This is a genomic window from Rothia mucilaginosa, from assembly GCF_019334805.1.
Classification (GTDB): Bacteria; Actinomycetota; Actinomycetes; order Actinomycetales; family Micrococcaceae; genus Rothia; species Rothia mucilaginosa_C.
This window is the reverse complement of the sequence record NZ_CP079822.1, coordinates 2,132,773-2,248,115: the sequence shown is the minus strand read 5'-3', so window position 1 is coordinate 2,248,115 and position 115,343 is coordinate 2,132,773. Positions and strand designations below refer to the sequence as shown.

Here is a 115,343-nt window from a genome sequence, read left to right as displayed (position 1 = left end):
CCCGTCGTCGGGCAACTCAAGATCAAAGAGGGAATCAGCCATAGTCTTACTCTATCGTTTCACAGGAAATTTCGGTCATGACTTCGTGACTCTGGTACGGGTTAAAGACCCCCACCAAAGTCACTAACTCATGACCAGAATTTAGGACCTATCGTCTAAATTGTGAGCCGCTCTTAGAGGGTCTCACTATCGAGAATCAAGGTCACCGGGCCGTCATTGACCAGCTCCACCTGCATGTCCGCACCGAACACGCCGGTCTCCACGTGCAGGCCACGCTCACGCAGCGCCTGAACATAGTCGTTGAACAGCAGCTCACTCACCGCACCGGGCGCAGCGGCAGACCAGGAGGGGCGGCGGCCCTTCTTTGCATCCCCGTACAGGGTGAACTGGCTGACCGCCAGCACGGGTGCATCCTCATCGAGGAGGGACTTCTCCCCCTCCAGCAGGCGCAGGTTCGCGGTCTTATCGGCAAGCTTCGCAATCTGCGTCGCACCGTCACCGTGCGTGATACCGACCAGCACCAGGTAGCCGGGCTGCTCAATCGCGCCGACCGTCTCACCCGCCACGCGCACCGCCGCGCGGGTCACGCGCTGAATAACTACTCGCATCGTTCACCTTTCAACTGGGTTCATCTTTCAACTGGAGCCGGCCTTCACCGGGCTCATACATCTCTTTCGACACCACTCTCGGCGGCTGGTTTAGGGGATCCGCCTCAGAGCACACCGCGCAACTGCACGGCACGCAAAAACTGGTTCGCCGCCCGCGGGGTACGAAACTCAATAAAACGCTTCTGCAGATGCTGCCCGCGAGCCTCCGCCAGCAACTCCCCAACATGCGGGTAGCTCCTCCACGTGTACCGAATCATGTTGTCCGGGTCGCGCAGAATATTCTTCAGCGGCGGCTCCACATTATCCGCCCACAGCCTCTGACCCGTCACCGCACGACGCACCGTCCGGCGAACCACACGCCACATGACCACCGCACGGCTATAGCGCAGATAAATCACCACATCCGCACGCTCCAGCAGGCGGCCGCGCACCTGCGGATACTGCCACTCCGTAATCCACGCAGACTGTTCAATGAGTGCCTGAACATCCGCCTCAAAACTAGGGCGCGGAGTCCAGTTCGGGCCCCAATGCAACGAGTCCATCTCCGTATGCGGAATGTCCAGGAGGCGCCCCAACCGCGCCGCGAACGTCGTCTTACCGCTACCGCTCGGGCCGGCGATCAGAATACGCATGCTCCCCTCCCCCTTCGGTCAGTACACATTCAGTTAGTACACAAATCGGCACGCACGCCAGTCGATACAAAAGGTGGGCTGCGACCCTGCACCAGCAGAATACACAGCCCACCCTCAACGGCAACCCCGCACAGCTCAACGCCCGCCGGGTTCACGCCGCACAGGCCCACACCCCCTACGGGGCGCACGACCAAAGACTAGACAAGATTACTCCTCGTCCTTCTTCTTCGGCTTGAAATCAACGCCAGCTTCCTTACGCTGCTCCGGAGTAATCGGTGCAGGAGCCGCAGTCAGCGGATCGAAACCATTACCGGTCTTCGGGAACGCAATTACCTCGCGGATCGAATCAACGCCAGCCAGCAGAGACACAATACGGTCCCAACCAAACGCAATACCACCCATGGGCGGTGCGCCGTACTTGAACGCATCCAGCAGGAAGCCGAACTTCTCCTGAGCCTCTTCCTCACCAATGCCCATCACAGCGAACACGCGTTCCTGCACGTCACGGCGGTGAATACGGATCGAACCGCCACCAATCTCGTTGCCGTTGCAGACAATGTCGTAAGCGTACGCCAGAGCCGAACCCGGGTCAGTGTCGAAAGTATCCATGAACTCGGGCTTCGGGGAGGTGAACGCGTGGTGCACAGCAGTCCAAGCAGAGTGACCCAGAGCCACGTCACCGGACTCAGTAGCCTCAGCAGAAGACTCAAACATGGGAGCGTCAACAACCCACACGAACGACCACTCGCCGTCCTTAATCAGGCCGGTACGGTGACCAATCTCAACACGAGCAGCACCCAGCAGCGCGCGGGAAGCCTTAGCCTCACCAGCAGCGAAGAAGATGCAGTCGCCGGGCTTCGCGCCGGTAGCCTCAGCCAGGCCAGCACGCTCAGCGTCAGTAATGTTCTTAGCCACCGGACCGGTCAGCTCGCCATCTTCCTGAATGAGGACATAAGCCAGGCCCTTAGCGCCACGCTGCTTAGCCCACTCCTGCCAAGCGTCCAGGGTACGGCGAGGCTGAGAAGCACCACCGGGCATGACCACAGCACCCACGTAAGGAGCCTTGAACACGCGGAAAGTGGTGTCCTTGAAGTACTCGGTCAGCTCAGTCAGCTCCAGACCAAAACGCAGGTCAGGCTTGTCCGTACCGTACTTCTCCATCGCATCCTTGTAGGTCATGCGCTGAATCGGGCGGGGAACCTTCACATCAATCAGGTTCCACACAGCCTCAACGATGCGCTCGCCCAGCTCAATGATGTCTTCCTGATCAACGAACGAAGCCTCAATGTCCAGCTGAGTGAACTCAGGCTGACGGTCCGCACGGAAATCCTCGTCACGGTAGCAGCGGGCAATCTGGTAGTACTTCTCAATACCGCCCACCTGCAGCAGCTGCTTGAACAGCTGCGGGGACTGCGGCAGAGCGTACCACGAACCCGGAGCCAGACGAGCCGGCACCAGGAAGTCACGCGCACCCTCAGGGGTGGAACGGGTCAGGGTCGGGGTCTCAACCTCAATGTAGCCGTCCTCAGCCAGCAGGTTGCGTGCCGCACGGTTCGCGTCCGAACGCAGGCGCATGATGCGAGCCGGCTCCGGGCGGCGAAGATCCAGGTAGCGGTAGCGCAGACGTGCCTCCTCACCCACCTCAACGTGCTCGTCAATCTGGAAAGGCAGCGGAGCGGCAGTGTTCAGCACCTCAACGGCGGACACCTCAACCTCAATCTCGCCGGTCGCCAGGTTCGGGTTCTCATTACCCTCCGGGCGCTTAGTCACCAGACCGGTCACACGCAGCACATACTCGTTGCGCAGGTGCTCAAAATCAGCCTCATTGTGGAAAACACACTGAGTGACACCCTCACGGTCACGCAGGTCAACGAAGGCGACACCACCGTGGTCGCGGCGGCGAGCCACCCAACCGGTCAGGGTAACAGTCTCTCCAATATTTGCGGCGGTCAGCTCGCCGTTGGTGTGAGTGCGAAGCACAGACATTCCTTTCATAGCGGGCACCTCACGACTATAGACAGTAGCCGGGTACACGCGGTTGATGATATGCGCACACTGCGTGCGCCTCATATATTGTATCCCCTCCGGGCAAGTCAGGGGCAGAAAATAGGGTGCGGAGGCAGGACGCGGGTTTGTGCCATAGGTTAGTGTCTTCTGTCGTAGTTAAAAACCATGGCAGAAGACACTAACCTATGGTCGAAATTTGTAGTCTTAGCCTTATCGCATGAGCAGTCCCCGAAGATGGGCAATAACTTCCCGCTCTTTCTGAAAAATATCAGCCCAGGTTAGGTGCACGACCGTCCACCCGGCGCGGGTCAGTGCACGGTCGCGGGCTGCCTCGGAGCGGTCCCTGCCGGGGTGATTCACGTATTTCTGTTCGCCGTCAAACTCGAGAATAACCCGCGCCTCGGGCCAGGCGAAGTCCACCCGATAGTTGCGACCCTCGCACGAAATCGGGTACTGCGTCATGGGGGTAGGTAACTCATGTTCCATGAGTAGGCACCGGGTGAGGCTTTCACCAGCCGACTCGCTGGATGCGTCCACCGCCTGCGCAAGGAGGGGCCCTGCGGAACTGCCGTACCCCGTGAGGTTTAGCAGAGTCTCGGTTACCTCGCGGGGTTCCATTAGCCCCCGCCGCATGATGGAGTCAGCGAGGACTACTGCCTCCCGAAAGGGCATGCTGCGAGCGCAATCCTGCAACGTGCGAGCTACCGTTGTCGCCATGACGGGTGTACCAGGTATTGCGGTCACTGCATTAGGGTCAAAACCTCGCCTGTGCCTGCAGATGCGCCCCCTATCGGATGGGCTAGTGGCGGTACTGTACACATGCACGATTGAGGGCGCATTGAGTATATCTAGCCCCCAGAGTGCAGCTGCTGATGTGTGCGAGAAAACCCCCTGAAGACCCATGAGGTAGGCAGCAATGCACCGTACCGCGAGCCGCTCATCGGGAGTGAGCGCCTGAGCATCGCGGGTGTAAATATAGGCTCCTCGCTGAATACGTTGTAACGTTCCTGCCGCTACCATCGCACGGATATGCCGGGCTCCAATACCTCGTGAGTTGAGGATGCGAGGGGTCAGCACGAGAGGGTACAGCTCGGCTGCACGTGTGATTGGGACTTGCACGGCTGGGGTTCGGGGGTTCAGGATATTTGCGGTATTCATGGCTTTATCCTGACAGTCTCTGCGAAGTTGTGGGGCCTGTTCGTGAAATCTGTGGATAACTTCGCTGTTTTGAGGGAAATATCCACTATCCACAGGTTTAGGTTGTATCTCAGAATTTTTGTGCCATAGGTTAGTGTCTTCTGTCGTAGTTAAAAACCATGGCAAAAGACACTAACCCATGGCACAAATCCACACAGCCAAAATCAAGAACCCAAAGCACAACAAAAGACCCGCCCGGCAGGGAGGTCAATCCTCCCCGCCAGGCGGGTACACATCCATATGCGGGCCCATATGTAGGCCTATAGCAGCCAGATATTACAGCGGCCAAACACCACAGGTGCTACAGGCCGCTACTCTCTACCGATCTATTTACAGGCCCTCAGCACGCACAATCTGAACGTGCAGGTCCTCAGCCGGCGGCATCCACGAAGCCGGATCGGCGGCAACCTGCTCACCCGAACGGATATCCTTCACCTCGTGAACCGGGGCGCCCGACTCATCCGACGAAATGAACCAGACGAACGGAATGCCGCGCTTCTCAGCGTACTTAATCTGCTTACCGAACTTCGCCGCATTCGCAGACACCTCACAGGCGATACCGCGGGCGCGCAGTGCATCCGCAACATCATTCGCGGCGGACCAGCCCTCATCATTAGTCAGGGCAACAAACACAGCCGAAGGCACCTTACGGCTCGCCTGCGCAAAACCCTGCGACAGGATACGAGCCACCACACGAGTCACACCAATCGACAGGCCAACACCCGGGTACGTCTTCTTACCATTAGAAGCCAGCGACTCATAACGGCCACCCGAACAGATCGAACCCAGCGACTCGTGACCGACCAGCACAGTCTCGTACACGGTGCCGGTGTAGTAGTCCAGGCCGCGAGCAATCGACAGGTCAGCCAGCACCTTACCCGGCGCACGGCGGGACGCCTCCTTAATGACCTCAGCCAGCTCAGCCAGACCCTGATCCAGCAGCTCGTGCTCCACCGAATACTTAGCGGCAAGCGCACGCACCTGCTCCACGAAAGAAGCATCCTCAGTGCGGATCTGCGCCAGCTCCAAGGCGGCAGTGGCAGCATCCGCGCTCGCACCAGCCTCAGCCTGCAACTCCTCAGCCACACGCTCAGCACCGATCTTCTCCAGCTTGTCAATAGAACGCAGAACAGCCGCAGTATCAGTCAAACCCAAGCCCAGGTAGAAACCCTCAGCCAGCTTGCGGTTATTCACACGTAGCTTGAACTCAGGAATCGGTAGCTTCGACAGCGCATCAACAACAACCAGCGCCAAGGTCACGTCGTAACGGAACGGCAGCTCGCCGTCGCCAACCACGTCAATATCAGCCTGAGTGAACTCGCGGGCACGACCCTCCTGCGGACGCTCACCACGCCACACCTTCTGAATCTGGTAACGCGAGAACGGGAAATTCAGGTAACCGGCGTTCTCCACCACATAACGGGCAAAGGGCACAGTCAGGTCAAAATGCAGAGCCAGCTTTTCCTTAGCCTTAGCAGCCTCATCCTCCTGCAGGCGAGAAATTGCGTAAACTTCCTTGTCAATCTCACCCTTGCGCAGCAGCTGCTCAATAGTCTCTACCGAACGAGTCTCAATCGGGGAGAAACCGTGCAACTCAAAAGTCTCACGCAAAGTGTCCAGAACATGATTCTCAACCAACCGCTCAGCCGGAAGATACTCGGGAAAACCAGACAGCGAAGCCTTGCGAGCCATACGCGATACTCCTTGACAAAGAACTCGACAACAAAACCCCGGAACACCTCCGGGCATATCTACCCATCATACCAACACCCACCCCAGCACAGCACCCGCTCCCCCAGCTCACCCGACACAAACCCACGCAAACCCGTAGCCGGCAGGTTCGCCCACAACACAACACGACCAGACACTACTCACACACACCCCGCAGAGGCTATGCTTAGGAGGTGCACACGCACACCCAAACGGGTGCCCACCACGGGGAACAGCGCAAAGGCGCCCCACCCCCAGCACCCCCGAGTGAAAGAGTTATAGCGGTGACTACCAAACCCGACGACACTGTAAACCTCGAAAAGGCACGCCAGTACGGCCGCGTCTCCGAGGACGGCCACGTCTTCGTCATTGTCGACGGCGAAGAATACGCCGTAGGCCAGCTGCCCGGCGCCTCCGAAGAAGAAGCGCTCAGCTACTTCGCCCGCAAGTTTGAAAACGTCGAGGCGCAGGTTGCCCTGCTCGAATCCCGCCTCGCCAACAACGCCCCCGCCGCAGACCTGCAGAAGGGCATCACCTCCATCGGTGCGCAGATTGGTGTGCGCAACATGGTCGGTGACTACTCCGGCCTGCAGAAGCGCCTCATCTCCCTCGCAGAGCAGATCGCTGAACTCGGCGAGAAGCAGCAGCAGGCACGCATCGAAAACCGTGAACGCGCCCTCGCCGTCCGTGAAGAAATCGTTGCCGAAGCCGAGCAGATTGCTGGCCAGGACCCCGACCAGATTCACTGGAAGAACTCCCACTCCCGCATGAACGAACTGTTCGAAGCGTGGAAGAAGGCACAGCGCGAAATTCACCTGGCAAAGAGCGTAGAGGACGAGCTGTGGAAGCGTTTCCGCGCAGCCCGCACCACCTTCGACCGCAACCGCCGCGCACACTTCTCGCAGCTCGACGACCGCAACGCACGCATCAAGCGCGCCAAGGAAGAGCTGATTGCACGTGCGGAAGAGCTGTCTACCTCCACTGACTGGTCTGAGACTTCCCGCGCATACGGCGACCTGATGCGCGCCTGGAAGCAGGTACCCCGCGGCCACCGTCGCGAAGACGACAAGCTGTGGGCACGCTTCCGCGCGGCACAGGACGTGTTCTTCAACGCCCGCAACGAAGCCGAAGCAGCGCAGGACGCAGTCTACGCCGAAAACCTCAAGGTCAAGGAAGCGCTGCTCGAAGAAGCACGCGCACTCCTGCCCGTCGAGGACATTGAGGGCGCGAAGGCTGCCTTCGAGAAGATTCTGGACCGTTGGGATGCGGCAGGCCGCGTACCCCGCAACGACCTGCGCCGCGTCGACGGCGAACTGCGCCGTATTCAGGACGAAATCAACGGCGCCGAAGAGGCAAAGTGGAAGCGCAACGACCCCGCCAAGGCAGCCCGCGCGAACTCCCTGCTCGCACAGATTGAGGACTCCCTCGCAGAGCTGGAAGCAGAGCTCTCAGCAGCTGAAAAGGGCGGCGACTCCAAGAAGATCGCCAAGGCTAAGGAAGCTCTGGAGGCGCGCCGCGCCTGGGCAGCAACCCTGCAGGGCTTCGGCAACTAGGGTCTAGCCGACGGTCTAAATAACGGTCTAATTAACGCCGAGAAGCCACATGTGTTTCGAAAAGCCACCATTATCGTGGCTTCTCGAAACACATGTGGCTTCTGCATGTCTGCAGGATGCGGATTGTCTATGGGATGCGGGATATCTGCGGGGTGCGGACTTTTAGGATCGGCTGGAGGGACTAGTCATCAACGGGCTCATAATTCATAATTTCCCATTTCTGCCCGTTGTGCTTCAGCTCAAATCTAAAGGTGTCATCGGTTTTATCGTCATTACTCCATTTGCGCCAGCTACCGTCAGATTCAACATAAGTCTCGTAATCCCATTCGCGGTACGCCTTCCAGAAATAGGTTTCACCGTCTTCTGACCAGGGGTTACCGTCAGCAAGATAATGGTTTATACCGCCAATGACCCATCCGCCGCTTTTGTAAAGTTCCTCGACGCCTGTATAGGCCTTACGTTCGTCTTCAAAAGTAGGGGACATGAACTTGAAAGCCATCGAGTAATCGCCAGTTTGAGTACCGTAATTACCCCACAAAATCCAGGCATCCATCGTCTTACGCATGCCCTCTAGAGACTTTTCGTTGTAGCCGTCTTCCGGAGCATTGGGTTTCGGTACATTCTGTGCTGGACCGTATTTATCAGCAGGGCGGTACTCGCCATCGGGTGCTTTTGATCCGCCCGAGTAGCCTCGGACAGTAGACGGGGTAGCGCTTGCCGAAGGCGACTCCGACACCGCTACAGACGCCGAAGCCGTTTCGCTCGGCGCTGCTGAGGCGGTGGCTGCCGCCTCGTTATTAGCCTGCTGACTGCAGGCCGCAAGCAGGGTGCTCATGCCCAGGAGTGCACCGCCGTTCAACAACGCTCGACGAGTAAGAAAAACGGAAGTCATGGAAGTAGATTCCTTCTATCGGTGTGGTGTGAATGGGGGATGCTGATTAGAAAGCGGAAGATAGAGAAATTCTCGAAGCAAGAATAAGAATTCTTGCGATACTAATAAGTGCTTTATATTTCCTATTTAGTCATCTACTTGTTCAAAATCGATAATCTTCCAGCCCTCAGAGGTGTACTTGAACGAGAACTTCCACGTGTCGTCATCCTTTCTGTCATTCTCGTAAGACTTCCAATCACCGTTAGGTTCAATGTACATAACGTAACCCCACTCCCGGTACGCCTTCCAGAAGTAAGTCTCCCCCTCGATCCAGGGGTTCCCGTCAGCAATGTAGTGATCAAGTCCCGCGATAATCCAGCCGCCTCGCTTGTAGAGGGCTTCAAGACCTTCGTAGGAGTCTAGTAGTTCGGTAAAGCTGCTATCAACGAATTTGCGTGCTTGGCTGTAGTCTCCGGTTTGGGCGCCGTAGTTGTTCCATTCAATCCACGCGTTGAGTGTTTTGCGTAGACCTTCATTGGATTTTTCTCGGTATCCGTCCTCAGGTGATGCAGGTTTCGGAACGTTTTGTGCCGGACCGTTAGGGTCAGCTCCGCGGTACTCCCCGTCAGGTGCCTTTGAGCCGCCGGAGTAGCCGCGGGTAATGACCGGGCTCGGAGTAGCTGATGCAGAAGAGGCATCGGAAGCCGCCGTAGAAGCTGAAGCGGAAGTCATTTCGCTCGGCGTGGCGGAGGCGGTCTCGCTCGGTGCTGCCGAGGCGCTCGCCTCATTAGCCGCCTGCTGGCCGCATGCCGCAAGCAGGGCACCAAGACCCAGAAGGGTACCGCCGCTCAACAGTGTGCGGCGGTTCAAAATAACGGAAGTCATGGAAATACATTCCTCGTATCGGTGTGATGTGTGAATAGGGGGGGGGCTGGCTAGAAACCGGAAGACTAACCAACCGAAGAGAAGAACCCCGATAGTCGAGAAGCCACATGTGTTTCGAAAAGCCACCAAAGAAGTGGCTTCTCGGCGAACATGTGGCTTCTCAGCATAAGACCCACGGGCTTTACATGTCGGGCCAGTCGCGGTGCAACGAATACTCCGTGTCCCCGTCACCATTGTCATTCAGGTGCCAGCGCTGACCAGTGCGGATATCAGCCTTACGCAACCTGGGGTTCGGGTTGTCCGGCTTACCCATCGTGGGGTCGTTCTTACAGCCCCAACGAGTGTCGTCATAACTGCAGTCACCAGCCACGCGGCCCACATCAACCCACCACACACGCACCAGCAGCGGGTCACTGGTCGCCTGCGGGGTCACCATCATCATCTGCCACGGGCCACCGTCCACACGGAAACGAGCCGTGTAGTGCACGGTCGCGTACGCGTGGAAGTTACCCGAACGCTGGTAGGCGTAGCTGGTATCCGTCTGCCTCGGACGCTCACGCGGGTAGGTGGTGACCGGTTTGCCCGCGGTGTAGTGGGTGTCTGTATCACCATTGCCGTACTCGATGACATAGGAGGAGGGCATGAGCTCAATTTCGACGTGTCCGGCGAGCATGTCTGCTTCCAGACGGTAGGGGCCGCCATCGTCAACGTAGAAGTTGACCTGATCGCCCTTGTACACGTTGGGGTCGCCTTCTGTTCGGCCGGTGCCTGCGGGGTTGTTGTAGGACTGGTGCAGGGTCGGCTTGCCGGGCTCTAGCGACTGGGCAGCCTCAATGATCTGCGCCATCATTTGCTCCCAGGTCGGGCCGTCGTTTGCCTTGGATTTAGTGTCCTGAACAGCCTTGATGTCTGAGGGGATGCAGTTAGCACTGGTGGGGCTCTTCATTGGAAGACCGCGGTCTTTGAACCCTACATCACTTTCAGGGCTGAGGTTGGTGTGTTTATAGATACCGACTTTTCCTCCCGGGGTTACGCAGTAAAGGACACCGGGGTTATTTTTGGAAGAGTAGACATCAAAACCATTGGGGTTGTGGCTCTTTTCCCACTCATGGACTTGGGTTTTTGCTTTTTCAATTGCTTCTGACTCTTGTTTTTGACGATGTGTACTTCCTCCAGAAGAATTTTTACCATTTGCACGAACTGTGCTCTCGGATGAAGCGTTGGGACTTTTGTTGACAAAAATTGTTTCACATACTTGAGCAGAGTTTGGGTTTTTTGCTGCGCACTCAGAGTAGGACTGAAATTCCCCTTCTACAGCCCATGAGATATTTGAAAATGAACATATTATCGCTAATGATATAGCCGAAACTTTAGTAAAATTTTTCATTTTAGTATTATTCTTTGACCAGGGTAGTAGATTCTACAAGCCAGCGCTCGCCGTTGTGACTCAATTTAATATCCCACATATTATTTGCGTCCTTTTCATTTTCAAAACTCTCCCAGCTACCATCTGGCTCAACATACATAACAAAATCCCACTCGCGATAAGCGCGCCAGATATAGGAAATACCATCTTCAGACCACGGGGAACCATTAGCTTTAAAATTGTGTATGCCACCAATAACCCATCCACCCTTCTCATAGGTTGAAGAGATTTTCTTATTGAACTCAAGTTCTTCCTTGAAAGAAGGGCTAATAAACGTATTAGTGACGGAATAATCGCCAGTCTGGATCGAGTAGTTTCCATGAAGAACCCAAGCTCGAATGGTCTTCTCCAAACCAGAGATAGACTTCTCGCGATACCCCTCTTCGGGAGCCGGAGGCTTGGGCACGTTCTGTGCAGGCCCCTGCCAATCAGCCTTACGGTACTCCCCATCGGGCGCCTTTGAGCCGCCCGAGTAGCCGCGGACGGTAGAGGGGGTAGCGCTCGCCGAAGGTGACTCAGATACTGCGGCAGAAGCCGACGCCGATTCGCTCGGCGCGGCGGAAGTCGTGGCTGCCGCCTCGTTATTTGCCTGCTGGCCGCACGCCGCAAGCAAGGCTCCAAAGCCCACAAGTGCGCCGCTGCCCAGCAGGGTGCGGCGATTAAAGATGGTCGAGTCCATAGAAGGTACGCTCCTATCATCGGTGATGGTGTGAATATGTGCATGTCGGGCCGTTATTCACAGGTTGCATTGACTGCCGGAAGAAAAACAGCCCCGTAGCGCGCCCAACAAGCGCATCAATGCGCTATGGAACGCTACAGTTACCACCCTACCGCATGTTTGCGGTCGTTTGCACTCTTTTGAGGATGATGACGGTGGTTGGTCAATATTCGGGCTTCTCAATGTTTTATGCATCAAATATCTTTGCGCCCGCGGAAGCACCACCTCAGCAGAATTTGTGCCATGGTTTAGTGTCTTCGACCATGGCTTTTAACTACGACCAAAGACGCTAACCTATGGCACAAATCCGCAACTCATGACCGGATCCCCATCTGTGACAGATGGGCGGGCTACACGGCGAGCGCATACATGTCGCGGAGGGCCTCTTCTGCCTCGTCGAGGGCGTATCCGCTCTGGCAGAGCGCGTCGCAGCCGTTACCATAGCGGAGGCCGGCGAGGAACTCGCGGTCGGTCACCTCCGGCAGGTACACCATGAGGTATTCGCCGTTGTCAGTGAAGAAGTCGTCAATATTGACGGCGTCCTGACCGGAGCAGAAGGTGCGGAAGTCTTCATCGCTGTAGTAGCCATCCGTGTACATGGGTTTCTCCTTTGGTCGTTCGATGGAGGAATGAGAACGCGTCATTGTTCTCTACAGCCTAAGGTACGGGGCACCCCTGACAAGATAAGGGGCTGCACCGCCCGTGCCGGAGAAAACACACAAAAATATTGTGTGACGAGGGGTTTTCTGAGGCGCGCTCCCCCGCCGCACGGAAGATTAGGTGCGGATGGGCCTGCCTCCCGTGCGCCGTTGTCCCGTCTCCCACACACCGCACGGGAAATTCGGTCATGGGTTACGGACTTCGACCATGGGTTAGTGACTCTGGGCTGGGGTTTTAACCCCCACCAAAGTCACTGACCCATGACCGGAAATCGGTGCTGTGCAGAGGGGGTAGATTACACGGCGGGTAGCTGACTGTTTCGATAGGTTGCTGTCTTTACTGCGGGTTAAAGACCCACGGCGAAGACACTAACCTATCGAAGGACCCCGTTCCTCCTCCCCTATGAACGGCGAAAAGCCACATGTGTTTCGAGAAGCCACCAAAGAAGTGGCTTTTCGAAACACATGTGGCTTCTGGGCAGATTACCTCTGGGCGGAATAACCCTGGGCAGATAACCGTCGGCTAGCCGCCGCTACATTCGGGTCTACTCACCCCTCAGGAATGACGCGACCTTACCCCAGAAACCCTTCTGGTTTCCAGTGTTGCGGGTGCCCGTGGGGGTCGGCTGGAAAACCGGACGCTGCTGGCTCGGCGCTTCCTGCTGATACGCGGGGTTCTGCTGATACGCCGGGTTCTGCTGGTACTGGGGAGGCGCCGGCTGGTACGGGTAGTTCGCCTGCGGGTGCTGCGGGTTCGGCTGGTAGCCCTGCGCCTGGTACGCGCCTGCCTGAGGCTGAGCACCCGGGTGGTAGTGGGCATCGGGTCGGTACGGGGATTCTGCGCGGTGCGGGGCGTCCGCGTAGCCCTGTGCCTGGTATCCCTGCGGGTTCTGGCGGTACTCAGGGCTCGGCTGAGGAGCCTGCTGGTACGCGGGTTCTGCATGATTTGCCGCCGCCTGGTTCGCCGCGGGGCGCGGCGGGTTAGAGTACGCGGGGCGCGGGTTCGGCTGCTGCGGCTGGGCAGGTGCCGAACGCTGTGCGGGAGCCGGGCGCGCCTCCTGAGCAGGACGAGTAGCGGGTGCAGGCTGAGCGGTAGGTGCCGGACGCTCCGGGCGGGCCTGTTGTACACGCTGTCGCGGCTGGCCGCTAGGAACCTGCAAGTGCGACCCCTCAGGAACGCCACTCTGCTCCGCAAGATCCTGAACAACGAACGCCGAGCTGAAAAGCATGTCCTCCATGGTCCACTCAAGCGGCGGCTGTGCGTTCGGTGCCAGCTGCAGCTTGTCCAGTTCGCGCAGGTGCAGGGCGAGCACATCCACCATGTAGCTGATGACGGCGAGGTTCGGCTGCTCCCCCAGGTTCTTCGGGTAGGCGAAGTGGTAGATGTAGGTGTTGATGTTCTGCCGCTTTTCCAGGGCTTTCGCCGCCTTCTCAACGGGGACGCCGCCGCAGGTAAGATCCGAGAGGCTGTCGAAGGTTGCGGGGCCTTCAGAGGCACGCACGGTCAGCGGACGCGAGGGGTCCACGGCGGACTGCTTCGGCCAGAAAATGCCGGGTCGGAATGCCATCTGCAGGCTGTTGTTGACGACGATTTCCTTCTCGGGTCGCCAGGGCTTCTCGTGGTCCACGATGTACTTGCGCGGCATGGCGAAGGTGGTGAAGGAGCACGCGAGGCTCTGCAGCTCCTCCCCTGCCGGTGAGGTGCTCAGAATGTATGCTTTGGCGCGGTTCCAGGTTTCGCTGTTACGCATCTTGTTGACGAACATGGACAGCTTCGTCATGAACCCGTCGACTTTGACGGTGGGTGCGTCGGCGGTAATCAGGTAGATCCGCGCCGTGCCGTAGAGCGAGGAAAGCGCATACTTCTTGTTCGATTCGCCGAAGTTGGTGCCCATGATGAGGTGGCAGGTGGGCGGGTTGACCGGTTCGCCGTCGTAGTAGGGCGTGTAGTCGAAGCCCATGTCGATGACCTGGCAGGCTTCTGCGGCGGCGTGGATGCTGTCGAGGGTGAGCGTCTCGTTGGTGGGCGTGCCGTCCGCGTTGCTGAACGCGATGAAGGCGGCCGTGTAGCCATAGGCTGCGCTCTTGGGCTTGTCCAGGGCGAAGGTGTTGCATCGCGGGTGGTGTGCGGCGTACTGCTGCTGGATGTGTGATACGGCGTTGTGCGGCATGTTCACTCCTTGGGGTGTGGTTGTTTATCGGATTCGATTGTGTGGGTGTGTGATGTGTTTTACTGTACGCTACTCCCCTGACAGGCTAAGCGGGCAGGGGTGCTTTTTTCGCGATAAATCGCGATGCGGTGGCTGTACTCCCACCGGCGAGCGCGCTCTCAGCGGTGAGTTTGGCGGGCAGCGAGCATGGTGGCGGGCGGAGGGGCGGCGCATCCAACTGTGCGGGTGCGCCGCGCCCTGTGTTTTACCGGCGCTTGTTTTACCGGCACTTTAGCCTGGCGGGCTACTTGCCGCGGCGGCGCTTAAGCTCCCGGCCCCAGACGAGCACAATGTCGATTCCAAGGACCCCGTACTCGTACTCATCGAGAGCGGCCTGGACTGCCTCGGTGTTCACCGCGTACCAGTCGTCGGGTAGCGAGTCGATCCATGCTTCCCAGTCTGCGATGCGCCAGTTGTAGGTTCGTTCCATGAGGTCCACGAAATCGTCGCCTCCAAGTTCTTCGGGGAACTGGGAGTACCACAAGGAGTCCGACTCACTGTTCGGCCGTTCTTCTCGAAAATTAACGAACTGACGCCAGTTCTTCTTCGTGATGATAAAGGATTCTTCCCCGTCAGGACCGAACTTTTCCACGGTGCCCACGTACGAATTGGTTTTAACGCGCTCCCAGAAGGTCGGCACGTCAATCTCACCACGCTTGAGCAGATCAGCCAGGTACTCGATACGGTCATGCTTGGGGCCAAACGCCCCGCGGGGAAAACCGTCGCCGAAGGGCAGCAGGCGGCCGGCGCGGTAGTCCTCCATGTTGATGGTCTCCCAGGAGAAGCCGTTGATTTCTTCGTACTGGTCGTCGTCAAGGCAGGGGTACCGTTCGTTGTCATACACGAGTCGTAGAAGTTCGATGGAACCGCGTTCGCCTTCGTAAGCGAAGTTATCCAGCTGCACCTCACGCACGTATTCTTCCTGCGCTTCGTTCAGATAGTACTGACCATCCTTGCGGCGGAAGTTGAGCTTCTTGGTTTCGGTGCCGTTCTTCAGTTTTGCCTTATGGATGTTGACGGCGTGTTCGATCATCCACTGGCTCGGGTCCAGTACGTATGCGAGGCGAAGCTGCGTCTCGTACGGGGTGATGATGTTCAGGGTGCGCAGCAGTTCTTCGCACCCGTCGGGGTCTTCCCAGTACATGTTTTCGCCGAGGTACTTGAGCTTGTCGTCAAGGGTCATCTTGGGGATTGCGTCCCGCAGGGTCTGTGCCCATTCGGCGGCTTCTTCGTCGTCGGGGTCGGCTTCTACTTCTGCTTCGACCTTCGCCAGTTCCGATGCCATGTAGGTGTCGATGTTGAAACGCTCCGTGTACATCGGCTCCATAGCGTCGCAGCGTTCCTTGTTGATCTGGCGACGCTTCTCTTCCAGGGCCTGGTAGTACTCCAGGTCGTCCAGGGTCTTCTGCTGCTCTTCGGGGGTGAGGCTGTTCCAGTACTCTTCCTCAGCAATACGATCCTGCTCATCCTCATCAGGGGCGGGCTGCTGCGGCAGGCGAAGTTCACCGGGGCGGCCGTACTGTCCGGTGCCGAAGGCGTCCAGGGTGATGGCGCCGTGCTTCTCTTCGCGCAGCGGGTGGTCACTGTTCAGCCACGCGCGGGCCTCGCTGATGCTGATGGGCTTGGTCAGGCGGTACAGGCGCACCTCCTGGTTCAGGTCGTCCAGGCGCATCTTCTGCTGCTTGAAGGAATCACGAGCTTCCTTCTCATTCAGGTACACGTAGATGTAATCGCCGCATTCCTGCCACCAGGGTGCGTCCAGGCGCGGGTCATCCCAGATGAGTTCCTTGCCGTCCTTGCGCTTGTACCGCGGGCGGCCCTTCGGAGGGTTGTTCACCTCCTTGCGTCCTCGGTTCACGTGCACGAGGTAGCCGTACACGCCGGGCTCGCCCTCCAGTTCGTTCTTAAGGGTAATGTCAGTATCCAGCTTCTCGACAACCCAGTGCTTCTCATCGTTGAAGTAGGCGATTTCTTCGTCGGTCATGTTGTCGAAGAGGGAGCAGTCGAAGAGCATGCGCGGGTCGGTGAAGGATTCGTAAGGGGCTGCATCGCCGAATGCGTCCCTCACGTAGCTGGGGAGGTCCTTGGGCATGCCCTGGCGGCGCCACTTATAGGGGTGGACGGTCAGGTCCTTGTCCCAGGGGGTTTCGCCGGTGATGCCGGGGGCTCGACGCTGCATGAGTTCGGCGGAGAGGTCCTTGCCGTTGACGACGACGCGGTAGTCCTTTTCGAGCCTCTCGTAGGAGTAGCGGGCGCGGGCGTTGCGTTCGGCGTGGTACTTCTTCTGGTAGGCCTTGTAGCGGGCTTCGGCTTCGGGGCTGCGTGCCATGGTGGGGGTCCTTTCTCTCGGGATGCGCTGGGAGGCTGCGGTGCTCTCGGCGCGTGGGCTTCGGTGCTTCTGATTACAGAATAGGAAGGACCCCTGACACGATAAGCGAAACGGGATTTACCCGGGGGTAAAGCACGGGCCACCCACAAGAACGGCGAAAAGCCACATGTGTTTCGAAAAGCCACCAAAGAAGTGGCTTTTCGAAACACATGTGGCTTCTGGGCGGGATATGAATCCGGCTAAGACTCTTCTCCAGCAATAACCTGCAGGTTCTGAATACCGCCCTGGTTCACAATATCTAGAGCCAGAGCACGCAACGGCGGCAAGACATCTTCAATCGGTGCCAGCGGATCAATAAATGTAGACACCGGCTGAAAACGATTAATGGGTTCAGAGTAGCTTTCAGGCATAAGATTCCCCGTGACCCCTTCAGAGGTCCTCACCAAAATTGGTCTATTAGTATCACCTACCAAACCAACACGAATGCGGAATCCCCCAAACACACGGCGTTCTTGTGCATGTTCCCGAAGAAGGGAGAAGAAATCTATTAGCGCACCCTCAATATCTCGGGACATACAATGATTACGTTCTCCGACTGGATATTGGTCCGAAGGGGCTGACTTGTTGTATACACCCCCGAGCTGATAGGCTCCCAACAAAGTTCCATCATCGTGCAGGTATTTGCGATATTTACCAGCGGTTGTTTGCGGTAAGTTTCGAATCACCCACCGGCGCATTCCTTTAACGCGTTCTCCTTGAGTCCAAATAAAAGTAAAGTTAGTATAGGTTTTTCCTTCGTTTGGATAATTTCCTCGCTGTGAAGCCATAAAGTATGGATATATACCCGGGGTAGTATACCGCATACATGCATTCCTGCCCGCTGAATCTGGAGAACTACTAGGGGTAACAGGAACAGCTGCAATGGCAAGGAAGACTCCTTGTTCAGGGTTGGCTTCATAAGAGCAGAGAGCATCTGCCGCCTGTTCAAAGTACCCCTGTAGAGTCTTTTCCTGTTCGACGCCACGCTGGAAACGCTCACGGAAACCGCGCTCAATATCCCGATAGGTCATCGGTTTTGTATGGGGGCCGTTACGGCGTGGAGCAGAAAAATTATTCTTCTCCGCCCGAGCAAAATGGGGAGCATCCACCGAATCCGGAATATGCATTAGTACAAGATATTTTTCATCCGGGTTTTCTCCACAAGAAATTTTATTGAACTCCAGGCCTACAACCGGAGGGTCAACTTTGGTATAGGCAATATTCAACATCTGCTGTTCTTCTGTAGCAGTCCATTCACAAGGGTGTATAGATCCAGCAATATCGGATGCTCCTTCGCCCACACCATAAATAATCCATCCGCCGCCGCTATTCGCCATAGCAGCGATATCCTTAGCGACTTCTTGCTTAGATTTATCAGCCTTGAGATCTGGAACAACTCGTTTCATATCGAAATCTGCAGTCTCTTCCAGGCCTGCCTCAATAGCCTTTTCAATAAGCTCCAGCGTAAGATTCCCAGGTTCCAAGCCCAGGGCGCGGTGAATGGGTGTAAACATTAGAACTCCTTATCAAAACAGGAAATACCCATAGAATCTGAGTGCTATCCGCCCTCAAACCTCAGTATAGATTCATTACGAAATTTCTGCCCCTGAATCGGTCAAATTGTGCAGGTATGCGGGAGGGCTGCATGCTCGCCGAGAATAACTCAGCCAGCACACAGCCCTTCACCTATCAAATCAGCTACTTAGCGGTTCGCCTGCGAGCGCGAGGCTTCTTAGCCGGCTTCGCGGCTTCCTCCGCCGCAGTCAGCTCCTGATAGCGCTCAAAAAGAATCTTCAAACGCGCCTCATCAGAAGAACAACGACGAGTCGCACCAAAAGCGACATCCACCGCAGAATCCAACTCATCATGCGCCGCACGCAACGCCGGATCCATCGTCGCCAACGAAGCATACATATCAGCCAGCGACACCGGCTCACCCGCACGCTCCTCAATCGCCTCACGCGCCGCCAACACCTTACGGCCCGCAGCAATCACCTTACGACGCTGCTCCTCAGAAATCTGCGGCAACGGAAGGTTATTCCACACCACCGTATTCGAGAATCTCAAATCAGACTTCAACTGACCACCGACAGTACGTTGCCAGATGATAAACATCGAAGAAGAAATCAGACCAAAGAGGAAACCATCAGGGTCGAGCGCAGTAAACGTTGCATTGCTTGCAATAGTGTCTGCAGAAAAACGCTTAACCGTAAAAATCGGACGATTCGCAGATACCACAGACGGGATGCACACATACGGCTCTACAGGGCGCGCCTTATTCGGACGCATGAGATGCGGAATATCGCGAAGCTTATATGCGTCTCCCTTCTGAGGCTGAGCAGAACGCCACTCGCGGTTAGCCTCCACGCGAGCACTCAGCACCGGGCTCGAAGCAATTTCCTCTTCCGAGGCATCTTCCAGCCACAGGCACCAGCGTTCCAGTCCCTGCACCAGCTCCTTAGCACCAACGAAAGGACGCAGATAACGGACCGCCACCGGGTCAGCGGCAACCACCGGGTAGTCCTCCACCTCAACAATCAGATTTCCACCATCCGTCGGCTGGCTTCCACGCACCACCTCAGGAATCAAAGAAGACAGAGGCTTAGATCGTTTCTCCGCCAAGACGTTCGGGCCCTCCACCAGGTAGGCGTTCAGAGCATGAACCGGTTCCTGCTCTACCGTTCGGCGAGTCGACCAATCATAGTCAAAAACTCGAACAGTGCGAGACTTCTCCGGAGCAGCTGAACGAGTAAAGCCCGTAATCACGCAGTGCACGGCAGCCTTACCCGCGGCCTCAGAAACCCACGGGAATGTACGATAGGCAAACTTAATACGCCAGCCATCACGGAACAACGGCGCAAACAGCGAAGCAACCGGCTGACCCTGAACAATCGAATTCGTAGACACGAAGGCAAAATCACCAGGAACTACCTTCACATCCAGCGCTTCAGTCTGCTCCTGCAATGTCTTCAGATAGCGAGCAGCCTTAGCCAACCACGCCGTCGCAAAATCCAGGTAGCCAGCATAGTCATCGCCCCACGCCAAGCGCATACCCTGGTCCTGAGCATCACCCTTCTTCGCCTGACCGACGAAAGGCGGGTTACCCGCAATGTACACGCGCACGCCGTCCGCTACGTCCTGCGCGGTCACCGGCAGAACCTTTGACCAGTCACGATCTACACGCTCACCCGAGGCAGGGTTAACCTCAGTCAAGGCATCGCCCTCAAGAATGTGGGCGCTATGGCTCAGAGGAAGACGCACCGGGGCGTAGCCAAAATCCTCCATCATCTTCTGATCCATCTGACGCTCGACCAAGAACATCGCGGTGCGCGCAATCGACGCGGGCCACGGATCAAGCTCCAGGCCATAGAAATTATCGATAGTCACCAGAGGCTCAATCGAGCGGGCACGCTTACGCACGTCCTCACTCACGCCAGCCTTACCCACGACCAGCGAGCTCAATTCGCTCTCATCAATCTGACCCAGATTACGTAGACGGACCAGGACGTCCAGCTCCAGCTTACGCATCTCACGGTACGCAATGATGATGAAGTTACCACAGCCACACGCAGGGTCAATGAAGCGGATATTCGCCAGTTCACGGCGCAGGTTACGCAGACGAGTCACCTCATCTGACTTCTCCTCTGCCCCCGTGAACTTATCCCGCAGCTCGTCCAGGAACAGCGGGCCAAGGGTCTTCAGCACATCCTCCTCCGAGGTATAGTGCTCACCCATCTCACGACGAGTCTTCGCGTCACGCACCGACTGGAACATCGAACCGAAAATAGCCGGAGAAACCTTCGACCAATCACGCTCCGAAGTCGCCAACAGCTGCTGACGGAACGTCTTCGCCACCGCACCGCTCATCTCAGCAGGAAGCGGCACCGCGTCCGCAAACATGCCACCGTTCACGTACTTAAAACCAGACAGATAATCCGGAGCATCCGCCACAGCCGAGGTACCCGAAGGCTTCTTATTCAACAGGCCAAAAAGCTCATTCAAGCGCTGAGCCAGATCCGTACCCTCCTGATGGGTGCCACGAATCATCCGCTCAAACGAGTTCGCATCCTCAGACTCAGACCACATCTGCGTATCATCAGCAAACAGCAAGAACAACAGGCGCGCCATCACCGTCGAAATCTGAGCCTCCGACATGCCAGCCTTCGCCAACGACTCAAAAAGACCCGCCATCTGGTTCGACGCAACACGAGTCTCATTCACCGTCTCAACATCAAAACCACGACGCATACGGTCCAAAAGACCCAGAATCGACACGCCATTCGCAATGTCATCAGAGGTCAGATACAGCAGAGCACAACGCTCCAACAGCGCCTCAACCTGAGCCTCATCCGTCACCAACAGCTCATGACGAGTCAAACGCGACGACGAAGCGCTCGGCCAACGCCACACCTGACGCGGCGTAAAACCAACACCCTCCTGCACAAAAATGCACAGGCGGTGCATGCTCAACGCACGCAACGTGCGGTCAACCTCAAGCTGCGAAGTGTTCGACGGAATACGGTCCACACGGCACACCCACACCGGAATGCCCGACTGCACCGCCACACACTCCACGTTCAACACGCCAGAAGGAACCAGCGGGTCATCCACCTTCACAGTCTGAAACGAGGAATCTCCCAAATCCGAGTCATCCCAGCCCAGAGATTCCCTAAAGAAATCACCCAGGCGACCCTCCACCAGGTACGAACGCGCCTGGTCCAGGTCATCATCAGGCCACACAACAGCCATAAAAATACTCCTTCACAAGAGAATAGTGAACCAACCGATTCACAGAAAAACTACACACAGCCCCGCGGTGCGAGACGCTTCACCGCGCCCCGCACCACAGGCCATAGCACCCACCAGGGCGCACTAATGCACGGGATTCTTCCCCTCAAAATCAGGATCCGAAATCGCCAACGAACACACCACGCGTGCCATCTGCATATCAGATTCCTTCACCAACAACTCATCATCTTGCTGCATGCGCAACAACGCATCCAACAAAGAGCGGTTATCCGCCTTACGGCGCAGCATACGGCGAAGCTCAGACTCAGCCTGACGACGCAGCGGGTAATGGTACAGCTTATCCAGCACCTTCCGCTCCCGCTCCTGCAGTTCCAAAGTATCCAGCGAAGCCGTGTTATCAGCCCCGTAGAAACGGCGGAACACCTGACGGCGCACACCACGCAGATTACCGTGCGTCGTGCCCTCCTGCCGCAAAACATACTGAGTCAACTTCTGCTGCAGGTCATAATCCTTCGGATCAGTTTCCTGACTCGGCGTCGAATACTCCGCATAGAACAAGCCCAGAGCCTTCGCCGGCGGCACCATGCTCTCCTTCGTGCTGTCCGTAGCCGGGTCATACGACCTCACCGCAAACAGGTCAATCTCAGAGTTCGTGCGCACATACGACACCATCAAAGCATTATCATCCGCCGGATGAACAGCCGACTCACCACGCAACGCGCGAGTAGCCAAACGCTTATCCTGCATCTTCATAATCCGCTCAGCATCCTCAGGATACTTCTTCGCAAAATCAGCCCAACGCTCAGCAGCCTCAGACACCGCGTCAATACCCTCTTCATCAGGCTCCGAGCTATCCAGATTGCCCGAGTAGAAATCCTCAAGAGTACGAGCCGCAGCATCATCAGAAGACATATCAGTAAAGAACGCCTGATCAGCCCCAAAAGCCTTAGCGGCAGACTCCAAACGCTCACGAATACGCGAACGCAACTTCAAAGTCCTCTCCACCGTCTGATGCGAAATCAGATACACGTTCACCTCATGATGAATCTGACCCACACGGTCCACACGACCCGCACGCTGAATCAGACGAATAATCGCCCACGGCAAGTCATAGTTCACCACCACGTGAGCATCCTGAAGGTTCTGACCCTCAGACAGCACGTCGGTCGCTACCAGCACACGCAGCTCATCAGAACCGTTCTGGGCAGGAGCCTCCGCATCAGATGCCTGCTCCGTCGGCACACGGTTCGACACCGGCGAGAAACGACGAGCATACGAAGCCGGATCATCAGTATCACCAGCCACCGCCGCCACATTCTCAACGCCCAGCTTCCGCAGGCCCTCAGCAATGTAGTACGCAGTGTCCTTATACTCCGTGAACACCAACACCTTATCGTTCGCGTGCTTCTGCTCAATCAAATCACGCAGAGCATGCAGCTTCGAGTCAGTCTCAACCTGCCACATGCCAAAACGCCTCAGCATAGCCTTAATCAGCTCGCTATCATGCTGCAAATCATCACGCAGACGAGACGTAAAGACCTTCGAGGAAACCCACCTCGTCTGAGCCGGTGCACTCTGAACCAGGCTCTCATACATCTGCTCCAGGTTTCCGCCCAGGTCCTGAACCTGCAGGCCATCCACAGACTCAAAATCAGCCGCGTCAGAACCTTCCAGACCCAACTGGTCATCCGAGAAACTACCCGTCGGAACGCTCAGCTGATGGTCAATCGCATAAATCCACAGCTCATTACGAATCAACTGACGAGTCAACGACTGAATAAACGAATAACCCGAAGAGCTCAAACGCTTATACAGGCCCGAAAGCACAAAGCCACGCACATTACCGCGACCCGAACGAGCCGCCTCAATAATCGCCCTATCTTCCGGAGAATGGTATGCACTCGGGTTGTCATACCCAGAAATGTCATAACGCGGCAGACGCAAATCCCTCAAATCATCAAGGGTCTGGTCATCCTCCATAAAACGAGCAGGGTCATCAGCCTTAAAACTATGGCTCACCGGCTGCGACACCCAATCCGGATAATAGAACTTACCCGTCGACAGCTCCAGGTAGCTACGCTCCTTCGTCACCAAACCATCAGGAGAAGTCCACATCTCCGTCGGCGCCTGACGCTTCGTGTACGCACGAGTACGACGCACCAGATGGTCACTCATCAGCGTGCGCCAATCCTCCGGCTCCTCAGAAATCTCAAAAGCACGCAGGGTCGACAGGTTACCCTCCAGCTTGTCGAACTTCCTCGGGTACTCCTTCAAACCCGCCTCCGGAATGATGCCCAGGTCAGCATCCTCATCAAGATACAGAGCCAGCTGCGCCTTCACATCACTAAACGACAAGTTAAACGGGGTCGCAGTCAGAAGCAGAACACGCGACTCATTACGCGAGACATACTCCTTAATGGCGCGCCACACCTGCGTATTCTCATTACGCAGATTATGCGACTCATCGCAAATCACCAACTGATAACGCGCCAAATCAGGCAACTCAGCAGCCGCCATCGAATAGCGAACCACCTTACCCACCACGTCATACTCACTCAGATGCTTATCCCACATCTGCTCCAAGTTCTTAGGGCACAACACCAGAACGCGCATATTCTCTTCGTTCTGCAACATCGACGCCACAGCAATCGCAGTCAAAGTCTTACCCAGACCCACCACGTCACCCAGCATCGTGCCGCCACGGCGCATCAAACGGCGCGCCAACGTATGAGCAGCCGACTTCTGGTAATCCATCAGCATATGCTCCAACCGCGGAGAAAGCGCATACTCCTGCTCACCAAAACGAGCATCCTCAGACAGCTCATAGCAGACCTTCATGTACACGTCATACGGGTCAGCCGGCTCAACCCACGACTGATCAATCAAATCAATAATCTCGCGGGTAATATCAAACGACGTACGCTCACGCCACAGCTTCTCAAACCAATTCTTCAACTTCGCCGCATGATCCGAATCAGTCAACTCAACATTGAGCTCCAAATTCGTGTGCAAACCCGGACGAGTAAAGTTCGAAGAACCCACAAAACTCATCACCGGATGCATATTGCCAGGCTTCGGAGTATGCGCAACATACGTCTTACCGTGCAACGCCTGCTTCGTGTACACCTTCATCTGCACACGGCCAGACTCCAAATGTTCCTTCAGAGTCAACAAAGCCTGGCGACGCGAAGAACTCGTACCACCAGCCATCAACTGCCCACGCAAATGCTGAACCAGCTCATCACGATAACCAGCACGCTCATCATTCTTCGGTGCTGAAGACACCGACTCGCCGCGCATCTCCGCCTGCGCCTCACGATGCATCTGCTCCGTAATCGAACGAGGCACCATACCCAGCAGAATACGAGCCACCGGAGTGCCTGGCTCAAACGGAGCTTGACCAATCTCATCAGCGAACTCATCCCACGCGCTCAAGTTCATATAGCCCGTCGCAATATCCAGACGGTCATAGTACTCCATCGTGCGATGCAGCGCGTCAGCAAGCTTCGCGCCCTTACCCTCCCCCTGCGGAAGGTAACCAAGATTATCGTAAATTTCAGCCATGAAAATAACCTTTACATGTGAGTGATTAAAAAGTGAGTGAAAAAACTAGGCAGCCAACAGCGCCTTAGCCAGCTCCAACTGAGCCTTAACCTTCGCAGTACGACGCTTACGGCCAAAAGTCGCCAACACAGCCGACTCAACATCCTGGCCATCATCCATCAACTCAGGATTCTGCTCATAGAAGCGCCAAGCATTCGCAATCTCAACCGGGCTAATCTGGTCAAACTCGCGCACCGCACCATCCACCGAAGGACGGAACTCGCCATACTCCTCGCGCGGCTCTTCAACATGCCACACGAACTTATGCTCATCCACCTGCAGCTCGGGCATACGGTCCGCCAAACGGATAATCCAGTCGCGGTTCTTCTTCGCCAAACGGCTCACACCAAAGCACTGCGCCGCCAAAGTAGCCAAACGATCAGCCTGAACCGGGCCCTCAGCAGACACAATCTCTTCAAGAGCAGCAGACATCTGATCCTTAGAACGCTTACTGCGCAGCGAATCAAAAATATCGCGATCACCCAGCGAAATCGGCTCCCACGGCTCAAACGGGTAACGGCCCTCCCCCACCGCAAGACACAGCGGAGGAACCGAGGAATCAGAGACCGATGCCGGCTGAGAAGCCGAAGCAGGAGCCGCAGGCTGGGCAGGTCGAGAAACCGGTGCCGGGCGAGTAAACGCACCACGAGGCGCAGACACCTCAGTCTTCACCTCACGGGCAGTCGACACAGCCTGACGAACCTCCTCATCCAGCTCACGACGAACCGGTGCCACCTCACCAGCACCAAACAAATCAGCATGCACACGGTTCAGCTGGCTCTCACACCACTCCTGCTGCTCCGGCGCACCCAACGCCTCAAAAAGACGCGCCGCCGAATCGTAGATACGCACCGCATCATTGCGGTTCATATCCCTGCCGTGCATCTTCTTGTTGCGGAAAATACGCAAATCCTGCGCATACGTACCCACGGTACGGCTCGAATCAGGCTCAAATGGGTGCTTCCGCTCCGGAGTACCTACCGGCTCAGTCAGCATACGCAACTGAAGCTGAACGTCTCGCGGGTTGTAACGGCTCAACTCCACCTTGCGCTTACGCTGATCATCCAAGTAAAGCAGAATAGAAACCCAGCCATACTCCTCTACCTGAGACTGGGACATCACCCCCTTCTCCACCACCAAGCGAGTCAGCAGCGGATCAAGCTCACGGCCCAAATACTCCAAACAAGAGAAAGTGTAAGCGTTTGCCTTTTCAATAGACATATAAAAACCATTTCGTTGTATGTGTAGCGGCGACCATTGCCACCACATTCATTATGCCTAATGAGAACGACCTGTGCGTACTGGTTCGTCATTATGGAACCCAACCCGCTTAACAGCGAGAAGCCACATGTGTTTCGAGAAGCCACCAAAGAAGTGGCTTTTCGAAACACATGTGGCTTCTCAACGTAAAGACCAGAAAATAGAAATCCGGCCCGTCTACTCCATCAAGAGTAGCGGGCCGAACGGTTAACTCAAGAGTACAAAAACCAGCACCTCGAATCAACACAGAAGGATAATTTTAAAGAGCCTACGCCTCCGAGGGCTTCGCGCCGGTCAGGCGGTACGCCTTGTACACGCCCGTCACGTTACGGACCACGTTCAGCACGTGCTCCAGCATGAAGCGGTCACCCAGCTCCAGGGCGAAGCGGTCCACCACGGTACGATCCTCCGAAGTGTGCACGCGCGCATCCAGAATGTTCACGCCCGACTCAGAAATCGCACGAATCAGGTCGCTCAGCAGGCCCTTACGGTCCAGCGCCTCCACCTGAATCTGCACACGGTACGTAGCGGTCGGCGAAGACGCCCACTCGACCGTGGTCACGCGCGGCTCCTCGTCAGCGTTACGCATGTTCGGGCAGTCACGGCGATGCACCGAAATACCGTTATAGCGGGTCACAATGCCGATAATGTCATCCGGCGGGACCGGGGTGCAGCAGCGCGCAATCTTCGTCAGCACACCCTCAGCGCCCGGCACAATCACGCCGTTATCGCCAATCGCCTTGCGGGTGGACTTCAGCAGCGTCTCGTCAAAGTCGCTGACCTCAACCTCGGGTGCCGGCTCGTCGCCGCGGTGCACCTCAACGAGGGTGTCAATGACCTGCTTCGGCGCGATCTCGTGCTCACCAATCGCACGGTACAGCGACGCCACATCATTCTTGTGCAGCAGCTGAGCCACCTGAGTCATGATCTCCGGGCTCATCATCTTCTGCAGCGGCAGCTCACTGTTACGCATGCTCTTAGTGAGCATCTCGCGGCCGGCGAGCAGAGCCTCCAGGCGGCGTTCCTTCGCGAAGTACTGGCGGATCTTCGTGCGAGCGCGTGAGGAGCGAACGAACTTCAGCCAGTCCTCGCTGGGGCCGGCGTCCTCGTTCTTCGTGGTCATAATCTCCACGGTGGCGCCGGTGGGCAGGACCGTGTGCAGCGGCACGAGGCGGCCGTTGACCTTCGCGCCGACGGTGCGGTCGCCGACTTCACTGTGGATGGCGTAGGCGAAGTCCACGGGGGTGGAGCCGTTGGGCAGGGCGATTGCCTCACCGTTGGGGGTGAGAACCACGATTTCGTCGGTGTCGAGAGTGTCAGCGAGCGACTCATAGAACTTCTCCGACTCAGGGTTGGAGTTCGAAATCTCGGCAATAGACTGCAGGATGCCGACGTTCATCATCGCCGAAGTCTGGGTGCCCGGCTCCTTCGGGTCCTTCGCGGGCGCGCCGCCACGAGCAGCGACCTTCTCGCCGCGCGACGCCGCCTTGTAGCGCCAGTGCGCCGCCACACCGTACTCAGCTTCCTCGTGCATCTTGTAGGTGCGGATCTGAATCTCAAGCGGCAGGTTGCCCGGACCGTACACGGTCAGGTGCAGCGACTGGTAGTTATTGTTCTTCGGGTTCTTAATGTAGTCCTTGAAACGGCCGGTCATCGACGGCCACAGGGACAGCACGTGGCCGAGCACCGTGTAGCATTCCGCCTCTTCCTCAACCATGATGCGCACGGCAAGGATGTCGTTAATCTCGTCGAAGCTGCGGCCCTTCGTCTTCATCTTCTGATGAATCGAATAGTAGTGCTTCGGGCGGCCCGTCACGGTCGCGTCGATGCCCACCTCTTTCAGGCGGTCCGTAATCTTGGTGCGCGCCTCGTTCAGGAACTTTTCGAGCGCGGGGGTGCGTTCGCCGACCATGCGCACCATTTCGGCGTAAATTTCCGGGCTCATGGCGGCGAAGGACAGGTCCTCCAGCTCCCACTTGATCGTGTTCAGGCCCAGGCGGTGCGCGAGCGGCGCGTAAATCTTCAGGGTCTCTTCTGCCTTCTTCGCGGCAGAAGCCTGCGGCACAAAACGCCAGGTGCGGGCGTTGTGCAGGCGGTCGGCAAGCTTGATGAGCAGCACGCGGATGTCCTTGCTCATGGACAGCACAAGCTTGCGGATTGTCTCGATGGAGGCGTTCTCGCCGTAGGTCATCTTGTCCAGCTTGGTCACGCCGTCGACCAGGTAGGCGACCTCCTCACCGAACTCTTCGGTGAGCTGCTCCATCGTGTAGTCGGTGTCTTCCACCGTGTCATGCAGCAGGCCGGCGGCGAGCACGGGGCCGGTCGCGCCCATCTCCGCAAGAATCGCAGTCACGGCGACCGGGTGGGTGATGTACGGGTCGCCACTCTTACGCTTCTGACCCTCGTGGCAGCGGTTCGCCACCTCGTAGGCACGCTGCAGCACCTGAATGTCCTCATCCGGGTGGTAGCGGCGCACGGCACGCACGACCGGCGCAATCATCGGGGAGAAACGGATGGTGCCGCCGTGCGAATCGGACGCCTCCATCGTGCTGCTGCGGCTACCGAAGACGAGGCGGTTCGGCACACGTCCGCCAGCAGCCATGACGCGGTGCGAGCCGCGTTTCTTCTTTGCGTCAGACGAATCAGTTTCAGGCAGAGGAATCGGGCCAGCGGGCCGAACCGCGGGCTTCTCGGCGGTCCCTGCAGGGTTCTCAGCGTTGGTGTTCACGGCAGGTTCTGCACTCATTCCAGGCTCCTTTGGACGTAACAGCGATGACCTGAGCCCCCGAATCTGCTCGTCGTTGAAAGGCGTGGATGCGGGCGCGCAGTATCTTCTACCTTTATCCTACCCAGCACGCGGATATGAGCCAAAATATGCGCGTAAACTATGCCGCGCTATGACACATTAGGCCGGTGAAATATTAGGCTGGTGTACATGAGGTGGTTCAGCGGGGCATGAGGGAGGCGCTACTCCCCCGGTTCTGCTGCCCCGCGCCGCCGCGGGAGCAAACCCGCGGGCATAAACCAGCGGGCACGCTAAAGGGGAGCCGACACCTTTCGGTATCGACTCCCCTATCGTTAGCAACGCCAGTAGCGCTGGCGGAACGCTGGCTAACCGTTCAAGTTCACGCGGTGAATCTCAATGGTTGCACGTGCCGGCTTCTTAGCGGGCTTCTCGGCTGCGTTGTCCGCATCGGTCGCCTCGTCGGCAGAGTCCGCAGACCTGCTGGACTTCTCAGGCTTAGAAGCCTCGGCGGGCTCCTCCGAGCCCTCAGCATCGGCCTCGTCAGCATCCTCAGCGTCCTTGAAGTTGCCGCTCTCCACCTTCGCGGTGTGCTCACGAATCTGGGGCTCGCCCAAACGCAGCGAAGCATACAGCGGCGCAGACACGAACAGCGTACCGAACATGCCCACCAGAATACCCACGAATAGCGACAGGGACAGGTCCTGCAGAGTACCCGCACCCAGGATGAACGCACCAATGAACAAGATCGCGCCCACCGGCAGAACACCCACAATAGCGGTGTTAATCGAACGGACCAGAGTCTGGTTCACCGCCAGGTTAATCTGCTCGGCAAAAGTCGTGTCGCGGCGTTCCAGCACATCCTCGGTGTTCTCACGGATCTTATCGAACACCACCACCGAGTCGTACAGCGAGTAGCTCAGAATCGTCAAGAAACCAATAATCGCACTCGGAGTGATCTCGAAGCCGAACGCGGCGTACAGGCCAACCGTCACCACCACGGTGAAAAACAGGCCCGCAATAGACGCCAGCGACATCTTCCAGGTGCGGAAATAGAACGCCATACCAATCAGCGCAAGCACCACAAACGCGACCAGACCCCAGAACGCCTGACGGGTCACATCCGCACCCCAGGTCGGGCCCACAAACGAGGAGGTCACGTCATTCTCAGAAACGCCGTAACCCTCCTGCAGAGCCGCCTTCACCTGCAGAGTCTCATCATCGCTGAGCTTGCTCATCTGGGCACGAATCGTACCCGGCGCAATATTGGTCACGCGAACATCCGAAGCGTCCTTCGCCTTCTCGTGAATGATGCGCTCACCCGTAGCAGTATCAACGTGCGCGGTCTTCGAGACCACGAACTCCGAACCGCCACGGAAATCAATACCCAGGTTGAAGCCGCCACCAACAGCCGGAATCAGAACCGAAACCGCCATCAGCACAGCCGCAAGCAACAGCCACAGGCGGCGCTTACCCACGAAGGGGTACGAGCGGGCACCCGAATGCAGGTCATTACCGAAGCGGGCAAAAGCATTAGGTTTCACATCGGTAGCCATGCTTAGCTCTCCTTCTTCTCATCAGAAGCAGACTCGTCAGCCTCAGCGGCAGCACGCTCTGCACGGCGACGCTCAGCGATGCTCAGCTGCTTCTCCTCCGGGCTGCGGAGGCGACCGGCACCACGGTACAGCGGCGTAGCGCCCAGCGACTCAGGCGACAAGCCCGAGTGTCGGTGACCCTCACCGAAGTAGCGGGTATTCGCCAGCAGAGTCAGCATCGGGTGGGTGAACAGGTACACCACCAGAAGGTCGGCGATTGCGGTCAGGCCCAGCGTGAACGCGAAGCCCTTCACCGAACCCACGGACACCACGTACAGTACCACGGCGGCCAGCAGGTTCACGGCCTTCGAGGCCAGAATCGTGCGGGATGCGCGCTTCCAACCGTGGTTCACGGCCGAGGGAATCGTGCGGCCCGCACGGATCTCGTCACGGATACGCTCGAAGTAGACGATGAACGAGTCAGCCGTAGCACCAATCGCCACAATCAGACCCGCCACACCAGCCAGGGACAGGCGGTAGTTCAACGCCCAACCCAGCAGCACAATCGCCTCATACGAGATGATGCCAGCCACAACCAGCGACATCATCGTGACAAAGCCCAACAGACGGTACTGGAACAGCGAGTACACGAACACCAGCAGCAGACCAATCAGGCCGGTCAGCAGACCCACACGCAGCTGCTCCGAACCCAGGGTCGCAGAAATCTGCTGCTCCGACTGGATTGTGAAGCTAATCGGCAGGGCACCGTACTTGAGCTGATCGGCGAGAGCCTTCGCCTCCTGCTCGGTGAAGTTACCGGTAATCTGCGGCTTACCGTCAGAAATCACAGCCTGCGACACCGGGGAAGACAGCACCTTGCCGTCCAGCAGAATCGCGAAGCGGGCACGCGGATCATTTGCGTTCTGTGCACGAATCGCGTTCAGGCGAGAAGTAATGTTCTGGAACTTCTCACGAGCCTCATCGTTGAACTGAATGTTCACAGCCCAACGGCCCGTAGTCACGCCCTGACCGGTCGTCTCCTGCGAGTGGCTTGCGGTAGAAATATCGCTACCGCTCAGCTCCACAGGACCCAGAATGTACTTCTCCTGACCGTCAGTGGAACACGCCACCATCGGCTTAGTCGGGTCCGCACTATCGGCGTCCTCATTACGTGCCGCGGTGCAGTCCTTCGCCTCATACTGCTTGTACAGGTCCGCAGTAATCCAGTTACGGTCCGAACCGTCAGTCGGCTCCGCGGACGGCTTGGGCAGCTTATCGTCCGCAGTGCGGGCATCCTCAGCCACCGCAGTACCGGCACCGGCTACAAGAACCGGGCGGAACGTCATATTTGCAGACGCCTGAATCAGCTGACGAGTCTCAGCGCTAATCGTTCCGGGAACCGAAACAACCACATTATTACCCGAACCGAAAGAGGTCGTAACCTCCGCCTCCGAAACGCCAGCACCATCAACGCGCTGACGAATAATCTCAACCGCCTGGTTCAACTGCTCCTGGGAGACGTTCTCATCCGAAGAGCCGTTAACCTTCGGAGAAAGAATCATCTGAGTACCACCCGAAAGGTCCAGGGCGAGCTTCGGCGCCCACGAACCTCCCGAATAGGTGCTACCGAAAATACCGGCAGCCATAACAACCATGAGCAGGACCATCGAGAGGAGCGCCCCTCGCGCGGCTGCAAGCGGTGAACGCTTAGCCATAATGTTCCTTCTTCGTGTGAATAGAATTGAGTGTTCTACAGATTCCGTAACGCGAAAACCCGACGCCGCTCATGGGGCGCCGGGCTCATACGCGCTGAATTACTTAGCAGTATCAGAAGAGGTATCGGAAGCGGGAGCTTCGGATGCGGTAGCCTCGTACACGTCCTCGGTCAGGGGTGCCGCGGGGGCTTCCTCCTCAACGACAGTCATAATCGCGTTCAGTGCCAGGGTGATAACAACACCGTCCGCAATCTGAAGCTGCAGCTTGTTGTTCTCAAGGTCAGTGCTGACAACGGTGCCGTAGATGCCGGAACCAGTCATCACCTGGGTGCCGGGGACGAGAGACTGCTGCATTGCGCGCAGTTCCTCCATCTGCTTACGCTGACGCTTCTGTGCAGAGAACATCATCCATGCCAGCAGCGCCATCATGGCGATCATAATCAGGAGGTTAAAATCCATGGTCTCACTTTCACATCCGCACCCGTGCCGCTCACCGCGAGGGTTGAGCGTACCGGAAGGTGTGGAATCGTAGATACAGTACGTATCCATCCTACGCGAGAGCATGAGCTTTAGCGCCCCGAACCAGCGTTTTTGTGAGGTTAACCTGAGTTTTGGACTCTCTCGGCGTAATTTTATGTCACTGGTAAAGACCAGCAGAGCCCGGCAGAGCCTAATGGAACCCCGACAGTGCCTGCAGAAGAGCTACCGGGGGGGCAAAGAGAAGCCCGCAGGAGGCGGATACCTCCCACGGGCTACTACAGTGTTATCAGCTGGTGCGCATCTAGAGCTGGTGCGGGCCTAAAGCTGAATCTCCGGGGCCTCCAAGCCGAGGTGCTCCCACGCCGCGGGCAGAGCCACACGACCGCGCGGGGTGCGACCGATCAGGCCCTCACGCACCAGGTACGGTTCGGCAACCGTCTCCACGGTCTCCGTCTCTTCACCCACCGCAATGGCGAGGGTGGACAGACCCACCGGGCCGCCGCCGAACTTGTGAATCAGCGCCTCCAGCACGGCACGGTCCAGGCGGTCCAGGCCGCGCGAATCCACCTCGTACATGTCCAGCGCGGTTGCGGCATGGGTCGCGTTAATGCGGTCCACGCCGTTGACCAGCGCCCAGTCACGCACACGACGCAGCAGGCGGTTCGCGATACGGGGCGTGCCTCGGGAACGACCGGCAATCTCGGTGAATCCCTCGGAGGTAATCTGCATGTCCATCAGGCCCGCACTACGGCGAAGCACCAGCTCAAGCTCCTCCACCGAGTAGAACTCCAGGTGACCGGTAAAACCGAAGCGGTCACGCAGAGGACCCGGCAGCAGACCCGCACGGGTCGTCGCACCCACCAGGGTGAACTGCGGCAGCTCCAACGGAATGGAGGTCGCACCCGCACCCTTACCGACCACGATGTCCACGCGGAAATCTTCCATCGCCATGTAGAGCATTTCCTCAGCCGGGCGGCTCATACGGTGAATCTCATCCAGGAACAACACCTCGCCGGGGGTCAGCGAAGACAGAATCGCCGCCAAATCACCCGAATGCTGAATCGCCGGGCCGGAGGTGATGCGCAGCGGCGCCTCCATCTCAGCCGCAATAATCATCGCGAGAGTGGTCTTACCCAGACCGGGAGGGCCCGACAGCAGCACATGGTCGGCGCTACGGCCACGCATCTTCGAAGCCTCCAACACCAGGGACAGCTGCTGACGCACGCGGCGCTGACCCACAAAGTCGTCCAGGGACTTAGGGCGCAGTGCCGCCTCAATCATCTTCTCTTCGGGCTCTTCTTCCATTGCCACGAGGCGCTGGGCGGGAGCTGAAGACGCCTGAGTGCCGGGCACCTGACCGGGAAAATACCCGCCGGAAACCAGGGACGCCGCGGGCTGCGGCTCATAGGGATTCTGGCTCATAGAATTCTTCTTTCACAAAAGTTTGAGTGGGATACGTCGAACAGGGCGCGCCGCTTAGTGGCGGCCCACCGTGTTCTGAGTACCCAAGGAGGCGAGCACACCACGCAGAGCCACACCCACCGGCTCAGTCTCTGCGGCAGGGTTGTGCTGCACGTAAGCGTCAATAGCGGCGGAAGCGTCCTTCTCGCTCCAGCCCAGAGAGGTGAGAGCGTCAAGCACCTGCGGCTTCCAGACAATGCCCTGGCTCAGCGGCAACTCATCGGTCTGGCCATCGCTGAGAATCAGCTTGCCGGCAAGCTCCAGCACAATACGGCGGGCACCCTTCGGACCAATACCGGGAACCTTCGTGAACGCCTTATCGTCACCGGTCGCCACAGCGCGCTCCACCTCAGCGGCAGTGTGAACACTCAACACCGCCAGCGCAATGCGCGGACCAATACCGGAAACCGAAAGCATCATATCGAACACTTCACGCTCGGCAGGCTCCGAAAAACCGTAGAGAGTCATCGACTCTTCACGCACAATCATGGTGGTCAGCACGGTAGCTTCCTCACCTGTGCGCAGCTTGGAGAGAGTACGCGCAGTCGCGTACACGAGCATGCCGAAACCGTTCACGTTAATCACCGCATGATCAAGGCCCACCTGAGCCACACGACCGGTCAGGGATGCAATCATTTCTCTCCACCTTTCAACACCGCGCCCCCGGATTGGGGCTCGCGGCAGTGTGAGGGCACCGGGAACTCCGGCACCCGCAGAACGCACTCCCCCAGTTCGACGGGGAGACACTACAAGTATATTAGAATATTTCTTCTGAAATCAAGCATATATTCGAACTTCTTAGCGAATATACGTGAACCAGCAGGAGGGGCGCAAAGGCCCACGAAGGCCCACACAGGCACCTCTAGCGGCGAGCGCGCGCCTCCGCCTCCATCCAGGCACGCTGCGCCGGAGTCAACGACCCACCGCGGCGAGCCTGTGCCGGGCGTGAACCCTGGTGAGTCTGCGTCTGAGCGGACATGTTAATACCCGAACCGATGCCGCCGCCACGCCAACCGTGACAGATCGCAATCGCCAGGGCATCGGCAGCATCGGCGGGCTTCGGCATGGAATCCAGCCCCAGAATGCGGGTCACCATGCGGCCCACCGACGCCTTATCCGCGCGGCCACTACCGGTCACCGCCGCCTTCACCTCCGAAGGGGTATGGAAGAACACCGGCACGCCGCGCATTGCCGCCGCAGAAATCACCGCGCCCGAAGCGTGCGCCGTACCAATCACCGTGTTCACCTGCTCCTGCGCGAAGATACGCTCAATCGCCAGGGCATCCGGCTTATAGGTGTCCAGCCAGTGGGAGGCGGCGTTGAAAATCCAGAGAATACGCTGGTCCAGGGACTCCGCCGGGATCGTGCCGGCAACACCCACGTTCACGAAGTGCGCCTTACGGTCGGCGGTCATATCGAGCATGGAGAAGCCGCAGCGGGTCAGACCCGGGTCAACACCCATGATGCGGGTTGCACCCGGCACACGCTCCACGGCGGCGGCGGTACGGTTCTCACGCATGCTATCGCGTGCGGCAGGTTGAGCGGCAGCCATCATCTCCCCTTTCGACAAACTCCCTAGAGAATCTCTAGATTCCAGTCCTCCAGAATCTAGTCCTCCAGAATCCTAGCACCCGGCACCGGGGCACGCCATGGGAATGGTCACCGCGGATACAGTCACGCGCGTCCCGCGAAAAGTACCCAGCGCATCCCCCAAATAGCCCCAGACGCTAAGAAGCCACTCCCCCAACCAGCCACCCTGCGGCGGCTCGGTTAAAGGAGCGGCTTCTTCAAGCATCAGATATCAGAATCCGAGCGATTACTCAGCTTCCAGCTCTGCCATAACCTCAGCAGAAACGTTAGCGTTCGAGTAGACGTTCTGAACGTCGTCGAGCTCTTCAATAGCGTCTGCCAGCTTCATGAACTTCTTAGCACCCTCGGCGTCCAGGTCAACCTGCATGGTCGGGCGGAAGACCGGGTCGTCGTTGTTGTACTCCAGGCCAGCCTCGTCCAGTGCCTTACGAATCTCGGGCAGGTCGGTCGCTGCGGAAACAACGGTGAACACGTCGCCCTCGTCCAGAACCTCTTCGGCGCCTGCATCCAGGACAGCCATCAGAACGTCGTCCTCGGTCAGACCGTCAGTCTTGGTGACCTCAGCAACGCCCTTACGCTCGAACAGGAACGCAACCGAACCCTGGTCAGCCATGGTGCCGCCGTTACGGGTCACAGCCAGGCGAACCTCAGACGCCGCACGGTTACGGTTATCGGTCAGACACTCAATGTACAGAGCGGTACCCTGCGGGCCGCGTGCTTCATACATGATTTCGGTGTAGTCAATGGTCTCACCGGTCAGGCCAGCGCCACGCTTGATTGCTCGGTCAATGTTGTCGTTAGGAACGGAGTTCTTCTTCGCCTTCGACACAGCCAGGTCAAGAGCGGGGTTACCAGCAATATCAGCGCCGCCCATACGTGCTGCAACTTCAATTGCCTTAATGAACTTCGCGAAAGCCTTCGCGCGCTTAGCGTCGATAGCAGCCTTCTTGTGCTTAGTAGTCGCCCATTTAGAGTGACCGGACATTCGTATCTCCCTTAGTCAAAACCTCTGTGCGGACACGGCGAAACGTCCCACGCACCGTACTGTACTCACATAACTATACCGTAGCGGAGGCGCACACCACCTCAGAAAGTGCACGCCACCACCCGGAAGGATGCTAGCGGGGGCGAGACGCAGCCGAAGCGCGTGCCTTCTCCACCAGCGAGTCGTCAATCGTGTTCGGCGTGAACTCACCAAACTTACGCTTAGCCGCCTGCTCAATCAGGTAGTCCGAAATCTTCGGGTTCTTCGGCAGCAGCGAACCGTGCAGGTAGGTGCCAATCACGTTGTGCACGCGCGCACCCTCATGCGAGTCAGTCACGTTGTTGCCCTCGCCCTTGGTGACGGTAGCCAGCGGGGTGCATCCGGCGCCCAGGTAAGTCAGACCCGAGTGGTTCTCAAAACCAATCACGGTGCCGAACTCCTCAGACTCCTCAACAATGTTGCCAATCAGGCGGTCATCGCCGCCGACCGTGTGCGCATCAAAAATTCCGATGCCCTTCAGCACCTCACCCTCACGGGTGCGGAATTCCTTGCCGAACAGCTGGTACAGGCCACAAATGACGAGCATCGGCACGCCAGCCTCAGCCAGCGAGCGCAGCGTGTCACCGTTCGCGTGCAGGTCGTCCTGAATCACGGACTGACCGGAATCCTGACCGCCGCCACCCAGAATAATGTCAACATCCTCCGGGAAAGGCTGGCCGGGGTTGTGGTCCAGAATCTGCACGTCAAAGCCGTGTGCCTGCGCGCGACGAGCCAACGCCAGGGTGTTGCCCCAGTCGCCGTAAATGTTCATGTCGAGCGGGTACAGCTGCAGAATACGCAGAGTCTTACCGTTATTCGGGCCTGCCGCGGGGGTGCCCTCAAAAGTGTGAGTTGCCGTCATTAGGAGACCCTCTCAACGTCAGTAATCTTTGCTAGCTCTTCACGCAGAGCCAGCATTGCGGTGTAGGTGCAGAAAATACGCATGGGCGCGTTACCGCTGGAAGCGATGAAGCCCTTGAGCGCATCGGCGAGGTTCTCGTTGACCTCGTCAACCTTCACGCCGTCATGCTCCAGGCGCAGCGCCATATCCCAGGCACGCACACCCGAAACCATCTGCACTCCGGTCTTCTTCAAGCTGTCGAAGTCAACATCCCACAGCCAGGACACGTCACGACCGTCAGCGTACTGGTCGTTAATCGTGATCATGGTGGCGTAGTCGTCAGCGTTCGCGCTCGCCAGGGACAGGCGGAAACCGCTCGGGTTCTTCACGAGCAGCAGCTGCAGCGGGCGGCCGTTCACGTTCAGGGTCTCACCGCGGCCGAAGGCGGGGGTAATCTTCGCCAGCTCCGCGATGAGCTTATCTTCGTTGAGCTTCTCGCCCATGACGGCGCGGGTCAGTGCCATAGCGCCAGCGGCGTTGAAGATGTTGTAAATGCCGTAGAGGTTGATTTCACCGACTCGCTCCACGCCCGCCAGATCGAAGGTTGCGGAGGTGCCGGAGAACGCGGTCAGGGTGACGTCAGCGTCGGGCAGGGCTGCCTTCGCGACGGTGCCGCCGCGCATCTCATCATCCGAGGGGAAGTACGAGCGCAGGGACTCATCCAGACCGTAATACTTGACGGTCACGCCCGGCTGCACGTTCTCAGCGAGGGAGCGGATGCGCGGGTCCTCACGGTTGAGCACCACGGTACCGGTCGTTGCGGAGGCGACGGTCGCCAACATGCGGCGGGTCGTGTCAATCTCACCGAAGCGGTCCAGCTGGTCACGCAGAACGTTCAGCAGCAGGGCGTAGTCGGGCTTGACGGCCTTCACGAAGTGCACGGCGTGCGCCTCATCCAGCTCAAGCACAGCAATATCAGCGTCAAGCTTGCCGCCGAGGGTCATCTCGCCCAGCAGTGCCGCAGCGACACCACGCACAAAGTTCGAACCGGTGCGGTTAGTGAAAACCTTCAGACCCTGAGCTTCAAGCAGCTGCACAGCCATCTTCGTGGTGGTGGTCTTACCGTTCGTGCCGGAGACAACAACCACGCCGTAGGGCAGCTTCGCGAGCTCTTCAGCGACGAAGTCGGGGTGCAATTTTTCCATGACAAGGCCGGGGAAGGCGGAGCCGCCGCCGCGAAGCTTAGTCGCGGCGCGTACGCCCTGGCCGAGAAGACGAATGAGGGGTTTGGACATGCTTACCATTTTAGTACACGCACGCCAGCGGCTGAATGTGGGTAGCGGTATCGTTCGCTACAGCCGGACGGGGCGGGGTTACTGAGGTTTTGGTGCGGGGTTTTGGTACGGGTAGTTGGTGCGGGGCTCCGGCTAGGGCGGAGCGCCGGGGGTGTTAGAACAGCGAGCCCGTTTAGAACAGAGAACCCTGCACCCTCACCCGCGTGAACTCCTGCGCCGGCTCCACCAGCACATTCCGCCACGCCGCAGTATTCACCAGGAACGCCGCGTCAGCATCGCCGGTGTGGGCGCTCAAAAACTGACCCGCCGCACCCGTACAGAAGAAACCAGCCGCCCCGCTCTCCAGACCAGGATCACCCAAACCAGAATCACAGGGTGCCAGCGGTTCGGGCGATTGCGCCCGCAGAGCCGCATACGGGCGGTTCATGGCAAGCGACGGAATCCACGGCTCATCCAGGACGGTGAGCGGCACCTCCGGGGCGGTGTGCGCCAGTTCGGCGAGCGCTTCGCGGGCGCGGGCGACCGCCTCCTGGTGGGCAGTGCGAAGCTGCGCCCCGGGCAGCGGATTCGTCCAGGCGCGGTACTTACTCGCCACCTGCTTGACCTGCGGAATCTTCGCGAGGGCGGTCACGGCGTCCTCGGCGCGGCGAATGGCAAGCCCGTCGGGTGCGAGCGCAATGTAGGTGGCGGTGGCGACCGCCTGCTCGTCCAGGCGGCGCGGGGTCGAATGCAGGGAGCTCGTGCCGACCTTGTGCGTGCCGTCGGGGAAGGTCGCGATGTAGAGGCGATGCTCCAGCATGGCGTAGGCGCGCATGGATTCAGTGAGCGTTCCGGGGTACAGGTGCGCGCTGTGCAGGGCGGTAAATTCGTCGCGGGCGGTGCAGCGCGGGCACTGCTGGCCACGCTGGATGCGGGTGCCCTCGGGGCAGGGTACGCGGCGGATTCCCGCGGATTCGGGGGCGGCGTCATTGCTCGTGCCGGTGGTGTATCCGGCGCAGTAGCGGTAGAGTTCCCCCTCGCTATCGCGCGGAATGCGCAACCCCAGGTAGGCGCCGGGGGTCAATGGAATCTGGATGCGAACCCCGTTCGGAACGCCACGCTGCGCGGGACTGCTTTCCTGGGTGGGGGCGCTCTCCCCGGCCGCTTGACATGCCCGGTTATGAGCTCCTTCAGCGACCCCTCCGGGCACGACCGGTTCCACCTCAATGAGCGGGCGGCGGTTGGACCAGCGGATCTGCCTCCAGATGAGTAGTTGCGGCGTGCCTGCAGAATTACCGGCGGCGGGCACAGCGCTAAACTCGTCGAAAGCGTTCTCAAGCAGGTTGGGGTAGTCCATAGCATTCCACTCTAGCGGGTCTGGCTAGTTCTCTCACGGGGTGGGGGGGCGGTGCATCCGGTATCGCACCTTCGGTGGCGCATCCTCATGCGTTCAGTACAGGCGCATATCCTCGGAAGGAAAAAGAGGCCAGCGTCCTTCACGCTGATCCGCACCCCCGCAGTGTTGCCGTGCGTTCACGCACGGCGGGGTGGGTTCTCAGCTGAGGCGCTGACCTCTGTGGTTGAGGCAGGGCGCTTACCCTGCCAAGCCCGAAAGCGATCGGTGACCGCTATTTTTCGGTGAGCTATGCGGTGTTCATGGAAGCCGGAAGCTTCCCCGCAGCGTCGCTGCATTTAAAACTTTGCCATACATAGCAGACGTAACATCATTCAAATGAGCGTTAAACACCTAATCTACGCATTTATGAAGCAAATTTTTTCTGCACTGGTTTGCAAATTGAAGCAATGGGTGCAGATTCGCAAACTCACCAAGCCTCTCAACCGGCGCACCGGGCCATCTAGCTGAGGCGGGCAAACCCCTCCGCAATGGCCACACGCATATCGTCCAGCGTGCGGGACATAGTCTTGGTGTGAGCGATAATCGGCAGGAAATTCGTGTCTCCACTCCAGCGCGGCAGAATGTGCTGATGCAGGTGATCAGCAATGCCCGCGCCGCCAACCTTGCCCTGATTTATGCCAATGTTGAAGCCGTCATTATGCGACACCTCGCGCAGAACCTTCATGGCAAGCTGCGTCAGCTGCGCAATCTCCATGGTTTCTGCCTCGGTCGCATCGTCATAGAACGGGATGTGGCGGTACGGGCAGACCAGCAGGTGACCGGGGTTATACGGGTAGAGGTTGAGAATCACGAAGGCATGCTCGCCGCGGTGCACAATCAGCGACTCTTCGTCACTGCGGCTGGGCGCGGTGCAGAAGGGGCAGGTCTTCTCGGTGTAGTCCTTCTGGCCACCGCTCACGTAGGCGGTGCGGTGAGGGGTCCACAGGCGCTGGAACTGGTCCGGTGCGCTGGGTAGCTCGAAGGAATCCTGCACCGAGGCTGCGGTGCCATGCTCGGGGGTCGTGTTCTCGCTCATAGTCCCATTCTATAGCCCGCACGCGGCAACGGGAACGCCCCGTCCGTCATGCGTGCCAGATATGAGATAACTCCCCCGGCAGCGCGCTTAGCTGTGCTGCTTTTCCAGGTGAATGATGCGGGTGGCACCCTCAAAGGTCATGGGGAAGCTCAGCACGCCGTCCTCCATGACGAATTCCTTGGTTTCCTTATCGGAGGCGTACGGTGCGTGGCTCAGCTTCGCGTGGTCCACGTGCGAAATGTAGCTGAAGTTGCCGGTCTTCGCCTCGAAAGTGCCAGCCCAGAAGGGGGTTGCCAGCTCTTCGTGGTTCAGGTGGTAGGTGACCTCGATAATGCCGTCGTGAATGACTGCGTCCATGTAGTTCTCAAGGTTGGTAGAGTCCTGCTGAACCCAGGTGCCGTCCATGATTTTCTGCGAGCGCGCAACGGCTGCCGAGGAAGGCATGGGCGCCGCGGTGTATGCGGCAGGCTCCTGGTTGCTCGTGTTGTCCGGCGCGGGGGTCTCAGTAGGCTGGGTCGCAGCCGGGTGAATCGACGGGTCATGCGAGGCATTAACCGCCGCCTTAATTCCGGTGCTGTCATCGCCGGGGGCGGAAACGGCACTAGGCTCGACGGTTTCAAAAGCTGCGGGGTCAACAACCGCACTTGCGGAGGCGTTATTCGGTGCGGGTGCACACGCGGTGAGAGAGAGCGCGCCGAGTAGAGCGAGCGCGCCCAGAGTGGACTTAGGTACCACGAACGTGTCCTAACAGAGTTATGTGTTTGAGTGAGTTTGTGAGTTGAGTGGTGCCTCCCCGTGAGTGAGGTGGGGATACGACGACACCCCGTAGCGCATTGAGGCTACAGGGCGTTCGATAACCGGCACGGTAGATAGTTTATAGGCTCTGGCTAGGAGTTTCACCAGTGGCGGCCATTTTTAAAAGATAGTTTGGTCACATTAGATCTTAAGTTGAGGGGTTTTTCGCGCACACGAGCCCCAATTTGCACTCTCCACGGGCTAATTTTGCCTCGACAAGGCGAAATATCCCGCACGGTGGCGTGGGCGGCAATTTTCTTGCCTTCGTCTTGCCTTCGCGTGGGCTCGGCACCCAAACCCACCGCTTCAATAAGTATGCGGTGTGGGTTTGAGCGCCAAGCCTCAACTGAACTGTTATATCTGCGCTGCTATCTGCGCTACCGCAACCGAGCCGCTACAGCCCGGTTACTGTCCGCAGGGTATTTGCGAGCGGACTACTGCTTGCGGGAACGTAGCGAGAACTTCTCACGAATAATCGTGAACGTCTGGCGGGTCTCCTCCAGCAGGGCGACCGGCTCCTGCTCGCGCACCGCAACCTCATGAGATGCCGAGGAGTCGGCAGGTTCACCAGCCCGCGCGGCGCCGGGCGCGGTGTTCGGGGGTAGCCTCCGCAGAAGCTGCCGCAGCAGCACCCGGAGCGCCAGGAGTACCAGGGGCAGTAAAGCCCGCGGCGGCGCTGAAACCGGCGCGGCGTGCCGCCTCCGCCTCCGAAGGAACGGGGTGCACGCCCTCCTCATCTACGACCTCACGCAGCCTGCAGTCGTGGGCTTCACGGCGCGCATACTCACGAGCTAGCAGGGCGCGCAGCTCAGAAATCTCCTGGCGAAGATCGTCCACGTCAGCCTTGGTTGCGGGGTACTCCTGCTCCTCCCTGCCACCAAACTTTTCGATAATCCAGCTCGCGAGCGCACCGGTAGCAACCGCGACCAAGCCCCCGCCGTACAGCATGACGATCACGGCGATGACCCTGCCGATACCGGTGACCGGGTAAACGTCTCCGTAGCCGACCGTGGCGAGGGTCGTGAACATCCACCAGTAGGCGGTGGGCAGGTCACGAATCATCGCGCCCGGCTCGGAGGACTCCACCGAATAGATCGACAGGGCAAACATGATGATGAAGATCGCGGTGTATCCGAAGAGCTTCACCGCCAGCTCTGAGAGCCTCTTATATTGGCGGTTGGCGGTCATATAAATCATGGAGAGGAAGCTGACAATACGCCACGCGGGCAGCAGCACAATCGCCAGGTTCATCAGGTTATGCGTGATGAAGTAGAGTCGCCGCGGCGCCAAGTACAGGCGAATGCAGTAGTCGGCGGCGAATAGGCCCCACAGGATCATCTGAATGATGTTGAGGTACGCGTCGTACGGCTCCTGAATGCGTGTGCTCATGATGGGCGCGGCGAACGCGAGCAGGTACAGTACGGACGCCACGAACATGGGCGTGGAGGAGCGTTCCTCCCACGCCGCCAGGTTCTTCTCGCCGCGGTACTTGCTGAGCGTGCGGAACAGGCGGGTGCGCGGGGCGCGACGCGGCGGGTCCGTGACGGTGCGGGTGACCGTGCGGATAGTCGTGGTGTGCGTTTCAGGTTCGCCTACATCAATAATCTCGGCGTCACCATCGGGGTTACCCTGGGTGCCCGCTTTCTGGTCGCCCTTGCCGTGCGGGTGATGCGTGGTGCGGGTGATGCGACGCTCCTCGCGGTGCGTACCGTCCGGCGCGTCGGTGGTGGCGTATTCTTCGACGACCTCTTCGTAGTCGTCGGGGTCCAGGTCGGTGGAGTAGACGGAGTGGGTGCTGTCCAGGCGGGCGCTATCAATCTGCACGGCATCAACCTGTACTGCCTCCATGCCGGGGGCGGTAGCCTCTGCGGGGCTACTTGCTGCAGCACTAGTTTTGGCGGCACTGGATTCTGCCGGTGCCGACTGGGTATAACCAGCCTTCGTGGTATTCTCAGCGGCGGCTTCAGATGCGGTAGTTTCAGATGCAACAGTTTCAGGGCGCGCAGACGCACCCACCGGGCTGTTCCCCGGAATATTGCCCGAGGTATTCCCCGAGGTATTGGGTGCTGTGCCGTTCTTTACCGTGTTGTCTGTCTGGTTCTGTTCTGCCTTATCCATAGTGTGAATGATACTCCACGCCGTTGCGTTTGCGTTTCTATTTCGTTGCACTGTGACCTTGTGCTGTGACCTTTGGGCGGCGGTCTTTACACCGCGGTTTTGTGCACGATACTGTGTCGAAATCGGGCGGCGGTTCGGTTGCGGTGGAGAACCGTTCGGGTGCGAAGATGACGGTGTATTGTGCGGGTGTGGATCGTAAGGAGCGTAGTGTGCCTGCGGGTGGCCGCGTGTTTGTGGAGGATTTGGGGGTGCGTGCTTCGGCGGGTTCTCCCCTATTTTGTGGTGTGGTGACTTCTGATAGTACTGCTAGCTGGAATGTTACGGCCCTCGGCGGGCGTGCCTAAGAGCAGCTGCGGCGCTAATAAAGCCTGCACAAGGGAAAACAGGCACCTCTGGTAACGATTATCTTTTGTATTAGAGGTATATTAAGAACGGACTACCCGCCGTTATTAACCAGCCGTTATCAATCAATGGAGATACACCGATGACCGCTCAGTCGCCTGATACCACTGAGGTTGAACTTCCCAAGTTCTACGAATTCATTCCCAGCATTCTTGCTTACCTATCTGACGGCAACTCCCGCACCAATAAAGAGATTTATAGCGCTGTAGCAGAGCGCTACCCGCTTTCTGACGAGCAGCTACTACCCTACCTGCCGAACGGCAAGCGTCCCGTCTATGTGGACCGCATTAGTTGGGGCTTGACCTATCTCAAGATGTTCGGTGCGGTTGATTCCCCTCGCCGCGGTCAGCAGGTTATTTCTGACGAAGGCTTGAAGCTGATTGAGGCTCATCCTGGGGGCATCCCCGATGATGTCGTCGCGCATATCGTTCGTTCCGCCCGCAGCACGCGTGAGCGTTCCCAGTCTGATAGTTCCGAGCAGGACCCGCAGGAAACCCCGAAGACCGCTACCAAGACTGTTGCCGTCACGACTGCACCCTCTGAGGTGTCTGATAGCACCCCGCAGGAACTCATTGATGAAAGCATCACTCAGATTGAGTCCGCGCTGACGCACGATATTTTGGAACGCGTCCGCGCAATGTCTCCGACTGCTTTTGAGCATCTGGTGGTGGATGTTCTGTTGGCGATGGGCTACGGCGGCCCGGCAGGACGCGGCACCGTTACTCCGGCTTCCAATGACGGCGGCGTGGACGGAATCATTGACCAGGATGCGTTGGGTCTTTCAAAGATTTATGTCCAGGCTAAGCGTTACGCCAAGGACAATGTGGTGGGACGCCCTGCCCTTCAGAGCTTTGTGGGCGCACTGCATGGCAAGGCAACGCAGGGAGTGTTCATCACGTCGAGCTCCTATACGTCTGACGCACGCGGCTATGCGGAGGAACTTGGTGGCGGAGTTTCCCTCGTTCTGATTGATGGTGAGCACCTGGCGCGCCTCATGATTAAGTACGGTGTTGGTGTACAGGTGGCACGCACGTACACCATCATGAAGCTTGATGAGGACTTCTTCGACGAAGCCTAAACGTTACACAAGCGTGGGGTGGAAAGCATGTAGCTTTCTGCCCCACGCTTTCTTTTGGGTTAGCCGCCTTTTGGGTTAGCCGCTGGAATGTTACAACCCTCGGCAGCCGCGCCTAAGAGCAACCGCGGCGTTCAGAGTGTGGTGGGTGCGCCTCCGCAGGCCCGGGCGTATTCCCCCGGAAAGCCAGCAAATACGCGGCAAACCACCGCATCAGCACGGTGCATAACCCGCCCCCTTTATGGTGACAAGTAGTCGCCAAGCTTAGCCATAGCTAAGCGGAAAAGACGGTGTTCAAGAGCACATACTGAAAGGTAAGACAGTCTCACTAAGGAGATTCATCATGACCACCGTCGTGTCAAACACGTCCGAAGCCCTCAAGTCCCCCTACGAGGACACCCTCAAGCGCCTACTCTCCGACGCACGCGCAGAAGCCGTCGAATCCAGCGTCTCCGAACTCGAGCGCCTGGCAATCTCCCACGACGCATCCCACTACCTGCTCGTGCCCGCCGGCCTGGTCCGCCCCGACTCCGCCGAAGACGTCGCCAACATCTTCCGCGCAGCCGGCGACCTCGGTCTGCCGCTGACCTTCCGCTCCGGCGGCACCTCCCTCTCCGGCCAGTCCAGCGGCGACGGCCTCATGATTGACACCCGCCGCCACTTCAAGAAAATTGAGGTCCTTGAAGACGGCAAGAAGGTGCGCGTGCAGCCCGGCGCGACCATCATGATGGTCAACAACTACCTGGCACCCTACGGCTACAAGCTCGGCCCCGACCCGGCATCCTGGTCCGCCTGCACCATCGGTGGCGTGGTCGCGAACAACTCCTCCGGCATGTCTTCGGGCACCAAGTACAACACGTACAACACCCTCGACTCCATGGTGTTAGTGCTGCCCAGCGGCACCATCATCGACACCGCCGAGCCGGACGCCGACCAGAAGCTGCGCTCCCTCGAACCTGAACTCCACGAGGGCCTGCTGCGCCTGCGCAAGCGCGTGCTTGAGAACCCCGAATCCATGGCGAAGATTCGCCAGCAGTACTCCATGAAGAACACCATGGGTTACGGCCTGAACTCCCTGGTCGACTTTGAAACCCCCGTGGACATTCTGCAGCACCTGCTGATTGGTTCGGAAGGCACCCTCGGTTTTGTTGCTTCGGCTACCTACCGCACCCTGCCGATTCTGAAGAACATTTCCACCGGCCTGCTCGTGTTCGACAACCTGATTGATGCTGCACGCTCTGTGCCCGAACTGGTTGCTAACAAGCTCGCTACCGTCGAGCTGATGGACGCCACCAGTATTCGTGTGGCTCAGCGTACCGGCCAGGCTGCGGAGGCGCTCGCCGCCATCGACGTGAAGGACCACGCCGCCCTGCTGGTTGAGTTCCAGGGCAACTCTGAGCAGGAGCTGAACGACCTGGCTGCCGCTGCGGCACCCATGTTTAAGAGCCTGCCGGTGGCTTCGCCGGTGTCGATGACCAGCAAGCTGTCTGAGCGTAACGCACTGTGGGCGGCACGCCGCGGCCTGTACACCACCGTTGCGGGTAACCGCCGCTCCGGCACTAACGCACTGCTTGAAGACGTGGTTGTTCCTGTTGAGGTTCTGGGTAACACCTGTAGCGACCTGACCAAGCTGTTCGACGCACACGGCTACCAGGACTCCGTGATCTTCGGCCACGCGAAGGACGGTAACATCCACTTCATGCTGAACGAGCAGTTCCGCGACCCGAAACAGCTGGACCGCTACCGCGACTTCACCGAAGAAATGGTTCAGCTGATCCTTTCCGCTGACGGCTCGCTGAAGGCTGAGCACGGTACCGGCCGTATCATGGCGCCGTTCGTGAGCCGCCAGTTCGGTGAGGAACTCTTCGACGTGATGCGCCAGATTAAGCGCCTCATTGACCCGAAGGGCTTCATGAACCCGGGCGTTCTGCTGGTTGAGCCGGACACCGACTACGTGACCGACCTGAAGGTCGCCGAAACCGTCGAGGAAGAAGTCGACCGCTGCGTGGAGTGCGGCTACTGCGAGCCGGTCTGCCCCTCCCGCAACCTGACTTTGACCCCGCGCCAGCGCATCGTGATGCGCCGTGAGATTGCCGCCGCTGAGGCGAACGGCGACCACGAACTCGCCGAGCGTCTGCGTAAGGAGTACGAGTACAACGGCATTGAGACCTGCGCCGTGGACGGCATGTGCCAGACCCGCTGCCCCGTGAACATTAACACCGGTGACCTGATTCGCCGCCTGCGTTCTGAGAACCAGGACAAGCTGGCCGCCGCCGGCTGGAAGGTCGCCGCGCAGCAGTGGGGCATCATGGACAAGGTCGCCGGCAAAGCCCTGACTGTGGCGAAGAAGCTGCCGTTCCCCGTGGTGCACGGCACCACCGACATTGCCCGCAAGGTCATGGGTGACGACATGGTTCCGTCCTACAAGAAGGACCTGCCGGTTGGTGGCCCGGCACGTAAGCCGCACAAGGACGCAACCGCTGAGATTGTGTTCTTCCCCGCCTGCGTGAACGCCATGTTCGGCGGCGTGGACGGCGACGGCAAGCACGACCCGGTCAACGCAACCCAGGCGTTCATTCGCCTGTGCGAGCGTGCCGGCGTGAAGTACCGCATCCCGGACAATATTGGTGAGATGTGCTGTGCTACCCCGTGGAAGTCGAAGGGCTTCACCGACGGCTACTCGATTATGAGTGACCGTGTGCTGAAGTCCCTGTGGGAGGCTACTGATGGTGGCCGCCTGCCGGTCGTGTGTGACGCTTCGTCCTGTACCGAGGGTCTTGAGGTGATGCGTGAGAAGGTTATTAAGGCACTTGAGCACAAGATTGTGAACGGTCTGAAGCCGGGCGAGCCGGACTTCTCGCGTCTGCGCATGTACGATGCGGTGCAGTTCGCCGCCGACAACATGCTGGATAAGCTGAGCGTGTCTGCTCCCCTGCCGTCGATTGCGCTGCACCCGACCTGCTCCATGACTCACTTGGGTACTCAGCCTGCGTTTGAGAAGATTGCGAACGCGATGAGTGACGACGTGTACGTGCCGAAGCACTGGGGTTGCTGTGGTTACGCGGGTGACCGCGGTATGCTGCACCCCGAGCTGACGGCGAGCGCTACGGAGGCGGAGGCTGCGGAGCTGAGCGAGCAGAAGCAGTTCGCCGCATACATTTCGGCTAACCGTACCTGTGAGCAGGGCATGACCGAGGCGACCGGCCACACCTACCAGAACGTGCTGCAGCTGCTGGAACGCACCACCCGCTAAAAGACTGAGCGCGTAGCGGCGGTATAAAGAAGGGACCCGGCGGGCTATCTGATGGATAGCCTGCCGGGTCCCTGCTATGTTTTAAATATAATTTATTTATGCCACACAAGTATTTAGGCAAATGAGAACTTAGTAATATTAGCTTCAATTTTATCTTCATGAGAAGATTCGTTCCAGAGAGACAAATAATCTTCTTCCAATATATTTGAAACATTAGAAATTCCCTGAATACTTTTTAAATAATCTCCAATATTCACATCATTTGGCAATGTTTTTGCCTCGGTTATACCCGTCTCAGGTGACGCTAGAACAACACCTTGCGGTTTTTGGTCAAGCACCTTCTCAGCAGTACTGTGCAGAGTTTTCGCATACAATTGCCCCTCCACCTCAGTCACAACAACAACAGGAAAACCATCAGCAATAGCTAAAGATCGACGCACCACATCATTTACCTTTTCTATAGGCGCAGCTGGAACAACACGGCATTCTCCATTTGATTTAAATGCCACAAGATTTACAATATTGCGGTACTTTGAGTTCCGACGAGCAGCTAGATTGAATCGGCCAGCAATACGAGCTCGCTCCTTCATCAATTCGAGGCTTGCCATTCTTCAATCCTCTCTATGGCACCTTCTACAATATGGATATTTGCTTCCTCATAAGCAGCATTACTCTCCGCAATACTGTTCAGTGGATGATTTTCCATACGTGTATCACGGCCACTGTGATACCGGTAAATATGATAATGAAAATTTCGATGAGAGGAACACCCACGAATTATATTCCAATATTCATTAGCTCGAAGAGAATCATCGTGAAACAATAGCTCCAAACTAAAGTTATAGAATAAATTTTTATTAGAATCAGTTTTAGTGCAAGTTGTATGCCTGTCCGATATTTTAATATTCCCTTCATCATCTAGGTATGAGATAATTGCAGGGATATTCCAAGTTTTACGACACGATGCACATAAGCACTGAAAAACAGCGCCCTCTTGCAAACGAGGCTTCTTCTTTCCCAATCTTCCTCCTGAGTATTTTAAAATTTATTTATAAAATAATTAATGCACAACCATTATTACACCTTAACCAATCAGGTAATAATTTTAATGTATCACACAAATATTTACTGACGTATTCAGGTATTTGAAATATCAAATATTGTAAAATTTACCAACAAAAACCGCCCCTCCGCAGCTTGTCTCCGCAGGGGGTCTATATATGGGCTCGGTGCCAGTTCGCCAGCTTAGCTGGCCACAGTCAACTGCAGTCAGCCCGCACCGGTCACAGCTACCAGAACGTGCTGCAGCTGCTGGAACGCACCACCCGCTAATTAGGGTTGAGCGCATAAGCTGACGAAAGAAGGGACCCGGAGGGCTATCCAATCGGATGGCCTGCCGGGTCCGTTCTTGCTTGCTACAGCACTTATTTTCGACTATTAAATAGTCCAATAATCAATACTGCTATTGAGATGCCGTAGAGAATTCCAATCACTAGGTCACTAGCATTTGACACTACGTTCAAGATAATTGCCAAGATCAAGAACAGCATGCCAACAGGAACATACTTATTCGACTTCATACACTCGTGCTCCCTCAATAATCAACAGCGATACATCATTTTCAGAGCTACACAGCTACCCATTTTCTGAATGACTATGGACGTTCATCTTATTACCATACTAGCAGTCTGGAGCTAAGTCTGACGAAGAAAAGGTGACCTGCGGAAAACAGTGCCAGCTACCTGTGGGCCATGAATTCATAAAGAGGACCCGGCGGGCTATCCAAACGGATGGCAAGCCGGGTCCTTAGTTTATAACCTAGGCAGTTATATCAATAATATGGAACATATTATTTTGCTTCTTTTTTATCCCTAGGGCTATTCCATACTTCTACAGCTTCATCAGCCAGTTTACGCTGCACTTCATCAATAACTTCAGGAGTCCAGCTATCATAAGTTTTCGCAATATCAGCCGTATGGATAATCTGCGATTTCTTCAGCTCTTCTCTTTTTATATTCCATGGACTATTAGAGATTTCACTATTTAGTGCGCCGTGCAATAGGGTATAATTTCCCAACCTAAACACGTATCTAGCATCATACTTACCCTGTTTTTCGTCTAAAAATTCTTCCCAACCATTATCCTTTTTACCTTTATTCTTTTTACCTTTGGAATATTCAAGTGGGAAAATATGCTCAAGAGAAGCTTTCTTACCATATTCAGCAACTTTCAATTCGGAACAACCATCTCCCTGTCGTTTATTCTCGAGCTTTCGAAGTATATATTTTACAAACTGAACAAATGGAACATCTTCTTTTTTACGGGGGTCCGTATTGAGAATGGAACACTCAGACATTGCTTCTCTAAACTTTTCACTCGATTCGCTGGAGAAGCAATTATCAAATATTTTTTCACCAAAAATATCAACTAGATTACCATATTTACCTTCTCTAATATTTCGAGCAAGATATACAAACTTATCATTTCGAATAGCCTGACCAGCAATCACATACGACCGGAATATGTATGATTCAATATAATAAACAAAATGCTGCAAATCTTTAATTATTGAATGATAATTCTTCCTCTTCTTTTTTGCATCGGTAATATTTTCCAACTCTGCCAGCCTTTTCTCGGTACAAAACAGAGCAGAGAAAAATAGAGGATACAGTGGAGAGTACCAATTCTTTTTATTTTTTCGCTTCTCCATTCCATTAATATATTCAAGCAGTCCAATAATTGGCACATATTCACCAATCGGCTCTTTTTCTCTAAAAATATTATCTTCCCAATACCTACCTGAATGAAGTGAGGTGTATATCAAGGAGGCATGCTTAAGTTCTTCCATTACCTTTTTGACAAAATCCTCATCATTTAAATATTTATTATCTTCGTCACTTCTTTTATTATTAAACCACTGTTTAAAATGAGCAAATATGGTACTTTCGATAACCATTGACTTACTCTTCTTTTTGACTGGTGGCTCGAATGAGTTTAGGTATCTCTGCATAAATTTATCAAACCTGCTTACACCGGTCGTCAGATCATCTTGATTACTATCAATGCTAGCAAGGTGACTAGTAATATCTCCCCATAGTCGAATTACATCCTTATAATTATCTCCGGCGCGACTAAAAAGGTAATTTTTAATCAAGTCTTCAGCACCCAAAGGAATACCCCTGTCATTCAAGGTTTCAAACACAACATGAGCCCTCATCTCATCTTCTGTTTTGACAACAGCAACATATAATTGTTCTTCCATATATTCATCAAGTTCTGCCACTAAATTGATTGAATCCTCAACTTTTCCAGAAGAATTACCACTTTCAGAAAATTTCTGAATTGATTCACGAAAAAATTTAAATGCATTTTCAATATTTGACTTCGCATTCAAAGAACTAATATCAATAGTCTTTTCATTCTTGAGTGGCTCCAGAAGATTTTTAAGTTGCTTGCCATCATCATTAGGAAGAACAATCCGCTCATTGAAATCCCTTTCAACGGATCTAGATATTTTAAATACCTTTTTATTAGCATATTCTGCTAATTTTTCTGCAGGTTTACCCTGGGAGTAATACCAGTCAGCCAATGCCGCATACAGCAGGTATAAGGTTACAAGACGTTGCTGACCATCTACAACATTTAATCTACCAGCATTATTATGGTTATTATAAGGATCTTTAGAGCTTGATAGAACGATTGTCCCTATGTAATAGTTTTTACCTGACTCTCGGTCATTTCGATACCCATTAATAATATCTTCCCAGAATTCTTTTACTTGGTATCGAACCTGTAAACTATCACTCTTTCCCGCTTCAGGAGTCCTCCATGAATAGCCCCTCTGGTAGTCTGGAATTGCAAACAAATTATTTTCAAGGTAATGAACAATATTTTCATCCCTGATACTGTCATTAGAAGTCATGAAAATCCTAACTATGATGCTTGATCATGCAAATTAGCTAAATTAACGAATGTAGAATTTACATCAAACTAGAAAATTTTTATAAATTCCTCCTTGAACTAGTAGATAAAAATATCTAGCAGGACCAAGCGCACATAGGACGCCTAGCTTGTATCCAGAACCCTTTATCCGAATCGTACAATTACCGGCACCTTCGAACGGCAACGAACGTTAGCACCATCACTTACATTAGCACGAAGACACGCCCCTGGACTAGGAAAAACTCCACCACAACACACTTTTCTGCACCCAACCACACTCCCCCACCCGCGCCTCCTCAAAGCACAAAGAAACCACCCCCTCCGCAGCTTGTCGCCGCAAAAGGGGCGGTTTCTATATGCGAGCTAGACCAGAAAGCCTAGTACTACTCAGCAGCCTCGGTGCTGGGCTTGGGGTCTTCGTTCACGCGGTTGCGGATATGCTCCACAATACGTGCCACAGCCTCATCCACGGGCACACCGTTCTCCTGCTTGTTACCGCGGAAACGGAACGAAACAGCGCCGTGCTCCGCATCCTCACCGCCAGCAATCAGAATGAACGGAACCTTCTCAGTAGACGCAGTACGAATCTTCTTCGTGAAGCGATCCGAACCGTAATCCACCTCAACACGCACGCCGTGCGCACGCAACTTATCCGCGATCTCGGTCATGTAGTCGTTGAACGCCTCAGCCACCGGCACACCAATCACCTGGACCGGCGACAACCACGCCGGGAACGCACCCGCATAGTGCTCAGTCAGCACACCCAAGAAGCGCTCAATCGAACCGAACTTCGCCGAGTGAATCATGACCGGCTCCTGCACGGTGCCGTCAGCAGCCTGGTACTCCAGACCGAAACGGCTCGGCTGGTTGAAGTCATACTGAACGGTCGACATCTGCCAGGTACGGCCAATCGCGTCCTTCGCCTGAACCGAAATCTTCGGGCCGTAGAACGCAGCTCCACCCGGATCCGGTACGAGCTCCAGGCCGGTCTCCTTCGCAACCTGCTCCAGAACCGCGGTAGCCTCCTCCCACTGCTCATCAGTACCGATGAACTTATCCTTCTTATCACCCTCAGTGTCGCGGGTAGACAGCTCAAGGTAGAAGTCAGTCATGCCGAAGTCCTCAAGCAGGCTCAGCATGAACTTCAGCAGGTGACGCACCTCGTCCGGTGCCTGCTCCTTCGTCACGTACGAGTGGGAGTCGTCCTGAGTAATCATGCGCACGCGGGTCAGACCCTGCAGCACGCCCGACTTCTCGTCACGGTACACGGTGCCGAACTCGAAGAAACGCAGCGGCAGCTCACGGTACGAACGGCCACGAGAACGGTAAATCTCGTTGTGCATCGGGCAGTTCATAGCCTTCAGACGGTAGTTGCCGTTATCCAGCTCCATAGCCGGGAACATGCCGTCAGCATAGTACGGAAGGTGACCGGAAGTGTAGAACAGGTCTTCCTTCGAAATATGCGGGGTGCTGACGTACTGGAAACCCTCCTGAATGTGGCGGGTACGCACATAGTCTTCCATCTCGCGCTTAATCACGCCACCCTTAGGGTGAATCACCGGCAGACCCGGACCAATGTTCTTCGGGAAGGAGAACAGGTCCAGCTCACGGCCCAGGCGGCGGTGGTCGCGGCGCTCCGCCTCAGCGATGCGCTCCTTGTACGCCACCAGCTCGTCCTTAGTCGGCCAAGCGGTACCGTAAATACGCTGCAGCATGGGGTTCTTCTCAGAACCGCGCCAGTACGCGCCACCGGCACGCATCAGGGCGTAACCGTTAGCGATCAGCTTGGTGTTCGGCAGGTGCGGGCCGCGGCAGAGGTCCTTCCAGACGGTCTCGCCAGTCTTCGGGTTCACGTTGTCATAAATGGTGATTTCACCCTCGCCGACCTCCACGGATGCGCCCTCGGCAGCATCCGCACCAGAACCGGGGCCCTGGGTCAGGGAGAGCAGCTCCAGCTTGTACGGCTCGTTCGCCATCTCAGCGACAGCCTCGTCGTGGGTGACCACGCGGCGGCGGAACAGCTGACCGGACTTGATGATCTTAATCATCGACTTCTCGATCTTCTTCAGATCTTCCGGGGTGAAGGGCTCAGCCACATCAAAGTCAAAGTAGAAGCCGTCAGTAATGTACGGGCCAATGCCCAGCTTGGCGTCCTTACGGTACTCCTGCACCGCCTGCGCCATCACGTGCGCAGCGGAGTGGCGCAGAACGTTCAGGCCGTCTGGTTCGTGAATGAAAACCGGCTCAACGGAGTCGCCAGCAGACAGCTCGTGGGAGAGGTCAACGAGCACGCCGTTCACGCGTGCCACAACGATCTTCGGGTCGTCAGCGAACAGCTCAGCGGCAGTCTTCGCGGTGACCTCGCGCTCCTCACCAGAAACGCTAATAACAATTGCTGAAGAATCAGCGGCAGACATAAGTCTCCTTAACTCAGGCGCGCGCGTGCCACTGGGGCGCCGCGGGTGCGCATACTATTCCGCACTGTACTGGTGCACGGACACACACCATCTTACAACGGCTCCCAGCCAACGCTCAGCTTGAGGGTTGACTAGTCCGCATGATGCTCACGCGTATGCTCATACACGTCAAGCACAATGTGGCTAATGTGGTCGTCCTTCAGACGGTAAATGGTGGTGCGGCCCTGCTGCTCACGGTCAATGACGTGCGCCTCACGCAGGATGCGCAGGTGGTGCGATGCGAGCGGCTGCGAAATGCCCAGGCAGGTGTGCAGTTCGCTCACACTGTGCGGGCGGTGCATCAGGTGGTGCGCAAGCGCCAAGCGCAACGGGTTAGCGAGCGCAGAGAAAATCGCGACGGATCCGCCGAACTGCTCCTCCCAGTCTTTGGGGCTGTTGCCTTCGATGCGGGGTGCGTAGGTGGGCGCCTCGTGGGCGTGCGCTGAGGCATGCTCTGCGGCGTGCTCGGCTACGTGCTTCGCTACCTGCTCGGCGGCGTAGTGAGCGTGGGTGGTTTTGGTCTGGTCTGTGTGCTGGCTCTGAGTCATAGTATTTTCACCTTATGTACAGGAAAGGGGGCACGTCAAGGAAGTGACGCCTGTGCGGCGTGCTTTCTTGACGTGCCCCTCTCCCCTATGTGCGCTCTTGAAGTGCGCTAATACTACATGCGCGGCCGATATCGGTTAGCGACTGCCACCTGCAGGTAGCCCTCAGCGGACTTTACGCCCTTATCGGTCACTGCGCGGTAGCGAACCAGCGGCGCGAAGCCCTGCTTATTCTTAGCGGATACCGCGATGCCCTGGGTGCCGTCGGGCAGGGTCACCACACGGTAGGTGCCGTATTCGTCGCTGTATGCGCTGACGGCCTGGCCGCGCTGGTTGAGCAGCTCCAGCTTCTTCACGGTTTCGCCGCGGCGGTACGCGCCGAAGGATGCTTCGTCATTGTTCAGCACTGCCACGTTCTGGGTGGTGCCCGAGTACAGGGAGACGGAGTCCTCACGTGCGATGGGGCTGTTCTTGTCCACCACGTGCACCTTCAGCGGGATCGAGTACAGCTGCGCGGCTGCGCCCTTCTTTGCCTTCACATCGGACATGCGTGCGGGTGCCTTGCCGGTGCGGTTCACGGTGATGTTCGTACCGTTGTCGCGGCGCAGGTCCCAGGTGGTGCCGGTGACGTCGTGGGTGTTCAGGTCAATCGAGTAGGTGCCGGTCTTGCCGTTGGAGGCAAAACGGATGCCGGTCTCCGCGCTGGAGAACTGGCCGCCAGCAGTGTTGATCTTCTCCTTGTTGACCCAGCGGCTGGGGCGGAAGTTCGGGGTCTGCTCGATTTCCTGGAAGTTGTAATCGCGGGCGTAACGGTAGTTCGGGGAGGTCTTGTGCGACTGGTGCACGCTCTGCGCGACTGCGGTCTCGCCGGAGTAGACGGTGGCGTGGTGCTCGGCGGGCTGGTAAATCACGCCGGAGCCGGTGCCGGTCTTACCGTAAGCGTCCGAGGGGTACTTGAACTTCACGGCATCCGAGGACTGGTTCACTGCCGCGTTCTGAGTCTCGGCGTCGCTGATGCGGTCAGCGTTGGGGGTGCCCACGGCGGAACGGCGCACGGTCACGGGACGTGCAATCTTGTGCGCGTCAGCGTTCGAGGCGGCTGCCTGGTTGTTGCTCTGCGGCAGAACCTGGGTGCCTTCGCGGCGTGCGGTGTTCTCAGCGGACTCGGTGTAGTTCACGGGCATCCACTGCACCTGCTGCCAGGGGAACTGGTTGCCGGTAAAACCGCTGGGAACGAAGCTTGCGAACATTGCCGCCAGCTGCGGGTCTTCCTTGTACACGTTCTTACCCTGGCGGGCGTAGGGCGCGTAGGAGCTTGCCGCCTCCAGGTTGAATGCGTTGGTGAAGAGGTTACGGTCAGCGATGATGAAGCCGTATTCCTTCATGGCGGTCAGGATCATGCGGGTGAGCTGGTCGTCGGCGTGGCCGGTGTTTGCCAGGTGCTCTTCCACGTCAAAGCTTGCGGGCAGGAAGCCGCGCTGACCGGCGCGGGGTGCGTTCGGGTACTTGCTCATGTCCAGCTTGCCATCGGTGCCCTTCGCGGGGAAGGAGGACGTCAGCGCTGCGTAGTCAGCCGCGGTGATGGACACCATGTGGTTGATCTTGCCTGCCTTGAGCTCGTCCACACCAATCTGGGTGAGCTCATTTGCCAGGCCCACCACGGAGGAGGTGCCGTTCTTGAGGGTCAGCCAGTAGTTGTCTTCGCCCACGCCGCCGAAGTTCGGCTTAGCGAGCATGTAGCCGCCGGAGGACACGTGGTAGGTCGCCGGGTAGTCAACCGCAACGGGGATGTCCACGGTACCGCGGGTACCTGCAGGAATCTTGTAGGTGATCACGCCGGTGTTCGCGTCGATGGACGCGCCGGGCACGTTCTTTGCCAGGCGGAACTTCGCGCCACGAGCAATCGGGTAGGAGGTGCGGGCGTTGCCGGACTTCGCGTCGATGCTCACGGGTGCGTTGATGGTGACGGTCTGGCCTGCGTTGCCGCGGCCGACATTATCGTACTGAATCTTTGCGCTCTTGGGGGTGGAGACGTTGCCGCCGCCCACCTGCACGCGGGCGGTGCTGGTGTAGGTCTGTGCGTCTGCATCCTTAACGAACTTGAAGTAGGAGCGCCAGATGCCGGTCGCCTCATCGTACAGGGCGACGGACTGGTCGCCGGAGAGGCCGTGGTCCTCGGCAAGCCAGTTCGGGATCGGGACGCCGCCGGTGAGGATGCGCTTGTTCTCCGCGCTGGCGTTGACGCGGCCATCGCGGGAGACGACCTCGACGTACTCCTGGTGCGGGTTCGCGGAGTTCACGGCGAGGGTCGGGATGTTCTCGTGGCCACCGACGGTCTGGGTGCGGTCCTTCTTCACAGTGCCCGCGTTGATGGCGGTGGTGATGGGGTGGTTACCCGCATCGGCACTGTATTCGAGGAAGGTGCGGCTAATTTCGCTACTGTTGGGCGCGACGGCTTCGGTGCCGGTGAGCTTCTGGGCTGCGAAGGAGTCGCTGGCGAGCTTGCCGCTCAGGGGCGAGGTGTTCTCGGTGGTGGTCAGCTGCTCCTTGGTGAGGGAGGAGTTAACCGGTGCGAGGGTCGCGATGCTCTGTGCCTGCTGGTCGGGGTTCCAGTAGCAGGTCGGACCGGGCGCGACGTTGGTGATGTTCGCGAGGGTCGGCACGGTGCGGTAGCCTGCGTCGACGCAGGTGGTACCGGATACGTTGCGGGTGGAGGCGGTTGCACCGAAGGTCGCGGGGAGGTTCGCGCCGGTGATGACGGTTGCCAGTGCTGCGGAGGCAGCGATGGTGGCACGGCGGCGGTTTGCCGGGCGCTGTGCCGGGTTTTTGGATGCAGTTGCGGTCATGTTTTTCTTTCGTTCGTGTCGGCTTATTTGAGTGAGTGCGTTTGTATGAACAAACACGGACGTGAGTGAAATATGCATCTGAGGGTGTGCCCGGGTGGGTCCTGATCTTCTGGCAGGAATTCTCAGGAAACTCTCAGATAATCCCCATACCCTACATAGTCTTTGGGGTGAACGCAAAACGAGTTTGTGATTTTGGGCACCGATTTTTTGATAAAGGTTCAGGTTTAGAGTCACATCTCCTTGCACCTTCATGCATTTATTGGTGTTTGAAGACGCAGAATTTGCACCGCAGTGTTTAGGGTTTACTCCTAGTCAGGCGAGGGTAACTTGAGAAAAACGAAAAATGCGCACGGAAAACTAAACTTTAAACCTTGAAGTTCCTCGAAAGACGCGCCAAAAATCCCTGTTGAATTTCTCACACGTGACCACACTCTGAGATTCTGCACTGAGGGTAGATAGCATCCAACGCACCAAAATGAGTACCCAGCCACCCCTCAAAGAGCGATTTCTGGCAATCACCACCCAGCAGGAGCACCCTGCGTTTCACCCCGCAGACCCTTCAAAACCCACGCAAAACCCTAAAATTCATGTAAAAAGTTCAAAGTTTCTATGTGTTTGTCAGCGTGTAACCATGCAAACGCACCACTCCCCCACTCGAGGTGTTGCACGCAGCTCCCAGCAACAAATCCAAGCCGCCCACCGGGGGCTTTATCAATGCAAAAAGCACTCCGCATGTGCCTCAAAAACACATGCGGAGTGCATACATATTCACCTATAGCTGCCGCGGGTGCGCCCCGCAGCAGGTATCGGCAGCCCCCAGCGTGGGTTCACATGGGTTCAATCGAGGTTGCTCACAGAGCCAGGGGAAACCACGGCGCCACGGGTTAGCTACAGCGCAAAATAGTTACGGCGCACGATAGTTACAGCACACCCGCCTCCGAGCAGACATTCACCAGCTCACCAATACCCTCAATGCGGGTGCGCACCGTCTGACCCGGCTTCAACCACTGACGCGGATGCAGCGACAAACCAACCCCGGCCGGGGTACCCGTCGCCACCAGGTCACCCGGCTCCAGGGTCATAAACCGCGAAATATAGGACAGCAGCTGCGCCGGAGTGAACACCATATCCGCCGTCGTACCGCGCTGACGCACCACGCCATCCACTTCACAGACCAGCTCCAGACCGGCAACCGGGTCAACCTCATCGGGGCTCACAATCACCGGACCAAACGGAGTCATCGCATCCCAGTTCTTACCCTGGAACCACTCCGAAGAACGACCCTGCCAGTCACGCACCGACACATCATTCATGACCGTGTACCCCATCAGAGCCTCAAGTGCCTGCTCCTCCGTGGCATTACGCAGGCGAGCGCCCACGACCAGGCACAGCTCAACCTCCCAGTCGACCTTCGTGCTGCCGGTGCCGTCGGCGGCGGGCATGCGGATCTGCTCGCCGGGGCCAATCAGCGCGTTCGGGAACTTCGCGAACAGCGCCGGATGCTCAGGCACCTCAAGGTTCATTTCCGCGGCATGGTCGCGGTAGTTCAGGCCGGCGCACACAATCTTGCCGGGCTTATCCAGCGGGCGAATAAACGGTAGGGAGTTCCACAGCTCCTCGCCGTGACCCATGACGGTCGCGCCGTTCTCCTTCAGGATCGCCACGGCGTTCTTCGGGTCGCCAAAGTTCAGGCGGAACCGGCTGTAGAAATTCAGTAGCGGGCTGAGCTTCGCCGGAAGCTCGTACACGGTCTCTTCGAAGAAGCAGACCGCGCGGCTGCCCTTCGAGTCTTTAATCTGCGCCCAACGCATGGATGCTCCTTCGCTTCAGGTGGGGATATATCGAATAAGTTACGGATAAAAGTCAGAAATAAAACAACCTAGTGAAAACCGTTTTGGGCGTACACCTCAACGATGGCGTCTTCCAGGTCTTCCATGAGCAGGGCGGGGTTCGCGTCCTGCGCCGCGCCAACCGTGGCGGGATCCAGCTCCATGCCGAGGGCACGGTACACGTCCGCGGTGACCGCCCGCAGGGGCGCAGAGTCGGAGACCACGATGCCGGTGCTGAACCACCAGCCGCCGGTCACCACACGCTGGGCGGTGCCAACCAGTTTAATGCGGCCACCACCTGCGGAGGCGGGAAGCTGTGCGTGCACCGAATACTCACCGGGGCAGTACTCCCCCGGAATCTCGCCCATGCGCGCATCCACGCCAACCTCGCGGAGCGCCTGCGCGTACATGGAACCGAACAGTTCGTAGCGTAGGGTGTTGCCGCTGCGGGCGTCGGAGGCGGGCTGAAAATGGTCCACGACCAGGCACCCCTGATGGTAGGCGGCGGCGTGCCCGCCGACCTTGCGCACCAGCACCTCGAAACCGTGCTCGGCACACGCCGCGGAGGCATCCGCGAAGCCGGGGTTCAGTTCGTCACGGCGGCCGAACGCGACCGTCGGGTTCGGCTGATACATGCGCAGGGTGGCTTCGCGCTTGCCGGTTGCCACCTCGCGGAGCATCTGCACCGTCTGGTCGTGGTGAATGAGGATATCGCCGGATTCGGGGCCGGTCTCTCGAATAATCTGCACGTTCCTATTTTACGGTTACGCCCGTCACTTACGGTGCGTGGTCGGCGGGCGTCTCAAGGGCAGCTCAGAGGTGACTGCCCAGCGGCCGATACGCCCGGTCATATTCACATTTTTTATGCCGATTTTCTTCACTCAGTGAACCCAAACCACTACGATTAAAAGACTACGTGGCATCCCACACGTTGCCACAAGTGTACAACACAGCATGACAACGCAGAAGAAACGCGCACACCGTGACGGCCCACCCGCCACGGACCACACTGTACGTTTCGCAAAGGAGATCGGACCATGACACAGTCCACCCCCGCCAACGCAGCGGCGCCCACCGCCGCATCCGCCGAGGAGGTGAAGGCGGCGAAGTCCAAGCGCACGAAACTTATCGTGCAGGTTGCCATCATCCTCGCCGCGACCCTCGCCATCTGGTTCGTTCCCGCCCCCGAAGGCGTCGACCCGCGCGGCATGCACATGCTCGCCATCTTCGTCGGTACCATTCTCGGCCTGATTTTCCAGCCGCTGCCCACCCCGTCCGTGGCGCTCGTCGGCCTTGGCGCCGCAATGATTACCGGCACCATGGCGGCAAAGAACGAGGCACTGACCGGCTTCGGTAACTCCTCCATCTGGATCATTGTTGCCGCGTTCTTCATCGCCGACGGCTTCCTCATCACGGGTCTGGGCAAGCGCATCGCACTGCTGTTCGTGCGTGCGCTCGGCAAGTCTTCCCTCGGCCTGTCCTACGGTATGGCAATCACCGACCTGGTCCTCGCCCCCGCCACCCCTTCCAACACTGCGCGTGCCGGTGGCGTGATTTACCCGATTATCCGTTCCCTCTCCGAGGTCAACGGCTCCACCAACGAAACCCCCGAATCGCGCCGTAAGCTCGGCTCCTACCTGCTCATGACCGAGGCGCAGGTCAACACCATCACCTCCGCCATGTTCCTGACCGCTATGGCGGGCAACCCGCTGGCGCAGAAGTTCGCGCATGACCGTGGCATCAACCTCGACTGGGGTACCTGGGCGCTCGCCGCCATCGTTCCCGGTCTTGCCGCGCTGATTGTGATGCCGTGGATCATGTCGAAGATCTACCCGCCGACCATCAAGAAGACCCCGGACGCACCCGAGCACGCCCGCCAGGAACTGCACGAAATGGGCCCCATGAGCGTGAAGGAATGGATCATGCTCGGCACTTTCGTGCTGCTGCTAATCCTGTGGGTGACCGGTACCGCACTGGGTATTGACGCCACCAGCGCCGCATTCTTCGGCATCGGTATTCTGCTGGTGACCAAGGTTCTGACCTGGAAGGACATGGCGAAGAACTCCAGCGCATGGTCCACCCTCATCTTCTTCGCCGTGCTCGTCGGCATGGCAGACCACCTGAAGAAGCTCAAGGTCGTCGACTGGATCGGTCAGCAGGCGGCGCACAGCGTCAGCGGCATGGCGTGGCCCATGGCGTTCGCAATCCTGGTTCTGGCGTACTTCTTCATCCACTACATGTTCGCCTCGAACACCGCGCAGGTCGTGGCCCTGTACGCTGTGTTCCTCGGTGCGGCGGTAGCTGCCGGTGTTCCGCCGATGTTCGCGGCGCTGTTCCTCGGCTTCATGGGCAACCTGATTGGCGGCATCACCCACTACGCCTCCGGCCCGGCGGGCGTGTACTACGGTTCCGGCTACTTCAGCGTGGGCGAATGGTTCAAGATCGGCTTCATGGCGGCTATCGTGAACCTCGTCGTCTGGGGTGCGGTCGGTACCGCGTGGCTGTTCGCGCTCGGCTTCGCCAACTAATAGCGCAGGCCCCGCGGCGGCCTAGCTCAGCGTAAAAGCGCTGTAGAAAGCCCGGTGTTCTCACGTGAATTTTCGTGTGAGAACACCGGGCTTTTACGCGCCCGCTAGCTTCCTAAAACAGGGCAAATCCTAGTATTCCCCCACCCCCTCCGCTAGGGTAGAAGAAAACCCCACAACACCTTGGAGGATGCCGTGCACCAGGACCAGCACATCACCGCCCAGACTACCTCTTTGCCAAACTCCAACCCGGCGCTGACCGAGCCGCAGCCGCTCGGCGCATTCCCTGACGGGTTCCTCTTCGGAGGCGCCACCGCCGCCAACCAGTTCGAGGGTGCCTGGAACGAAGACGGCAAGGGCCCCAGCCTGCAGGATGTACTGCCCGCCGGCGGCCTGTACCCGCGCACCGCGGAACCCACCGAGGACAACCTCAAACTGGAAGGCATTGACTTCTACCACCGCTACCGCGAAGACATCGCCCTGCTCGCGGAGATGGGTTTTAAGGTCTTCCGCTTCTCCATCGCCTGGTCGCGTATCTTCCCCCGCGGCGACGAAGAAACCCCGAACGAGGCGGGCCTCGCTTTCTACGACCGCGTGCTTGACGAGCTCGAAAAGCACGGCATGGAGCCGCTCATCACCCTCAGCCACTACGAAACCCCGTTGCACCTGGTCGAGCAGTACAACGGCTGGACCAGCCGCGAGCTCATCGGCTTCTACGAACGCTACGCCCGCACCGTATTCGCCCGCTACGGCAAGCGCGTGAAGTACTGGCTGACCTTCAACGAAATCAACTCCATGCTGCACCTGCCGTTCATGTCCGGCGGCATCAACACCCCGGCGGATCAGCTCAGCGACGCCGACCTGTACCAGGCGATGCACCACGAGCTGGTCGCCTCCGCACGCGCCACCGCCGCGGCACGCGAACTGGCACCCGGCGCACAGATCGGCTGCATGATTCTAGCCATGCCCACCTACCCGCTCACCCCCGACCCCGCCGACGTACTCGCCGCCATGCAGGCGGAACAGGCGAACTTCGCGTTCGGTGACGTGCACGTGCGCGGCGCATACCCCGGCTACTTCCTGCGTGCCCTGCGTGAGAAGGGCGTGGAGCTGAACATCACCGAGCAGGACCGCGAGGACCTGAAGAACACCGTGGATTTCGTCTCGTTCAGCTACTACATGTCCACCTGCGCAACCGGCGACCCGGCACGAGGCGAGCGCGGCGAAGGCAACATCCTCGGCGGCGTGGCGAACCCGACCCTGCCCGCCAGCGAATGGGGCTGGCAGATCGACCCGACCGGCCTGCGCGTGGTCCTCAACCAGTACTGGGACCGCTGGCAGAAGCCGCTATTCATCGTGGAGAACGGTCTGGGTGCCCGTGACAAACTGGTCGAGGTGAACGGCGAGCTCACCGTGGAAGACGACTACCGCATCGACTACCTGCGCCAGCACCTGCACGCCGTGCGTGAGGCGATTGAGGACGGCGTGAACGTGCTCGGCTACACCACCTGGGGTTGCATCGATATGATTAGCGCCTCCACCGCGCAGATGTCCAAGCGCTACGGATTCATCTACGTGGACCGCAACGACGACGGCACCGGCACCCTGGCGCGCTACCGTAAGAAGTCTTTCCACTGGTACCGCGAGGTGATTGCCAGCAACGGCGCGGAGCTGTAACTGGTAAGGATTTAGACGCTAAACCCCCGCGCGGCTAACACGCGAAACTCAGCAGCAAAAAGCCCCCGAGACTCTGATCTCGGGGGCTTTTTCATATATAACACCTAGTCCATGGGTAGGTCATTCAGGCTGGTGGACACGTACTCCCACCAGGTCGGCACCAACCCGGCATTCATCGCAACCCTCTGCGACAGCATATGCGACGGGCTCGTACCGTAGAACGGCAGGTACCCTTCCGCCAGGGTCAGGCGTGCCGCATCACGTACCAGCACGCTGGCGATGCCGGCACCACGCCAGGCAGGCAGCACATCAATGCCAATCTGGCGCATAATCGGCGAATCGTCACTCAGGCCAACCATAGCGATAGGGTCTGCGAGCGCGGGGCTCTCCCCCGCCGCGGGTGCATCAGGTGCCTTAGATGCGTTCTCTTCCACCGGGTACGCAGCGAGCACCAGCACATCCGGGCGGGTAGCACTAAAGCCCAGCGCGTTCGAGTAGCGCTTATCCCCGCGGAAACGCTCAAACTGTTCAGAGTCCAGCAGCTCCACACGCAGGCGGGTTACGCGCGCCTGCGTGTCCTGCGGGTCAACCTCAAGCGCACCCGCGGAGGCGTTTGCCTCCCTGCGGATGGTGCGCTCGCCGGTGATTTCGGCAAGCAGTGCCGCCTTCAGCTCGGCGGGGTCAACGCGGCGCATCATACCCACACCGGGCACGGCGCACTTGACCTCCTGCGCCTGCACACCCTCGGGTACGACCGAGTTCAGCAGGGCGCGGCCGGGCGTGTAGTAGATGCTCGTGCCGCTGACCTGCTGGGTGTAGGGGGTGAGCAGTTCGTTGAGCTGGCGTAGCTGCGCGTAGTCGCCGAGCCAGTTCGACTGGTCGCCGAGCATGTAGTCGATGGCCTTGTCCAGCACGCGCGGGTGCTTGGCACAGAGAATACCTACGCTCGCGTAGTTGGCGACGCGCAGCTCCCAGATGTCGTCGTTGCGGCGGCGGGTGGCACCCATCTTCTCGGAGGGAGGCTGCACGGTGGCGAGTAGCGGCAGGCTTTCGGCTTCCGGGTAGTCGCGTAGCTCTTCGAGGGCGCGGCTAATCGAGCCGGGTGCCTGGCAGAAGTCCGCCTCCAGCTGGGTGTGCAGGATGTGCCGCGCACGGTCCGCGGTGGTCACAGCGCCACGGGTTGCCTTAGCTCCCCGCGTGGGTTCGGTTCCTTGAGTATCAGTCACGTAGGTTTCCTCTAGGTCAAGTTCTTGACTAGTTCAGGATCTGGGCTAGTTCAGGATCTCAGCAAGGAACGCGCCGGTGTGCGAGCCCTTCACCTGAGCTACCTGTTCCGGGGTGCCCTCGGCGATGACAGTGCCGCCGCCGCTACCGCCTTCGGGGCCCATGTCGATGATCCAGTCGGCGCACTTGACCACGTCCAGGTTGTGCTCGATGGTGATGACGCTATTGCCCTTGTCGACCAGCGATTGCAGCACGGCGAGCAGCTTGCGGATGTCTTCAAAGTGCAGGCCGGTGGTCGGCTCGTCCAGCACGTAGATGGAGCGGCCGTTGGAGCGCTTCTGCAGTTCGGTTGCGAGCTTCACGCGCTGCGCTTCACCGCCGGAGAGGGTGGTTGCGGGCTGACCCAGGCGAATGTAGCCCAGGCCCACGTCCACGAGGGTGTTTAGGTGGCGCGCAATCGGGGTGAATGCGGCGAAGAACTCTGCGGCTTCTTCCACGGGCATTTCGAGCACGTCGGCGATGGTCTTGCCCTTGTAGTGCACTTCGAGGGTTTCGCGGTTGTAGCGCTTGCCGTGGCAGGTTTCACAGGGTACGTACACGTCCGGCAGGAAGTTCATTTCAATCTTCAGGGTGCCGTCGCCGGAGCAGTCCTCGCAGCGGCCGCCCTTGACGTTGAAGGAGAATCGACCCGGGGTGTAGCCGCGCATTTTCGCTTCGCTGGTCTCTGCGAACAGCTTGCGGATGTGGTCGAACACGCCGGTGTAGGTGGCGGGGTTCGAGCGCGGGGTGCGCCCAATGGGCGACTGGTCCACGTGAATGACCTTGTCCAGGTGTTCCAGCCCGTCGATGCTCTTGTGGCGGCCGGGTACCTGCTTGGCGCCGTTGAGCTTGTTCGCCAGGGAAGTGTACAGAATGTCGTTGACCAGGGTGGATTTGCCCGAGCCGGACACACCGGTCACCGCGGTGAACACGCCTAGGGGGAAGGACACGGTCACGTTCTTGAGGTTGTTTTCGCGGGCGCCGCGCACGGTCAGCTGACGCTTCTTGTCCACGGGGCGGCGGGAGGCGGGCACCTCAATGCTGCGGCGGCCAGCCATGTAGTCGCCGGTAATGGACTTGGTGTTCTTCAGCAGCTCCTCAAAGCTGCCGGAGTGCACGATTTCGCCGCCGTGCTCGCCGGCGCCGGGTCCTACATCCACGATCCAGTCGGCTTCGCGCATGGTGTCTTCGTCGTGCTCGACCACAATAAGCGTGTTGCCCATATCGCGCAGCTTAGTCAGGGTTTCGATAAGGCGGCGGTTATCGCGCTGGTGCAGGCCGATGGAGGGCTCGTCGAGCACGTAGAGTACGCCGACCAGGCCCGAACCGATCTGGGTTGCGAGGCGGATGCGCTGCGCCTCACCACCGGAAAGCGTACCGGCGGAGCGTGAGAGGGTCAGGTAGTCCAGGCCCACGTCCAGCAGGAACTGCAGGCGGGCATCAATTTCTTTGAGGACCTGCTCGCCAATCTTGGCTTCGCGGGCGGTCAGCTGCAGGCCGCGCACGAAGGCGAGCGCGTCAGCCAGGGACAGGTCGGTAATGTCTGCGATGGACTGGCCGCCGACCTTCACCCCGAGGATGGTCGGGTTCAGGCGCGCGCCACCGCAGGAGGGGCAGGCGACCTGGCGCATGTACTGTTCGTAGCGGTCGCGGGCGAAGTCCGATTCGGTTTCTTCGTGCTTGCGCTTGATGTACGCCTTCACGCCTTCGAACCCGGAGGTGTAGCGGCGTTCGCGGCCGAATCGGTTGCGGTAGGACACCTCAACCTTGTAGTCCTTGCCGTCCAGAATGGCGGCGCGGGTCTTGGCGGGCAGGTCCTTGAAGGGGGTGTTCAGGTCAAAGCCGAGCTCCTCCCCCAGGCCTGCGAGCAGGCGCAGCCAGTATTCGGTGGTTGCTTTGCCCTGCGACCAGGGTGCGATAGCGCCCTCGCCGAGGGTCAGGTCGGGGTTGGGTACGAGCAGTTCGGTGTCTACTTCCAGGCGCGAGCCGATGCCGTCGCAGGCGCTACATGCGCCGAACGGCGAGTTGAAGGAGAAGGCACGCGGCTCGATGGTGTCGATCTGCAGCGGGTGGTTGTTGGGGCAGGCGAGGTTTTCGCTGAAGGAGCGGGTGCGTTCGGGGTCGTCCTGCTCGCGGTCCACGAAGTCGATGAGCACGCGGCCGTCGGCGAGCTTGAGCGCGGTTTCGATGGAGTCGGTGAGGCGCTGGTGAATACCGTCCTTAATGACGATGCGGTCGACGACCACCTCAATGGTGTGCTTGTACTGCTTGGCGAGCTTGGGCGGGTCGGAGAGCTGCACGGTTTCGCCGTCCACGCGGGCACGCGAGTAGCCCTGAGTCAGCAGGTCCTTGAAGAGGTCAACAAACTCGCCCTTACGTGCGCTGACGACGGGCGCGAGAATCTGCAGGCGGGTGCGTTCGGGGTACTCCTGCAGAATGTCCACGATCTGCTGCGGGGTCTGCTGGGTGATTTCTTCGCCACATTCGGGGCAGTGCGGGTGACCAACTCGTGCCCAGAGCAGACGCATGTAGTCGTAGATTTCGGTGATGGTACCGACGGTTGAGCGCGGGTTTTTGGAGGTGGACTTCTGGTCGATAGACACCGCCGGGGAGAGGCCCTCGATGAAGTCTACGTCGGGCTTATCGACCTGTCCGAGGAACATACGCGCGTAGGAGGACAGCGACTCAACGTAGCGGCGCTGACCTTCCGCAAAGATGGTGTCGAAGGCGAGGGAGGACTTACCTGAGCCGGAGAGGCCGGTGAAGACGACCATCGCATCACGCGGAATGGTGAGGTCTACGTTCTTGAGGTTGTTTTCGCGGGCACCCTGAACCCGGATACTGGTCAGGTCGTTCGCTTTGAGTGCGGTGCTACCGTGTGCCGGGCGGGGTGTCATCGAAAATCCTTTCGTTTTATCTTCGAACTTAAATTCTACACCCTCACACCTTTCACCAGCGGGATTATGCGGGCGGTGAAGGCATGAGGGTGCAGTACTTACTATGAGGCGGACTGGCAGGCGCGGTTTACCAGCCGCGGGTTCCCCACTCTTCCAGGTGAGGGCGCTCATCGCCGAGGCTGGTGGAGCGGCCGTGGCCGGGCAGCACGATGGCGTCGTCTTCGAAGCCGCCGAAGAGCTTTTCGAGCACGTTGGAGAAGAGCTCACCGAACTGCTGCGGGGAATCGGTCTTGCCCACGCCGCCGGGGAAGAGGGTGTCGCCGGTGAACAGCAGGGTTGCGGGAGTGCCGTCTTCCCAGGTGGTTTCGAGGGTGTAGACGATGGATCCGGGGGTATGGCCGGGCACGTGCAGGGCGCGGATGACGGTGTCAGAGAGGTAGAAGTCGAAGCTTTCGCCGCCGGTCAGTTCTTCTTCGACAGTGTAGTCTTCCAGTTCCTTAATCTCAGCAGCGTCGGCTGCACCCGCGGAGGTCACGGCACCGGTGAGGCGGTCGAGCTCCTTAATAGCGCGGATGTGATCCCAGTGGCCGTGGGTGACCAGGATGCCGGTCAGACCGATCGCGCGGGGCCTGATGGAGTTGAAGTCCTCTTCCCTCTCCATAACGCGCACGCGGCGTTCTTCGCCGTCTGCCAGTTCGAGCTGCGGGCAGTCGTTCAGGAGCGCGTCGAGAGTGAAAGCGTAGAGTTCTTCTGCGTCGTCTGCGGGGTCGATGAGCACCTGCTCGCCGGTGGCACGCATGGTGATGAGGTAGACGCTGTTGTCCATCTCGGAGACACTAAACGCACGGACGGTCAGTTCGGGGTTCTCAAAGATGAGGGTGGGTTCGGGGTAAGTAGTCATAGTTCCAGTGTAGGGGTTGTGACCGCACAGCATGCGCCTATGCGGTTCGCTCCCCTATCAGCGCATTCGGCGTTGAACGCGCGGGATACATGTACGGGTTGCATGTGTGCGGGATGCACAGGGAACAGATTCTGGAGCATGCTCGGTACGGATTAGGTTCCGGCTGGATTCCGCCCGGCTGAGGTTCCACTGAAATTCAAAAGTTAAACAGAGAAGCGACTGCGCATCGATACACAGTCGCTTCTCATGACACCCAGGGGTATCTATCACTCACTCAAACACAAGCAACCCGAGGACTTTGGAAATCTCACGATTACTTGATGACTCAATAGTAGCGAACTTTTTGGGGGCTGTTTTACCACCCAATTTGGTACGGAGAACCAGATTTAGTGACCCGCACCTCATTGTAATCATTCTGTAATAAAAACAGGTGTTTTTTAGGGTATCCATACGTACCAATTTCATTTTTTTCGAGTTTTAGCGTGACTTATTTCACCCAAAATAATTTTAGAATTTCCCCCTTTTGGCACTTCGGTGCACCTTTAACCTAAGCTCCACACTCGGCAATCCCAAAGGTTCAATACCCAGTTTTAGCCCGGTATTCTGCGGAAGTAGAGGGTTAAGGTGAAAGTATCTTCAAGTACTTGCAACTTCATAAGCGGGAAAAAATGTACTGCTCACCGTTCAAAATCTACACAATTATTCGCGCGAGGGCAAAATCAATTGGTCTGTTTTACCCCTGTAGGTACCCCCTAAAGTAGAGGTTTTATTACAAAACAATAACATCAGCCCCACTTTCAGGTTCACTGAGTGCACCCATTAAAACCCCTTTCAAAAAGCAAAATACCTAGTCAATGCCGTATTTTCACAAAATGCAAGACAGTGTGTCACTAAAAAATCAACCTCTACAGATTGTTTAATAAAACCTGACCTTCAAGCACAAATAGAGCCCAATTATTAACCAGCACGTACCAATTCCGCCCTCAAAACAAGCGCTCTAGAAGCCTCAATGAAAGGCTGAAAGACCCCTCCATCAGGGGTTTCAGGATCCTTCACTCCTCTGGTGCCACTCCTCTGGTGCAGCCTAGTTTCATTCTGTTTTCAAGAGCTCCGCTCCCCCGCCCTCAAGCGTTGCATACCTCGTATTCGCCCCTCATGCTTCCATGTATCTGGGGCAGAGCACTCCACAAAAGCGCCACCGGGCACAGCAAAGGCGGCGCCCCTCCCCCGCTGTGGGGAGGGAGCGCCGCCTCCACTAGCTATAGATCAGCCGGAATAGTCGCCTTAGGACAGGCCGACCATCACGCCGTTCTCGTCGAAGCCAATGCGCTCAGCTGCGGGGCTCTTGCTCAGGCCCGGCATGGTGCGCATGGTGCCGCAGATAGCGTAGACGTAGCCAGCACCTGCAGCCAGGCGAACCTCGCGCACGGGCAGGGTCCAGCCGGTCGGTGCGCCCTTCAGAGTTGCATCCGAAGAGATGGACAGGTGGGTCTTCGCAATGACCACGGGCAGGTGCGAGTAGCCCAGCTCAGCGAAACGCTTCAACTGCTTAGCGGCAGCGGGAGCAATGGAGATGCCGTCCGCGCCGTAGACCTTGGTGGCGACCTTCTCGATCTTGGTCTCGATGGAGTCCTCAAGATCGTAGGTGTACTTCAGATCCGAAACGTCGTCACATGCCTCAGCAACTACGTTTGCCAGGTCGGTGGTGCCCTTACCGCCTTCAGCCACACCGCGGTGAATAGCGACGCGAGCGCCAGCTTCCTCAGCGATACGGCGGATGGTCTCGTGCTCGGACTCGAAGTCGGTCGGGAACGCGTTGATTGCCACGACCGGCTGAACACCGAAGTTGCGCACAATCTCGATGTGCTTCTTCAGGTTCTCTGCGCCCTTCTCCACGTCGGAGGGGCTTTCCTGCAGCATGCCTTCGGGCAGGGGCTTGCCCGGAACGATCTTGTACAGGCCGGAGTGGGACTTCAGGGAGCGCACGGTGACGACGAGCACTGCGGCGTCCGGCTTCAGGCCGGAGACGCGGCACTTGACGTTGAAGAAACGCTCCGCACCCATGTCGGCGCCGAAGCCAGCCTCGGTAATCACGTAGTCGGAGTACTCCAGACCAACGTAGTCGGCGACCACGGAGGAGTTACCGGTTGCGATGTTGCCGAAGGGACCCGCGTGAATCAGTGCGGGGGTGTGCTCCAGGGTCTGCAGCAGGTTCGGGTTGATAGCGTCTGCCAGGATGACGGACATTGCGCCGTCAGCCTTCAGGTCGGCTGCGGTGACGGGCTCACCGTCGTAGTTCAGGCCGATCACGATCTTTGCCAGGCGCTCACGCAGGTCCTTGAAGGAGGTTGCCAGCGAGAGAATCACCATGATTTCGGAGGCACTGGTGATGTCGAAACCAGTCTGGCGGGTCACGCCGTCCATGCGTTCGCCCAGGCCCACGACGATGTTGCGCAGGGAGCGGTCGTTCATGTCGATAACGCGGCGCCACTCGATTGCGCGCGGGTCGATGCGCAGCTCGTTGCCGTGGTGCAGGTGGTTGTCAATCATGGCGGCAAGCAGGTTGTGTGCTGCGGTGACGGCGTGGAAGTCGCCGGTCAGGTGCAGGTTCAGCTTCTCCATGGGAACGATCTGGGAGTAGCCGCCGCCTGCTGCGCCGCCCTTGATGCCGAAGGTCGGGCCCATTGCGGGCTGACGCAGAGCCAGGATTGCCTTGCGGCCGGTCTGTGCGAAGCCCTGTGCGAGGGAGACGGAGGTTGCGGTCTTACCTTCACCGAGCGGGGTGGGGGTGACTGCGGTAACCACGATGTACTTGGAGCCGCGCTTGCGGGCGGTCTCTGCGTTGGTGGTTTCGTCGAGGAGGACCTTAGCAACATACTTGCCGTAGGGTTCAAGGCGATCTTCGCTGATGCCGTTGTCCGCTGCGATCTTGTTGATGGGCCACAGATCGGCGGCAAGTGCGATTTCGAGGTCGGAAGGGAAAGGCTTCTTCGTCATTGTCATCCTTCGAGTTGTACGAATCATGCTCTTTTATTCTATGCCTTAGCTCACGCATTTGTCCCTCACCTCGCCGAACTCCGACAAATAAACCCGATTTTTAATGCACTAATCCCCGCGACCGGTACCCTACGCTCACGTGGAACGAACAGGGTCGGTGCGGGGATCAGTAGCGCATACACGCCGGGTTGCCGGTACAGAAGACACAAGAACCGGCGATACGAGCGGCTATTACGGCATGGTCAGCAGAACCTTGGTGGCGGTACGCTGGTCCATTGCCTCGTAACCCTTAGCTGCCTCGTCGATGGGCAGAACCAGGTCGAATACCTTGCCGGGCTCAATTTCGCCCTTGTAAATCAGGTCGATGAGGGTCGGCAGGTACTTGCGCACGGGGGCGGGGCCGCCCTCCAGGTGAACCTGCTTGTCGAAGAGCTTATCGGTGCCGATGGCGCTGTCGTGCGGCACGCCCACGAAGCCGATGTAGCCGCCGTGGCGTACGCAGCCGAGTGCCTGGTCGAAGGACTGCTGGGAGCCAACAGCCTCCGCAACGCCGTGTGCGCCCACGCCGTCGGTGAGTTCCAGAACCTTGGCGATACCCTCTTCGCCGCGCTCTTCCACGATGTGGGTTGCGCCGAATTCCTTAGCAAGCGCCTGACGTTCGGGGTTGCGGGACATGATGATGATCTTCTCCGCGCCGAGCTGCTTAGCGCCGATGACTGCGCTCAGGCCGACTGCGCCGTCACCAACAACGACGATGGTCTTGCCGGGGCCTGCCTGCGCTGCGTCTGCTGCGTACCAGCCGGTGCCGAGCACGTCGGATGCCGCCATCAGGTGCGGGATCTGCTCTTCGGTGGGGGCTGCGGGGGTCTTGACGAGGGTGCCGTCTGCGAAGGGTACGCGGGCGTATTCTGCCTGGGTGCCGTTGGAGCGCATGCCGATGTAAGTGTCGCCTGCTGCGATTGCCTTGAGGCAGCGGGAGGGGTAGCCTGCGGTGCAGGTTTCGCACTCGCCGCAGGAGATGCAGAAGGAGCCTACGACGAAGTCGCCGGGGGCTACGGTGGTGACCTCGGAGCCGACTTCTACGACCTCGCCGATGTATTCGTGGCCCATTGCGCGGTGATCGACGGGCTCTGCGTCTGCGCCGCGGTAGGGCCACAGGTCGGAGCCGCAGATGCAGGATGCTGCGAGCTTGATGATGGCGTCGGTGGGTTCGAGGAGGGTAGGCTTCTCGACCTCGTTGACGACGACCTTGCCGGGGGCTTCCATGACGACTGAACGCATGGGTGTTCCTTTCGGGGTTGCGGGATAGTAGTCCAACAGTACGCCCCGCACCCCGATATATCAATAATTTTTTATGCTACGGGGTGAAGACAAAAATTCCGACAATCTGAACCCGCAAAACTGCTCCCACTCCCCCGCTTCCCCAGCGCTTCCACACCAGGTTAAACCGGGGGATCCTGGGCATCCCGGCACGTTGAATAGCCCGGTTAAACGGCGGAACCCCCGCGCATCCACAGTGGATACGCGGGGGTCGGTTTATCTCAGCCTGATATCTCAAGGCGAGAAAGGGCTTAGAAGTCCCAGGATAGAAGTCTCCGCCTTAGAAGTCCCAGTCCTCGTCCTCGGTGTTCACAGCCTTACCAATCACGTAGGAAGAGCCGGAACCAGAGAAGAAGTCGTGGTTCTCATCAGCGTTCGGGGACAGCGCCGACAGAATCGCCGGGGACACGTTAGTCACGGACGCCGGGAACATCGGCTCGTAGCCCAGGTTCATCAGAGCCTTGTTAGCGTTGTAGTGCAGGAACTTCTTAACGTCCTCGCTCCAACCCACACCGTCGTACAGGGAGTGGGTGTACGCCACCTCGTTCTCGTACAGTTCGTACAGCAGGTTGAAGGTGTACTCCTTCAGCTCTGCCTGACGCTCCGCGGACTCCTTCGCCAGGCCGCGCTGGAACTTGTAGCCAATGTAGTAGCCGTGCACTGCCTCGTCACGAATAATCAGACGAATCAGGTCAGCGGTGTTGGTCAGCTTCGCGTGCGAAGACCAGTACATGGGCAGGTAGAAGCCCGAGTAGAACAGGAAGGACTCCAGCAGAGTGGAGGCAACCTTCTTCTTCAGCGGGTCGTCACCGATGTAGTAGGACAGAACAATCTTCGCCTTCTTCTGCAGGTGCTCATTCTCAGATGCCCAGCGGAACGCCTCGTCAATCTCCTTGGTGGAGGCGAGGGTCGAGAAGATCGAGGAGTACGACTTTGCGTGTACGGACTCCATGAACGCGATGTTGGTGTACACTGCCTCTTCGTGCGCCGTCACAGCGTCCGGCAGCAGGGACACAGCACCGACGGTACCCTGGATGGTGTCCAGCAGGGTCAGACCGGTGAAGACGCGCATGGTCAGCTGCTTCTCTTCTTCGGTCAGGGTCTTCCAGGAGGGCACGTCGTTGCTCAGCGGCACCTTTTCCGGCAGCCAGAAGTTACCGGTCAGACGATCCCAAACCTCAAGGTCCTTCTCGTCCTCAATACGGTTCCAGTTGATAGCCTCAACCGCGTGGTCGACGAGCTTCACCTTTTCGCTCATTAGTAATTCTCCGATTCTTAAAGGGCGGTTACGGTCCCACGCGCGCCCAGCCAGTCGCGCAGGCGGGTTTCGTGTTTACCGTAACCGCCCCTTCCAGTCTTTAGTTATAGTGTGCCAGCTCAGGCTGAATGCGTCACAGCATTCGGGCTAGAGCATGCAGGATACGCAACCTTCAACCTCGGTACCCTCAAGAGCCATCTGACGCAGACGGATGTAGTAGATGGTCTTGATGCCCTTACGCCATGCGTAAATCTGGGCGCGGTTGATATCGCGGGTGGTTGCGGTATCGCGGAAGAAGAGGGTCAGCGACAGGCCCTGGTCCACGTGCTGGGTTGCCACAGCGTAGGTGTCGATGATCTTCTCGTAACCAATTTCGTAGGAGTCCTGGTAGTACTCCAGGTTGTCGTTGGTCATGTACGGCGCCGGGTAGTAGACGCGGCCGAGCTTGCCTTCCTTACGGATCTCAATCTTCGAAGCAATCGGGTGAATCGAAGAGGTCGAGCCGTTGATGTAGGAGATGGAGCCGGTCGGCGGAACAGCCTGCAGGTTCTGGTTGTACATGCCGTACTGTGCCACGTCAGCAGCCAGCTGGATCCACTCTTCACGGGTGGGGATGTGGTGCTTAGCGAACAGTTCGCGGGTACGCTCGGTCTGCGGTGCCCATTCCTTCTCAATGTACTTTGCGAAGAACTCACCGGATGCGTACTTCGAGTTCTCGAAGCCCTCGAAACGCTGGCCGCGTTCCTTAGCAATCTGCATGGAGGCGCGAATTGCGTGGTAGGCGACGGTGTAGAAGTACATGTTGGTGAAGTCCAGTGCTTCTTCGGAACCGTAGTAGACGTGCTCGCGTGCCAGGTAGCCGTGCAGGTTCATCTGGCCCAGACCCACGGCGTGGCTCATGTTGTTGCCGCGCTCGATGGAGGGTACGGAGCGGATGTCGGACTGGTCGGAGACGGAGGTCAGCGAACGAATCGCGGTTTCCACGGTCTTGCCGAAGTCGTCGCCGTCCATGGTCAGTGCAATGTTCAGCGAACCGAGGTTGCAGGAGATGTCCTTACCGACGGTCTCGTAGCCGAGGTCAGCGTGGTAGGTGGACGGCTCAGAAACCTGCAGGATCTCGGAGCACAGGTTGGACATGATGACCTTACCGGCGATGGGGTTCGCGCGGTTGACGGTGTCTTCGAACATCACGTACGGGTAGCCGGACTCGAACTGGATCTCTGCGATGGTCTGGAAGAACTCGCGTGCGTTGATCTTGGTCTTGGTGATGCGTGCATCGTCGACCATCTCGTAGTACTTCTCGGAGACGTTGATGTCGGAGAAGGGCACGCCGTAGATGCGTTCCACATCGTACGGGGAGAAGAGGTACATGTCCTCGTTCTTCTTTGCCAGCTCGAAGGTGATGTCGGGGATGACAACGCCCAGGGAGAGGGTCTTGATGCGGATCTTCTCGTCAGCGTTCTCACGCTTGGTGTCCAGGAAGGCGTAGATGTCGGGGTGGTGTGCGTGCAGGTAGACGGCACCGGCACCCTGACGTGCGCCGAGCTGGTTTGCGTAGGAGAAGGCGTCTTCCAGCAGCTTCATGACGGGGATAACGCCCGAGGACTGGTTCTCAATCTTCTTAATGGGCGCACCGGATTCGCGCAGGTTGGTCAGGGCGAATGCCACGCCGCCGCCGCGCTTGGAGAGCTGCAGTGCAGAGTTGATGGAGCGGCCGATGGACTCCATGTTGTCTTCCATGCGCAGCAGGAAGCAGGAGACGAGCTCGCCGCGCTGCTTCTTACCTGCGTTGAGGAAGGTCGGGGTTGCCGGCTGAAAACGGCCGGAGATGATCTCGTCGACGATGTCTTCGGCAAGCTTCTCGTTGCCTTCTGCCAGCAGCAGCGCGACCATGCAGACGCGGTCTTCAAAACGCTCCAGGTAGCGCTGACCGTCGAAGGTCTTGAGCGCGTAGGAGGTGTAGAACTTGAAGGCACCCAGGAAGGTCGGGAAGCGGAACTTCACGGCGTAGGCACGCTTGAACAGGTTCTTAATGAACTGGAAGTTGTACTTGTCGAAGAGTTCCGGCTCGTAGTACTGGTTCTCGATCAGGTACTCGATCTTCTCTTCCAGGTCGTGGAAGAAGACGGTGTTGTTGTTGACGTGCTGCAGGAAGTACTGACGTGCAGCCTGACGGTCTGCATCGAACTGAATCTGGCCGTTCTCATCGTAGAGGTTCAGCAGTGCGTTCAGCTCGTGGTAGCTCATACCCTTGAACTTCTCGGGCACGCTCTTGCCGCTGTGGCTCGCACCGAGAGTTTCTAGTGCTGAGGGCAGTTTTGCGTCCAAAATGCTTCCAATCCTTCGTTGACTTTTTCTACATCTGAATCGGTGCCCATGAGCTCAAACTTGAAGAGCACGGGCACATCGCACTTCTTGGCGACAATGTCTGCCGCGATACCGAAGAGCGGACCAAAGTTGGTGTTGCCGGAGCCAATCACACCGATCATGTGGTTGCGATTTTGCTCCACGTTCAGGAATTTAACCACCTGCGGGGGAACGTTACCGGCGCCTTCAGGCTTGCCGTAGGTGGGGACGACGAGCACGAACGGCTCATCAAGAATGAGGGTGTCTTCGCCGGTGCGCAGCGGCAGGCGGAGGCGGCGGGCACGGATCTTCTCCACGAACTTGTGGGTGTTACCGGAGATGGAGGAGAAGTACACGATGAGCGGCGCGGTGTCGTCCAGGACCTCGGTCGCTCGACCCTCGGAGGCGTTGCGTGCATCCATAAGAATCTTGCGGATTTCTGCGTGCTCGTCGACGGGATTGGGCGTGAGGGTGGTACTCAATGTGTACTCCTTATTCTCGTGTGCCGGTGTGAGTTCCGTGCCGATTCCCGTTGGTGCGGGTTTCGGCTGGGTTGTTACGCTGCCAGAGCGTTGATCTTGTCGGGCTGGAAGCCGGACCAGTGCTCGTCGCCTGCGATGACGACGGGTGCCTGCATGTAGCCGAGGGACTTGACCATTTCGAGGGCCTGAGCGTCTTCGGTGATATCAACCTTGGTGTAGCTGATACCCTTCGCGTCGAGGGCGCGGTAGGTCATGTTGCACTGGACGCACTGCGGCTTGGTGTACACGGTCACTACCATGGGAATGCCTCTTACTTTCTCCCGCTCAGGCGGGGTTATCTCGTGAATGAATCTGGCGTGTTTCGTCTGCGGTTCACCACGTGGTGTTGACGGTGAGCGCGGTGCCGTCCGCTACCCCTCCTAGTGGGGTGTGGCGGTTTCCTGCGCGGGGGCAGGGCGCTCAAAAGTGCCGTAGTGGTGGAACCGAGTATTAATACTACATCTAGTGTCGAGATTTTTCTGCACCACAAGATGATGTGGTGTGAGGGGCGTGTTTCGTTCGATAAACCCACAGCTGAACCCACTTAAGAGGGGGTGTCTACAGCTTATCCACACCCTGCCGCGGGGCTAGTTCGTTGGATTTTCGCGGGGTGTGCCGGGTTATCCACAGGTGGGGTTTAAGTTGGTCAGGATTTTTAAGGGTTCATAAGCCCGCCAAGTTGAGGTTCAGTTAACCTCATGTATGCTTTCGGGGGCATAAAACCCGGCAGATTCGGGCTTGATTTTAAAGAGATCTTAACTCTCACGCGTTCTTACGCGGAACGGCGCGGTTTTAAAGCAGAACGGACTTTCTTAAAGGCGAGGGTTAACCCCCTTCGAGCGGCTTTAAGCTGTGTGATTAAAGCTGTAGAAAAGATTTTTAACTCTTTTTGATGAGCCGGTGTGTCGTGGGTTTATGTTGGTTAATTCCACTGAAACAGCAAAACCCACCGCATATACCGGTATTTCGCGGTATTTGCGGTGGGTTTACAGGCCATAGGCGCAGGTTTTAGCAACCGGCGAACAGTGACCGGCTAGAAATCGATCAGGCCCAGCTCACGCAGCTTCTTGCTCAGCGTTACGCCGTCTGTGGCTTCAATCCACAGCGGCGAGCGCATCATCTGTTCAGCACGGTAGTCGCTCCACACGCGACCGGAGGCGAGCATGGTCTCCCCCACCGTCAGGTTGCGGATGACGATTGCCGCCACGTTGTCCGGGTAGCGTACCGCGAAGCCGTTGTAGATGTACGGGTCGCGCTGGCCGTCGTCACCGACGAGGATCCATTTCATCTGCGGGAATTCCTCGGCGAGGCGGCGCAGGGAATCGACCTTGTGGTTGGTTCCGGAGCGGAACCAGCGGTCCGGGGTGGGGCCCCAGTCGGTGAGCAGGAACGTGCCGCGCGGGTAGCCGTTACGGCTGAGGAAGCGGCGCAGGGTCGGGGTAATGTTCCAGGCGCCGGTGGATAGGTACATGAACGGCGCATCCGGGTGGCTGCGGCGGATACGGTCGGTCATGACCGCCATGCCGGGGGTGGGGATGCGTGCGTGCTCGTCGAGGATGAAAGAGTTCCAGGCGGCAACCAGGGGGCGCGGCAGCATGGTGACCATGACGGTGTCGTCGACGTCCATGATGACGCCGAGCTTCTGGCTTTCGGGAACGATGTAGACGCTGGTTGCTACGGCGCGGGAGCCGGGCACATACATGATGACTTCGTGCATGCCGGGTTCCAGGTCGATGCTGAGTTTGACGTCGAGCACGCCGCCGCGGTCGGTGTACGCCTCGTGCTTGGTACCGTCGATGACGATGGTGACGGGTGCATCGGACATTGCGGTTGCGGTGAAGGAGCGCCAGCCGCGCATGGGGTTGGCGGTGTCTTGGGTGCCTTCTACAACCTGTAGCAGGCGTTCGAGGTTGACCGTTTTGTAGAGTGCGCGGGCGATGACGCGGACCCAGCCGGGGTTTCCGTCGGAGGCAGCGCGACCGTAGCCTTCGGTGGGCACGAGGATAGGCTCGCGACCGGCAGCGATGGCACGCTTTTCGCGCCACCTGTGCAGCCGGTCTGCAACACGGTAGCCGATGTTGACAGCCTCGTCGGCAGCATCGTTCACAAGGTTGCGCAATTCGTGAGTGCCCAGATTCTCCATCCCACTAGTGTAGCGGAGCGTTACCGGCTTGCGGCTTTAGGATTTTGTGTTCTTATACCTAGTTTTTATACCTATTAATACTGTGGTGCTGAGCGCGGGGTGTGATGTGCACATTATTTAGGGTGTATTCGCTGTTCAGATTCGTTCCTTGCAGGTGGGGGCGTTATCCTGGAGAGTATGACCCACTCACAGCCTAACCGCCGACTTTTTGTGCTCGGCACTGCTATGCTTCCGCTGATTGCTGCCTGCTCGAAGAAGTCGAATGACTACGACGGCACCAGCGGTAATTTCACTCCGTATCAGGCTGGCGGCGAGACCTCTGCTGCTGCTACTCGCCCCGCACCCACGAATTCGCCGACGGTTGCCGCTGCTGGCAACCCGGTTGATAAGCCGCGCGAATGGCCCGGTATCGGCAACTCCCTCATTGGTGACGGCAAGTATGTTGCGTGGACTGTTGATGACGGCGCAAGCCCGGAGGCGATTCGCGGCTACGCTGAGTTCTCGAAGCGTACGAATACTCGCCTGACGTTCTTCATTAACGCTTCTTACACCGGTTTTAAGGAGCATGTGTCGTTGCTGCGTCCGCTGGTTCAGAGCGGCCAGATTCAGGTTGCGAACCATACCTACAGCCACGCTGATCTGACCACCCTGGATGCTGAGGGTGTGAAGGAAGAGCTACAGCGTAACGAAGACGAGATTATGAGCATGTTCGGTGTCTCGTCGAAGCCGTACTTCCGCCCGCCCTACGGCCGCTATAACGATGCGGTGCTGAAGGCGGCCGGTGAGATTGGTTTTACCCGCCCGGTCATGTGGAACGGCACTACCGGTGACGAGGCGAAGACCAGCTCCCGCGTGATTTACATGCGCTGCATCCGCTACATGCTGCCGCAGCAGATCGTGCTGGGTCACCTGAACTACGAGACGATCATCCCGATCCTCGATAAGGTGAAGGGCCTGCTCGATGACCGCGGCCTGACTGCGGTGACGGTTCGTGACTACTACGGTGACGCATCCGAGGAAGAGATTAAGGCGGCGGCACCTTCGCCGACTCCCACCCCGGAGGAGCACACCCCGTCCCCCGAGGCGACCACGGAGGCAGCTACCCCGGAGCCGACCACTGAGGCTCCGACTCAGGCACCGACCACCCGCTATGAGGATGAGGTTGCGGCTAGCCAGCAGGCGACGACCGCTCCGGCGGCAACGACTGCTCCGGCTGCTCGTGCGACCACGGCACCGGCGGCTACTACGGCGCCGGCGTCTTCGCAGAGCGCTTCGGCGACTGCCCGCCGATAGGTTGGTGTAGACCTTTCCTGGTGAAGCCCCCTTGACCCGGTTCCCGTGCAGAGATTCTGTACGGACCGGCGCGAGGGGGCTTTGCCGTGCCCTGCGGGAATACGTACTGGGGATAAACCCGGCGGGAATAATCGCGGGTAATAGCCGCGGGAATAAGTACGGCAGCCGGGGCGTTAGGTGAGCGTAGAACGGCGGCAGTGTGCCGCATCCGAGTGTGAGAGGAATAGACGACAATGCGTATTGATATTTGGTCCGATATTGTGTGCCCCTTCTGCTACGTGGGCAAGCGTAACCTGGAGCTGGCGCTCGCCGAGTTTGAGCACCGTGACGAGGTTGAGGTGGTGTGGCATAGTTTTGAGCTGGATCCGTCGGCTACGGAGCATCCTGCCGGTTCGCTGCCTGAGCTGATTGCGGGCAAGTATCAGATGCCGCTGGAGCAGGCGATTGCGAGCCAGGAGTCGTTGGCGGAGCGTGCCCGCGAGGTGGGTTTGGATTTCAATTGGCGGCAGGCGCGGTATGGTAACACGTTTGATGCGCACCGTGTGATTCATTATGCGGCGGAGCAGGGTTTGACGTCGGCGGCGCAGGAGGCGTTTAAGCTGGCGTACTTTACGCAGGGCCGTTCGGTGCAGAATCACGAGTCGATTCTGGATATTGCTTCTGAGATTGGTCTGGATACTGCCGAGGTTGAGGCGGTGTTGAAGAGTGACCGTTACGCGGCGGATGTGCGTGCTGATGAGCAGTTGGCGCGTCAGCTGGGCATTAATGGTGTGCCGTTCTTTTTGATTGAGTCGAAGTGGGCGGTCAGTGGTGCGCAGCCTGCGAAGATGCTGGTGCAGGCGCTGCGTCAGGTGTGGGAGGAGACTCACCGTGTGGAGTTCCTGAACCCGCTGGCGGGCGCGGCTGGTGACGGCGCGGGTGCCAATGCTGCGGAGGCGGGTCCGTCCTGCGATGTGAACGGCAACTGCTCCTAGCGGCGGCTCTGGGCAATGGTTCTGGGCAATGGTTCTGGCTAGTGCTGCCCGCTAGAGCTATCCCAGTGGGGGCGCTACTCCCCTAGTGTCCCTGGCTGGTGCCCCCAGATATAGCGAAGCCCTCTTGTGCCGGTTCTTGGCTAAACCGGTACGAGGGGGCTTTACTATGCCCGCACGTTACATCTTCCCTTGTGAGAAATTTTTGGGGGCTCAATATTACCTGCGGATGGGACCGTTTTCCTTTACACTTGAGTGTGTGTTCTACGGTGAACACCCTTGTCCACTCACTTTATAAAGGAATATTGTGTTGAAAATTCACACCGCGACCGCTGGTGTTCTTGCGGGTGCTCTGCTGCTGACCGGCTGCTCTTCGTCTATTCGTGCTCCGAAGGTCACGCCCTCCGCTTCGTCATCGTCGACGTCTGCTTCTGCGTCCGCTTCCGTTTCGGCTACCCCTAGTTCTTCTCCGACGCCGAGTGCGTCTGCGACTCCTTCGGAGTCTCCTTCTCCGACGGTAACCCCGTCTCCGGTTCCGACGACTGAGGCTCCCGCGCAGGCTCCCGCTGCTGAGGCACCTTCCGCACAGGCGCCGGCGGCTGAGGCTCCTGCTCAGCAGGCACCGGCACAGCCTGTTCAGCAGGCTCCGGCGCAGTCGAGTGTTTATTACAAGAATTGTGCTGCAGCTATTGCGGCAGGTGCGGCACCGTTGCATCGTGGCGAGCCCGGTTACCGTCCTGGTCTTGATTCCGATGGTGACGGCGTGGCGTGCGAGCCGAAGAAGAAGCGCTAGGCTTCTGTCCAAACTAAGAACGAAGCCCCCTCGTACTATTTCTAGTACGAAGGGGCTTCGTCATATCAGCCTAGAATCCGCGCGGGGTCAGAACCTGCGGAAGCAGGGTTAGCGCGGCTGGTAGGCGCGGGCACGCTCAGCGCGAGCACGGCGCGCCTCCGCATCCTGCAGGACCGGCACCAGCATACGCACCAGCTGGCCCATACCGCGCACCACCAAATTCAGCCACAAACCCACAGACCACACCGCCGCCACACGCGGATGCCCCGAGCGCACCCACCGCACACCCAAAAAAGACAGCGAATAATACAGCAGAAGCAGCAGCGACTCACGGAAACGGTGCACCTGCCGAAGGATAGGGTTCTGAGGAAGCTTCATCATGCCTCCCAGTATACCCACCGGAACCCCCGCCAGGACTCCCCCGCGCTACCCGTAATAGTCACGAATCGTCACCGTCGTCAACCCGCGCCGATCCAACAACGCCCGAATACGGTCCAGCTCAGATACCACACCCCGATAATTCAAATGCCCAATCACAATATGCTGAGCCAACGCATACTTCTCCGCATAGGCATACACCTCAGCCGAAGAAATATTAGACGAATCCGCCAACGACCCGTACCACAGAACCGGGCGCGTAAAACCACACGACGCCGCAGCCGCCAACACGCGCGCATCATAATACCCGTACGGCGGGCGGAAATACGGCTTCGAAGACACCCCAAAAAGCCGCCTAATCTCCTCATCATTACGGGTCAATTCCTGAACAATCTGCTCATCCGTCAGGCTCGTCAACGCCGCATGACTATACGTATGGTTCGCAATCTGCAACTGGCCGCTCTTCACCAGCGGCAACAACAGGTCACGATGCTGCCTAAACGCCGGGTACTGACCGTTGATAAAGAAGGTGAGGCGCGTGCCGGTACGGCGGGAAAACTCCGCGTAGGCGCGTACCACCTCCGGGTCGGCGCCATCATCGACCGTCCACGCAATATACTTGCCCTCACCGGGCAGGCCGGTCTGCGGGCCAGTCCAGGCACGAGCTTCGGGAACCGGGTTCGACGAGGTCGCAGTCGCAGAAGCGGTCTTAGATGCCGCGGCGGTCGGAGATGCAGTACCCGTTGCGGAGCCAGATGCGGAAGGGGTAGCCGCCGAGCTTGCCGAAGGGGTTGAAGAAGGGCTCGCCGACGCACTACCGGATGGGGTATTCGACGGGGTACAACCGGTGAGACCAAGACCCAGCACGCCGAAGCCCACCGCGCCCAGGCCAAAGGTACCAACGTGTTGTAAGAGTTCCCGTCGCCCCATGGAGGCGCGGGCAGAAGCACCCGCCACCGCCCGGTCAGCGGTGGGATCAGTAATAGCGGATTGACGAGTAGTGATAGGTGTTTCTGAGTGTGGAACAGTGTTCATATTACGAGTGTATGATGAGATTGCCGTCAGCTATCGAAAAATTCAAAATATTACTTAATGATTAACAACGGCACTATTAAAGAACCTTTATACACGTTCAGTCCACTCGCTCACCGAAGAGCACGCTCAGCACACTAAGCTACCCGCACGCCAGATAATCCAGGTACAGCGCAAGGTGCAATTCTAGGTAAGCACAGCAAGGCCCCTCCCCCAGAACACGTTCATAACGCGCCCGGGAAAGGGGCCTCAATATATAAGTTCACACAATCGTACATCCAAGTACGTGGAGAGAAACCTACTCGGACTCCGAAGCTTCCCGCTGCTCCGCCTGAACGGAATCCAGCGCATTCAGCGCCTCCAGCGCTGCAGCCTCCGCCGCTTCTTCGGCGTCCGCCTCAGCCACACGCTCAGCATCCGACTCAGCAGAGGTCACCGCCGCCGGGTTCGTCAGAACCTTCACACCCATGCTGCGCAGCGCATCCGTATTCGTGATTGTCTCGTCATTATCAATCAGGTATACCTTGTACCCGTCATTCCGCAGACGACGCATCAGCTCCAGGAGCATGCTCTGAGCGACCTCATCCACCGCGTACACGCGAGTCACATCCAGGGCGACCTTCGAACCCTCCATCGGGGATTCCACAATCTCACGGATCACGCGCTCCACACCCGCAAAACGGATACGGCCCTGCAGCTGAATCAGGCGCATCGACTCGTCCCCCGAACCGATCTGGTAGTTCGCGCGCAACGCCGAACGAGCCACGGTCGGCACGTTCATCACGTGCATGCCCATGTCATCAGAGAACTGTTCGAACAGCTCCACGCCGCGCACACTGTTACCGTGACCGTCAAGGCGCGGCGAGAACGTCGCCACACCCAGCTGACCGGGCACCGCACCAATGATGCCGCCGCCCACGCCGCTCTTCGCCGGCACGCCCACCTGGGTCGCCCAGTCGCCCGCCGCGTTATACATACCGCACGTGAACATGACGCTCAGCACCTGACGCACCACCGTCTTAGGAACCACCTGCTCACCCGTCACCGGATGCACACCATAGTTCGCCAAAGTCGCCGCCATCAACGCCAAATCCTTAACCGTCACCATCAGCGAGCACTGGCGGGTATAACCCTGCACCGCCACGGTCGGGTCGCCGGTCAGGATGCCGTGGCCGCGCAGCATGTGCGCAATCGCGTAGTTGCGGTGCGCGTGCTCCAGCTCAGACTCGTACACGCGCTCGTTCACCGACAGGCGGCGGCCCGCAAACGCAGACAGACCAGAAATGACGCGCTCCATGCGCTCGCCCTGAGTCGCACCGGGAGGGCCCACCAGCGAATGGGTGGTAATCGCGCCCGCGTTAATCATCGGGTTCAGCGGCTTACCGGAGCCGTCCTCCAGGGACAGCTCGTTGAACGGCTCACCGGAAGGCTCCACGCCCACCTTCGCAAGCACGTCATCATAGCCGCGGTCCGCGAGCGCCAGGGCGTACACGAACGGCTTAGAAATCGACTGGATCGTGAACTCCACATCGGAGTCACCGGCGGCGTACTGCTCACCATCAACCATGGCGATGGACGCGGCAAGCTTGTCCGGGTCCACGGCGGCAAGTTCCGGAATGTAGTTTGCCAGCTCACCGGAGGTATCAGAAGCGACCGACTCGAGGGTCTCGGTCAGGTAAGTGGCAATAGGTGAATGCATAGTGTTCCGTATCTGCTGCTAATCGTGGTTGTTCTCGTCAAAAATTTCAGGATGCGCCCGCCCACTGTTCCGTTTCGGCTAGGCTGAGGCGCTCATCGTTGCAGGCTGCCGCGGCTACCTAACTAAAGAATCTGCCAGCGAGCCTGTCAAAGTGTGTGGGTGGCAAGCGCCTTTTACTCCCTAAAGAGTGTATCTTTTGCGTGTTGAAGCCACCAAATATAACGGTCGCCTCTCCCCCGCTATCTCTGGTTCTGGTACCTGTTCTGGCTTGCTATTTCTGCTCTATCTACCGCGGCGGGCAGCACCGCCGACGAAACCCGGACAAAACCTACGCGAGCCAGCCTACGGGCACAGCTTACGGGTGGCGAATCGAAGCCGGCTCACGGCCACCCAGCTCGGCGGTCTCCAGCTGAAACGTCGAATGCTCTACCGACACCTCAAAATGGCTCGCCACACACGAACGGATATGGTCCAGAATCGTCACCGCAGACCCGTCATGGAAGCATGAATCGGCAACCACCACGTGCGCGGTCACCACCGGCAGACCGGTCGCCACCATCGAGGCGTGCACGTCGTGCACCTCCACCACGCCCTCAACGCGGAGCATGTGCTCACGCATCGCGTCCAGGTCCAGGCCGTCCGGGGTGAACTCCATGAGCACCGCCGTGGTCTGCTTCATCAGACGTACTGCACGCGGCACAATCAGCGCCGCAATAAATAGACCCGCCAGGGCATCCGCCTGGTAGAAGCCGGTCAGCCAAATCACGATAGCTGCCACAATCACGCCCAGCGAACCCAGGGCGTCATTGAGCACCTCCAGGAACGCGGCACGCATATTGAAGTTCGCGTTCCTCGCCGTAGCCAGCACCGCAATGCCGATAGCGTTCGCCACCAGGCCAACCACACCAAAGATCAGCAGCTCGGTGCCGGGCACCTCCGGCGGGGCGAACAGGCGATGCACGCCCTCCACCGCCGTGTAAATACCCACCGCCAGCAGCAGCACCGACTGCCCGAGGGCGGCAAGCACCTCAATACGGCGGAAACCCCACGTACGGCGGGACGTCGCCGGGCGCGTCATCAGCGAAGCCGCAGCGAGCGCCACCAGCAGGCCGGACGCGTCCGTAATGGCGTGCGCCGTATCAGTCAGCAGCGCAAGACTTCCCGTGACCAACGAACCGATCGCCTGCGCCAACACAATAACGACCGCCAAGCTGAACGCAATCAGCAGGCGCGGACGCATCGAGGCGGCCTCCTCCGGGCTCGGGGCATGCGAATGATCGTGGTGATGCCCGTGGTGGCCGTGATGTGCGTGCGCTCCCATGCGCTTCTCCTCAACTATGAACTGCGTTGTTGACTATCGAGAGTTATCGGCAGATAGCAAAATCGCCCGATTCACAAGAACCGGGCGAAAAGCTCCTCAACCGAGGAAAACGTGGAGATAAGGGGACTCGAACCCCTGACCCCCTGCATGCCATGCAGGTGCGCTACCAGCTGCGCCATATCCCCATATTCAGTTAGTGACCTCAACGAGGCAACATGAATATATTACACACACCACGGACAACGATGCAAACCAGCGCACCCAAAAATCCAAAAAAGTTCCGGGGCAACCGGGCATGCAGAAATACCCGCAAACACGCCGAAAGGGGCGGACCCGCGGCACCATACAGCGCCAGCAGAGCCCACCCCTCATCAGCTAAAAATCAAGCTTACGCCTCATCCTGAGCGGGAATGATGCGCGCAGCATCTTCCTCAGTCTCACCCTCAATGTCGAAGGGAGCCTCGTTCTCAACCCCCAGCTCAATACGCGGGGCCTCAGCCCACAGACGATCCAGAGCGTAGAACTCGCGGTCCTCCTCATGCTGAACATGCACGACAATATCGCCGAAGTCCAGCAGAATCCAACGACCCGAGGAACGACCCTCACGGCGGACCGGCTTCAGGTCAGCCTGCTCACGCAGAGCGTCCTCAACCTCATCCGCAACAGCGTTCACGAGGCGCTCATTGTGGGCAGAAACCACCAGGAAGCCATCAATCAGACCCATCGCGTCGGAAGCATCCACAGCGAACAGGTTAGTTCCCTGCTTCTCCTCCGCAGCGCGGGCGGCAATGCGCAGAGCCTCAATCGAGGACTGTGCAGCAGTCATATTTTCCTTCCTTGCCGGCAGAACACCCGCCGGCAGCACCCGCAACAGGGGTGCATTGTTCACGGCCTACTTAGGGCCAAAAATCATAATCAGACCAACAACGACCAGGGCGAGCAACAGCACAATCCACAGCCACGCCAGGGAGGCCTTCTGCGCAGGCTGCAGAACCTCTTCAGCCTTCTCAACAGCGCCCTTAGAAGCGGACTCCTTGGAAGCCTCAGCGGAAGGTACCGGAGCAGACTTGGACTCAGCAACCTTAGAATCAGCAACCTTGGACTCTGCACCCTTCGCGGCTTCCTCAGACTCCTCAGCTTCCTCGGTGACCTCTTCAACCAGGGCAGCGGACTCCTCGGGATCCTGACGATCCACCATGCGCTGCAGCAGCTCCTCAACCTCATCCGGGCTCAGAGCAACGGTCGGGTCACCATCCACCGAATCCACGGTATCCCCTGCGGAGGCGCTATCCAACACGCTCAGGTCAAGACCCTGCGCGTTCACAGCGCTCACGCGGGTGGGCAACTCGTCAGCAGACTCTTCAACCTCAGCAACCTCAACGGTCTCTTCCTCAACGGAAGCAGCCTCGGTCTCCTCAACCTCAGCGACGGAGCTGTCCAGCTCCTCAACCTTCGGCTCATCGCGCACCAGGTACTGGTGCAGTTCAGGCTCCGGCTTCTCTTCCTTGACCACGGCAATGACAGGGATTGAAGAAGTCATCGGGTTATCCACCGCAGAGGGGCTGGTCGCATCCACACGGTTCTGCGCGATCTCTTCGGGACGCAGAATACGCAGGCTACTGGTCAGAGGAGCAGGCTCGTGCAGCTTCTCCTCATCGTTCGCCTCAGTGTCAATCTTGCCCTGCGCCGCCAGCGCCGCAAAACGACGCTGAACAGCCAGAACCTGCGGGTCAATAGCGTCCGCATGAATCACGGAGCCCATGTTCGCAACAGGCTTCGCGGGCTCACCGCGGCGGGCTGCACGCAGGTACTCGGCAACTTCTTCACGGTAGCGGGCAAGACGGCGCGGACCCATCACCTTAGTAGGCGGCGGCACCTCAATGCCGTCCTCGGTCACGTACGTCTCGTAGAGGTACGCTTCGTCCTCGCTATAGGGCTTCGAACCCGTAGCTTCACTCATGTGTTCCCTCATTATTCGTCGATTGGGGTGTCTGACCAGACTCATCCTTCACGCGGGGCAAGCCGTCACGGTACGCCGTCAAAGCGTCCTTCTTGTACAGGCCGTACTTAGCAATGTACTGCACCACACCATCGGGCACCAGGTACCAGATGGGGGCGTCTTCAGCTGCGCGGCGACGAATATCGGTCGAAGAAATCGCCATCGCAGGAATCTTCAGGGTCGTAATATGACGACCCTCAGCCAGCGGCGGATCCAGCTCATGATCGGGGCGGGTCACACCCACAAAAGTCGCCAAATCCCACAGCTTATGGGCATTGCGCCAGGTCATAATCTGGCTAATCGCGTCCGCACCGGTAATGAAGAACAGGTCAGCATCCGGGCGCAGGGCGCGCAGCTCGTTAAGCGTATCAAAGGTGTAGGTGGCGCCGCCACGGTCAATATCAATACGGCTCACCGTAAAACGAGGGTTCGACGCGGTCGCAATCACCGTCATCAGGTAGCGATGCTCAGCGTCACTCACGTGCCGCTCCCCCACCTTCTGCCAGGGCTGACCGGTCGGAACGAAAACGACCTCATCCAGGTCGAACACGGCGGCAACCTCGCTGGCCGCCACCAGGTGTCCGTGGTGAATCGGGTCAAAAGTTCCACCCATCACGCCCAGACGCACCCGACCGGGGGTACGCGGGGGAATCGACTCGGTGCTCGGGGCACCAAAATCAAGGTGAACAGGCTGGTCAGTCACAAATGCCGTCCTTGCTGGGACAGAGACCGCACCACGGCAACTTAAAGAGCCACCACAGGTGCGGATGCGGGCAGGTACACAGAAGGTACGCAACACCGAAAACGGTGCCCGCGTACATTCCCCTCTATGCTACCTTCTTACGGTCAAAAACACCGAAATGACGGGGGTGAGCTAAGCCGCCAGTGGAATACCCAGCCAGCACGCCCACCCGCAGGCTCACCCGCATGTTCCGACACGCACATCCGGCGCGAGCGGGCAACCACAGAACCTACAAGAAAGCACCGCACGCAAAAGAAAGCGCCGCGCACCGGAGCCAAACCCCGGTGCGCGGCACCATTCACTGTCTAAGTAACAGCTGTCTAGGAAACAGCTAACGCGTCAGCTACTAGTCGTCGATGTTCGGCATGTCGATATTTTCGTCGACCTTGCCTTCCTTCAACTTCTTGCGGTACTCAACCGACTCGGTCCACACGCCTGCAACACGCTCGGACTCCAGCTCGGCACGAGCCTCCGCCTTCGCGTCCATACGCTCCTTGTACTCCACACGCTTCTGCGCACGGGTCGGGCGAATGAGCTCTTCCAGACGAGCGTCCGTACCGCGCGGGGAGGACAGTAGCTCAGCGCCACCGACCATGGTCGGCTCCCAATCGAAGATCACCGAGTTGTCGTTCTCGCCAATCACCACGGCGTCACCGGCACGAGCACCAGCCTTGAACAGCTCATCCTCAACGCCCAGGCGCGCCAGGCGGTCCGCCAGGTAGCCGACAGCCTCATCATTATTGAAGTCAGTCTGCTGAATCCAACGCTCAGGCTTCTCACCAATCACGCGGAACAGCGGCTCAAGGTTACGCTCCTCGCGGCGAATAGTGAACTCCTGCTTCTTCTTACCGCGGAAGCCCTTCGGGCGAACCACAGGAGCCTCAACAACCACGCGCTCCGCTTCCTTCTCGGCAGCGGCACGAGCCACGCGGTCCTCCTCCACGAGCTTTGCCATCGCAAAGATCAGGGACTTCAGACCCTCATGGGAAGCAGTCGAAATCTCGAAGACCTTGAAACCCATTTCCTCAAACTCGGGGCGAACAAACTCAGCCAGCTCACGAGCCTCAGGAACGTCAATCTTATTGAGCACCACAATCTGCGGACGCTCATGCAGCGGCACGGTCACACCCGCAGTCGGGTCAACCTCATAGTTCTGCAGCTCGCCGCGGATTACCTCAAAATCACTGATCGGGTCGCGGCCCGGCTCCAAAGTAGCGCAGTCAATCACGTGCACCAGAGCCGAAGAACGCTCCACATGGCGCAGGAAGCGGTGGCCCAGACCGCGGCCCTCCGAAGCGCCCTCAATCAGACCCGGAACATCCGCGACGGTGTAGCGAACATCGCCCGCCTGCACCACACCCAGGTTCGGGATCAAAGTGGTGAACGGGTAGTCGGCAATCTTCGGACGCGCCGCAGAAATCGCAGCAATCAACGAAGACTTACCCGCCGAGGGGTAACCTACCAGAGCCACATCCGCAATGGACTTGAGCTCCAGAACAATATCAGCTTCTTCACCGGGGGTGCCCAGCAGAGCAAAACCGGGAGCCTTACGCTTAGCCGAAGCCAACGCAGCGTTACCCAGACCACCCATACCGCCACGGGCAGCAACGTACTCGTCGCCCACACGCAGCAGGTCAGCCAAAACATTACCCTCGCGGTCCTTCACCACAGTACCCTGCGGCACGGTCAGAATCAGGTCCTCACCGTTAAAGCCGTGGTGCATATCGCCACGACCAATATCGCCATTCGGGGCGTGCTGGTGCGGGCTGTGGTGGTACTCCAGCAGGGTCGTGGTCTGGTTATCCACGCGCAGAATCACCGCGCCACCATTACCACCGTTACCGCCGTTAGGGCCGCCCAGGGGCTTAAACTTTTCACGTCGCACGGAGACGCAGCCGTTACCTCCGCGACCGCCAGATACATGTAAGACCACGCGGTCCACGAATTCTGCCACGGGTTCTCCTTATCTTGGAAAATCTTCACTTCGCCACCGCACGGCACACACCCATCATGCTGCGGATGCGGCGGCAGGCGCGACCGGGTTGGGGTGCGCCTCATCGTGGAGCCCAGCACAGGCGTCCACGGCATTCGAGGTCATAGCGAGAGGGGGTAGACTAACGCCTACCCCCTCTGCCCTAGCGGTGAGTATTACTCAGCTGCTGCCAGGATGTTAACGACCTTGCGGCCCTTGCGGGTACCGAATTCGACGGTGCCTGCTGCCAGAGCGAACAGGGTGTCGTCGCCACCGCGGCCAACGTTCAGGCCGGGGTGGAAGTGGGTGCCGCGCTGGCGAACGAGAATCTCGCCTGCGTTGACGGACTGGCCGCCGTAGCGCTTAACACCGAGGTACTGGGGGTTCGAGTCACGGCCGTTACGGGTGGAGCTTGCGCCCTTCTTGTGTGCCATTCTGTATTCCTACCTTAGGGTTTGAATTCCGGTCGTTTCGATTACGCGTTGATAGCGGTAATCTTGACGGTGGTCAGCTCGGCGCGGAAGCCCTGACGCTTCTTGTAACCGGTCTTGTTCTTGTACTTCTGAATAACGATCTTCGGACCGCGCAGGTCCTCAACCTTCTCAGCAACAACCTTGGCGGAAGCCAGGGACTTTGCATCAGCGGTGACCTTGTCACCGTCGACGAGCAGCAGCACGGGCAGCTCGATGGTGCTGCCGGGCTCGCCTGCAACACGGTCAAGGGTAACGAGGTCGCCTACGGAAACCTTCTCCTGGCGGCCGCCAGCGCGTACAATCGCGTATGCCACTATGGGACTCACTTTTCTCGACAACTTGCTTCTTGGATCTCACACGAATGAGCAACCTGCGCTTTCATTGCTGTGCGCCCTCCCCCGCCAGTCGAATGACCGCGAACAAGGAGGAACGGCCCGTGCGTTCCGGCGGGATTGCCCGCCGAAGCCAACACGCGAGGCTCACCGGTGGTGTCTCTCTCCCGCACGTTTCGACTCAGCCGAATACTCGACCACGCCGAAGACGATGCGGGTGGGAGCGGTGTCTCCCGCTGGCCCTGCGTCGATAGGGCTTCACTGAGATAAACACCAGTCCTTAAGGATACGGCATGATCTACGCGCCGCGCAATAGATAAATTTACGGATTATCCGCAGACACCACGTGATGCTCCTCTAATACTGCACCGCACTCTTAGTAGCGCCTTTAAAATGACGCAGCACACGCACAGAAAAAAATAGCCTCGGTAGGGAAGTTCCGGCTCGCCCTACCGAGGCTATCTCATATACACACACCATCGGAATTCCGATGATCGGAAGCTAAAGACTAATCGTCCTTACCTTCACGCTTAATGTCGGCAGCAGCAACGCCAATGCCGAACAAGACAGGGGCCGAAGCGTCATCAGACACCGGAGCCACATCCGCAACAGAAGCGGAAGCAACCACGGAACCCTCAGCACGCTCGGAAGCGTCCACGGTCACGACCTGAGCACCGGCACCGGCACTCGAAGCCGCACGGCGAGTGCGACGCTTACGCGGGGTCGAACCGGGCACCTGAGCCGCAGGCGTCTGATCCTCAACCGGAGCCTCAACCGCTGCGGGAGCTGCGCCCACCACACCGGTCACAGCCGGAGCACCAATCACGCCGGTCACAACCGGGCGAGACTCAGACTTCTCAATCTTATCAGCCTTTGCGGGTGCCTGCTCGGATGCCACGCTCTGCTCAGCTGCCTTCTCGGCGCGCTTCTCATCAGCGGCACGACGAGCACGGCGGCGGGAGGCACGCGGGGTCTCACGAACATCCTCAATGCGCAGGTCCTCACGCTCAATGCGCTTGGGCTCCTGAGCCTTCTGCACACCCGAGTTTACCTCAGCGGAGGTTGCCTCAGCGCCCTTGTGCTCAGTGTTCTGCTGCTCAGCGTTCTGGCGCTTCGCCGAACGATCCTCACGGCCCGAACGGAACGACTCACCCTCGGCGCGGGCAAGACGGCCAGCCTTCTGAGAAGCACGAGCCTTCGCCTCACCGGCGCGAATCGCCTCAAAACGATCCGAGGAGCGGCTAAAGCGCGGGTCGAGCTCCGGGTCAACGTGGTGCTCGTCCTCCAGCGCACCCGCGCCGGAATCCTCAACAGCGGCAATATCCGCATCGGTCAGCTCGCGACGCTGGCGGTTACGAGAAGACTTCTTCTCGCCACGCTTGGACGAACGACGCTCTTCCGAACGTTCCTGATCAGAACGCTCCTCAGCAGAGTCCTTCGAGGAATCCTCAGCGGACTCTTCCACGCGGTCAAACGCGCTCGCCAGCTGCTCCAGGGAGAAACCGCCCTGCTCACCAATCCAGTTGCCCTCGGTGACCTCAGCGACCTTGTCCTCACGCTGAGCAACCTCCGCGTGAGCCTGCTCGCTGGCAGCCTCAGCAATACCCTGAATCTCCTGCTCAAGCGAAAGCTCAGCGGTCTCCGCGCGGCGCGAACGCTTACGGCGCTTACGCTTCTTGCGGGTCGAAGCGGTCTCCTCCGAAACGTCCTCGCTCTGAGCGGATGCGGCAGCCACCGCAGCCATAGCGTTACGGCGCTCAGCCTTCTTCGACTCCAGAGCATCCTGCTTCTGCTGGTCACGAGAATCCTCGCGGGCAGCGGCACGGCTACGCTTACGGTCATTACGCTCATGGCGGTGAATGTAATCCGACGCGCCACCGCTACGACCGCTCAGCGGCTGATCGTGAACCACCAGGCCACGACCGGCGCAGTGCTCACAGGGCTCCGAGAAGACTTCAAGCAGACCGGTACCCAGACGCTTACGGGTCATCTGAACCAGACCCAGCGAAGTCACCTCAGCCACCTGATGCTTGGTACGGTCACGGCCCAGGCACTCAATCAGGCGACGCAGAACCAGGTCACGGTTCGACTCAAGCACCATGTCAATGAAGTCAATGACGATAATGCCGCCGATATCGCGCAGACGCAGCTGACGGACAATCTCCTCAGCGGCTTCCAGGTTGTTCTTGGTGACAGTCTCTTCAAGGTTGCCGCCGCTACCGGTGAACTTACCGGTGTTCACATCCACCACGGTCATGGCTTCAGTACGGTCAATCACCAGCGAACCACCCGAAGGCAGGTACACCTTACGGTCCAGTGCCTTCGCCAGCTGCTCGTTGATGCGGTAGTGGTCGAAGAGGTCGTCATCGCCGTCCCACTGCTGCAGGCGGGAGACCAAGTCCGGCGCCACGTACGTCACGTACGCCTCGATGGAATCCCACGCGTTCTCGCCCTGAACGATCATCGCGGTGAAGTCCTCGTTGAAGACGTCACGCACGGTCTTAATCATCAGGTCGGGCTCCTGGTAGAGCATCTCCGGAGCCAGCACCTTGCGGGAGTTAGCCTTCTCCTGGATCTCTTCCCACTGCGCACGCAGACGGTTAATGTCGTGGGTCAGCTCCTCCTCAGAAGCACCCTCCGCCGCGGTACGAACGATTACGCCAGCACCCTCGGGCAGCTTGTCCTTCAGAATCTTCTTCAGACGAGCACGCTCAGTGTCGGGCAGCTTACGGGAAATACCGGTCATCGAACCACCCGGCACGTACACCAGGAAGCGGCCGGGCAGGGAAACCTGGCTGGTCAGGCGGGCACCCTTGTGACCAATCGGGTCCTTAGTGACCTGCACCAGAACCGAATCGCCGGGCTTCAGGGCGTTCTCAATCTTGCGGGGTGCACCGTCCAGACCGGTGACATCCCAGTTGACCTCGCCCGCGTACAGCACAGCGTTGCGACCGCGTCCAATGTCAACGAACGCAGCTTCCATGGACGGCAGAACGTTCTGAACCTTACCCAGGTACACGTTGCCAATCAGGGAATCCTGCTGGGTCTTAGACACGAAGTGCTCAGCCAGCACGCCGTCCTCAAGCACACCAATCTGGATGCGGCCGTCCTTCTGACGAACCAGCATCTGACGGTCCACAGACTCGCGGCGAGCCAGGAACTCAGCCTCAGTCACGATGTGGCGGCGGCGACCCAGGGAGCGGGACTCGCGGCGGCGCACACGCTTCGCCTCCAGGCGGGTAGAACCGCGCACACCGGTCACAGTGTTGGATGCGTGAGAGTCAGCCAGGCGCGGTGCACGCACCTTGGTGACGGTCTCAACGTCATCATCAACGCCGCCCTCAATCTCAATATCTTCGGTACCGCGGCGACGGCGACGGCGACGGTGGCTCGTCACCTCAGCCTCAGCGGCAGCCTCCTCACGGCGGCGCTCCATGCGCTCCTTACGCTTCTGCTCCTCAGCAGCGGCGCGGCGTGCTTCACGCTCCAGCTTGGCGGCAACAGCAAGCTCGCTCAGCTCCTCCGGCTCGGGCGCCATGAACAGCGGCATCGCACCCATCGGGGTACGCGAGCGCAGCTCCTGCAGCTTCTCGCGCTGCAGGTCGCTAATGGTCTTTACCGGCTCGGGAGCTACTTCAGGCTCCTCAGCTACGGGCTCTTCGGTTGCAGACTCCTCAGCAACTACAGTAGCCTCAGCGGGCTGCTCTGCGGCGGCTTCTTCAGCCTTCTGCTCAGCAGCTTCAGCGGTGGCCTCGGTCTTCTCAGCAGCCTGTGCGGGAGTTACGACCTCAACCTTGGCGGTCTCTTCCTTCACCTCAACGGCAGACTCAGCGGCGGGCTCAGCGGCGGGGGCGACGACTTCCTCCACCTTCGCGGTGTTCTCCGCGACAGCAGGCTCAGCCGCCTTCTTCTCAGCAGCCTCAAACAGGCTATCCAGAGTAGAAGCAACCTCGGTCTCAGACACAACGGGAGCGGCAACCTTAGGTGCCGGCGCGTGCTTAGCCTTAGCGTTACGCAGGTTGGTCAGGCCAGCAGCAATCGCCTCATCCAGGGGAACCTCAGGAGCCTTCTCCTTCTTCGGGCGACCAGGACGGCGACGCTCAGTACCCTGCTGGGCGTCAGAGCTCTCACGAACATTCTTACGCAGAGTTTCACGGGTCTCTGCAGAGGCGTTCTTCTCCTCCGCGAGGGCGTTCAGCGCCTCAAAAACCCCAAGTTCGACGTTCTTCTCGTCAGACATTAATCTTCTTTCGTTACACCCTGCTCCGCACCGCAAGGATTTTAACAGCGCGCATACAGCGCAAAGCCTAGTTGCTGCCACCGCGGCTCAAGCCTCACCCTACGGTACGCATTCATCGGCGCTACCGGGCACTATCTCGTTCAGTGCTTCTGCCGTAGGGGGCGAGCGGGCGGAACGCAGAGCGCGCCGCGACGGTCACAGCCACCTCGCTCTCGAGCACGGCACGCTCACACCCTTCCTGGGTGCCCTGCCGGTCTTCGGGTTTCTTCGCCGAGGCGGGCGGCACGCGCGGTGCGACAGTTATGCTCCGCGGCTTATAGCCGGCGCTCTTCGGGTACTCTCCCTCGATGCGTTGGTGGGGATCTTTATGCGCGTGCGGGGCGCACAAGACACCGTGTTCCATTATACCCGGTAGAGGGTGCCTCTAAGCCACCCCGCCCATCCTATCCCGGCTCCATTTCCCGGCAGGATGCGCGGGCACATTGCGGCAGGTGTTATTGTGCGGGCACATTGCGGCAGGTACACTACGGCAGATGTCTAGCGGGTACAGCAAAGCCGGGCGTGCCACTACGCACCACCCGGCTTCAAAAAACTTTCAGAGGAAGGGCTAGCCTCTAGAAGAAGGGCTAGTTCAGGCCCAGCTCCGCATCACGCGCCTCACGAGCCTGCTGAGCAAGCTTCGGGTCGGTCGGCAGGTACTCCGGACCGGAACCGGTCGCAAACGGAACACCCAGAATGAAAACAAACGGAGAAACCACCAGCAGAATCACCCACAGCAGCGAGAAGTGACCGGCGGTCAGCAACAGCAGGGCAGTCAGAAAAATAACGGCAGCAACGCCCATTGCGGCAATTCCGGCAGTCTTCACGGTTCTCCTCGAAGGGGTATCAAGAATCTAGTGTCCATCAGAACGGCAGGCAACCGGCACCGCAGGTAAAACCCGCGGACCGCTCCGACCGATGCCGCTCAAGAATATACCTGACCATTATACGCACCCGCACCGCTTCCCCGCTGACCGCCGCAGGCAAGGTCACCGGTGCCTCCCCGCTACCCAGCTACTACCCGGCACCCCAGCTCGGTGCGATCAGCCCGGCGCACTCAACCCGGCGCAACCTCACCCACCCGCAGACACAGCAACGCCCCGGCACCAACAGGCACCGGGGCGTTGCATGTTCGGGGCATCAGCCCTCAAACCAAGCTCAGAGATGAACGCTTAGCGCATCATATTCACAATGACCTCGAAGAAGCGGATCACAATAATGCCGAAAATCAGGATCAGCCACAGGCTAATCGCAAACCAGGACCAGCCGCGAGCGCTCTCACGCATCGACTGCGACGCCGGGATGACCCCCGCCGAAATATTGCGGACCGTGGTCTTCACAAAAAGCGTGATGGTCATAACCCACACGATCATGCAGAACAGGCACAGCGCGTTAATCTGAAACGTCGTCTGGTACCACAGCCACATAATGAACGCGGTTGCCGCAGCCAAACCAATGTTCATGCACACCCAGAACCACTTCTTGAATTGTGCACCCGCCATGATCGCGGCACCGATAGTCACCACAATGGAGAAACCCACCAGGCCAATGAACGGGTTCGGGAAGCCGAAAGCTTCCGCCTGCGGGGTGCGCATCACCGTGCCGCAGCTGAGCAGGGCGTTGATATCGCAGACCGTGGAGTGGCCGGCATCAATGTAAATCTGCAGGCGCTCGTACACCAGAATCGCTGAAGAAATGAGTGCGATTAGGCCGGCGCCAACCAGCCAGAATCCGAGCTGTCGGTCTGAGTAGCTGCCCGGGGTTCCCGCGTGCCCGTGCTGCGCTTCTTTTTCAGCGTGGGTGGGCTCGGTAGTACTCGATGCGGCGGTACTCATACGACTCCTTTAGATAGTGTTTTACGGTGATACTCACCGGCGCGGCATAGCCAGCACCCCGGAAGCAGTACCCCATTTATCCTAGCCTCTCACATTGCTCAATAGCACGCCATTAGCTTCTACATTTACTATATGACGCCTCAAATCATGCAAATAGGCGCATTTTTGTGACGTACCTTAAACACAAAAGCCCCGGAAGGAGCCCGCAACGTAGCGGCGGGCGGGACCTTCCGGGGCATGGTGCGCATGTTTTCTATGGCATTCGCCTTATCGACGCGCGGCGGCTCCCACGGCAACTACCGTGGAGCGCACAGACGGCACGTGAGGGCAGTGCGTTAGGGCAGCGGGTGGGTGTACGACTCGTCAAAGAACTGCTGCTCCAGCTCCACCGCGCGGCTAAAGAACTCGCGGGCAGCCTGCGCATCCGACGGGCCCACACGGTCCAGTTCACGGCGCAGGAAATCAACCAGCTCACGGAACTCCGGGTAGTCGTGCAGGGTAATCCACTCGTGGTGCACAAAAGAATCGGGGCGCTTGGCGGGAGCCTTAGACGCCCAATCCAGGTACAGGCCCTCGCAAACCATCAGCACCGACAGAATCGCCGCGTAGCTGCCGCTTGCCGCAGCGTCGAGGAAGAGGCGCTTGAAGCCGGTGGTCGCCTCCGTATCGGGCATGGAGTCACACTGATGCTCGGTCACGCCCAGAGTCTCAAAACAACGCAGGAAGTAGGTGTTCTCATCGCCCGCGATTTCGCCCGCGAACTTGGAGAGGCGCAGACGACCCGTGAGAGTATCAGCGTTGGCGATAGCGCCACCAATCAGGGCGAGGAAGGTATCGAGGAAGCGGTAGTCCTGCACCAGGTACCCCGCCATGACCTGCGGGGCAATCGAGCCGTCAAAAAGCTCAGCAACAAAGCGGTGATTCGTGGCAGAAAGCCAGGTGGCGAGGTTCTCCTGGCGTAGGGACTCGGTGAACGAATCGGTGCCGATCAAATCGGTGAAGGGTGCGGGCATGATGGGTGCCTTTCACTATGTGGCATACCGTCGCTGGTATGCGTATGTGTGCGGGTGTGTTGGTGCGGCCTCAGGCGTTGGGGCCGGCGCCTCAGCGAATATAGCACCGTGACTCCACGGTGTGCCCGGTTATGTACCCCCGGTGCCCAAAAATTTTCGTTCTTTTCGATTTTTGGGTGGGTGAGGGTGAGTGAAAGCGGATGATGCCGGTTGAATTTGAGCGATTGGGGTTAGGTGAGAGCCCTTGGGAACACGTGAGAGCGCATGTGTTCGAGTGGGAGCATGAGGGCAGAGGCGCGAATAGACGAGACGCGAAGAGGGAAGGTACAAAAAGGCGGGGCACCGCTCCCCCAGCCGGTAAAACCAGCCGGAGGGCGGCACCCCGCCTCATGTCGATAGCCTCAACAGGTCGCTTTAGTTGTCCGAGTCTTCATCATCACCGAAGAAATCATCGGTGTACGAATCGCCCAGCGGCAGACCCAGCGAATCCTCTAGCGAAGAACCCGCCGCAGACTCGCCGCCGAGCTCAGCCATGATGCCGTCCAGCAGCTCATCCGGCTCAGCAGAGGCAGCCGCAGCCGCCGCGGCAGCCAGAGTCGAAGCCGACGCCGCACCCGCAGAACCCGCATAAGCACCCTCGGCGGGCAGCTCATCCGGCAGTTCCTCGGCCTCGGCACCGGGGGTCTTCGCCTCCGCGTGCTTGGCCAGCAGGGTACGTGCCTCACCAATGACAGTAATCGAACCGGTAATCAGCACACCCGCCGACTCCTGCTCAAAGAGGGCGTTCTCCATGGCGGTGGCAATCGCCTCGTCCAGGTGCTCAAACACCTCAATCGAGTCTTCGTCCAGGCCCGCATCCAGCGCCAACTCGTGCAGACGCTCCGGCGCAATCGCACGCGGCGAATCCGACGCCGCCAGGTACAGGCGGAAGGTACCGTCAGAAGCGTCCACGTACTCTTCGCGCATGGTCTCAAACATGCCCAGAGCATCCTTCTCACCCAAAATACCGACCACGGAATGCAGGTGGGACAGCTTGAACGCCTCAGTCAGCGCAGCCGCAGACGCACGCACACCGTGCGGGTTGTGGCCCGCATCCAGGATGGTCAGCGGCTCGGTGCGCACAACCTCCAGGCGGCCCGGCGAGCGCACCGTCTCAAACGCGGTACGCACCACGTCCTCGGGCAGCTGACGCTGACCGCCGAAGAACGCCTCCACGGCGGCGAGAGCCACCACGGCGTTCTGCGCCTGATGCGCACCGTGCAGGGACAGCGGCACATCCGGGTACTCGCCCGCCAGTCCGCGCAGGGTCAGCAGCTGACCGCCGACCGCAAGCTCACGGGAGACAACGCCGAACTCCACGCCCTCAAAGGCGAAGGATGCTTCCTTCTCACGAGCGGAGGCGAGCAACACGTCCGCCGCTTCCGGGTCCTGTGCCGCAGAAATCAAGAAGCCGCCGGGCTTGATAATGCCGGACTTTTCGGTCGCAATCTCGGCGAGGGTTTCGCCGAGCATGTCGGTATGGTCCAGACCAATCGGGGTGACCACGGAAACCACGCCGTCGGCAACGTTCGTGGAATCCCAGGTGCCGCCGATACCGACCTCGAGCACCACCACGTCCACCGGCTCGTCCGCGAAAATCGCGAAGGCGAGCACGGTAACGGACTCGAAGAAGGTCAGCGCGGGCTCGCCGCGGGAGGTCATCTCTGCGTCCACAATCTGCAGGTAGGGGGCGATTTCATCCCAAATGCGCACGAAGGTGGCGTCCGGTACGGGCGCGCCGTTAATGCAGATACGCTCGGTAACGCTTTCGAGGTGCGGGCTGGTAAAGCGGCCCACGCGCAGGTCGTGGCCGAGCAGCAGCGCCTCAATCATGCGGGCGGTGCTGGTCTTGCCGTTCGTGCCGGTGATGTGGATGACCGGCGCGGCACGGTGCACGTCGCCAAGGATTTCGACGGCGCGCGCCACGGCGTCCAGGCGCGGCGCCATCTTGTTTTCGGGTGCTCGCGCCAGCAGTTCACCGTAGACCCGCTCCACGCCCTCGGGGTCGGGAATTGCGGGGTAATTCTTCTCGCTCATTGTTCTCCTCACTGGGATAGCCGGTCGGTGCCGGCAGGGGCCCACCGTGCGGCAGGATAACCGTGCGGCGGGATAGACGACGGGCCGCCCCGCCCAATCAAGGGGGCGGGACGGCCGTACGGTTCAGGCGTTTTATGCCTTGGCGACGCTAATGCTCAGCTCGTCTGCTTCGCTCAGCTGCAGGGACACGGCGAGGGTTTCGCCGGTCACCAGTGCCTCGTTGGCGCGCAGAGCCGCCAGAGTTTCCTCCGGTGCCGCGATGCTCAGGTTGATGCGGTCCGCCACGTTCAGGTCGGCGTCCTTACGTGCCTGCTGAATAGCGCGGATGGTGTCGCGGGCGATGCCCTCGGCAACCAGCTCGTCGGTCAGCTCAATGTTGAGGACCAGGAAGCCGCCAGGCAGAACCGCAGCCGCAGTGTGCTCAGCACCTTCCGCGTCAGCGGCAACCACGGTTGCCAGCTCGTATTCGCCCTCTTCCAGAGCCAGGCCGCCGTCCAGAGCTGCCACGCCGACCAGGACGGTGCCGTCCTCGGTCACGGTCCAGTCACCGGACTTGGATGCCTTAATGGCAACCTGCACCTGCTTGCCCAGGCGCGGACCTGCCGCACGTGCGTTGACCTTCAGCTGCTGGGAGATGCCGTAGTCGGCGGGGTCGACGGTGTCGGCGCTGACCAGCTCCACCTGGCGCAGGTTCAGCTCGTCCTCGACGATGTTCGCGAAGTACTCCGCGCCCTTCTCACCGAAAGCGGTGCCCAGGGCTGCGAACTGCTCGGGTGCAATCGCCACGGTCATCTTCTGTAGCGGCTGGCGCACGCGGATCTTCTTTTCCTTGCGCAGTGCCGAACCGGCGGAGCAGACCTCACGCACGGTCTGCATGAGAGCCAGCAGGTCGGACTCATCAGCGAAAGCAGATGCCTCGGGCCAGTCAGCCAGGTGCACAGAGCGTTCACCGGTGAGGCCGCGGTAGATTTCCTCGCTGCTGAGCGGCAGCAGGGACGCGGCGACCTTCGACACGGTCACCAGTGCGGTGTAGAGGGTGTCGAATGCGTCGGTGTCTTCGTTGAAGAAGCGCTCGCGGGAGCGGCGCACGTACCAGTTGGTCAGTGCGTCAGCGTACTGGCGCAGGGATTCGCAGGCGTTCCAGATGTCGTAGGAGTCCATCGCTGCGGTGACCTGCTCGATGAGTTCGCGGGTCTTGCCGAGGATGAAGCGGTCCATCACGTGCTGTGAGTCGTACTTGAGCTTTGCGCTGTAGCCTTCGCCGTTGTTAGCGGCGTTAGCGTACAGGGCGAAGAAGTGGTAGACGTTCCACAGCGGCAGCATGACCTGGCGAACACCCTCACGGATGCCCTGTTCGGTCACGATCAGGTTGCCGCCGCGCAGAATCGGGGACGACATCAGGAACCAACGCATCGCGTCGGAGCCGTCGCGGTCGAGAACCTCGGAGACATCCGGGTAGTTACGCAGGGACTTGGACATCTTCTGACCGTCCGAGCCGAGCACAATACCGTGGCTGATAACGTTCTTGAACGCGGGGCGGTCGAAGAGCGCGGTCGCCAACACGTGCAGCACGTAGAACCAGCCGCGGGTCTGACCGATGTACTCGACGATGAAGTCTGCCGGATAGTGGTTCTCGAACCATTCCTGGTTCTCGAAGGGGTAGTGCACCTGTGCGTAGGGCATGGAGCCGGAGTCGAACCAGACGTCGAGCACGTCTTCCACGCGGCGCATGGTGGACTTGCCGGTCGGGTCGTCCGGGTTCGGGCGAGTCAGCTCGTCGATGTACGGGCGGTGCAGGTCGGGTTCGCCGTCCTTGTTCAGGGGCAGGCGGCCGAAGTCTGCCTTGAGCTCTTCGAGGGAGCCGTACACGTCCATGCGCGGGTAGTTCGGGTCGTCCGAAACCCACACGGGGATCGGGGAGCCCCAGAAGCGGTTACGGGAGATGGACCAGTCGCGTGCGTTCTCAACCCACTTGCCGAACTGTCCGTACTTCACGTTTTCGGGGATCCAGTTGATCTGCTTGTTCAGCTCGTACATGCGGTCCTTGAAGTCGGTGACCTTCACGTACCAGGAGGTGATTGCACGGTAGATGAGCGGGGTGCGGCAGCGCCAGCAGTGCGGGTAGGAGTGCACGTAGGACTTCTCGCGGATCAGCACGTCATCTGCCTTGAGGGCGTTGATGATGGTGCGGTTCGCATCGAATGCCTGCACGCCTGCAATCTCAGCCAGGGCGGTGGAGCCGGAGGCGGTGGGCTCGGCGAAGAGGTTCAGGAACTTTGCGCCTTCGTCGAGGGAGAGGATCACAGGGATGCCGTAGCTTTCACAGACCTTCTGGTCGTCTTCACCGTAGGCGGGTGCCTGGTGGACGATGCCGGTACCGTCACCGGTGGTGACGTAGTCGGCGACGAGGATCTGCCAGGAGGTTTCGGTGCCCCACTTTTCGGTGTCTGCGAAGTAGTCCCAGAGCGGGGTGTAGCGCACGTGCTCGAGCTGGGAGCCGGTGTAGCGTGCGGTGACAGCTGCGGCTGCGTCCTTTTCGGGCTGGTCGCCTTCGTAGCCGAGGTCCTTGGCGTAGGAGCCGAGCAGCTCGGAGGCGATCAGGAAGGAGCGGCCCTCGAACTTGCCTGCGCCGGGTACGACGGAGTATTCAATCTCGGGTCCAACGGCGAGCGCCTGGTTGGTGGGCAGGGTCCAGGGGGTGGTGGTCCATGCGAGTGCTTCGATGCCGTCGAGTTCTGCGGCGACCTTCTCGTCAGCACCGAGGGCGGTGTCTGCGGTGAGGCGGAATGCGACGGTGACGGTCTGGTCCTGGCGGTCCTTGTACACGTCGTCGTCCATGCGCAGCTCGTGGTTGGAGAGGGGGGTCTCGTCCTTCCAGCAGTAGGGCAGCACGCGGAAGCCCTGGTAGGTCAGGCCCTTGTCGTAGAGGCGCTTGAACGCCCAGATGACGGACTCCATGTACTCGACGTTCAGGGTCTTGTAGTCATTTTCGAAGTCGACCCAGCGTGCCTGGCGGGTGACGTACTTTTCCCACTCGTTGGTGTACTTGAGCACGGATGCGCGGGCAGCGTCGTTGAAGTTGTCGATGCCCATTTCGAGGATTTCGCGCTTGTCGGTCATGCCGAGCTGCTTCATCGCCTCGAGTTCTGCGGGCAGGCCGTGGGTATCCCAGCCGAAGCGGCGTTCTACCTTGTGTCCTCGCTGGGTCTGGTAGCGTGCGACGAGGTCCTTGGCATAGCCGGTGAGCAGGTGGCCGTAGTGGGGCAGGCCGTTAGCGAAGGGAGGGCCGTCGTAGAAGACGAATTCGTTTTCGCCGTTTTCACCTGCGGGGCGGTTCTCGACGGATGCGGAGAAGGTGTTGTCCTTCTTCCAGTAGTCGAGGACTGCCTCTTCGAGTGCGGGGAACTTAGGCGATGCGGTGACGCCGCTTCCTGCGGCTTCGAAGGCGCTCGCCTTGGGGTAAACATGGGACATGTGTTTGTGCGCCCTTATCTGTTGTTCTCAACGCTGAGAGGCGGGGCGACAGGGTACGTAGCACTCGTCGTCCCACCGTTTCAGCGGGTGAGGATTGACATGACGGGTGCAAGGACGCCTAGGCATCGCTGACCTGCCCGGGCTGTGCCGGGGGTCGGGATGCGGCGCGGTACCACCTTGCTTACTGATTTAACAGCTCAACGCACCGAACCCTCCCGGGGCTACGTGGCGTCGCGTGTCCGCGATACCTAGCCACCGGAAGAGCGGCGCGTTGGGCGGGTATCAGTCGCTTATTACAGCTATATCGGGCTTAACCGTCCGGTTCTACTGGGACTACATCTCTTCCGCTAAGACACCCTCGCCGCAGCGATTGGCGGGTGCCCGCAGGTGCGGTCCGTTCTTCCGAATTGCTCGCCGGTGATGGCCGGGTCGTTGCAAACACTAATAGTTTATGTGGCTTTTGTGTCTGTATGCAACCCCGCGGGGTGTGGGTTTGAACAGCACTTTTCTGATGCACCAATGCTGGAGGCGTAAAACAGAATGGTTCTTCGTTCGGCGATATCTAGAGCGAGTAGGGGGCTTAAGGGGTCTTGCCTCACCCCGCACTCGGGCGTGTTTAAGGATGTATGTTTTTACATTCCTTGCGTGTTGCTTTAAGTGGGATTCGATTTTTTCAGGGGAGCCCATGGAATTACCCCCAGTGCAACCACAAGATATAGGGTGAACACCGATGTAATTCCACTAGATATTCACCTCTGCAAGTTTTCATCCCCTCAGTATTCCGTGTGGGAACCGGTTTTTCCGGATGGTTCAGCAATGCATAGCGGGTGAATAGAGTGCATATTTGGGGATTGCCGAGCGGGTTTCCCCTTATTGAATCGGGTATTTCTTCTGGACTATTGAAGACTTCCTTACGGTCAGAAGATTAAACTAAACACCCTCCTCTCCCCCGCCTTTTGGAAATACTGAGGCGCAGCTCTTTTATTTTTCAAGTCATAAATATGACCGAAATCACTTAGCTCGACATGCGCGCAACCCCCTCGCCAAGTAGTCGCCTCCATCACATAACTCCTCACCAGCAGGGGGCAGCCGTAATACTTTACAGTGATTGATATCTTGAATGCCCCATAGGCTCTCAGGGATTACTAAGGTGCTTTTTCGTGCATTTTGAGCTCAAAATAGTCTAAAATGAATCGTGTAACACATCAATGATGATTCGATAACATCTACCCTCTCACCGGGGCGCGACCACAGCAGTCTCAAAGATGAGTTCACCAGTACCTCTAGCCCACGGCGTGAGGTACACCCGAGGTCACTTCCGGACAGGGTCTGAAACCGCGGCATTTGCCCGAAGTTTTCACCCCTTTCACGACCTCATCCAACACGCCATACAACCACGCGCCCGCCGCCGGGTGCCCCGAGCCTGCCTCGGAAAAAATCAAGGAGTTCACCGATGCTCTCACCCGACCGCTCTTCGAGTACCCGTTCCGCTACTTCCCGCCTCTTAAGCCGCCGCACCCTGCTACTCGGTGGCGCGGTTTCCCTCATGGCTGGTTGCGCCTCCGATATTCGCCCACTGAGCGAAGAGGCAAAAGCTAAGGTAGGCTCCCCCGCCCCTTCCGCGAGCGCTTCGGCAAGTGCTTCAGCACATGCCACAAGCAGCTCGTCCAGTGCGGCACGCGTACCCGTCTCCGAGGATGCGCTGGTCGAGGGCTGGCAGAAGTACCCCGGACCCCTGAAGCTGACCGGCGAGTACATGGGCGAGTACCAGCCGGCAACTGCTTCTTCCCCGGCGAAGAACGTACCCAAGCCCCTCAAGAGCGTTCCGCACCGTGAGGAGCCGACCTTCCAGGGTGCCTACGAGACGTTGCGTGCCTACTACAGCGCCCAGATCGCCGCACTCAAGGACGGTCGCTACGCGGATCAGGCGATTGAGCTGACCTACCCGGCTGATAAGAGCGCCATTGATGAGGTCAAGGCGGTCAAGGAACTGTACGAGAAGAACGGCTGGTACATGGAGTTCACATGCAGCATTTCCATGCGGAATACCGAACCGGACAGTGCTGTGAAGGACGGTGACGGCTACGTAGAAATCTTGGTGGACTCCCAGTATTCTGCCACCGCCATCCATCAGCCGGATGGCACCGAACGCAAGGTTCCGGCGATTACTCAGGTATCCGTTTCGCACATCATGCTCTACACCGAGGGTAAGTGGTGGCGAATCGGCAACGATTATCTGAACGAGCGTCTGAATGGCGGCAAGGGCTCTTCCGCCTCTTCTGGTTCCGGAGGTTCCAGCTCTGCCGGTTCTAGCGGTTCTTCGTCCTCGGGCCGAGGCTCCACTAAGGTCTAAATCCGGCAAAGTCTAATTCCGGCGAGGTCTAAACTAGCCCCGTTTCATCAATTTCATACGCACTAGCCCAAAGTCGTGACGGTACACCCCCTGCACCTCACCGACTTTGGGTTATTGCGTCTTAAAGACAATGTCCAGGGTTTTTTGACGAAGTTTTAAAACCAGTCTTCTATAGTAAGAAGTGGATACTTCATACCGCCGCAGTTCACGCTCCGGCACACCCGTATCCCGGTACCCCCCCTGTACCGCGCACCATACAAAACGATGAGGAAGAGTCTCTCGTACGCATCGCAGCGTTGCGAGTTACCTCGATCAACCACTTTCAGGAGATACCATGTCCTTCCGGCCGAGTGCACACACCAGCTTCTCTGCTAACGACCGAAACGGATTGACCCGCCGCACCGTTCTTTTTGGCGGTCTGACCGCCGGTGCTTTGACTCTAGCAGGATGCGCCTTCAACAAGGATATTCGCCCCACCGGTAGCGGCGACACTTTCTCCGGCTCCCCGAGCGCCTCTCCCTCGGCGTCTGCGTCGGCTTCGCCTTCTGAGTCTGCCTCGGCTTCGGCATCCGCTTCGTCTTCGTCCTCGTCAAGCCGTAACAGCGCGAAGATTATTCCGTCTGACGAGTTCTTGAAGGACTATAAGAAGTACATTGGCGACGTCAAGTACGAGTACAAGCCCGCCATTGCGCACTATGTTGAGCCGACCGACACCTCCCCCGCGAAGAACGTTCCGATCCCGGTCATTGATACTGTGGCTCAGCGTACCGTCTCCCTCGAGGGCGCCTACAAGACCCTGGCTGCTTACCAGAGCGCGTATATTGCCGCGATGTACAACGGCGACCTGCAGTACCTCAAGGGTCTGGTCCACGGCGCTGACAGCGGTCTGGTCAACAACCTGAAGGCTATCGCTAAGCTCTACGCTGCGGGCGGTTGGACTAAGGACTACGAGAGCAAGCTGAGCATCCGTGACGATCTCGATGCGAAGGCTCTTGCCTCTTCCGATTTGGCTGTTGTGGCGTTCCCCTGCCGGGATGTTGTCAAGGAATACACCATCTACCAGAAGGGCACGGGTGAGCCTCAGAAGGCAAGCACCCTGGATGTCGTGATTTACGTGGTGTACGCCGAGGGCAAGTGGCGCGTGACTAGCCGCGAGTACTTCGTGTCGGAGTACAGCGACCGATTCCGCCAGGTCTTTGAGGGTCCCTCCTCATCGGCTTCGGCAAGCAAGTCCAGTGGCTCCGGTAGCTCCGGCAGTTCCGGCAGCAGCAACGACTTCAAGATCTAGGCGCTGAGAGCAACACCCCTGACGAAAGCGGGGCGGGTATCAGTTGATACCCGCCCCGCTTTCGTATGTTTTTGTGCCGCGGCGCTCCCGGCGCCACTGCGCCTGTGCGCGCCTCAGTCGCCCAACATCTAGCATCTACGCGCAGCAATAACAGCAGGCACAGCAACAGCCCCGCCCCTTGGCAACTAGGAAAACCAAGGATGCGGGGCCGTGCAATACTATCTGGCGCACCGCCTCTAGGAGGTGGAACGCTCACGCAGACGCTCGTGAACCTCGCTCACAAAGCGGTTCTGATTATCGCGAGCATAATGCACGACCTCACCGATGACGGTAATAGCCGGCGCCTTAACCGATGCGCAATCTACCTGAGCGTTCTCAAGGGTCGTGACAGTCACGCGCTCCTTCTCAGAGAAACCGTTCTCAATGGTTGCCAGCGGCGTGTCAGCCTCAATCCCACGAGAGAGCAGAGACGCCACCGTATCGGGCAGGGTACGAACGCCCATCAGCAGCACCACGGTGCCCTGGGCACGCAGGGTCGCCTCAACCGCCGACACTTCGGTCTCCGACAGGCCGGAGTGACCAGAAATGACGGTGAAAATCGAGGATACCTTACGCAGGGTCACCGGAATCGCAGCACGCGCAGGAACCGCAATGGCGCTGGTAATGCCGGGGATAACCTCAGCCTCCAGGCCGGCGGCGATGCACGCATCCAGCTCTTCAGCGCCGCGACCGTACACGTACGGGTCGCCGCCCTTCAAACGCACCACGGTCTTACCCGAGAGCGCGTAATCAATCATGAGCTGCTGAATGCGGGACTGCGGAACAGCGTGCTTACCGGGAACCTTGCCCACATCAACGATGAGGGCGTTCGGTGCGTACTCGCCGTACTCCTGCGGGGCGAGGTGATCCAGAAGGACCACGTCCGCCTCGCTCAGGGCACGTGCCGCACGCAGGGTCAGCAGGTCAGCGGCACCGGGGCCGCCACCCACAATGTAGACCTTGCCGGGGTTCTCAGCAGGCTCGCCGGGCAGAAGAATGCCGCGTTCCGTCACGCTATCGTCCAGGCTGTGCCCGGGCGCCCCGCCCGCGAGTACTTCGTCGATAGTGGCGAACTCGCGGGGCGGGAACGGAGGAATCTTCGGGCACATACTATGCTGCCGGGACCGGGTTGAGGTCACTGGGCTTACCCACGGGAATCTTGGTACCGGTCAGCAGGACGGTGTCGGACTCGCCAGCTTCTGCCGCCGCAATTTCCTCGGGGGTTGCGGGGCGAATCTGCTCGCGCTCCAGCACGTACAGGTGCGAACCCTCGTCGCTGCCGTTGGGCTCGTTGATGAAGGCACGGAAGCGGCGCAGGCGGCGCTCGTCACGCAGGGTTGCTGCCCACTCGTCCTCGTAAGAGTCAACGTGACGCTGCATGTCGCGCTCCAGGTCCTCGCACACGCCCAGGGAGTCCTCAATGAGGACGGACTGCAGGTGTGCCAGACCGTCGCCGTGCTCCTCATCCAGGTCCTCAAGCCAGCGAGCGGTACGCTGCAGCTTGTCTGCGGTACGGATGTAGTACATCAGGTAGCGGTCAATGTAGCGGATGATGTCCTCGCTGGAGGCGTCCTTGACGAAGAGACGACCGTGAGCGGGGTTTGCACCACCGTTACCACCCAGGTACAGGTTCCAGCCGTTGGTGGTTGCAATCAGACCAACGTCCTTACCCTGTGCCTCAGCACATTCACGGTTACAACCGGAAACGCCGAACTTGAACTTGTGCGGGGAACGCAGACCGCGGTAACGGTTCTCCAGCTGGATTGCCATACCGGTGGAGTCCTGAACGCCGAAGCGGCACCAGGTCGAACCCATGCAGGACTTCACGTTACGCAGGGACTTACCGTATGCCTGACCGGACTCGAAGCCGGCATCCACCAGGCGCTCCCAAATGTAGGGCAGCTGCTCCAGGCGAGCGCCGAACATACCGATACGCTGTGCACCGGTAATCTTCACGTACAGGCCGAACTCTTCAGCAACCTCTGCGATGACGCCCAGCTTCTTAGCGGGGATCTCACCTGCGGGAATACGCGGAACGACGGAGTAGGTACCGTTCTTCTGCATGTTAGCCAGTGCACGGTCGTTGGTCTCCTGAATACCACCGCGACCTGCATCCAGGACGTAGGAGTTGCGGAAGGAGGAGAGGATCGACGCAACGGTCGGCTTACAGATTGCACAGCCGTCACCGCCGCGACCGAAGCGTGCCAGCACGGAGTCGAAGTCGTCCAGGTTGGTCAGGCGCACAGCCTCAGCCAGCTCTGCACGGGAGAAGTCGAAGTGCTCACACAGTGCCTTGGAGACGGTCAGACCCATCTTCTTCATCTGCTGTTCCAGAGTCTTCTGCAGCATCGGAACACAGGAACCACACTGGGTACCCGCGGTGGTGCAGGACTTCAGCGATGCAACATCGTGGTTGCCGTCTGCGATAGCCTCACGGACGGCACCGAAGCTGATGTTGTTGCAGGAACACAGGATTGCGTCGTCGGGCAGTTCGGTGTCGGGGATGCCGTCGCCGCCGCCAGCTGCGGTCAGGTAGACGTTCGGCTCAGCGGGCAGTTCGCGACCGAGCAGGGGCTTGAGGGAGTCGAAGGGAGCGGTGTCGCCGACGAACACGCCACCGAGCAGGGTCTTTGCATCGCCGCTGGTCACAATCTTCTGGTACATGCCGCGTGCGGGGTCTGCGAACAGAACCTCGAGGCAGCCCTCAGTGGTGCCGCGGCGGTCACCGAAGCCAGCCACCTGAACGCCGGAGAACTTCAGCTTGGTTGCGATGTCGAACTCTTCAACCTGAGCTTCTTCGTTGTCGTTGAGCAGGTTAGCTGCCACAGCATCAGCCATAGCGTTAGCCGGTGCAACCAGGCCCCAGGTGCGACCCAGCACGCAGGCAACCTCACCGATAGCCCAAATGTGCTCGTCGGAGGAGTGGCATGCGTCGTTGACGAGAATACCGCCGCGCTCACCCAGTGCCAGGTCAGCGTCACGTGCCAGCTCGTCGTTGGGGCGAATACCGGCACCGAAGACCACCATGTCGGCGGGCAGGGTGCGGATTTCTGCATCCTCGGAGGGAGAATCTGCGATGGAGACGGAGACGACGTTGCCGTCAGCGTCCTTGTTGATGCCGGAGATGTACACGCCGGTCTCAATCTCAATGCCGGTTGCCTTGATCTGGGCGTTCACGGCGTAACCGCCGCCCTGGTCAACCTCAACGGAGAGCAGCCAGGGTGCCACGTCCAGGATGGTGGGCTCTGCGCCCAGGTCCTTCAGACCCTCAGCTGCTTCGAGGCCGAGCAGACCGCCACCGACGACGACACCGCGGGGTGCGCGGCCGAGGGTGGACTGCAGGCGCTTGACCTCGGAGACCATGTTCTTCACGTCGTCAATGGTGCGGAAGACGTGTGCGGCATCCGAGTTAAGAATGGGGATACGAACCGCGCGGGAACCGGTTGCGAAAACCAGCACGTCGTAGGGGTACTCGTTGCCCTCGGTGTCGGTGACGACGCGGCGGGTGCGGTCAAGCTTCTCTGCGCGGCAGTTGTTGACCAGGTTGATGTTCTCTGCATTCCACAGTTCGGGGTCGCCGAGGGTCAGGTCCTTCTCGGTGTCCTTGAAAATCTTCTCGATAGCAACGCGGTCGTAGGGGATGTAGGGCTCATCGTTGAGGACGGTGATGGTGTCCGCTGCGCGACCGGCAGCTTCAGCGCCTTCGTGGTACGCGCGTACAAAACGCCACGCAGCGGGGCCTGCGCCGACAACGAGAATGTTGCGGGGGGTGTGCGACATGGATTTTCCTTCCTAGTTGTAATGCAGGTAGTTCATGGCACTTATCTACCCTCAGTGTGCGACTGGATCGTGCCCGGTATTGGAACTCCTAGTTTCCGTACCGTTGGGCTCGTACCTGATGCGTACCGAGTAGTTGGAGCGCCCGCTTCTTTAGAATGCATCTGAAAATTACGAAACATTTTTGTGTGGGATTATGTTGTTTTCTTCAGGCAGTCAAAAGGCGTTTTAAACTACGACTTTTATCGTACACTCTAGCGCGGGGTCGAAGTATCGAAAATCCGTATTTTTTGGGAAAATTTTCCAAAAAATCCGCGGAATACCGGGCTGGAATAGGGTATTCTTACCTTATCTAAACCTAATTTAGGTAAGGCTAATCTATAAAATTTGAGATCATCTTTTAGGGTAAAAATAACCTTTAGCACCCTCCGCGTGCCCCATTTCCAAATGTGGGTTTCATAAGGTAAACTCCAAACAAAGAACACACGAACCGCTATTGTGTCCTGCACCCCGCGCGGCGCAGACCACCACTTCGAAAGGAAACCCCCATGGCTGAGAACTGGGTACGCATCTGCGCTGAATCTGACCTCGAAGAAAACTGGGGCGAAGTCGCCCTGGTCGACGGCTACCAGTACGCCATCTACAAGACCAAGCACGGCATCTTCGCCGGCGACCACCTCGACCCGCACAGCCAGGCACTGGTCCTCGCACGCGGTATCGTCGGCGAGAAGAACGGCAACCCCACCATCACCTCCCCCCTCTACAAGGAGGTCTACGACCTGACCACCGGCGAGTGCGTCTCCGACCCCTCCTACTCCATCAAGGTCTACCCCGTAGAGGTCCGCGACGGCGACGTCTACCTCAAGACTGCCTAAGCACTCAGCTACTTCAGCTACATACAAAAAACCTCGGGAGAATCACCTCCCGAGGTTTTTTGTATGTGCTTTTAGAAGCCCCAAACTAAATTGGGCGAACAGCTAGGCGGCGTCCAGCTGGGCGATAGCCGCATCCATGCGGTCAATAAAGCACTCCGCCACCACGGCAGCAGAAGCACCACCCTGCGCGTTCACCAGCGGCGCGGCAACCTTCACCGGCACACCGGTCGACTCAGCATCACGGCGCATCTTACCGGAGAAGAAACCCTCCGCCAGCAGGTAGGTCGCGGCAAACTTAGGCTGATGTTCGGCAACAACCTCGTGGAACTTCGGATCAATCGCGGCAATAAAGCCGTGATGTACCGGAGCGTTCAGCTCGTCAGCCAGCAGCTCAGCGGCACGGCTCATGTCCGCACGACCATCAGCACGAGAAGAACCGGCAGCACCCTGAACCACAGGGCCGTCACCGGGAGTCCAACCAGCCTCTTCCAGGCGGGCACGGGTCAGTGCGGCAAGGCGCGCATCCGGGCCCAGCGACTCACCAATGCTAATACGCTCAATACCGCTATTGCGTGCAGCACGGCGCAAATCCACCTGAGTGTGGAAGCCGGTCGACAGCAGAATCGGCACGATCACGCAGGGCTCATCATTGGGCAGGGATGCTGCGGC

80 protein-coding genes and 1 tRNA gene (2 of these 81 only partly in view) are annotated in these 115,343 nt (G+C 58.7%); 12 read left to right on the top strand and 69 right to left on the bottom strand.

What is annotated here, in order from left to right; genetic code table 11:
• The 6 genes from LPB405_RS08840 to hisS form a co-directional block, all read right to left on the bottom strand.
• Nucleotides 1-42, bottom strand: partial view of a replication-associated recombination protein A gene (locus LPB405_RS08840; protein WP_219101357.1) — the beginning only. The gene continues 1,473 nt to the left of window position 1, outside the view; 42 of the gene's 1,515 nt are visible here — the first part of the coding sequence; its start codon is at nucleotides 40-42; its stop codon lies beyond the left edge, outside the window.
• Nucleotides 43-173: 131 nt separating this feature from the next.
• A complete protein-coding gene (dtd, locus tag LPB405_RS08835; protein ID WP_219101355.1) occupies nucleotides 174-608 on the bottom strand; it encodes a D-aminoacyl-tRNA deacylase in 435 nt (144 codons plus the stop codon).
• A gap of 104 nt (nucleotides 609-712) precedes the next feature.
• Complete coding sequence (locus tag LPB405_RS08830; protein ID WP_219101353.1) at nucleotides 713-1,240, bottom strand: adenylate kinase; 528 nt, start codon at nucleotides 1,238-1,240, stop codon at nucleotides 713-715.
• A gap of 207 nt (nucleotides 1,241-1,447) precedes the next feature.
• Nucleotides 1,448-3,220: an aspartate--tRNA ligase gene (aspS, locus tag LPB405_RS08825; protein ID WP_044145827.1), complete on the bottom strand. Its 1,773-nt coding sequence runs from the start codon at nucleotides 3,218-3,220 to the stop codon at nucleotides 1,448-1,450.
• Nucleotides 3,221-3,457: 237 nt separating this feature from the next.
• Nucleotides 3,458-3,709 carry an endonuclease domain-containing protein gene (locus LPB405_RS09105; protein ID WP_257604915.1) on the bottom strand — a complete coding sequence of 84 codons (252 nt, stop codon included), beginning with the start codon at nucleotides 3,707-3,709 and terminating at the stop codon, nucleotides 3,458-3,460.
• A gap of 1,065 nt (nucleotides 3,710-4,774) precedes the next feature.
• Nucleotides 4,775-6,136 (bottom strand): histidine--tRNA ligase, encoded by a 1,362-nt coding sequence (gene hisS, locus LPB405_RS08815; RefSeq protein ID WP_219101351.1) that lies wholly within the window; start codon nucleotides 6,134-6,136, stop codon nucleotides 4,775-4,777.
• A gap of 302 nt (nucleotides 6,137-6,438) precedes the next feature.
• Here hisS and LPB405_RS08810 point away from each other — a divergent pair, with 302 nt between their 5' ends.
• Nucleotides 6,439-7,707, top strand: a complete 1,269-nt coding sequence (locus LPB405_RS08810; protein WP_219101349.1) for a DUF349 domain-containing protein — start codon at nucleotides 6,439-6,441, stop codon at nucleotides 7,705-7,707.
• A gap of 181 nt (nucleotides 7,708-7,888) precedes the next feature.
• Here the strand turns inward: LPB405_RS08810 and LPB405_RS08805 are convergent, their stop codons facing one another.
• The 25 genes from LPB405_RS08805 to LPB405_RS08685 all read right to left on the bottom strand — a co-directional run bounded on the left by LPB405_RS08805 (nucleotide 7,889) and on the right by LPB405_RS08685 (nucleotide 44,464).
• Nucleotides 7,889-8,599, bottom strand: a complete 711-nt coding sequence (locus LPB405_RS08805) for a DUF6318 family protein (protein ID WP_049354688.1) — start codon at nucleotides 8,597-8,599, stop codon at nucleotides 7,889-7,891.
• 126 nt (nucleotides 8,600-8,725) lie between these two features.
• A complete protein-coding gene (locus LPB405_RS08800) occupies nucleotides 8,726-9,463 on the bottom strand; it encodes a DUF6318 family protein (RefSeq protein WP_049345492.1) in 738 nt (245 codons plus the stop codon).
• 181 nt (nucleotides 9,464-9,644) lie between these two features.
• Nucleotides 9,645-10,409, bottom strand: coding sequence for a hypothetical protein (locus LPB405_RS09100; protein WP_257604914.1), 765 nt, complete (start codon nucleotides 10,407-10,409; stop codon nucleotides 9,645-9,647).
• Between the two features lie 448 nt (nucleotides 10,410-10,857).
• Nucleotides 10,858-11,568, bottom strand: coding sequence for a DUF6318 family protein (locus LPB405_RS08790; protein WP_219101345.1), 711 nt, complete (start codon nucleotides 11,566-11,568; stop codon nucleotides 10,858-10,860).
• 389 nt (nucleotides 11,569-11,957) lie between these two features.
• The gene (locus LPB405_RS08785; RefSeq protein WP_257604913.1) at nucleotides 11,958-12,251 is read right to left on the bottom strand and encodes a hypothetical protein; all 294 of its coding nucleotides are present in this window, start codon (nucleotides 12,249-12,251) and stop codon (nucleotides 11,958-11,960) included.
• A gap of 560 nt (nucleotides 12,252-12,811) precedes the next feature.
• Nucleotides 12,812-14,437 carry a histidine kinase gene (locus tag LPB405_RS08780; protein WP_219101343.1) on the bottom strand — a complete coding sequence of 542 codons (1,626 nt, stop codon included), beginning with the start codon at nucleotides 14,435-14,437 and terminating at the stop codon, nucleotides 12,812-12,814.
• 283 nt (nucleotides 14,438-14,720) lie between these two features.
• Nucleotides 14,721-16,805, bottom strand: coding sequence for a hypothetical protein (locus tag LPB405_RS08775; RefSeq protein ID WP_219101341.1), 2,085 nt, complete (start codon nucleotides 16,803-16,805; stop codon nucleotides 14,721-14,723).
• A gap of 239 nt (nucleotides 16,806-17,044) precedes the next feature.
• Complete coding sequence (locus LPB405_RS08770) at nucleotides 17,045-18,358, bottom strand: AlbA family DNA-binding domain-containing protein (RefSeq protein WP_219101339.1); 1,314 nt, start codon at nucleotides 18,356-18,358, stop codon at nucleotides 17,045-17,047.
• A gap of 184 nt (nucleotides 18,359-18,542) precedes the next feature.
• The gene (locus LPB405_RS08765) at nucleotides 18,543-21,593 is read right to left on the bottom strand and encodes a DNA methyltransferase (RefSeq protein ID WP_219101337.1); all 3,051 of its coding nucleotides are present in this window, start codon (nucleotides 21,591-21,593) and stop codon (nucleotides 18,543-18,545) included.
• A gap of 123 nt (nucleotides 21,594-21,716) precedes the next feature.
• The gene (locus LPB405_RS08760; protein ID WP_219101335.1) at nucleotides 21,717-25,157 is read right to left on the bottom strand and encodes a helicase-related protein; all 3,441 of its coding nucleotides are present in this window, start codon (nucleotides 25,155-25,157) and stop codon (nucleotides 21,717-21,719) included.
• Nucleotides 25,158-25,202: 45 nt separating this feature from the next.
• Nucleotides 25,203-26,417: a DUF3320 domain-containing protein gene (locus LPB405_RS08755; RefSeq protein WP_257604912.1), complete on the bottom strand. Its 1,215-nt coding sequence runs from the start codon at nucleotides 26,415-26,417 to the stop codon at nucleotides 25,203-25,205.
• Between the two features lie 307 nt (nucleotides 26,418-26,724).
• A complete protein-coding gene (locus LPB405_RS08750; RefSeq protein ID WP_049354695.1) occupies nucleotides 26,725-29,202 on the bottom strand; it encodes a RelA/SpoT family protein in 2,478 nt (825 codons plus the stop codon).
• A gap of 365 nt (nucleotides 29,203-29,567) precedes the next feature.
• The gene (secF, locus tag LPB405_RS08745) at nucleotides 29,568-30,755 is read right to left on the bottom strand and encodes a protein translocase subunit SecF (RefSeq protein WP_219101331.1); all 1,188 of its coding nucleotides are present in this window, start codon (nucleotides 30,753-30,755) and stop codon (nucleotides 29,568-29,570) included.
• Nucleotides 30,756-30,757: 2 nt separating this feature from the next.
• Entirely contained in the window at nucleotides 30,758-32,449 is a 1,692-nt protein-coding gene (gene secD, locus LPB405_RS08740; RefSeq protein WP_219101329.1) for a protein translocase subunit SecD, read from the bottom strand.
• A 99-nt stretch (nucleotides 32,450-32,548) separates the two neighbouring features.
• Complete coding sequence (yajC, locus tag LPB405_RS08735; RefSeq protein ID WP_049345512.1) at nucleotides 32,549-32,908, bottom strand: preprotein translocase subunit YajC; 360 nt, start codon at nucleotides 32,906-32,908, stop codon at nucleotides 32,549-32,551.
• Nucleotides 32,909-33,247: 339 nt separating this feature from the next.
• Nucleotides 33,248-34,234, bottom strand: a complete 987-nt coding sequence (gene ruvB / locus LPB405_RS08730; RefSeq protein ID WP_219102070.1) for a Holliday junction branch migration DNA helicase RuvB — start codon at nucleotides 34,232-34,234, stop codon at nucleotides 33,248-33,250.
• Between the two features lie 171 nt (nucleotides 34,235-34,405).
• A complete protein-coding gene (gene ruvA / locus LPB405_RS08725) occupies nucleotides 34,406-35,026 on the bottom strand; it encodes a Holliday junction branch migration protein RuvA (protein WP_005505871.1) in 621 nt (206 codons plus the stop codon).
• A 226-nt stretch (nucleotides 35,027-35,252) separates the two neighbouring features.
• Nucleotides 35,253-35,942 (bottom strand): crossover junction endodeoxyribonuclease RuvC, encoded by a 690-nt coding sequence (ruvC, locus tag LPB405_RS08720; RefSeq protein WP_005505862.1) that lies wholly within the window; start codon nucleotides 35,940-35,942, stop codon nucleotides 35,253-35,255.
• 264 nt (nucleotides 35,943-36,206) lie between these two features.
• On the bottom strand, nucleotides 36,207-36,965 hold the full coding sequence (locus tag LPB405_RS08715; RefSeq protein WP_049345517.1) for a YebC/PmpR family DNA-binding transcriptional regulator: 759 nt from the start codon (nucleotides 36,963-36,965) through the stop codon (nucleotides 36,207-36,209).
• Between the two features lie 133 nt (nucleotides 36,966-37,098).
• Entirely contained in the window at nucleotides 37,099-37,866 is a 768-nt protein-coding gene (locus tag LPB405_RS08710) for a type 1 glutamine amidotransferase (protein ID WP_219101327.1), read from the bottom strand.
• Nucleotides 37,866-39,149: a Mur ligase family protein gene (locus LPB405_RS08705; protein WP_219101325.1), complete on the bottom strand. Its 1,284-nt coding sequence runs from the start codon at nucleotides 39,147-39,149 to the stop codon at nucleotides 37,866-37,868. The genes LPB405_RS08710 and LPB405_RS08705 overlap by 1 nt, the downstream gene beginning before the upstream one ends.
• 163 nt (nucleotides 39,150-39,312) lie before the next feature.
• A complete protein-coding gene (locus LPB405_RS08700) occupies nucleotides 39,313-40,476 on the bottom strand; it encodes a hypothetical protein (RefSeq protein ID WP_219101323.1) in 1,164 nt (387 codons plus the stop codon).
• 499 nt (nucleotides 40,477-40,975) lie between these two features.
• Nucleotides 40,976-41,551: an HIT family protein gene (locus LPB405_RS08695; RefSeq protein WP_049350129.1), complete on the bottom strand. Its 576-nt coding sequence runs from the start codon at nucleotides 41,549-41,551 to the stop codon at nucleotides 40,976-40,978.
• Between the two features lie 87 nt (nucleotides 41,552-41,638).
• Nucleotides 41,639-42,286, bottom strand: coding sequence for a hypothetical protein (locus LPB405_RS08690; RefSeq protein WP_012903445.1), 648 nt, complete (start codon nucleotides 42,284-42,286; stop codon nucleotides 41,639-41,641).
• A 624-nt stretch (nucleotides 42,287-42,910) separates the two neighbouring features.
• Nucleotides 42,911-44,464 (bottom strand): ion channel, encoded by a 1,554-nt coding sequence (locus LPB405_RS08685; protein WP_257604911.1) that lies wholly within the window; start codon nucleotides 44,462-44,464, stop codon nucleotides 42,911-42,913.
• 113 nt (nucleotides 44,465-44,577) lie between these two features.
• Here LPB405_RS08685 and LPB405_RS08680 point away from each other — a divergent pair, with 113 nt between their 5' ends.
• From LPB405_RS08680 to LPB405_RS08670, 3 genes are all read left to right on the top strand, one after another.
• Nucleotides 44,578-44,808, top strand: coding sequence for a hypothetical protein (locus LPB405_RS08680; protein WP_141744435.1), 231 nt, complete (start codon nucleotides 44,578-44,580; stop codon nucleotides 44,806-44,808).
• Between the two features lie 140 nt (nucleotides 44,809-44,948).
• On the top strand, nucleotides 44,949-45,944 hold the full coding sequence (locus LPB405_RS08675; protein WP_005505835.1) for a restriction endonuclease: 996 nt from the start codon (nucleotides 44,949-44,951) through the stop codon (nucleotides 45,942-45,944).
• 340 nt (nucleotides 45,945-46,284) lie between these two features.
• On the top strand, nucleotides 46,285-49,194 hold the full coding sequence (locus LPB405_RS08670; protein WP_219101321.1) for an FAD-binding and (Fe-S)-binding domain-containing protein: 2,910 nt from the start codon (nucleotides 46,285-46,287) through the stop codon (nucleotides 49,192-49,194).
• A gap of 113 nt (nucleotides 49,195-49,307) precedes the next feature.
• Here the strand turns inward: LPB405_RS08670 and LPB405_RS08665 are convergent, their stop codons facing one another.
• The 8 genes from LPB405_RS08665 to LPB405_RS08630 all read right to left on the bottom strand — a co-directional run bounded on the left by LPB405_RS08665 (nucleotide 49,308) and on the right by LPB405_RS08630 (nucleotide 61,561).
• The gene (locus LPB405_RS08665) at nucleotides 49,308-49,802 is read right to left on the bottom strand and encodes a hypothetical protein (protein WP_219101319.1); all 495 of its coding nucleotides are present in this window, start codon (nucleotides 49,800-49,802) and stop codon (nucleotides 49,308-49,310) included.
• Nucleotides 49,784-50,215, bottom strand: coding sequence for a hypothetical protein (locus LPB405_RS08660; RefSeq protein WP_219101317.1), 432 nt, complete (start codon nucleotides 50,213-50,215; stop codon nucleotides 49,784-49,786). Before LPB405_RS08660 ends, LPB405_RS08665 begins: the two co-directional genes overlap by 19 nt.
• A gap of 828 nt (nucleotides 50,216-51,043) precedes the next feature.
• Nucleotides 51,044-53,116: a DUF262 domain-containing protein gene (locus LPB405_RS08655; protein WP_219101315.1), complete on the bottom strand. Its 2,073-nt coding sequence runs from the start codon at nucleotides 53,114-53,116 to the stop codon at nucleotides 51,044-51,046.
• A gap of 403 nt (nucleotides 53,117-53,519) precedes the next feature.
• The gene (thrS, locus tag LPB405_RS08650) at nucleotides 53,520-55,553 is read right to left on the bottom strand and encodes a threonine--tRNA ligase (protein ID WP_219101313.1); all 2,034 of its coding nucleotides are present in this window, start codon (nucleotides 55,551-55,553) and stop codon (nucleotides 53,520-53,522) included.
• 131 nt (nucleotides 55,554-55,684) lie between these two features.
• Nucleotides 55,685-56,140 (bottom strand): ArsR/SmtB family transcription factor, encoded by a 456-nt coding sequence (locus tag LPB405_RS08645; RefSeq protein WP_219101311.1) that lies wholly within the window; start codon nucleotides 56,138-56,140, stop codon nucleotides 55,685-55,687.
• A 113-nt stretch (nucleotides 56,141-56,253) separates the two neighbouring features.
• Nucleotides 56,254-58,983 (bottom strand): Rib/alpha-like domain-containing protein, encoded by a 2,730-nt coding sequence (locus tag LPB405_RS08640; RefSeq protein WP_219101309.1) that lies wholly within the window; start codon nucleotides 58,981-58,983, stop codon nucleotides 56,254-56,256.
• 920 nt (nucleotides 58,984-59,903) lie between these two features.
• Nucleotides 59,904-60,794: a fumarylacetoacetate hydrolase family protein gene (locus LPB405_RS08635; RefSeq protein WP_219101307.1), complete on the bottom strand. Its 891-nt coding sequence runs from the start codon at nucleotides 60,792-60,794 to the stop codon at nucleotides 59,904-59,906.
• Nucleotides 60,795-60,862: 68 nt separating this feature from the next.
• Complete coding sequence (locus LPB405_RS08630) at nucleotides 60,863-61,561, bottom strand: lipoate--protein ligase family protein (RefSeq protein WP_219101305.1); 699 nt, start codon at nucleotides 61,559-61,561, stop codon at nucleotides 60,863-60,865.
• Between the two features lie 288 nt (nucleotides 61,562-61,849).
• On the opposite strand from LPB405_RS08630, the gene LPB405_RS08625 reads away from it, so the two are divergent.
• Together LPB405_RS08625 and LPB405_RS08620 are read left to right on the top strand one after the other, a co-directional pair.
• The gene (locus LPB405_RS08625; protein WP_219101303.1) at nucleotides 61,850-63,340 is read left to right on the top strand and encodes an anion permease; all 1,491 of its coding nucleotides are present in this window, start codon (nucleotides 61,850-61,852) and stop codon (nucleotides 63,338-63,340) included.
• A gap of 192 nt (nucleotides 63,341-63,532) precedes the next feature.
• Nucleotides 63,533-65,014 (top strand): glycoside hydrolase family 1 protein, encoded by a 1,482-nt coding sequence (locus LPB405_RS08620; protein ID WP_306823286.1) that lies wholly within the window; start codon nucleotides 63,533-63,535, stop codon nucleotides 65,012-65,014.
• 104 nt (nucleotides 65,015-65,118) lie between these two features.
• On the opposite strand, the gene LPB405_RS08615 is transcribed toward LPB405_RS08620, so the two are convergent.
• From LPB405_RS08615 to LPB405_RS08570, 10 genes are all read right to left on the bottom strand, one after another.
• Nucleotides 65,119-66,240, bottom strand: a complete 1,122-nt coding sequence (locus LPB405_RS08615) for a GNAT family N-acetyltransferase (protein WP_219101301.1) — start codon at nucleotides 66,238-66,240, stop codon at nucleotides 65,119-65,121.
• 45 nt (nucleotides 66,241-66,285) lie between these two features.
• A complete protein-coding gene (uvrA, locus tag LPB405_RS08610) occupies nucleotides 66,286-69,174 on the bottom strand; it encodes an excinuclease ABC subunit UvrA (RefSeq protein ID WP_219101299.1) in 2,889 nt (962 codons plus the stop codon).
• A gap of 127 nt (nucleotides 69,175-69,301) precedes the next feature.
• On the bottom strand, nucleotides 69,302-70,075 hold the full coding sequence (locus LPB405_RS08605; protein ID WP_257604910.1) for an MBL fold metallo-hydrolase: 774 nt from the start codon (nucleotides 70,073-70,075) through the stop codon (nucleotides 69,302-69,304).
• A gap of 1,284 nt (nucleotides 70,076-71,359) precedes the next feature.
• The gene (locus LPB405_RS08600; RefSeq protein ID WP_219101295.1) at nucleotides 71,360-73,072 is read right to left on the bottom strand and encodes a formate--tetrahydrofolate ligase; all 1,713 of its coding nucleotides are present in this window, start codon (nucleotides 73,070-73,072) and stop codon (nucleotides 71,360-71,362) included.
• Nucleotides 73,073-73,303: 231 nt separating this feature from the next.
• Complete coding sequence (locus LPB405_RS08595; protein WP_219101293.1) at nucleotides 73,304-74,353, bottom strand: zinc-dependent alcohol dehydrogenase family protein; 1,050 nt, start codon at nucleotides 74,351-74,353, stop codon at nucleotides 73,304-73,306.
• Nucleotides 74,354-74,672: 319 nt separating this feature from the next.
• Entirely contained in the window at nucleotides 74,673-75,650 is a 978-nt protein-coding gene (gene nrdF, locus LPB405_RS08590; RefSeq protein WP_219101292.1) for a class 1b ribonucleoside-diphosphate reductase subunit beta, read from the bottom strand.
• A gap of 147 nt (nucleotides 75,651-75,797) precedes the next feature.
• A complete protein-coding gene (nrdE, locus tag LPB405_RS08585) occupies nucleotides 75,798-77,978 on the bottom strand; it encodes a class 1b ribonucleoside-diphosphate reductase subunit alpha (protein WP_060824704.1) in 2,181 nt (726 codons plus the stop codon).
• On the bottom strand, nucleotides 77,951-78,478 hold the full coding sequence (gene nrdI, locus LPB405_RS08580) for a class Ib ribonucleoside-diphosphate reductase assembly flavoprotein NrdI (RefSeq protein WP_219101289.1): 528 nt from the start codon (nucleotides 78,476-78,478) through the stop codon (nucleotides 77,951-77,953). Before nrdI ends, nrdE begins: the two co-directional genes overlap by 28 nt.
• A gap of 74 nt (nucleotides 78,479-78,552) precedes the next feature.
• Nucleotides 78,553-78,777, bottom strand: coding sequence for a glutaredoxin-like protein NrdH (gene nrdH, locus LPB405_RS08575; RefSeq protein ID WP_005505794.1), 225 nt, complete (start codon nucleotides 78,775-78,777; stop codon nucleotides 78,553-78,555).
• A gap of 773 nt (nucleotides 78,778-79,550) precedes the next feature.
• On the bottom strand, nucleotides 79,551-80,660 hold the full coding sequence (locus LPB405_RS08570; RefSeq protein WP_219101287.1) for an App1 family protein: 1,110 nt from the start codon (nucleotides 80,658-80,660) through the stop codon (nucleotides 79,551-79,553).
• 177 nt (nucleotides 80,661-80,837) lie between these two features.
• On the opposite strand from LPB405_RS08570, the gene LPB405_RS08565 reads away from it, so the two are divergent.
• The 3 genes from LPB405_RS08565 to LPB405_RS08555 all read left to right on the top strand — a co-directional run bounded on the left by LPB405_RS08565 (nucleotide 80,838) and on the right by LPB405_RS08555 (nucleotide 83,717).
• Complete coding sequence (locus LPB405_RS08565; RefSeq protein WP_219101285.1) at nucleotides 80,838-81,953, top strand: polysaccharide deacetylase family protein; 1,116 nt, start codon at nucleotides 80,838-80,840, stop codon at nucleotides 81,951-81,953.
• 233 nt (nucleotides 81,954-82,186) lie between these two features.
• Nucleotides 82,187-82,927: a DsbA family oxidoreductase gene (locus LPB405_RS08560; RefSeq protein WP_219101283.1), complete on the top strand. Its 741-nt coding sequence runs from the start codon at nucleotides 82,187-82,189 to the stop codon at nucleotides 82,925-82,927.
• A gap of 304 nt (nucleotides 82,928-83,231) precedes the next feature.
• Nucleotides 83,232-83,717: an excalibur calcium-binding domain-containing protein gene (locus LPB405_RS08555; protein WP_219101281.1), complete on the top strand. Its 486-nt coding sequence runs from the start codon at nucleotides 83,232-83,234 to the stop codon at nucleotides 83,715-83,717.
• Nucleotides 83,718-83,825: 108 nt separating this feature from the next.
• On the opposite strand, the gene LPB405_RS08550 is transcribed toward LPB405_RS08555, so the two are convergent.
• From LPB405_RS08550 to ileS, 17 genes are all read right to left on the bottom strand, one after another.
• A complete protein-coding gene (locus LPB405_RS08550) occupies nucleotides 83,826-84,098 on the bottom strand; it encodes a hypothetical protein (RefSeq protein WP_231917957.1) in 273 nt (90 codons plus the stop codon).
• 45 nt (nucleotides 84,099-84,143) lie between these two features.
• Entirely contained in the window at nucleotides 84,144-85,130 is a 987-nt protein-coding gene (locus LPB405_RS08545) for a polysaccharide deacetylase family protein (RefSeq protein ID WP_219101279.1), read from the bottom strand.
• A gap of 295 nt (nucleotides 85,131-85,425) precedes the next feature.
• Nucleotides 85,426-86,826 carry a glutaminase gene (locus LPB405_RS08540; protein WP_219101277.1) on the bottom strand — a complete coding sequence of 467 codons (1,401 nt, stop codon included), beginning with the start codon at nucleotides 86,824-86,826 and terminating at the stop codon, nucleotides 85,426-85,428.
• 355 nt (nucleotides 86,827-87,181) lie between these two features.
• Nucleotides 87,182-88,147 carry a cation diffusion facilitator family transporter gene (locus LPB405_RS08535; RefSeq protein ID WP_219101275.1) on the bottom strand — a complete coding sequence of 322 codons (966 nt, stop codon included), beginning with the start codon at nucleotides 88,145-88,147 and terminating at the stop codon, nucleotides 87,182-87,184.
• Nucleotides 88,148-88,259: 112 nt separating this feature from the next.
• Nucleotides 88,260-88,332 (bottom strand) — tRNA-Ala (locus tag LPB405_RS08530).
• Nucleotides 88,333-88,535: 203 nt separating this feature from the next.
• Nucleotides 88,536-88,973: a ribosome silencing factor gene (rsfS, locus tag LPB405_RS08525; RefSeq protein WP_005505774.1), complete on the bottom strand. Its 438-nt coding sequence runs from the start codon at nucleotides 88,971-88,973 to the stop codon at nucleotides 88,536-88,538.
• A 66-nt stretch (nucleotides 88,974-89,039) separates the two neighbouring features.
• The gene (locus LPB405_RS08520) at nucleotides 89,040-90,107 is read right to left on the bottom strand and encodes a sulfite reductase subunit alpha (RefSeq protein WP_219101272.1); all 1,068 of its coding nucleotides are present in this window, start codon (nucleotides 90,105-90,107) and stop codon (nucleotides 89,040-89,042) included.
• Complete coding sequence (gene nadD, locus LPB405_RS08515) at nucleotides 90,100-90,849, bottom strand: nicotinate-nucleotide adenylyltransferase (protein WP_219101270.1); 750 nt, start codon at nucleotides 90,847-90,849, stop codon at nucleotides 90,100-90,102. The genes LPB405_RS08520 and nadD overlap by 8 nt, the downstream gene beginning before the upstream one ends.
• Before the next feature lie 385 nt (nucleotides 90,850-91,234).
• Nucleotides 91,235-92,842 (bottom strand): GTPase ObgE, encoded by a 1,608-nt coding sequence (obgE, locus tag LPB405_RS08510; RefSeq protein WP_219101269.1) that lies wholly within the window; start codon nucleotides 92,840-92,842, stop codon nucleotides 91,235-91,237.
• Nucleotides 92,843-93,036: 194 nt separating this feature from the next.
• Nucleotides 93,037-93,294, bottom strand: coding sequence for a 50S ribosomal protein L27 (rpmA, locus tag LPB405_RS08505; RefSeq protein ID WP_005505766.1), 258 nt, complete (start codon nucleotides 93,292-93,294; stop codon nucleotides 93,037-93,039).
• Between the two features lie 41 nt (nucleotides 93,295-93,335).
• Nucleotides 93,336-93,647 (bottom strand): 50S ribosomal protein L21, encoded by a 312-nt coding sequence (gene rplU, locus LPB405_RS08500; protein ID WP_005505764.1) that lies wholly within the window; start codon nucleotides 93,645-93,647, stop codon nucleotides 93,336-93,338.
• Between the two features lie 526 nt (nucleotides 93,648-94,173).
• A complete protein-coding gene (locus LPB405_RS08495; protein ID WP_219101267.1) occupies nucleotides 94,174-97,905 on the bottom strand; it encodes an Rne/Rng family ribonuclease in 3,732 nt (1,243 codons plus the stop codon).
• A gap of 626 nt (nucleotides 97,906-98,531) precedes the next feature.
• Nucleotides 98,532-98,771 carry a hypothetical protein gene (locus tag LPB405_RS08490; protein ID WP_049354517.1) on the bottom strand — a complete coding sequence of 80 codons (240 nt, stop codon included), beginning with the start codon at nucleotides 98,769-98,771 and terminating at the stop codon, nucleotides 98,532-98,534.
• A gap of 345 nt (nucleotides 98,772-99,116) precedes the next feature.
• Nucleotides 99,117-99,779 (bottom strand): vitamin K epoxide reductase family protein, encoded by a 663-nt coding sequence (locus LPB405_RS08485; protein ID WP_012903408.1) that lies wholly within the window; start codon nucleotides 99,777-99,779, stop codon nucleotides 99,117-99,119.
• A gap of 335 nt (nucleotides 99,780-100,114) precedes the next feature.
• Nucleotides 100,115-100,792 (bottom strand): TenA family protein, encoded by a 678-nt coding sequence (locus tag LPB405_RS08480; RefSeq protein ID WP_219101265.1) that lies wholly within the window; start codon nucleotides 100,790-100,792, stop codon nucleotides 100,115-100,117.
• Nucleotides 100,793-101,206: 414 nt separating this feature from the next.
• Entirely contained in the window at nucleotides 101,207-102,868 is a 1,662-nt protein-coding gene (locus tag LPB405_RS08475; protein WP_219101262.1) for a bifunctional folylpolyglutamate synthase/dihydrofolate synthase, read from the bottom strand.
• A 132-nt stretch (nucleotides 102,869-103,000) separates the two neighbouring features.
• Nucleotides 103,001-106,342: an isoleucine--tRNA ligase gene (gene ileS, locus LPB405_RS08470; protein ID WP_219101260.1), complete on the bottom strand. Its 3,342-nt coding sequence runs from the start codon at nucleotides 106,340-106,342 to the stop codon at nucleotides 103,001-103,003.
• A gap of 1,453 nt (nucleotides 106,343-107,795) precedes the next feature.
• On the opposite strand from ileS, the gene LPB405_RS08465 reads away from it, so the two are divergent.
• Together LPB405_RS08465 and LPB405_RS08460 are read left to right on the top strand one after the other, a co-directional pair.
• A complete protein-coding gene (locus LPB405_RS08465; RefSeq protein WP_219101258.1) occupies nucleotides 107,796-108,695 on the top strand; it encodes a DUF6318 family protein in 900 nt (299 codons plus the stop codon).
• Nucleotides 108,696-109,029: 334 nt separating this feature from the next.
• Complete coding sequence (locus tag LPB405_RS08460) at nucleotides 109,030-109,983, top strand: DUF6318 family protein (protein ID WP_219101256.1); 954 nt, start codon at nucleotides 109,030-109,032, stop codon at nucleotides 109,981-109,983.
• Between the two features lie 236 nt (nucleotides 109,984-110,219).
• On the opposite strand, the gene cobA is transcribed toward LPB405_RS08460, so the two are convergent.
• Together cobA and nirB are read right to left on the bottom strand one after the other, a co-directional pair.
• Nucleotides 110,220-111,131 (bottom strand): uroporphyrinogen-III C-methyltransferase, encoded by a 912-nt coding sequence (gene cobA / locus LPB405_RS08455; protein WP_049352392.1) that lies wholly within the window; start codon nucleotides 111,129-111,131, stop codon nucleotides 110,220-110,222.
• 1 nt (nucleotide 111,132) lies between these two features.
• A complete protein-coding gene (gene nirB, locus LPB405_RS08450) occupies nucleotides 111,133-113,802 on the bottom strand; it encodes a nitrite reductase large subunit NirB (RefSeq protein ID WP_219101254.1) in 2,670 nt (889 codons plus the stop codon).
• Between the two features lie 545 nt (nucleotides 113,803-114,347).
• Here nirB and nirD point away from each other — a divergent pair.
• Entirely contained in the window at nucleotides 114,348-114,674 is a 327-nt protein-coding gene (nirD, locus tag LPB405_RS08445; RefSeq protein WP_005505749.1) for a nitrite reductase small subunit NirD, read from the top strand.
• Between the two features lie 102 nt (nucleotides 114,675-114,776).
• Here the strand turns inward: nirD and LPB405_RS08440 are convergent, their stop codons facing one another.
• A protein-coding gene (locus tag LPB405_RS08440) for a sirohydrochlorin chelatase (RefSeq protein ID WP_044150367.1) crosses the window boundary here: on the bottom strand, nucleotides 114,777-115,343 show its 3' portion. The gene runs 174 nt beyond the window's last position; only the last 567 of its 741 coding nucleotides appear in the window; its start codon lies beyond the right edge, outside the window; its stop codon occupies nucleotides 114,777-114,779.

Excerpts from the sequence above, each read along its gene's own strand:
- dtd (WP_219101355.1), bottom strand. The coding sequence starts at position 608 with ATGCGAGTAGTTATTCAGCGCGTGACCCGCGCGGCGGTGCGCGTGGCG.
- LPB405_RS08830 (WP_219101353.1), bottom strand. The coding sequence starts at position 1,240 with ATGCGTATTCTGATCGCCGGCCCGAGCGGTAGCGGTAAGACGACGTTC.
- LPB405_RS09105 (WP_257604915.1), bottom strand. The coding sequence starts at position 3,709 with ATGACGCAGTACCCGATTTCGTGCGAGGGTCGCAACTATCGGGTGGAC.
- hisS (WP_219101351.1), bottom strand. The coding sequence starts at position 6,136 with ATGGCTCGCAAGGCTTCGCTGTCTGGTTTTCCCGAGTATCTTCCGGCT.
- LPB405_RS08805 (WP_049354688.1), bottom strand. The coding sequence starts at position 8,599 with ATGACTTCCGTTTTTCTTACTCGTCGAGCGTTGTTGAACGGCGGTGCA.
- LPB405_RS08800 (WP_049345492.1), bottom strand. The coding sequence starts at position 9,463 with ATGACTTCCGTTATTTTGAACCGCCGCACACTGTTGAGCGGCGGTACC.
- LPB405_RS09100 (WP_257604914.1), bottom strand. The coding sequence starts at position 10,409 with ATGAAGAGCCCCACCAGTGCTAACTGCATCCCCTCAGACATCAAGGCT.
- LPB405_RS08790 (WP_219101345.1), bottom strand. The coding sequence starts at position 11,568 with ATGGACTCGACCATCTTTAATCGCCGCACCCTGCTGGGCAGCGGCGCA.
- LPB405_RS08785 (WP_257604913.1), bottom strand. The coding sequence starts at position 12,251 with ATGACGCGTTCTCATTCCTCCATCGAACGACCAAAGGAGAAACCCATG.
- LPB405_RS08780 (WP_219101343.1), bottom strand. The coding sequence starts at position 14,437 with ATGCCGCACAACGCCGTATCACACATCCAGCAGCAGTACGCCGCACAC.
- LPB405_RS08775 (WP_219101341.1), bottom strand. The coding sequence starts at position 16,805 with ATGGCACGCAGCCCCGAAGCCGAAGCCCGCTACAAGGCCTACCAGAAG.
- LPB405_RS08770 (WP_219101339.1), bottom strand. The coding sequence starts at position 18,358 with ATGTTTACACCCATTCACCGCGCCCTGGGCTTGGAACCTGGGAATCTT.
- LPB405_RS08765 (WP_219101337.1), bottom strand. The coding sequence starts at position 21,593 with ATGGCTGTTGTGTGGCCTGATGATGACCTGGACCAGGCGCGTTCGTAC.
- LPB405_RS08760 (WP_219101335.1), bottom strand. The coding sequence starts at position 25,157 with ATGGCTGAAATTTACGATAATCTTGGTTACCTTCCGCAGGGGGAGGGT.
- LPB405_RS08755 (WP_257604912.1), bottom strand. The coding sequence starts at position 26,417 with ATGTCTATTGAAAAGGCAAACGCTTACACTTTCTCTTGTTTGGAGTAT.
- LPB405_RS08750 (WP_049354695.1), bottom strand. The coding sequence starts at position 29,202 with ATGAGTGCAGAACCTGCCGTGAACACCAACGCTGAGAACCCTGCAGGG.
- secF (WP_219101331.1), bottom strand. The coding sequence starts at position 30,755 with ATGGCTACCGATGTGAAACCTAATGCTTTTGCCCGCTTCGGTAATGAC.
- secD (WP_219101329.1), bottom strand. The coding sequence starts at position 32,449 with ATGGCTAAGCGTTCACCGCTTGCAGCCGCGCGAGGGGCGCTCCTCTCG.
- yajC (WP_049345512.1), bottom strand. The coding sequence starts at position 32,908 with ATGGATTTTAACCTCCTGATTATGATCGCCATGATGGCGCTGCTGGCA.
- ruvB (WP_219102070.1), bottom strand. The coding sequence starts at position 34,234 with ATGGAAGAAGAGCCCGAAGAGAAGATGATTGAGGCGGCACTGCGCCCT.
- ruvA (WP_005505871.1), bottom strand. The coding sequence starts at position 35,026 with ATGATTGCATCCCTGACCGGTCGTGTGGCTCAGGTGGGCCTTGATCAT.
- ruvC (WP_005505862.1), bottom strand. The coding sequence starts at position 35,942 with ATGGCTGCCGCTCAACCTGCCGCACGCGATAGCATGCGTGAGAACCGT.
- LPB405_RS08715 (WP_049345517.1), bottom strand. The coding sequence starts at position 36,965 with ATGTCCGGTCACTCTAAATGGGCGACTACTAAGCACAAGAAGGCTGCT.
- LPB405_RS08710 (WP_219101327.1), bottom strand. The coding sequence starts at position 37,866 with ATGACGGCAACTCACACTTTTGAGGGCACCCCCGCGGCAGGCCCGAAT.
- LPB405_RS08705 (WP_219101325.1), bottom strand. The coding sequence starts at position 39,149 with ATGGTAAGCATGTCCAAACCCCTCATTCGTCTTCTCGGCCAGGGCGTA.
- LPB405_RS08700 (WP_219101323.1), bottom strand. The coding sequence starts at position 40,476 with ATGGACTACCCCAACCTGCTTGAGAACGCTTTCGACGAGTTTAGCGCT.
- LPB405_RS08695 (WP_049350129.1), bottom strand. The coding sequence starts at position 41,551 with ATGAGCGAGAACACGACCCCCGAGCATGGCACCGCAGCCTCGGTGCAG.
- LPB405_RS08685 (WP_257604911.1), bottom strand. The coding sequence starts at position 44,464 with ATGGATAAGGCAGAACAGAACCAGACAGACAACACGGTAAAGAACGGC.
- LPB405_RS08675 (WP_005505835.1), top strand. The coding sequence starts at position 44,949 with ATGACCGCTCAGTCGCCTGATACCACTGAGGTTGAACTTCCCAAGTTC.
- LPB405_RS08670 (WP_219101321.1), top strand. The coding sequence starts at position 46,285 with ATGACCACCGTCGTGTCAAACACGTCCGAAGCCCTCAAGTCCCCCTAC.
- LPB405_RS08665 (WP_219101319.1), bottom strand. The coding sequence starts at position 49,802 with ATGGCAAGCCTCGAATTGATGAAGGAGCGAGCTCGTATTGCTGGCCGA.
- LPB405_RS08655 (WP_219101315.1), bottom strand. The coding sequence starts at position 53,116 with ATGACTTCTAATGACAGTATCAGGGATGAAAATATTGTTCATTACCTT.
- thrS (WP_219101313.1), bottom strand. The coding sequence starts at position 55,553 with ATGTCTGCCGCTGATTCTTCAGCAATTGTTATTAGCGTTTCTGGTGAG.
- LPB405_RS08645 (WP_219101311.1), bottom strand. The coding sequence starts at position 56,140 with ATGACTCAGAGCCAGCACACAGACCAGACCAAAACCACCCACGCTCAC.
- LPB405_RS08640 (WP_219101309.1), bottom strand. The coding sequence starts at position 58,983 with ATGACCGCAACTGCATCCAAAAACCCGGCACAGCGCCCGGCAAACCGC.
- LPB405_RS08635 (WP_219101307.1), bottom strand. The coding sequence starts at position 60,794 with ATGCGTTGGGCGCAGATTAAAGACTCGAAGGGCAGCCGCGCGGTCTGC.
- LPB405_RS08625 (WP_219101303.1), top strand. The coding sequence starts at position 61,850 with ATGACACAGTCCACCCCCGCCAACGCAGCGGCGCCCACCGCCGCATCC.
- uvrA (WP_219101299.1), bottom strand. The coding sequence starts at position 69,174 with ATGACACCCCGCCCGGCACACGGTAGCACCGCACTCAAAGCGAACGAC.
- LPB405_RS08605 (WP_257604910.1), bottom strand. The coding sequence starts at position 70,075 with ATGACTACTTACCCCGAACCCACCCTCATCTTTGAGAACCCCGAACTG.
- LPB405_RS08600 (WP_219101295.1), bottom strand. The coding sequence starts at position 73,072 with ATGACGAAGAAGCCTTTCCCTTCCGACCTCGAAATCGCACTTGCCGCC.
- LPB405_RS08595 (WP_219101293.1), bottom strand. The coding sequence starts at position 74,353 with ATGCGTTCAGTCGTCATGGAAGCCCCCGGCAAGGTCGTCGTCAACGAG.
- nrdF (WP_219101292.1), bottom strand. The coding sequence starts at position 75,650 with ATGAGCGAAAAGGTGAAGCTCGTCGACCACGCGGTTGAGGCTATCAAC.
- nrdH (WP_005505794.1), bottom strand. The coding sequence starts at position 78,777 with ATGGTAGTGACCGTGTACACCAAGCCGCAGTGCGTCCAGTGCAACATG.
- LPB405_RS08570 (WP_219101287.1), bottom strand. The coding sequence starts at position 80,660 with ATGGAGAATCTGGGCACTCACGAATTGCGCAACCTTGTGAACGATGCT.
- LPB405_RS08565 (WP_219101285.1), top strand. The coding sequence starts at position 80,838 with ATGACCCACTCACAGCCTAACCGCCGACTTTTTGTGCTCGGCACTGCT.
- LPB405_RS08560 (WP_219101283.1), top strand. The coding sequence starts at position 82,187 with ATGCGTATTGATATTTGGTCCGATATTGTGTGCCCCTTCTGCTACGTG.
- LPB405_RS08550 (WP_231917957.1), bottom strand. The coding sequence starts at position 84,098 with ATGATGAAGCTTCCTCAGAACCCTATCCTTCGGCAGGTGCACCGTTTC.
- LPB405_RS08545 (WP_219101279.1), bottom strand. The coding sequence starts at position 85,130 with ATGAACACTGTTCCACACTCAGAAACACCTATCACTACTCGTCAATCC.
- LPB405_RS08540 (WP_219101277.1), bottom strand. The coding sequence starts at position 86,826 with ATGCATTCACCTATTGCCACTTACCTGACCGAGACCCTCGAGTCGGTC.
- LPB405_RS08535 (WP_219101275.1), bottom strand. The coding sequence starts at position 88,147 with ATGGGAGCGCACGCACATCACGGCCACCACGGGCATCACCACGATCAT.
- rsfS (WP_005505774.1), bottom strand. The coding sequence starts at position 88,973 with ATGACTGCTGCACAGTCCTCGATTGAGGCTCTGCGCATTGCCGCCCGC.
- LPB405_RS08520 (WP_219101272.1), bottom strand. The coding sequence starts at position 90,107 with ATGAGTGAAGCTACGGGTTCGAAGCCCTATAGCGAGGACGAAGCGTAC.
- rpmA (WP_005505766.1), bottom strand. The coding sequence starts at position 93,294 with ATGGCACACAAGAAGGGCGCAAGCTCCACCCGTAACGGCCGTGACTCG.
- LPB405_RS08495 (WP_219101267.1), bottom strand. The coding sequence starts at position 97,905 with ATGTCTGACGAGAAGAACGTCGAACTTGGGGTTTTTGAGGCGCTGAAC.
- LPB405_RS08485 (WP_012903408.1), bottom strand. The coding sequence starts at position 99,779 with ATGAGTACCGCCGCATCGAGTACTACCGAGCCCACCCACGCTGAAAAA.
- LPB405_RS08480 (WP_219101265.1), bottom strand. The coding sequence starts at position 100,792 with ATGCCCGCACCCTTCACCGATTTGATCGGCACCGATTCGTTCACCGAG.
- LPB405_RS08475 (WP_219101262.1), bottom strand. The coding sequence starts at position 102,868 with ATGAGCGAGAAGAATTACCCCGCAATTCCCGACCCCGAGGGCGTGGAG.
- ileS (WP_219101260.1), bottom strand. The coding sequence starts at position 106,342 with ATGTCCCATGTTTACCCCAAGGCGAGCGCCTTCGAAGCCGCAGGAAGC.
- LPB405_RS08465 (WP_219101258.1), top strand. The coding sequence starts at position 107,796 with ATGCTCTCACCCGACCGCTCTTCGAGTACCCGTTCCGCTACTTCCCGC.
- LPB405_RS08460 (WP_219101256.1), top strand. The coding sequence starts at position 109,030 with ATGTCCTTCCGGCCGAGTGCACACACCAGCTTCTCTGCTAACGACCGA.
- cobA (WP_049352392.1), bottom strand. The coding sequence starts at position 111,131 with ATGTGCCCGAAGATTCCTCCGTTCCCGCCCCGCGAGTTCGCCACTATC.
- nirB (WP_219101254.1), bottom strand. The coding sequence starts at position 113,802 with ATGTCGCACACCCCCCGCAACATTCTCGTTGTCGGCGCAGGCCCCGCT.
- nirD (WP_005505749.1), top strand. The coding sequence starts at position 114,348 with ATGGCTGAGAACTGGGTACGCATCTGCGCTGAATCTGACCTCGAAGAA.